Genomic DNA, 97956 nt, shown 5'->3' with positions numbered 1-97956 from the left:
TTAATCTTTTAATCTTTTAATCTTTTAATCTTTTAATCTTTTAATCTTTTAATCTTTTAATCTTTTAATCTTTTAATAATTTCCAAATCTATTAATTTCTTAATTCCTTAATTTTAAAAAAATCCCTATCTTTGATCTACACCAAACATTAAAAAGAATTACCTATGAAAAAATTATGGATAGGAACTGTTCTCGGGCTTCTTTTCCTTGGAAGCTGTGCTCAAAACAAAGAAAAAAGAGAAGAGTTTAAAGATGCCCACAATAAAGATTCTTTAAGAAACAGAATGGGCGATTCTGCTGTGGCCAATTCTGAACCGGCTTCAGCCACTCCTGATACTTTACAAATAAAAACTGACAGTACAAAAACCAAATAAAATAGCAAATCCACAGAAATTCTGTGGATTTGCACTTAAAAAAACTTGACTGAAAAAAAACCGGGCAATCAACCCCCGATTATATTGTATGATCCGGATCTATAGAACAGGATATTTTTTGATAAAACAGAAACCGAGATTATTTGATAATAGTAAAATATACTTATCCCTTATCTAAAATTTCACGATTGGATTTATAATGTAATCTTTCATTTTATTATCCATCCCGGAAAGAAGATTTCCTTCAATAAAAGAAAGATATAAGCTGTAGGAGTATAGTAAGCCATATCCAGTAAAACTGCGGCAAAGATATAATAGTAGGCCTCTTGTATAAAACAATAGGTTATCCATTTTCATGAAAATAGTGAGATAGAATTAAAAATATTATCTGTTTTTAATCATTTTCCTGAAAATGAACATTTTTATCTGCCTGATTTCCAGAATCCAGATATTTAATATAAGCCGACGGGGAATAATCAGTGACGGCTTTGAACACTGCAGCAAACTTGCTGTGTGAAGAAAAGCCGCATTCGTCAGCCAGAATGCTGATCTTGTATTGTCTGTACTTTTCGTCATTGATCAGCTTGTCTACAATATAATTGATCCTTAAGCGGTTGATATAGGTTTTAAAGTCGGTACACTTGTGCTGGTTGATCACATACGACAGGTATTTCGTATTGGTATTGAGCTCTCCTGCCAGGAAAGACAAGGACATTCCTTTATTGTTGTAAAGGGCTCCTTTCTCAAACTCTTCAAGAAGTTCGAGCAGCTTTGATTCTGTTTCAGAAGTCATCAGAGAATCGCTCCTTTTCCGGTCCGCCCCACTGTCTTTCCCATCAATTTCTTCTACGGATATATTTGAAAATTCGGAATTTCCAGGTTGTTTTAAAAGCTGAGGCCTGCTACCGATCATCTTCAGCTGCGTCCTTATAATATTTCGGAATTTTGAATGCTGCTTCTTCTGCTTTGTTCTGAAAAAGATTACCAAACCGATCAGGGCTACCAGCAGCAGAATGATGGCTGCGTTCTTGGCCTTATTCATTGATCCATTCTTTTTACTGATCCTGACTCCTGAATGGTCGGTATCTTTCACCGCAAATCCCTGATTGCGGGCAGCAATGCTGTCATATGCCCTTACATATTTTACAGCATACAAAGAAGCTTTAAAATTGTCTCCCGTTCCTTCGTAATAGTCATTGATATTGGAATATACTGCTTTCTTAAGCTTAAGGCTTCGTGAAGTATCGGCAATTTTCTCTGCTTTTTTCAGATAGAGTTCGGCATCCTTCCAGTTCTTCTGCTTCAGGCGGATCCCTCCCAATCCGTTATAGACCAGCCCCAGAGTACAGCTTCCTTTTTTAGCTTTAAGCAATTTCTCCGCTTTTCTGTAATACTGTTCAGAAACAGAATAGTCATTAAGTTTGAAATAAACGTCTCCCAATATCTGATAGGATGCTGCTGCGGTTCTGTTCTCGTTCTTGCTGTCTATTTTTTCAAAATGTTTAAGAGAAAGCTCCACATACCGCACCGCATTGGAATAATTTCCCATTTCCATTTCATAAAAAGCCATTTCCTGATTCAGGAGTCCCACCGCTTCATTGCTCTTTTGGAAATCTGAGATCTGCTTTGATGCTTCCAGCCCTTTTAATATGTATTTTTTTGCCCTTTCATACAACCCTACCTGTCTGTATTGCCTTGCGAGCAATTTGCTGACATCAGCCATCCATTGCGGATCGTTGATCTGGCTGATCACTGAATGGGCATTTTCACTATAGCATATCGCTTTTTTAAGCTCACCTGCATGATGATAAAGTTCTGAAGAGAGCATCAGGCTTCTTATTTTCTCTGATGGTTCCTGTGCAGACATATAAAGAGAATCCGCCGTTCTGATCGCTTTAGGCAGATCTTTATAGGCAGTGATGGAGGAAGTCCTTTCACAGACCTGATCAAAGCTGTTTTCTTTCTGGGAAAATATGGGAATTGCTGTGGCCAGCAAAAACAAAAGTATCAGTAGGTTTTTAGACATAAAAAAACAAATTATTATTTTTATTTTATAATAATTCATCATTATTTTCACTGGTGTCTTTTTGTTTTTTACAAAATTAGTAATATTTTACTTTTAATTAAAATATTCTATTGAAATTTAATCATTTAACCTAAAACACATATTTACATTAATTTTAATAATAGGACTAAAATAATAAATGATTATCTTTCATATAAGTCTATAGCTGTATTAAAAACAACGTTCCTGTACAATTATTTTCAATATGAACGACCTAAATGTCATCATATTTATTACATTTGTATCGTATAAAAAGTTTTTATGAAAAAAATAACCATACTTTCAACACTGTTTATAGGAATCCTTGCCTGGGCGCAGGGAATTAAATTTGAGGATGGCAACTTTGCCTCTATCCTTGCCAAGGCCAAAAAAGAGAACAAACTTATCTTTGTAGATGCATATGCTTCGTGGTGCGGACCATGTAAACTGATGGTAAAAAATATTTTCCCGCTTCAATCGGTAGGAGACTATTACAATTCCCACTTTATCAATGCCAAAATTGATATGGAAAAAGGAGAAGGAATCGATCTGGCTAAAAAATATAATGTAAAGGCCTTCCCTACTTATCTTTTCATTGACGGAAGCGGCGAAGCTGTACACAGAACCCTGGGGTATGTAGAAGAAAAAGACTTTATCCAGTTTGCCAAAGATGCCGAGGACCCTACAAGAAGGCTTACCTCTTTAAAGCAACAGTTTGAAAAAGGAGAAAAAAATCCTGAATTCTTAAAGAACCTTGCCGGACTTACCATTTACAATGATCCCGAATTTGCCGGTAAAGTACTGAACCGCTATTTTGAGCAGAAAGCGACTTTGGATCAGGAAGACATTCAAATGCTTCTTTCAGGAGTTCAGACTACAGAAAGTCCTCTGTACAAGATCTTTCAGGAAAAGAAAGCAGATATCCTGAAATTCTTACCGGAAGACAGGTATGGAAACGTGGATAAAAATATTAAGCTGAATACTGTTGCGAAAAAAGCGTACAATACAGATACAAAAACCTGGAATGACAGTTACTTCATGACTGAAACCCAAAAATTTCTGAGCAAAGAAGAGGCTGACAAGATTTTAAAAAGAATGAAAGCCAACAGAGCTTTAAAGAATAAAGATATTCCTACGTATGAGAAATTGATCATGGAACTGTATCAGGATTATTCTGCGGCAGGTGCTGACGAACTGAACTCCCTTGCATGGAACTTCTTTGAAAATGTGGACAACAAAGCTTCTTTAGAAAAAGCGGTTGTATGGGCACAGGAGTCTGTAAAGAAAGATCAGAACTATGCCAATACGGATACGCTAGCCAATCTTTACAATAAGATCGGTGATAAGAAAAACGCGAAGATGTGGGCTGAAAAGGCTATTGAGCTGGCAAAAAGTAAAGGAGAAGATTTTTCGGATACTGAAAAATTACTGAAAAGCCTTTAACGGGTCATTATATAAAACAAAAACCGCAGAGCATTCTGCGGTTTTTTTATGTTGTATCGTGTGGTAAACCACTCTGTCAAATCTTCGATTTACCCCCTCCGCCTGAGAGGAATTTTCACGTCTTCAACTGTAGTATTGGTGGAAATTTACACTTAAGTAATCTTCTAAGCGATGGCATGATCATTAAGCAACTTACACTCTCAAACATCTTTTGTAAAAAGAGAGCTATTGATTACCAACCATCAATCCACGATTTCGCCTTTTTGCAATTTCGCTTTTTTGCCTTATTAATATTCAAACAAAACGCTTCCCCAGGTAAATCCGCTACCAAAGGCAGAAAGAAGCACCAAATCTCCTTTTTTGATTTTACCCAGCTCAATCGCTTCACTTAATGCAATTGGAATAGACGCGGCTGTTGTATTTCCATATTTTTGGATGTTATTGAAAATTTTATCATCCGGCAATCCGAATTTTTGCTGAACAAACTGAGCAATTCTCAGGTTCGCCTGATGCGGAATAAACATATCCAGATCTTCAACTGTTTTTCCTGCTTTATTCAGAGCTTCCATCATTGTTTCCGGAAATCTTGTTACCGCATGTTTGAATACAAAGTTTCCGTTCATAATCGGGTATACTTCTTTACTGGTAACATTTTCAGGCTCTTTTCTCATTCTATCGCTCCAGCCATATTTAGAGCCCGGAAACTGTGTACATAGTTCATCAGCATATTTCCCTTCAGAATGCATATTTACGGCTAAAATATCACCTGCATTTTCATCTTCTGCTGCGCAAAGTACAACAGCTCCTGCGCCATCTCCAAAAATTACAGAAACGCCTCTTCCTTCATCAGAAAAATCTAATCCGAAAGAATGAACTTCCGCTCCCACTACCAAAATATTTTTATAGGTTCCTGATTTAATAAAAGCATTGGCAACACTCATCGCATATACGAATCCCGAACATTGATTTCTTACGTCCAGAGCTCCGATTGTGTCGCATCCCAACATCTCCTGAAGCAATACTCCGCACCCGGGAAAATAATAATCCGGAGAAAGTGTTGCAAAAACAATATAGTCAATATCTTTAGCCGTTAAGCCGGCTTTTTCAAGGGCCTTTTCTGATGCCTTGAAGCCAAGATAGGCTGTAGTTTCCTGAGAGTCATTTCTATTTTTTCTGTGCCTTCTCTCTTTGATACCTGTCCTTTCCGTAATCCATTCATCATTGGTCGTCATCAGTTGAGCCAAATCATCATTGGTAACAACGTTATCTGGAACATAAAATCCGACGCCCTTTATTGTACTTTTAATCATATAGTTTTTTAATTTTGGCAAAGATAAAACTTATTTAACACATAGTTTTTCAAAATATTAGTATTTTTACTTTATGCCAATTGATACGATATACAGAAGTTCCCAGTGTGAATGGGTAGATGTGGAGGCTCCTACTGCAGAAGACCTGAAATTTCTTCATGAGAGATATGAAATCAACAATCTTCTCCTGGAAGATACCATAGATCCCAATCACCTTCCCAAATATGAAGAGGATGGAAATGTAAAATTCTTCCTGCTCCGTGAAAGCACAGAACTGGAGAGAAAGAACCTCAATACCATCAGCGATATCAGCACCAAAATTGCCGTCTTTCTACTGGATACAACCATTATCACCATCCATAGAATGAAAACCAGAAGCATCTCCGAAACAAAGAAAAAGCTTTTGGGTGCCCAGGAGGATCTTACGCCTCAAAAGATAGCACTGATGATCGCCATACTGATCATGAAAAGTTTTGATGATGAATCCATAAGCCTGATGGAAACCATGGATAATATCGAAAATGAGATTTTCCTTAAAAACACCAACCATACCAGCCAGATCCGAAGGCTGTATAAGCTGAAGCGAAAGTCAGGACTGAATTCCCGGGTATTGGTCATTTCCACGGATGCTATTGATAAGTTTAAGCTCTTAAGCTTACAGGATTCTGAAATTGTGGATTTAAAAGATAAGCATAAGGATGTAGTGGCGGATTTTGATCATTTGAATATACAGATCACCAACCTTATTTCGATGTTCCTGGCTCTTTCTGACCAGAAAGCCAACCAGGTCATGAAGGTTTTGGCCATCTATTCGGTTTATTTCTTACCGATCACCTTTATTGCCGGAGTTTATGGGATGAATTTTGACAATATGCCTGAACTTCATCATAAGTATGGTTATTTTATAACAATGGGGGCTATGGCTACGGTAGTCATCAGTACGTTCATCTATGTGAGGCGTAAACAGTGGTAATTTTATTGTTGGATAAGCGCCAAGGCGTAAGGAATATAAGATAATGTTTTAAGACGCTGAGATTTTGTCAATTGAATGCTGCTGATTTCTGTTACACAGCACTGAGAATAAAAGATTTTCTTGTGCTTTAAACGGTCATAAAAAATGGCGTCTTTACGTTAAGATAAACTGTAAACATATAAATTGCTCCATTTAACGGTCCGCAAATACAATAACACCAGCAAAAACAGATACTATGAAGACCGAAGATCTCAATAAAATTCTGGAGGATGATTCGCTTTCGAAAGAATCTAAGGAGAAACTTGTTGCTCTGCATGAAAATATTTCATCCAAAGAGTTCTCCGACCTTCTGGATCCGCAGGGTAATCAGTATATAGAGTTTGTTCAGGAAGGTGGCGGTGTCTGGGGAAGTGCCCTGGTAGGCTATCTTTATGGTCTGGAAATTTTCGGGATCCGTTTTCTGAAAGTGGCGGGAACCAGTGCAGGCGCTATCAATACCTTACTTATTGCCGCCTGTAAAACCAAAGAAGAAGCTAAAAGTGACCTTATTAAGGATATTCTTTTCAGTTGGAACTTCGCTGATTTTATGGATGGAAAGACCTATGTAAAAACCACCCTTCATGCGATGCTGAATAATAAGGATTTCTTTAAGATCAATGCTTGTATTGCGGCCATCTTATTCATCATTCTGATCAGTATTCCTTTTGTTGTCCCTTCAGAAACTACAATGAGTGCAAAGCTCATGTTTTTAATTCCCCTCATCCCTGCCATTATCCTCTTTTTATGTATCAAAAAACTGTACAATAATTTCAGAAAAGAAAACAGCGGACTCAATCCCGGAAATGCCTTTCAGACCACCATGAAAAATGCACTGGAAGATCTTGGCATCAAAACAGTAGCCAACCTGAATGAAAAGTTCATCCGGAAAAAACATGACCTCAACCTCAACTACCGCTATGGAAACGGTCAGGAATATTATAGGATGGCTCTTCAAAGCATAGAAAACATCAGAGACAAAAACCTAGAGCACATTGATCAGACCCGCTACAAAATATTCTATGAAAGTTCTGTCAATAACGATTATTATAAAAACAACCCGTTCTATCTGCTCCGTTCAGAATATGTAGTCATTACCACTGATATCAACGCCAAAATAAAGGTGGAACTTCCCGGTATGGCCAACCTGTATTGGTCTGAAGAGGAACTGAAACACATCAGTCCGGCAGAATTTGTAAGGGCTTCCATGTCTGTTCCTTTTTTCTTTGAGCCTTTCCAGAAGCTGATCAACAGGGATGATGACTCAGTAAAATATGCCTGGAAATACTGGATGAATACCAAACAGGCAGATATTCATTCTGTAGGAATTTTCATTGATGGTGGCAGTATTTCCAATTTTCCAATTGACCTTTTTCATGCGGAAGAAGTCTTCTATCCCAGAATGCCCCTTTTCGGGGTACAGCTGACCAGCGATTCTGATATTCTTTCTGAAAAGGGAAAAACCAGTGAACAGATTCTCAAAACCCCATTCAGCTACGCCGGAAATATCATCAGCACATTGAAAGGTTTCAATGACAAAACTTTTCTTACCAAGCACACCTTCTACCGTCTCTACAGCATACAGTCTGTCAACTGTGGAACCAGCAGCTGGCTGAATTTCTTTATGAAAAAGGAAGAAAAAGAGGAGCTTTTCAACAGAGGCTTCCAGGCCGCCCTCGATTTCCTGAATCAGTTTGACTGGGAAAAATACAAGTACGAACGGATGATGCTTTCTATGAAGGGCAAAAAAATACTGAAGGAAGAGGATACGCCTACGGTGGGGTAAGGATTTTTAAGTATCAAAAATTAAAATAAATAATAAAATGATTAAACTTATACAACAAGATAAATACTTTTCATTGGATAAAATCGAAAATTATTTGTTAAAAGATTTTTCAGTAATCACAGGAATAAATGGATCAGGAAAGACACAATTATTAACTGCAATAGATCAAGGGGTTTTTAAAATTGATGGAATTAGCCAAGCTGAAATAATATATTATAATTATAATGACTTTAACCTTGTTTACGAAAAAACTTCAGAAAATGAAGTGCTTAAATATAAACACGACAGATTCAAAAACAAAAGCGAAGAATTTTTTAAAAGATTACATCATGAAAGAAATTCTATATTAAACAGTTACAATGTACTGAATAATTCATCATTAGCTTCAAATGATTTTTTTATAAAGGAGGAAATAGTATTAGAATCATTAGATTTAACTGATAAAGAAATTGAAGCTTTTGAGAATTATAGAAAGACAAATAGTCATCTAAATCCCACGAGTTTAGCTTTACATTTTCCAATTTTAGTTAAACACAAAGCTCTCTTAGAAGCCTATCTATTACAAATTCCCAATATAAATATCAGAACATGGCTAATGGAATTAAAAGGAGCCTTCATAAAACATAATATTCTAATTTCTCTAAAAAATATAAATTGGGATTTTATTTTAAATCCAGATTGGGAAGATTCGGAAATAGATAAATACAATTCAATGGCAGAAAGCTTTCTGCCTACTATTGTAGGTTATTATTACTCTCTAGGTTTTAAAGAAAGTTTTGTAAATTTTGTCATTTCGGTTGATTCTAATCATAACTTAAGTCAATTCAAAAAACAAGTAGGACTCATAAAATTGAAAGAATATTTGCTTGAATTATCTAATGACATAAAAATGCATTTTAAAAAAAATATTTCCAAAGAATATATTGACATAGCAATAAAATTAAATGGAGAAGAAAACATGCATGATATTATTCAAGTAGGAGATGGTTTTTTAAATTTACAAGAAATAGCAAGTGAAGAAAAACATTATCAACTTTCTAAATTACAAAATAATTACAATCAACTTATCTCCATCCAAGATCCAAGTATAAAATATTATAATGAAACAGAATTTATAAAGATTCATGGATTATCTCCAATAGATATGTTGAATGCAGTTTTAAATGAATATGACTGTAATGGTTACGAATTTAAAAAAAATGACATTCATATTGATTTAATGTATGGTATTGATAAACAAGAAATTAAAATAATTCTCCATAATAAATCGTTGGGTTACACTACAAATTTAGAAGATCTTTCTTCTGGTGAAAAAACCTTAATTGCATTATCTTTTTATTTATATAAGCTTAAACAAAAAAAAGCCATAACCAGGCTTCTTTTATTGGATGAAATTGACTCTGCTTTACATCCCTCAATGTGTAAGAGGTTATTGGATGTATTATATAATATTTTTCATATAAAAATGGGGATAAATATTATCCTCTCAACTCATTCACCTTCAACGGTTGCTCTTGCTCCTAATGAAAGTATTTTTTTAATGAATAGACATTCTATTTCAAAGATATTAAACGTTTCCAAAGATCGGGCACTAAAAGAATTAACAATTGGAGTTCCATCTTTTAGTGTAAATTATGAAAACAGAAGGCAAGTTTTTGTTGAAAGTGAATATGATGCTAGTTATTATGAAAGTTTATATAATATTTATAATGATAAATTGAATCCTGAAATTTCTTTAAATTTCATATCCTCTGGCAAAACTAAAATTAACGGTAACGGTATTGGTATAGCAAGTTGTGATCAGGTTGTAAGTATAGTTAATATTCTCAGAAAAGCTGGCAATAATTTTAGTTGGGGAATTATTGATTGGGATTTAAAAAATAAATCTTCGGAGTTTATTAGGGTTTTAGGTAATTCTCAAAGATACAGTATTGAAAATTACTTGCTTGATCCTTTACTATTAGCAATTTTACTTTGGAAAGAAAATATTCTAGAAGCAGAACATTTTGGATTTGAAAAGAATGAAGTTTATTTCAATATCTTAAATTTCGATCAATCACAACTTCAACAAATTGTTAATAAGATAATTTCTGACTTACATGTAAATTTAAAAAATGAAAATTCACCTGAGCAGGTTAACTATACATTATGCAATGGAATAACTTTGCAAATACCAATTTGGTATTGTAAAACTCAAGGACATTTATTAGAAGATATTATCATAAAAACTTACCCTCAATTAGAAACTATCAGAAAAAAAGATGAATCAGCTTTAAAAAAGGCTATCATTAATAAAGTAATCTTGAATTTCAAAGGTTTATGTTCTATAGATTTATTAAATACTTTTAAAAGTATTCAAGATGATTAACATTGTCTATTCAGTTATTTCCCGCATTATGATTTTTAGAAAATGAAAGTGGAAAAGAGTATCAACAGAATATAAATACTAAATAAACAATCTAAGAATGAAGCCAATTTACAAATATATTTTTTTCAACGGATTAGCCATGATCTGCCTTTCTATAATCATGTTTTTTCTATCCATAGGAATGTTTACCTCAAGAGGAGACTATTCAACGTTGTTCATTAAAGTAAGTGAACTATCTTTTGTTTTATGGCTTCCTTTTTTAATTATAGGAATATTTTCAGCTCTGTTAGGAATAGGAATCTATTTAACAAAAAAATCCAAATAGATTCCCATTGATTTTTACAGGTGATCCAAAAACTCCAGATACATCGGAACACTTCTTTCAATCCATTCATCTGAAGAATTACGTTCTATACCGTAGTATACAAAAGGCTCTCTATAATCTGCTTTTATGTAATCAAAAGTCAGCTCATAAGGTCGGAAAAGCTCATTCATCGTATATTTATATTGTCCGGATGCACTATAACCTTCTTCATCGATTCCTGCAGTAACGGCTAAGGACATTTTCTTTTCTGCCAGCTTGTAGCCGCTATTGCTACCGTAGGCCCAGCCATATAAAACGACCTCATCCAGCCATTGCTTCAAAAGCGGCGGACTGCTGAACCAATAAAAAGGAAACTGAAATACGATCTTATCATAAGATTCCATCAGTTCCTGCTCCCTGGCAACATTGATCTTTCCGTCAGGATAAGCTTCATATAATTGGTGCACGGTATATTTTTCAGGCATTTTCTTTAGCTCTTCGATCCATCTTTTATTGATCACGGATTTTTCAATCTCAGGATGGATTACAATAATCAAGGTCTTCATAACGTTTAAATTTCTATTACAAAATTACTGCATGCAGCTTACATTTCGTACATTAGCAACCTATTGTATGGTACTATAAAAAATGTAAGTAATGACTAAAATAAAGGAAACATCTACCAATTTCGCCAATAAAAAAGCACTTGCTGATGAATGTCCGGAGGTCTATGCTTCCAACATCATCGGCGGACAGTGGGCTTTGGCCATCTGCTGCTATCTGATCAATAGTAAAATGAGATTCGGAGAATTAAAAAAACGTCTTCAGAATATTACAGAGCGTATGCTGACATTGCAGCTCCGCAGGCTGGAGGAAGATAAAATTATCACAAGAACTGTTTATGCTGAAGTTCCGCCACGGGTAGAATATGAGCTTACAGAAATTGGCTATAAATTAAAACCAATCATCCTTGAGTTTGAAAAATGGGGGAAAGAACATAAACAGCTGATAGAAAAAACTCAATAAAATAAATCTTATAAACCATTAAGAGGGAACGCTAAAAGAGCTTCACCTTAAATGAGACTTTCTACTATCTGTCTGCAATCGGAGACTCTATTCATTTCCTAATCAGCGTTATTTTTCTTAATGGCTTATAAGAGCAGTTATTAGATTTCTAATGTTCTGCTGCCTCTTTCCACAAAGGTTTCTGTTCCAAAACCCTGGCATGAACAGGACAGGTTTCATGATGTGCTCCTTTCAGATAGCCCGTACTCATCAGAAATTCGTTCACAATTTCACCACCGGTAAATTTGAAGGTTTTCTTGAACAGCTTCATCCATTCCTGCAATGTTTTAGGATGATGATGTTCCAGCCATTTTTCAAACGAACCGAATTCTTTCTGAAGTCCGATAATGGTCTTAGCATTTTCTATCGCTGCATTCACTTTTAGCCTGTTCCTGATAATTCCACTGTCGTTCAAAAGCCTTTCCCGATCCTCTTCAGTATAAGCCGCTATTTTCTGAATATCAAAATTGTGATATGCTTCTCTGAAGCTTTTTTCTTTCTTCAGAACCGTTTCCCAGCTCAGACCTGCCTGATTGATTTCCAGGATCAGTCTTCCAAACAGTTCATTATCATCATGAATCGGGAATCCGTAATAGTTGTCATGGTAATTTTTGTGCAGTTCTTTTCTGTTTTCCGGCTGCATTCTTTCTATGGCTAAGCAATAACTCATTGAAGTATTCTGTTTTTAATTTTAATTAAATAATGCTATAAAGATAAGACAGGATTGTGACAACTGTTAGTCAGCAGTGTTTTGATTTTTACGGTTCAGAGCCTGTTTAAATTTGTATTAAAATATTATTTCTCGCTGATTTTGTAAATCACGCTGATTCGATTTACGAATAATGATCTGCTGAATCTGCAAAATCAGCGGGAAAATAAAAAATAAAGCGTTAAATCAGCAATTAAATTTAAACAGGCTCTTAATCATTATTCAAATTACATCATTATCCGAAGTCTGAAGAATATTCAGTAGTTTAGAAACTTCAAAACTGAGATCATGAAATTATTGACAGCGATTCTTTTTTCTCTCTTTTCCGTTTCATCCTATGCACAGGCTATTTATTCCAAAGCTTATGGAAGTCCACAGAATCCCCCGATCATTTTTATTCACGGAGGACCGAGTGGAAACGCGACTTTATTTGAAGGAACCACCGCTCAGAAACTGGCTGATAAAGGATTCTATGTGATTGTTTATGACAGACGGGGCGAAGGGCGTTCTAAGGATGAAAATGCGATGATGACCTTTAAAGAAAGCTTTGATGATCTGCAACAGATTTACCAAACGTACAAGATTACAAAAGCAAACATTCTTGCTCATAGTTTTGGAGGAATTATCGGTACTCTGTTTACCCATCAGTATCCTGGCAAGGTAAATTCTTTGACGCTGTCCGGTGCATTATTTACCCAGCAGGAAACCTATGATCATATCCTGAAGCAGGCAAAAGAGCACTTCAAAACAGATCCGGCTCAACTGAAAGAAATTGCTGAAACCGAAAGTCTGAATAAAAATTCAGCCGTCTATCGAAAAAGATGTTATGAAATTGCCGGTAAGCTCAACTTTTTCAAAATGCCCTATCCTACTCAGGAAAGCGAGCGTTTAAGAGAAGAATATGAAGCTGGTGAGCTTTATAAGAACAATATCAGAAATCCCAATGCACCCGTCAGGTTTTACCAGAATGAACCTCTCAATAATCTTGACAACTCAACTGTTTTAAAGGAAATCAAACGAAAAGGAATTCCCATTTTTGCTGTATATGGAAAGGACGACGGAATATTTTCTGAAAAGCAGCTGGACCATCTCAAAGCGATTGTTGGAAAAAAGAACTTTCAGCTTATTGATAACTGCTCCCATTATTTATTTGTAGATCAGCAGGATGAATTTCTAAGATTTATTGAGCTGAAATTAAAATAAAGTGTAGTTTTGTAATCATGTCAAACACATCTGTATATATGAAGACCTATAAAGCTATCATAACGATGCTTATATTGGTGTTTTCATTATCGCCATGTTCTATAAAAAGGAATGTGCTTGAGATTTTTGACATTCAGTATATCAGCGGACTAAACAAGATAAAGACAACCTCCGGTTTTTCTTTCGGCTGCGATACGATCACCACCTCTTCTCTGGTTTCTGTTTCAAAAGCAAAAGCCATTAAACAAAAAGGATCTTTTTTATATGTAAATACTGCTGCAGGCAATACCGGGGAAGAAAAGATTCTCTTCAATGATTACTCAGAGCATTCCACAGGAAACAGCCCTCCGAAATATATTCTGTTTAAAAGGCTGAAGCTAAGTCTGATTTAAATCTTTTTTCATCAGATTACAATCAGTTTTTTACAATTCAATATACTTTCAATGAAACATACCCTCAACAGCCAGTCTTCGGACCTGGCCGGACTATATACCCTGCCCCTCCGAATGGTTATCGGATGGACATACTTTTCAGCTTTCTGGCGCAGACTTATCCTTGAAAACAAGCTTATTCCCGATGAAAACGGATATATCGGCGAAAAATTCAATCATTTTTTACCCAATGCTTTAGGGATCAAGCCTATTATTGAATATCTGGTTACCCATCCGGACGCTTTACAGCGGTCAATGGTGATTTTTACCATTATTGAAGCCATAGTAGGATTATTTATTATCATCGGATTATTTACAAGGCTCATGAGTATAGGAATCTTCAGCCTTGCCTTAGGAATTTTATTGGGTTCCGGATGGCTGGGGACGACCTGTGTGGATGAATGGCAGATCGGTGTTCTGGGAATTGCAGGTGGTTTTGTTCTCTTTCTCACCGGAAGTGGTTCTTATTCCCTTGATCATTATTTCATAAAGAAGGGCAGAAATTTCACTCATAAAAAATGGTTTCAATGGCTGGGCTCCGGAGTTCTTCCGGTTTCCCAACCTAAAGCTCTGGTCCTTGCCGGTTCGTTCATTATATTCGGACTTACCCTTTATACCAATCAATATTTCCATGGAGGAGTATGGGGAACATTGCATAATAAATCGGTAAAGCCCAGGCTGGAAATTTCAAATATATCATATACCAGTACAGACTTGAAATTTGAAGTATACAGAACCGAAGGTGCGGATGTCTACGGATCTTTCCTGATAGGAATTCATATCCTGGATAAAAAAGGAAATACTCTGAAGGAATTGGGTCAGAAGGAACTCTCAAAACTTCCTGAAGAAAATATACAGAATCATTATGTAGCAAAAGTAAAGCCGGGGAAACACAGTCTTGTCATTCCATTGGGAGCCAGGGCAGATGTTAATATTGATATTCATGATATTATCCAAAAAGATGAAATCCATACCCTGAAGCTGATTGACATCAGTGGACTTGAATGGACAGAAAAGATCAGATAAGCCTGCTTTCATTCTGGCTTTGTTGGCCGGGCGTAAAGACATACAACTCTTTAGGTCTGGCCAATATCTATTGAAGGCTTAAGGTTTAAAGTTTAAGGTTAGTATTAAACAATTGCTAGCAGAGAAACCTGATCAGGTATTTTCAGATTTCGACTAAAAGCAAATAGGACCTATCTATCATAAAAGCAGACTAAAGTCCGCTCCTATTGATGTTGATATTTATATGGAATATAAAGGTTTGACAACAGATTTCAGATCCAGATTTTAGAAATTTAATAAAACAATCTTTCAATCTTTTAATAATTTCTAAATTTCTTAATCCCTTAATCTCTTAATTCCTCCCCTACCTCTTCACCACCGTAGTCAAATAACTGCACGAGCTATCCGGGTCAAGCTTCAGCACTTTCATTTCAAGTAAAACATCCAGTCCCATAGTATCGCAAACTCCCCGGATAAAAGGTTTTATGACCGGCCATTTCAGCAGGCCTGCAATCTGGAGGCTTTGGGTGATCTTATGATAGCGGTCAACTCCTTTGATCAGGAGTTCGGCTTTGTGGTCATTTAATTCTTTAAATTCAAAATTATATTCGGGACTGGATGTAAAAACTGCTGCTATAAGTATTTTTGCAACTGCGGGAATACCGGGCTTCAGATCAGGTTTTGCCTCCATATTTCTCACGGCCATTCCTGACCCGAGATCGTACATAAAAGTACTGGAGAGCTGTTCGACAGCTTCTGCTCCATAGAGTTTCCCTGCCTGTTTGAGCATACCTCCGTAAAAGGCTCCTGTGATATCTGAGAGGCGTTGCGTAAGCTCTTTAAAGGTTCCGGGGAAAAAGTCTGCAATAATCTGATCCTGATCCATTTCAGGAAGGTAGATATCATGGGTCCTGAAATCTGATAATGCCACATAGGTTTCCGGCAGTTGTATTGGGTCCATATTTAAAATTGTGTAAGTGTTTTGAGGGAATAGCTGTAAAGCAATGCGGCTGAATGGCTGGTTTTTCAATACAGTTTCAGAAACATCAATTTTGTCTTCATTCAACATAAAGACGGAAGCACTACCTTATCGGTAGGTATAGATCTAAGAGCGGCTTTTCCGGTAAGAACCTGGCGGTATGCTCTGCTTTATTCCTTTTGAAAAGGAATTTTGAGGATGAGGGAATTGATTCATAGTTTTTCATTTTGTATAGTAAAATTAAAAAAAAACAATAAATTCTCCAATATGTGATATTATTTTTAACAAAAACATTGCTTAAAATAAGTAGGGAAGCTGGAAGAGGAAGGTTACTGAACCTGGAGAATACTAAATCTATTTCATTAAAAGCCTGTTTAAATTTAATTGTTAATCATTTTGTCTAATTAATTTAACGCTTTATTTTTTATTTTCCCGCTGATTTGGCCGATTCAGCAGATCATCATTCGTAAATCGAATCAGCGAGATTTGCAAAATCAGCGAGAAATAATATTTTAATACAAATTTAAACAGGCTCTAAGTTTAAAAGCCAACAAATAAGATTTTCATACTAATCCAACCTTATTTCCAACAAAAAACCTCCGGGAAAATCCGAAGGTTTTAAGTAAAATTTAGTGCATGGCTTCACTCAAATCTATTTTTTCTTTACTCTTTCTTTCTTTAATAAATAAGATAAACGGAATACATACTAAAAATATTACTCCGAGGTAAAGAAATACATCCATATAAGACAATACTGTTGCCTGTTTGGTCACTGAAAGGTCAAGCATTTTATACGCTGCATTCATCGCTGCATCAGGTGTCATGCCTTTTGCTACAAAGTTTGCCTTTAATGCATTAAGCCTTTGCTGGACTTCAAAACTATTGGAATCCAGGTGAGAGATTAAGTTATTCCTGTATTTCTGACCTGCATTGGCGATAAAGGTAGTGATCGCTGCAATCCCGAAAGATCCTCCCAGCTGTCTCATCATCCCTGTAAAGGCTGCTCCCTGACCAATCTCCTGCCCTTTCAGCGTACTTAGTGACAGCGATGTGATCGGGATGAACAACAGCCCAAGACCTGCTCCTCTCACAATAAGCATCCAGAAGAAAGCATCTTTACTGGTATCGGGCGTTAGAATTTTATATCCCCAGAAGCTATAAATAAAGAAGATGAAAAGTCCTAAGGAAACTAAAATCTGCTGTTTGGCTCCTTTCGTCAGCAATCGTCCGATAATAGGCATCATAAATGCGGTGGTCAGTGCCGCTGGAATCATCAACGCTCCCGACTGAAGTGCCGTCCATCCCAGAATACTCTGTGTATAAAGCGGAACAATGAATGTAGAACCATACAATCCAAATCCCAGCACGAATGACATCACTGTCCCGATCCTTAGGTTTCCGTTCTTCAATACCCGGAGCTCTACGATCGGATATTTAAAAGTAAGCTCCCGCCAGAGGAATAGTATAAATCCTAAGACTGCCGCTACTGTAAATGCTACGATCATTCCGCTTTCAAACCAATCTTCCTCATGACCTCTCTCCAGGATGAACTGTAATGAGCCTACCGTCACAGCCAATAACCCAATTCCTAACCAGTCGACATCTGAAACTCTACGTTTTTCTGAGTATTTCGGGCTTCTTACAAACTGAAGCGTCATCAAAGTCGCTGCAATTCCGATGGGAATATTGATATAAAAGATATACGGCCAGCTATAGTTGTCGACAATATATCCTCCAAGCGGCGGACCTAATGTAGGGCCGATAATTACCCCTAAACCATAGATCGCCTGTGCCATACTTCTTTTCTCGATAGGATAAGATTCCGTAATGATCGTCTGTGAAGTTACCAAAAGTGCTCCACCACCGATCCCCTGCATCAGTCTGAAAAATACCAGTTCCCAGATATTCGTGGCATTTCCGCATAAAAATGAAAATACCGTGAATATGATAATAGAAGCGGCAAAGTAATTTCTACGTCCAAACTGCTGCGAAAGCCAGCTCGTCATCGGTACGATGATAACGTTCCCGATCGCATATGCTGTAATGACCCATCCTACTTCAGAAAGTGTGGCTCCAAGATTACCCTTCATCTCATTCAAGGCAACATTCACAATCGTGGAGTCCACAATCTCAAGCAGGGCACAAAGAATCGCTGTAATCGTGATGATTACTCTTCGGGCCCCATATTCTACTAATGATTCTTGCATGTTTTTAAATTTTATTAAAAAATTCAGAGATTAAGAGATTCCGAAATCAGCCCCTCCTCCATTTACACTCAAACTGCTAAAGGCTGAATCTCTCATAATAATTTATTTAAGCATGATTAAAGATCGATTTCCACTCATCATCCATCCATTTATTAACCCTTAATCTTTTAATTTCTAAATTATTAATCTCTAAATCTCCAAATTCCTTAATATCTTAATTATTTAAGCGAAACTTCTGCTTTCACATTCATTCCTGTTCTCAATCTTTTTGCAATATTTTTATCAAGATTTACAAAATCGATCTTTACAGGAAGCCTCTGAACCACTTTTACGAAGTTACCGCTCGCATTGTCCGGAGGAAGAATAGAGAAAGTAGCTCCTGTAGCCGGAGAGAATGAACTTACTACTCCTTCGAACTCATTATCAGGGAAAGCATCGATCTCAATTTTCACTTTTTGACCTTCCACCATTTTATCTACCTGGGTTTCCTTAAAGTTAGCCACTACCCATTTCTGGTCGTTCTTCACCAGGGCAAATAGTTGGGCTCCGGCCTGTAGGTACTGACCTGCCTGGATAGGTACTTTTCCTACGTATCCGTCTTCGGGAGCAAGGATTACAGTATATGACAAGTTTAATTTCGCATTTTCAACGTCTACTTCCCTTTGCTTTGCTACTGAATTCGCAACACTGATCTGCTGAGAGCTTGCTGCTGTCTGAGAAGAGGCAATAGTAGTCTGTTGAGCGATCTGGTTTCTCTGCTCCACCAATACCTGAAGCTGTTTGTCAGCAGATTGTTTTGCTGCCAGCGCCTGCTCGTACTGTTGTTCGGTAATAGAATGGTCTTTTACCAGATTGGCATATCTTTTTAAATCCTGTGTAGTTTTCCATATGTTTACCTTAGCGGCTTCGATCTGTGCATTGGCAGTCGCTACGGCTGCTTCCGAGCTGTTGATATTTTTGGAAGTCGCTGTAGTGGTCGCCTCAGCTGTTGAAATATTGCTTCTGGCTGTGCTCAAAGCGGCCTGAGACTGTTCAAGAGCCATTTTCTGATCTCTGTTATCCAAAATCACTAAAGTATCTCCTTTCTTTACAAATTGATTGTCTTTCACTTTTACTTCCGCTACATATCCGGAGATCTTAGAGATTACGGGGGCCATATTGGAAGCTATCTGGGCATCATCAGTCTCTTCATGATACTGTCCGTAAGAATAGGCTCTGTACCCATAGATACCTCCTCCGATTATTACAGTTGCTAAAATGATAGGAAAAGCTAAACTTTTTTTCTTTTTAGGTTCAGCTGCCTGTGTATTATTATTTTCCATTTTGGTTTCGATCTGATTATTTAATTGTTAAAGTTCCTGTTGTCTGTAATAGTTTTCTGTATGCTAACGCCGCATCTGCCTTTGCATTGATCACTCCAACGTTTGCAGCGATCTGAGCCGCATCCGCATCCAGGAGTTCCGTCATGGTAGCAAGACCGTTATCATATTTGTTTTTTGTAATTCTGTAGTTTTCATTAGCCTGCTCAGCTGACTTTTCAAAAACTGCGATTCTCTTTTTAGAATAGTCTGTATTCTGATATTCTCTGTTCACATCAAGCTTGATGTTGTCATTCAATAGCTCATCGGTAGCTGCCAGTTGCTTTTCTCTCGCCTGTGACTGCTTCATGGATGAATTTTCTTTCCAGATGTTGGATAGATTATATGAGATCCCAATACCTACATTCACGGCATTGTATATTGTAAGGAACTTAGGAATATCTGCTGCGACATAACCTCCGGTAAATGCAATGGACGGAAGGTTTTCAGCTTTTGCCGCTTTCGTTCCCAATTCTGCCGCTTTTCTCTGCTGGGCTAATGCCTGAAGGTCCTTACGGTTCTCTCTGGCTTCGTTCACATAAAAGTCAACAGGTTTTACATCCGATCCTTCTTCAATATAGTTCGGATCCACTTCAAGCTCTATTGTTTCGGGAAGCCCCAATAGCAGGTCCATATTGATATTCGCAATATTGTAGTTATTCCTGGCTTCAAGCAGCTGCAATTCGATATTGGAAGTCTGAAGGTTTGCCTTTAACCTGTCATTTCTGGCAATCAATCCGTTATTTTCCATTTTAAGGAACGTTTCATCCCTTTTTTGAGAGGCTGCAAGGTTTTCTTCAAACACTTTAATAGACTGATTCGCTTTAAACAGATTGTTATAAGCCTGAGCTACATTGTAAGCAATGGCTATCTTATCATTTTCAGTGCTTAGCTTGGAAGCTTCCACTAAATATTTTGCAGACTGAATACCGTATCTGATTCTTCCACCGCTGTAAATCGGGACACTAAGATTGGCTGAACCATAAAGAACCTGATGAACTTCCGGCCCGCCTGCACCGCCTGAAACACCAGGTAGCCTGATATCAACATTCGGCTTCAACGGAAGGTACATATAGCTTCCTGAAATCTTCAATTCCGGAAGCTGTCTGTTCTTTGCCTCCAAAAGATCAGCTGTAGCCTCTTCGATCCTGGCTGCATCGATCTTGAGATTCTTGCTGTTCTGGATTCCCAGCTGCACAGCTTCGTCAAGAGAAAGCGTTTTTTTCTCCTGAGCATTTGCATTTGCTATTCCCAGGAATAGTGATAATGCAATCACTGAGTTATTTATTCTCTTCATAACCTAAAAGGTCTTTTAGTATATATTTTATATGTTTATTAAGTTCTGTATAATAGGTTTCATCAAAAACACTTTCATCTTCGGTATCGTTCAGGAACTCCTTATACATTTCTTTTGCATTGAATGCGTAAAATAAAGTTCCGCTTATGGTAGAGTGAAGCAGATAAATAGGAGGATTTTTCGTGAAAACTCCTTTTTTAAGCCCGCTCTCCAACAGTTTTGAATACATGGAGATAAATCCTATTTTGGTTTGCTTCAGAAATTCCACGATCTGAGGATTTTGAGTATGCAGCTGCTCTCTCTGCATAATCCTGTAAAAACACTTTTGAGTTCTTATCCGGCCTGAGAACTGGTCTATTACTTTCTCTATTTTCTCCCATTCGTTCATATCAGTTCTTTCTAAAATATCTCTTGAAAAAAACTGTCCTTCATTCATTCTGTATTCAACTAATTTCTCATAAAGTTTTTCCTTAGAACCAAAATAATACGAGATCATAGAGATATTTACATTAGCCGCCTTTGCGATCTCCCGGGTGGAAGTTCCTTCAAAACCCTTTTCAGCAAAAAGCTTTTCGGCAGCGAATAATATATTTTCTTCTTTTGAAATCATGTTTGTATCCATTTTTCAGGCCGCAAATTTACATAAGTTTCAAATAAGATCAAACGATTGATTGATTTTTTAATATTGATTTAATTTATCATTGATAAAAGACTGTTTCTATAAACTATACAAGAACCGTATTTTAACAGAGAATCTGTTTAAACTTTTTATCTTATAAGAATCATAGATATTTTTTGACTTGAAAAAGCTTTTATTCTAAACATTTCAGGCCACTTAAGTTAGTTTAAAATGATACTGTATAAAAAGTTCACATAAGAAGAAAATCAAAGATTTTCATAAAGCTCAAGTGTACTTATTGTGCAGCAGGCTTGTGACTTAAAAGCAACTTAAGTGTTTAATCTTTTTTGGGATTTTTTGGTTTTCATTGGAAAAGTTTAAACAGCTTTAGAGTTTAAAAGGAATTATTCATAAATACCAGAATTATGTAAAAATTAAGAGAAAAGTCAAAAAAGGTATTATATTTATCCTTTATAAAAGTTTTAATTATGAAAAAGGTCATCTCAATTTTAGCCATCGGTTTATTTACATTCAGCTATGCTCAGGAAAAACCTAAAGAAGGAGGCTGCTGTGCAGGAAAAGACAAGAAAGAATGCTCCATTAAGGATAAGAAAGCATGTACCGATGCTCATCACAAAGACTGTGATCCCAAAACGAAAACAGCAGAAAGCACGCCTAAAAAAGATAAGAAGGCTGCTAAAATAAAAAAGACGGCTTAGCAACAGACCTGTCATCAATAAAAGTAAACCTCCGGCAACATGACCGGAGGTTTTATTTTTTTATATCCAACGATAAATACAGAAATGAAAAAAATCTATGCGCTTTTATGAATATATCTGGAAAGCTTTATCCCCAGATCGGTCCAGACAATTTTAGGGTTTCCGTTTCGGGTGAGATGCAGATCAGCTGTATTGATCTCTTCCAGAATACTTTCAATATTGGCCCCGCTGATAAATTTTGAAAATCCGTCCCAATTGAATCCATTAGCGTTGATCTTCTTGTATACTAAATCTTCAGACTGGTAATTCTGAAGCAGTGCCAATCTGAAGATCTCTGAACAGTAATTCAGAAAATTCTTTTGCTTTTCTCTGTTCCACCCGGCAATTTCTCTCGCCCAGAATATGATGCTTTTAAGATATGCGGGTTTCTTTTTGACCATAAACGCGTCCCGAACCCATTGTACGAACAGCTGTTCAAATTCACTGGTCTTATCCCCTGAATTCAAAAGCTTCACCGCATCATTGAGATTTCCCTGAGCTTCATGCACGATCTCTCTGATCTTCTCATCCGAAACAGAATGATTCTTTTTCAGATATTGCTCCAGATCTTCATCATGAATTCTCGGAACTTCTACAATCTGTGTTCTGGAAAGGATCGTGGGAAGTATATCATTTGTATTTTCTGCTGTAAGGAGAATAATAGTCTTTGCCGGCGGCTCTTCCAAAAACTTCAAAAATTTATTGGAAGCGGCAACATTCATTTTATCTGCTCTCCAGACAATGAGAATTTTAGTGCCTCCTTCAAAACTTTTTAATGCGAACTTCTGATTCTGATCATCAATTTCATCCGCAGAAATAAAAAGCTGTTTATTTTCGGATTCCAAAAAAGCGGTCCAGTCATCATAGCTTGCATAAGGAGAATTCAGGATCATTTCCCTGAATTCGTCAAACTTATTTTTGCTTAAAGAGTTTTTATTATCGGTAAAAACAGGAAAACTGAAATGCAGATCCAGGTGATTGAGATGTTCCACCTTGGCAGCAGCATGCTCATTCTCCTGACTAAAAATCTCTTTTGCATAGGCTAATACCATGGGTAATGTTCCGTATCCCTCTTTTCCTACGAAAAGCTGGGCATGGCTCACTCTGTTTTCGGCAATGCTTTCTCTAAGAAGTGTTTTCAGATTCTCCTGTCCGGCGATGTTCTCCCAATTCATGTTTCAAAGATAAAAAATCTGGATAAGAATTTGAGGGTAAATTTGTGAATTGTCAATTTTTGCTGACACAAAGTGAATGGTGAATTGTCAGAATATAAAAATTAGATCATGATTGACTTTTAAACATATCAATAGTCAATTTTTACTCCGCAGAATCAGCATACTATCTATACAGTATCAATATTCACAAGCGTAGTGGATTCACGCTTCATGTTTGACTTAATACCCTGCAGAGATTCAAAGTTTCCCATTATACCGGGCCTTAACAAACTTTAACCACATATAATTTTTACAATTCATTAATATTTAAGATATTTGCGCATTGTTTTAAAAAGAAAGAATGAAAAAAATCTTTGTAGTATCATTCATATCAGTCGGATATTTTCTGAATGCACAGAGTCTAAGTAACTCTCCTTATGCAGCATATGGAATTGGAGATATAAAATATGATAATACGATCGAAACTGCTTCTATGGGAGGTATATCCACTGCTTATATCAGTGATTTTACCAGCAGTTTTAATTTTGCTAATCCAGCAAACAACGCCAATTTCGAACTTACGAGTATCAGACTGGAAGCTACCAACGAAAACAATTATTTCAAATCGAATTATAACGATACGAAATCTACAAAGCATTCTACGTATCTTTCCAATATCTCATTGGCATTTCCTTTATCATCTAAAGTGAAAATGGGGCTTTCTTATCAGCCATACAGCTCCAAAAGCTATGACATCGTAACTGACCAGCTTAATCCTGACGGAAGTGTCAAATACCGAAATAACTTTAAAGGAAGCGGTACGGTAAACATCGCTCAGGTAGCTGTTGCTTATAAAATCAATCAGGAATTCTCCGTAGGGGCAAAAGCCAATCTCTATTTTGGAGATCTAAACGACCGCAATGAATTCCGTGCTTCCGGAGCTGAATACGTTAACGGTTATGAAACCAAAAATAAAATCAGAAACTTTAACTTTACGTTAGGAACAAACTATCAAACCCTAAATACACGTACAGATAAGAAATTAACGATCGGTGCTACTGCTACTTTTGGAAATACAGGCAATACGACCACTGATTATATCAACAGTACCTATAGATATGCCGATGAAAAAGCAGGAACAAAGATCGATGAAAGTATTCTGGAAGAAAAAAGCATCAGTTCTAAAAACCTGATTCCTTTCCAGGCCTCTTTAGGAGCAGGATATGGAAGCGATAACCATTGGTTTGTTTCCGGACAGATTGATTATAAAAAAGGAGAAGATGTATCTTACTTTAGCCAAACTATTGACTTCCAGGATTCTTATAGAATTTCTGCCGGTGGATGGTATCTTCCCAACTACAACAACTTCAGAAACTACTTCTCAAGGGTAGTCTACAGATATGGAGCTTTCTATGAAAGAGGAAATCTGAAACTGGAAGGCACCAACATCAATAAATTCGGTATTTCAGCCGGAGTGATGCTTCCGTTCAAAAACAGCAGTATTACCAGAATGAGCGGTCTTGAAATAGGACTGGAACTTGGTAAAAGAGGAACTCTTAAAAACAATCTGATCAATCAGAATTATATCAACCTGAGAATCGGCTTTAATTTTGCTGATAAATGGTTCAGAAAGACTCTTTATAACTAGAATGAATTTTTCAAAGAAAATATCATATAAAAATATAGCATGCCTTTTTAGTTGTGCTATATTTTTTATATTGACATCCTGTGAAGAGGATCTTACCAAGAATAAAGGCAATCAAAGTAAAAATTTTCCGTCACAGATCATTAATAACGCCAATATCATACAGCGTGATTCCGGATTTATAATGATGAAGGCAAAGGCTCCTATTATTGAAAAATATGAGCTGATCGACAGTCCTTATACCGTAGCCCGAAAAGGAATCGATATTGAATTCTTTGACAAGAAAAAACCTAAAATTCCGGGAACCATCAAAGCAAAATACGCTAAGTTTTACGACTATAAACAATTTTACGAAGCTAAAGGTAACGTAAGGATCACGACCAACGAAGGACAGAAATTTGCAATGCAGAGTATCTTTTGGGATCAGAGAAAAAAGAGGATCTATACCAAAGATACGGTTTTCGTGACCATGGAAGATGGCTCAACCCTTGTAGGAGCCAATGGCATGACCGCCAAGGATGACTTCTCAGAATATACTTTCTATAACAACTCGGGAGACTTTAATTCCAAAAGGATCTCTGAGAATAAAAAATAAATTCCTTCATAATGAAAGCTCTGGCTATTGGACTTATGTCCGGGACAAGCCTGGATGGTTTGGATCTCTGTCTCGCTGAATTTGAGAAACACGATAAATGGGTTTTCCGGATTCTGAAAGCCGAGACGCACCCCTATTCCAATGAGTGGGAAAACAAACTCAGAAACGCTATTCATCTCTCTGCAGAAGACCTTCTGGAACTGAATTCAGACTATGGATTCTATCTTGGGCGACAGGTAAAAGAGTTCATAAAGAAGCATCAACTTGAAAACATCAGCCTGATCGCTTCTCATGGCCATACTGTTTTTCATCAGCCTCAGCGAAAATTCACACTCCAGATCGGAGACGGAAGAGCCATCAAACTGGAAACCGGATTGCCCGTCATCTATGATTTCAGAAGTCAGGATGTCCTTATGAAAGGAAACGGAGCTCCTTTGGTCCCCATAGGCGACGAGCTGCTTTTTTCAGAATACAGTGCGTGCCTTAATCTTGGCGGCTTTTCCAACATTTCTTTACATACCAATGGAAAAAGGATCGCGTTTGATATTGCTCCGGTCAATATTGTACTGAATCCACTAGCTCAACAACTGAATAAAAATTTTGATGAAAACGGTGAGCTGGCAAGGAAAGGGAAAATAAATGACGGGGTATTGGAGCAACTTAATTCCTTACACTTCTACAAGCTCCCCTATCCAAAGTCATTAGGCGTGGAATGGTGTAATAAACATATTTTCCCTGCCCTGGAAGCTGTAGATCCCTTAGACGCTTTAGCTACATTTACAGAACATATTGCCCAGCAGATCTCAAATATTATTAACGAAAACAAAATAAAAGACATACTCTTTACCGGAGGCGGTGCCTACAATACTTTCCTGATTGAAAAAATAAAAGAAAAGACAAACTCGGAAATCATCCTTCCCAAAAAGGAAATTATTGATTATAAGGAAGCCCTGATCTTTGCTTTTATGGGTGTTTTAAAAATCAATCATGAGATCAATGTCTTGTCTTCCGCTACGGGAAGTACGGCCGATCATTGTTCCGGTGTAATGGCTTAAATGAAATTTTATAACTCTATTTCCTTTATTAATTCCACTAAAGAAATATCAAGCGCGTAGGCTATAACAGAAATAGTAAAAATACTGGAAGTAACTTTACCTTTTTCAATCTTATAAAGATACTGTCTATCCTTTCCTATCATCATTGCCAGTTCCGTCTGTGAAAGATTTTTTCTTTCACGAAACATTCTTATTCGATTGCCTAATTCAATGGGTATCTTTTTTTTTAATTCGGAGATTTTATTTTCTTCAATGCTTTTCACTTATACAAAGTGAATTATAAAATACTACACTATTGTAATCTTATAATACTACATTTTTATATATTTGTAAAAATACGACATGTTCTGTCGCTATTGCTTGGTAGCTTTGCATTAGTTAAGAATTGAAGCATAAAATTTAAAACAATATTTATGAAAACACTTTATTTATCAGGGTAAATTAATTTACCGTAAAAATCCCCATGTTAAAAATGGGATTTTCCCTGTTGTGGGAATTTTTGATTTTTTTTATATTCACGCAAAAATTACAAATAATGAAGAAAAATTACTTAAGTGCACTATTCTTATGCATTACTTTGGGCGTTTCTGCCCAGGAAGTTGTCTGGCAAAAGGACATCAAATCCTCTACCCAGGATTTTCTAAGTCAGGTTACTACAACGATCGATCAGCAATATCTTATCACGGGCAGTTCTATTCAAACCAAAAGCCAGTCGCTAGCAGCTAACAGCCAGCAGCAAAACAATGGTTATGATTTTCATCTGGTAAAACTCAACCAGCAGGGCGAAGAAGTCTGGGAAAAGTATTTCTCCGGTCAGAATCATGATTACCTTTCTGCAACGGTTACCACACAGGATGGAGGGAGTTTATTGGCAGGCACTTCTTATTCTGGAAAGGGTTTAGATAAAAAGGAAGATTCCAAAGGAGGTTCTGACATCTGGCTGATCCGACTTAATGAATTTGGAGACGAATTATGGCAGAAAACTTTGGGAACTTCTTCTGATGAAGAAGCCAGAGCAGTGATCCAAACCACAGATCTGGGGTTCTTTATTGCCGGCAATGTACAGAATTCGTCCAAAGGCTATGGTTCTAAAGATGCCTGGATCATCAGGCTGGATAAAGATGGGAAAGAATTATCCCAACTTATCTTAGGAGGAAAAGGTTTGGATGAAGTTGAAAAAATGATACCAACGAAAGACGGCGGAGCCTTATTGGGCATCTATTCCAGAAGCTCTGAAGTTCGTGATTCGGGAGTAAGAAATCCAGAGACCAAACTTCCTACCGGTCAATCTACCAACCGAAACTTATCATCTGCCACCTCTACAGCCATTAGCCAGTTGCCAAAAGCCAGCAGTAATTATGGTGAAGGCGATTACTGGATCGTAAAGCTTGATAAGAACGGAAAAGTAGAATGGGAAAAGAACTTTGGAGGAAAAGGAGATGATCATATCAGAACTTTGGCTTTGACTTCAAACGGATATATTATTGGAGGAGAATCCAGATCCGAAAGATCCGGTAATAAAACGGTAGGTATAGAAGAAGGTACAGATCTCTGGCTGATCGCTTTGAATGAAAGAGGAGAAGAACAGTGGCAGAAATCTTACAATTTTGGCAACCGTGATATTTTAATGGGAATGAGTACCATTCAGAGTCAAGATACCAGATCCAGGAACCAGGACCTGACCAAAGGAATTCTTTTAGGGGGTTATACCCAGGCTGAGGGAAGAGTAGAAAAGAATGATGAAACCTTTTGGATGCTGTATGTGGATGGGAATGGCAATGAGCAGTGGAGAAAGCATGTCACCGGAGAATCGAGACAAAGAGAAGAAAGGCTTTCAGATTTGAAGCTGAACAGAGATGGATCTATAGTTCTGGCTGGTACCAGTGCTACGGAATTAGGAAAGGAGAACTGGAAGATCGTAAAGCTGGGAGATAAGCAGGTGGACCAGCTGATCGAGAAATATGACATCAGGATCTACCCGAATCCTGTATCTGATTATGCTTATGTAGAAATCGGCTATGATTTCAAGGAAGCTGATATTATGCTGTATGATATGAGTGGAAGACAGCTTCAGAATCTGAAGACGAAGAATAAAGTGACTAAGATTAATACCCAGTCTCTGGTACAGGGAGCTTATCTGGTGACCATAAAAACAGATACCAATAAAACAGCGAATGCTAAACTGATCAAAAAATAAATAATGAGAAAAAAGATAATAACCGCATATCTCTTGACTTTGGTCCTCAATAATATGAGTGCCCAGGCAACAGATCCTTTCAATAAAAGTATGGATAATATCAATAAGATATTTCCGGCCGCCCCCACAGCCAATAACCTGATGAAATTCGAAGAGGTGCCTGTCAGCTATTATACCGGTATTCCTGATATTAGTATTCCTCTTTTTAGCATCCCTACCAATAGTTCTGATGTAAATTTAGACATCAGTCTCAGATACCATCCTCTCAGCGCTAAGCCTGATGACCGGGCTTCAGAGACCGGGCTTGGGTGGAATTTAATGGCAGGAGGAACCATTACCCGAACGGTCCGGGGAGGAGTTCCTGATGAAAAAATAGAATCTACTTTGATGTCCTCTCCCCCAAAACCGAAATACGGAATTTACCGGCATGAACTTAATAACACCTATGAGATCATCTATAATCTTATGAGTAACTGGTCTTCCCAGGAATATGCTTTCTATACAGGAATTGGGAAATTTGATACGGAATATGATCTGTATCAATATAACTTTATGGGCTATACAGGAAGATTTATTATTAAGAAAGACCCTTCCGGTAATTATGTAGTAGAAAAGCTGGACAGGAATAATTTAAAGATAACGGTAACACAGGATTCTTACGGTGAAGTACAAACAGCAACCATTACTGATGATAAGGGTATTCAATATATTTTCAGAGGGATGGAAAATGCTTCAAAAGATATATCTACCGTGAAGGTGGGGCTTGTCAATAACACCGGTGATCTATTAACCAATACCGGTGGTGGTTTGTATTTTACGGCTTACCACCTGGAAGAGGTTAAGGATGAAAACAATAAGCCTCTGATGACATTTACCTATGACCAGGCATCCGTTGTCAAATACAAAGACCCTGAAATAAGAACTTCCAGGTTAGCAAGGGATATTAATTACCATTATAATAACGGTGGAGGTATGGCTCCGAATCCTGACCCCCACATACCTGGCGCACTGGAAGTGCAGAATGTCTATAATACTGCATATACCAAACTGCTGACCGGGATTACAATTGCCGACCGGGCAAAAATAAAGTTCAACTATGAAAAAGGACGAAGCGACAGTAATTATATGAATGCTGCCGATCTTTATAAATTAAAATCTGTGGAATCCCTTATCCTTGACCAGGTGTTTTACCAGCCGGTAGATAAATTTACCTTTGATTATGAATATTCAAATTCAACAATCTTATCCGACCCTAATCCTCCCGAAACCCTAAAAAAGCTTCTGCTAAAAAAAGTGACAAAAGAAGGTCAGAGCGGCAAGCATACACATACTATTGCCTATCATTCATCTGTTGGCCCATTCAAAAAAGATCCATGGGGATATTACAAAGGGAATATCACACAGGATGTGATAAGCTCTATCATATACCCTACTAAAGGTAAAGTTGCTTTTGATTTTGGAGAGAATGATTACAGTTATTTTGCAGGTTACTCCAAGCCGATTGATACAGTAACCGGTCATTGGGTAGATACTGAACATGAGTACAGCTTTAATGACCTTACAGCGTTTGATCCGAATGTAAAAAGTGAATTCTTTACAGTTACTGTACCACAGCAAGTCCAATTACATTTGGATCTGGGAAGTCTGATTTATTCTCAATGGAAATTTAAGATCTACAAAAAAACAGGTCATAATACTTTTTCTCCTGCTTTGATAGAATTCGGAGCAGACTGGCAGGAATGTGAAAGCACAGGAGGGGCAGCATGTGCCAATCAAAATTTAGGTTCTGACGGAAACCCTATAACCCAATGGACAAGTCCTTTGCTTGACCTTGAAGCGGGAGCCACATATTATGTATCTCTTGAAGGTAATTATGGGATTACACAAAAGCCCATATCATATGTTTTATCAGTCAAGCTTAAGCAACACTATTTCAACAGCTATGCTGTGAAAAATGGCGGCGGACTAAGGGTAAACGGAATCAAATATTTTGATACACCGGCTTCCAATACACCGGCTAAGCAATATGTATACGATTATAAAGATCTGGACAATCCGGGAAAAAGCAGTGGAGCCCTGGTATTTCCGGAACCTGTCTTTGCATACGAAGACCGTATCATATATGCCTATCAGAATGAGAACACAGGTGCATTTGTTGAATACAACTGTAAAATCAGCACAACAACCAATCAGAATATTATCCCCAATGAGAAAAGCCAGGGTTCGGATGTAGGTTATAAATATGTCACTGTAAAACAGATTGCCGAAGGGCCTAACAATAGTACTATTAATAACGGGAGTACAGTATACAAGTTCAGATCCCCCATTGATTTTCCAAATCCTGAAATGATCTCGCTCGAGATGCCTATCGTTCCTATTACCAATCATGATTATCTGAGAGGACAGGTTATTTCTGAAAAAAAATATAACAGCGAGGAAAAAATAATTTCTGAAATTAATCATGAATATGCGACTCTTACTTCCCAAAAACTTGAGGGAGTTAAAATAAGGGATAACTATTATAATGTAATTCATCCGGTACAATATCAATGGGATGATTACAATACCTTCAAATCCAAATTTCCAGACCTGATATTGACAACACCATACCTGTATTATACAACCTATGGTATTGTGCTGCCAGGCAAGAAAACAGAAACCTCTTACTTTTACAAAAATGGGGTTCAAAACTCTGTTACCGATAAAACCGAAACCAGCTATACTACCAATGATTACCCTTCTGTCGTTACACAGCAGCATCCCGATGGGACTTCCACCCGGACCAGCTATAAGTATGCTACGGAAAAACAGATCCCTCACCTGATCACGGCTAATATGATCAGCATACCTCTTGAAGAGGAAACCATTGAAAAGCAAAACAGTAATGATCCGGGTAGAAGAACGGCTAAAACAGAGATAACCTATAATCATCCTGCGGGTCTTTTCCCTGACCAAGTAAAATCGCTCAACACGATTACCGGAGGAATGGAAACCAAAATAAAATACGACCGGTATGATGAAAAAGGAAACCTGATGCAGTATACCGTCAAGGATGGAACTCCGGTGACCATTATCTGGGGATATAACAAATCCCTGCCCATTGCCAAAATTGAGGGGGTAAAATTATCTGAAATAAGCCAGAGCATCATAGATACTGTGGTACAGGCATCTGATCAGGACGCATTGGCCGGACTGTGGAATACGGAATGGGATTTTGCGCTTGCTTTGGAGCAGTTCAGGAATGATCCGGTATTTGATCAGGCGCAGGTAACCACCTATACTTATGATCCTTTGGTTGGAGTACGAAGTATAACTTTACCATCCGGTCTGCGGGAGTACTATACTTATGACGAGGAGAAAAGGCTCAAGGAAATAACTAAGGAAGAGAGAGATGGTACCGGCCAGCCTTTTACAAGAACAGTGAAAGAATTTCAGTACAATCTTAAAAATTAAAAACCGATGAAAAAAATAATAAGTGTTTTTGGAAGCTTACTGCTTACAGCCAATATGGCGGCACAGCTTACTTCCAATGAAAATTATATTTCCACTAAGACCTATCTTGATTATCCTTCGGGAGCTGACGCTAAAGTGGCTCAGAAGGTAGAATATTTTGACGGATTGGGAAGAACCAGACAGGTGGTAGATGTAAAAGCTTCCCCTGTGGGAAAAGATGTGGTAAGCCACGTTGAGTATGATCCTTTCGGAAGGGCAAATAAAAGTTACCTTCCGGTTCCCCAGCAGGGAACCCAATATGGAGGGATTTACACATCGCCTCTGGCCAATGCTTCCACCGTATACGGACAGGAAAAGATCTATGGGGAAAAAACCTTTGAGAATTCCCCACTCAACAGGATACAGCAGGAAGTACGGGAAGGCTGGGATTGGAACAACAGGCCCGTTTATTACGAAGAAGGTACCAATACCGCGGGAGAGGTCATAAGAATTGATATTTCGACAACAGAAACTAACGGAGCCACCGTGTCAAGCATAATAAAGGGAGGTACTTATCTGCCCGGGGTACTGTATAAAAAAACAGTGATCGATGAAGACGGTAACCAGACAACAGAATTCACCAATGGAAAAGGCCAAATGATCCTGTCGAGGAAAACTACCGGAAGCACCGATTATGCAGATACGTATTATGTATACAATGAATACGGGCAGCTAGCCTATATCATTCCTCCACAGCTTTCTGTAAATGCCACCTGGGGGACCAAGGAACTGGATCTGTTTGGCTATGTGTACCGGTATGACGGACGTGGCAGGTTGGTGGAGAAAAAGCTACCGGGCAAGGGATGGGAGTTTATGGTGTATGACAGGCATGACCGCCTGATCCTCTCCCAGGATCCCTTACTCAGAAGCAAAGGAGAATGGCTGTTCACCAAATATGATAAATTCGGGAGGGTGGCTTATACCGGAAAGATCAATGGATCAAAAGTAAGGGCAAGCGTGCAATCGCAGGCCGATAATTTTGCGGGCACTACCCATGAAGACAGAAACGGTTCATTCGACAAGTCAAATGTCACGGTGAGGTACTCCAATGTAGCTTTTCCTACAGATATAAAGGAAGTGCTTACCATTCAATTTTATGACTATTTTCCGGAGGAACATGAATTTCCGGGCTTTGCAACTGATATTCTGGGACAGGAAGTGATGCTAAGGAATTATCAGGATAAAGCAAAAGGTATGCTGGCAGCCTCATTTGTGAAAAACATTGAGGACGATCACTGGACCAAGACCTTCTTTGCTTATGACAGTATGGGCAGGGAAATATCTTCCTATTCCATCAATTATCTGGAGGGGTATACCAAAAAAGAAGTACAGCTGAATTTTGCAGGCCTACCGAAAAAGACATTAACCTATCATAAAAAAAACAAGGATGGCACTGAAAAGCTCATCACAGAAACTTTTGAATATGACCATCAGAACAGGCTTACCAGACATTGGCACCAGGTAGGAAGTGAGCCTGTAGAACTATTGGCAGAAAATAAGTATAACGAAATTTCCCAGCTCGAAAACAAAAAGGTAGGAAATAACCTTCAGGGTATTGACTATGCTTACAATATACGGGGATGGCGTACAAAAGTCAATGACCCGCAGAATCTCGGAGGGAAGCTTTTTGGCTACAGCATCAAGTATCAGAATCCTGAAAGCAGCCCTTACCTGGCCAGATACAACGGGAATATTTCTGAAATGGACTGGAAGAATGCCGATGACGGAACACTAAGGCGCTACAGCTATGAATATGACCGCTTAGACCGTCTCACCAAGGCCAGCTATTCAGAGCCCGGAGGTACAGTACCGCATACGGATGCCTATAATGAAACCTTATTTTATGATCTGAACGGAAATATCCAAAATCTCAAAAGGAACACTTTTGTTACCGGGCAGGGTCTGCAACTCATAGACAATCTTACTTATGCATACCAGGGCAACAGGCTCACAAGCGTGACAGATGGCTCAGGGGTATATGACGGTTATCCTGGTACTTCAGGAAATCCCATCACCTATGACCTTAACCTGAATATGATCAGCCATAAGGACAAAGGGATACTTGATATTAGTTACAATCACCTCAACCAGCCCAATAAGGTAACTTTTGACCCATCTTACCAGAACCATGACCCGGGCACTGCTTATAAAAACAATACCAGGTATATCTACCGTGCAGATGGTATAAAAATAAGGAAAGAATACACCTTTGGATCAGTTGCTTCCAATACCCTGACAATGAAGGTGACGGATTATCTGGAAGGCTTCCAGTATACTGATGATGTACTAAGTTTTATTCCTACTGCTGAAGGGTATTATGATTTCGTACAAAAGAAGTATATTTACAACTATGCCGATCAGGTTGGAAATATAAGAGTGTCTTTTTATAAAGGATCTGGTGGAACGGCTGTAATAGAAAGGGTAACTAATTATTATCCTTTTGGATTAGAGTTTAATGAGAACATTGTTCCTGCAGGCTCAATCTCCCCAAATTACAGATATTCTACCCAGGGACAGGAAAAACAGGAAGACACAAGATGGAGCTCTTTTAAATGGAGAAATTATGATCCTAGTTTTGCCAGGTTCTTTAATGTGGACCCATTGGCTGAAAAGTATCCATCTTGGTCTCCTTATGCTTATGCACTACAAAATCCTGTAAAATACATTGACCCTGATGGTAGAGATGTTATCCCTTGGTTTGTAAATTCATTTAAAAGCAATGGAAAAATGAGAATGACTAAGAATTATGCAACGAAAGAATTTAATAAGGCTATGACAGATTTTGCAAAAACTGATTATGGTAGAGCATATTTATTGTCTTTCATGAAAAAAGGACAGGCAATATATGGGCTTAAAGCAACTGAAAATGGTAAAAATAGTGATAGTAATCTAAATTTGATAAACTTAAATTTAGAACATGCAACAGGCAATGAAAAAGCAAATACATTCATGACATCAGAAGGTGCTTGGGAAGGACTTACAGTATACCCTAGTAGTGAGAAAAATTCAGATATTAATTTTTATTTTGATACTAATGGTGTAGATAAATATTCATTAGGAGAGACCATTACACATGAGGTAGCTCTGCATGGGTCTCATTACGATGAAGCAGTAAACAATATCAAAAAAGGAGATTTAAAATCTGACCCATCGACAAACGACCATCCAGCTTTAAAAACGATGGATTCTAAAAATAAGGCTTATAGAAATTATGAAAAAACAATGCAACAATTAATTAAAACAGATGAAGGATATAAAAAAGATGCACAAATTAAGAAATAATTCTTATTTCATGATGTCAGCCTTATCGCTCATGTTTATATCATGCCATAAAAACAATGAATTTTATTTAAAAAGTGATATAGATAGAAATACTCAATATTTGATAAAAAATATAAATGACACCATTTTCATCAATGAGATTTTCAATGAAAAAGGAAAGAAAATTATAACAACAAAGAAATTAGTGAAAATTAACGATTCCTATTATACAGATAAGGACACTATTGATACTGATAATTCTTATCCATTTTTATCTCTCAAAAAAAATAAAAAATTGCAGGAAGATAAATTTTCTCTTTTAAATGATAGTATAATTACTGGTCTTAAAAATGGGAATAATTTTTATACAGAAATTAAATCAAATAATAAACCTGTTAATTATAAATATTATTATGACGAAAACTACCATATTAACAAAATAGTATATGTTATTGGAAATAAAACTTATATTTATAAATAAACATTTGATAAATATTAAAAATAAAAGGCTTCCCAAACTAGGAAGCCTTTTTATTCAAAATACTGATATAATGATGGAATTATACCATTTTAACCTTTATATGTTATAAATAATTATTATCTTAACCTGAGTTCGGGATAAGAAACAAAGGTTTAAGTCAGGAAGCTGGAAGAGGGAAGCTGGAAGTTAATATTGGACAAATAATTTCTGGTAGCTATCGTAAAATTTGATGAAGTACTTCTTAAAATATGAATGAAATTGATTTTCAGCTGTTTTCAAACCTCAATAACTTCCAGCCTCCAGCTTCCAGCTTCCAAATCTTATTTTCAGGTAAAGTGCCTTATCCCGAACTCAGGTTATCTTAGTGTCATGGGAAGAAAAAGGAATTTTGAGATCATCGAGAGCCTGTCCACTTTGCCCGCCTGTAAGTCTAAGGTGTCGGGTTATAAAAAAGCCCATCGTTTAACAGCATTGCTACTTATCAAGGAAGAGAAATACAGGACTCTACAGGAAGTTGCGGATCATTTATCCATTCATTTTATGACTCTGGAAAGGTGGATTTCGGATTATAAGGAGCTGGGGATAGACAAGTATTTAGGAGAAATTAGAAGAAATAATCTTTTGTTTTGATAATGATGAAGCAGGAAAAACCGCAGTTGAGAAATACGGAAAAGTTTTGCAGGAAGAAATCCCAAACATTAAAATATCAAGCGTAGAACTTCCTAATAATGATGCTAATGAAACTTTGCAATTGCATAATGAGGAAATATTTTTAGAATTATTAGAGAAACGAAATTTTTTATTCAACTGAAAATCAGTAATTTTGAAAAAGCGAGAACAGAGCAGCGTTCAAAAAGGAAGCGTTCGCGCGAGGAAATTGTTGAGTAGAATTAGTTGAATATTGATCCTCTTACAGAGAAGATGACAAGACATAGCCCTTATAATTATGTGTTTAATAACCCGATGAGATTTATTGATCCTGATGGTAGAGCACCACTTGATGATCATTTTAATAAAAATGAACGATTTATGTATAGAGACAACAAAACAACGAATAATATTATAGTACATACAGATCAAGGTAATGCCAAGTTATCTCAATTGGATTATAGTAAACAAGGAACAAGGAAGGCCGTCAGTAATATTATTGCCCATTATGCCACTCAAAAAGGATTGTCAGGATATTATGGAGTAAGCACTAAAATAAAAAGTGAGAATACAGGTGCTATAACATCCCGAAATAGTGGGACAGTATTTTATAATGCTAAACAACTTGCAAAAGGTGGTTATGATAATTTATATGATTTAAAAAACACTTTAGATCACGAAGCGGGAAAAAATGGACATAAAAATGAAGCTATTAATGGTAAATATACATATTTAGCTCATGCAAAAGTTTATCTGGGACAATCTAAAACTTCAGACTATCAAAATTCAACAGAAAGAAATCAGAATTCTGTCGCTTATGGTTTTGCTCAAAGGTTATGGAATACCTACAAAAAAGATGAAATCTCTTGGGATGGTATGAACCCTTATCTAGAAGATTTCAACAAGAATAATACAGGAGGTGTTCAAATATATCCAATTGGAGGATATGAAGGCGATCCAATGCAAATAATTATTCAAAATGATGCTATAAAATATGATCTCCAAACAGTTGAAAAAATGACAAATCCCAATGATTAAATTTTTTAAATATTTACTTGCTGCTACAATAACAGTAAGTTGTACAAGCCCCAGTGATAAAATAAAACATGTTATTTTATATAGTGATAGTATAGGTTATTGGAATTATGAATGGCCTAGAGATAGAGCAGAGTTTTATGCTTTTACTTTCAAATTTTCTAACAATAATAAGCTTACTAAATATTCATATTCTAAAGTTAAAAATAAAAGATGGCTATTTTCAGATGATGGTATTGACCAAAGGTTGGAGTGGGGTGTTGCTGATGATTCCATATTTACTTTAATGAATTATAATTCACAGATTAAGGTTACTAAGTATAATAAAGACACCATCTGGCTTTATGATAGAAAAGAAAAGGAGAAATCAATGCTGATTAAGGTAAAAGGAGATTTAAACATTGAAAAATAAATATCCTTAATAACAGAGAGTCCTTTGCTGTAAATTATATGACTTTGAGTTAATAAAAATCACTGCAATTTAGACTGCAGTGGTTTTTATTAATAAGTTTTATAAAATCTTATATTTACAATTATACAGATCAGGTTGGAAATATAAGGGTAAGGTATTACCATGGAAATAATGGTAGCGCAGAAGTTCTTCAGAAAAATAATTACTATCCGTTTGGACTAAGGTATAGTTCAGGCGGAAATATCGGAAATCCTGCGTATAAATACCGTTTCAACGGGAAAGAAGAACAGGACGAACTTGGTGCTTATGATTTTGGAGCAAGGATGTATTCATCAGATGCTCCACATTTTTGGCAGATTGATCCATTGGCTGAAAAGATGCCTTTTATCTCACCTTATGCGTTTGGGTTTAATAATCCTATTCGTTATACAGATCCAGATGGCCGTGCTCCAAATGATATTATTATCCGCTATTTGGCCTCTGATGGAAAAATACATACATATGATTATAAATATGGAGCCAATTATACAGGAAATAACAAATACTTAATTGCTTTCCACAAAGCAGCAAACTATTTAATCGCCAATGGAGCAGGAGAAAATCTTAAAGCTTTAGAAACAAGAAAAGAAAAAGTATACGTAACTAATATAGGTTATACGGATGAAGTTGGGGCAAATTTTGATAATATAGATAAAATTACATGGAATCCAATAAAAGGAATCCAAACCCTGAATGGAAAAAGATTATCACCTACAGCAGTATTAGATCATGAAATGGATCATGCCGAAGATTATTTTAAGGATTCTGATAAACATATGTTGAATGTAAGGAAACTTACTGGAGATAAATATCATAATGTTGAAGAGATGAGAGTCATTCAGGGGAGTGAGCAATCTACAGCTAAGAAATTAGGATTGATTAAAAAAGGTGAAGTTACTAGAAATGACCATGAAGGTCCTATAATTACTACAGTAGGAGTTACTTCAACTAGAAAGCTAAATGAAATACCGGAAATTATAATAACCCCAAAAAAGAAAAAGTAATGAGAGCTTTATTCAATATTTTATTAATATTCATTTTTTCACTTTTTTCAAATTGTCAAAAATCGAGATCCGAAATCCATTATATTAATTTATATACTACAGCGATTACATTAGTAAAATGTGAAAATTTAAAGAAATCTTCTAATACAAAGAGTATTACCTTATCTGATGAAGAAAATAATAAATTAGCAAATATTTTTTTACAACTAAAACCTATAAAAGGAAGTTTGGATATAGATGCAAGGGTTTATGGTTCAGTCTATGATGGTTCTAAAAAACTGGATTTTTGTTCAGGTATTGGAGTTATAGAAATAAATAATAAAAAATATTTTGTTGATGATAACCTCAGAAATTATTTAGAGCAATTAACAACAGGAAAGAGATAGTTATTAATAGACCCCTATTCTCAGTTTAAGCTGATAACAATAAAAACCATTGCAGTGGTTTTTATTACTGGGATTTAGAAAATCTTATATTTACAATTATACAGACTAGGTTAGAAACATAAAAGTATCTTTCTATAAAAGGGTCTGACCGAACATCTATGTATAGACAGAGTTACTAATTATTATCCTTTTGGGTTAGAGTTTAATGAAATGCTGAAGTTACCAAAAACTACGAGTTCATATGGGGGTTCAAAGGGCATAATCCGGGTGATTTAGGTGAGGATTTACGAGATAAAATATTCGTAAAGGTAAGTCAGTCAACCACATCTAGAAATAAAAATAATGATAATGATAAAAAAATCAGTTTGTAGTTTAATAGTTATATTGTTGTTCTGCTTTAGTTGTTCAAAATCTAAACAACAATATAATAATCCTGTTTTTGCAACTTTTTTTAAAAAGTTAAACAATGAGAGTGCTGAAAAATTTTATGAATCATATTATCAAGATAAACCAAATGAATATAAAGAAGCATATCTTCAAGTATTAAAAGATCTTAAGAAATATAATTCTGAATTTACAATTATAGATTATGACCACTATAAAGGAGAAAAACCAAATTTAGATGGATTAACCAAAGGTGTCTATATTTTAGAAAATGACAATATAAAAGACAAAATTTTTGTAAAAGTCGAAAATAATAAAGTAAAGTATTTACTCTCAATAGGCAAAGGAAAAGAGGACATTATTGGTTGGCTTTAAAGTCATTGATATTTTTTGTAGTAAGTTTTAAATGTTTAGATTTTCTTAAAGGACCTGGAATCGATAAGAAATATGTCTATACAGCTCTTGATAATAAAAATTAAAGTAAATCTGAGAGGCAAAATAATGGAACAATTTCAATAAATTAATTCAAAATATGAAAGCTTATAAATTTTTTATAGCATTATTCAGTATACTTATATTAAGCTGTACTTCAAAAAATATAAAAGAAGCTAATCAAATTATTAGTAAGATTGAGAATTATAGAAAAGTAAAACATATAATCCCTAATAATTTGGATATTATAGGGGTTCAAGAAACCGAAGAAGGGCCAGTATATTATAAAAAAATAGATTCATCAAATTATATGATCTGGGTTCAAGCAGAATCTTCCATAGATGAATCTAAAATATATTATTCAGATACCCAAAAGTGGGAAAATGGATTTAGAGAAGTAGAGAAAAACAATTCAAAATAGAGAGTTTTAAAGTCACCGAATTCGGTGACTTTCATAAACCACTATTATCCATTTGGGTTAGAATTTGGTGGAGAATTAAAAAATATTTCTAATGAAATTTAGACTTAGGAATAATTTCTTTGATTGACACATATGAGATAAGAACCCCATACCAACAAAGGAATAGCAATTTAGGCACACTTCACTAAATAAAAAACCTTCATTTCTGAAGGTTTCTGTTATTTATAAGCTTCGATTTTATCGGTAAGCGTATTGATAAAGTTCTGTAATGGCTTTTCTACCATCATTTTGATGAAAGGATTGAATTTTCCTTCAAACAACATCTGAACTTCAGTTTGGTTATCATTAATAGGGTTTAGAGTTGCTGTTAATGTAAAGTCTAAACTTGAACTTGCAGATCTCAAAACAGCTTTATGATCATCCACCTCATCTATTTTCAAGGCGATTTCCGGCATTCCCTGTAGTCCGAATTTAAACCCGTTATCTCTTGTTTCAAACTTTTGAAGACCATCCGGCATGAAATCTTTGTAATTTTCAGGAGATTTCAGCAATTCCGTTAGCTCTTTAGATGATTTATTGACAATAATTTTTCGTCCTTCTAAATTCATTTTTTATTTTTGTATTTAAATTCTTAATTCTTACAAATGTATAAAGTTTTTGTGAACGAAAAAAAATTATTGATATCTAAGCATCCTGAAGAACTTGAAAAAAAGCTTGGGTATGAAAGTTTCACGACTTTAGAGATTGCATTGGATCTTTTAGAGAATACTTCAGTGAATGAGCTGAATGTTTTCGGCGAGAATATTGATGAGATCTGGCAGGAGTTTCAGAAGCTCTTCAGGATTATAGAAGCTGCGGGAGGACTTGTGAACAAATCCAATGGAGAAACCCTTTTCATCAGGAGGCTGGGCAAATGGGACCTGCCGAAGGGAAAAATGGAAAAAGGAGAATCCAGGGAAGAATCTGCAGTACGGGAAATCGAAGAGGAAACCGGCCTGAGAGACGTTGAGCTTGTTAAGTTCATCAATACAACCTACCATATCTATGTAGAAAGAAATGGAGAAAAGATTCTGAAATGCACGCATTGGTTTGAAATGAACTTCAACGGGGAAGATACCTCAAAACCTCAAACAGAGGAAGGCATTACTGAAGTTGCCTGGAAAAGCATCACTCAGATCGAAAATGAAGTGTTTCCAAGCACATTCCAGAATATCAAGTTGATCGTGAAGGAATTTTGGGATTCGAAGAGATAATTATATAAGCTGGAAACCAGAAGAATGAAGCTGGAAGTTACTCCCTAAAGATCAACTTCTGGCGGTCGTTAACAAGAAAATTACCAAAAGAGAATTGTTATTATTCATATTCCACCTTCAATAGCCTCTCTCCTATCCTCCAGCTTATTGACTAAATAAAGTCTATTATTTTTTCCAAAGCCACTCCTCTTGAGCCTTTCAGTAATATATTGTCAGATTGAATTTTATTTTGCTTCAGGTATTCAATTAAGGTCGCTGTATTTTCAAAGGCAAGTTTCGACGGATTGACTGCTTTAAAATGTTTTCCCACTGTAATAATTTCATTGAATCCCAGATCCTGGGCCAGCTTCAAGATAGTCTGATGCTCTTTCCCGCTTTCTATCCCCAGTTCAAGCATGTCACCGATAATGATGGTCTTACTCCCTTCAAAAGTGATAAAATTATGCAGTGAAGCAGTCATAGAACTCGGATTGGCATTATAGGTATCCAGCACCAAAGTTCTGTTTTCTTTTTTTACCACCTGTGAACGCATATTCGTAGGAGTATAGTCTTCAATGGCATGCTTTATCTTTTCAAAGCTGATCCCGAAATGAAGCCCCAGGCTCGCCGCAGCACAAAGGTTTGTAAAATTATACTCCCCTGTCAGTTTTGAAACCGCTTTTATGCCTCCATAACTTAATCCTACAAAATGTTCTTCAGAGAACGCTTCAAAATTATAAGCGGAACCTTCTTTCCCAAATGTTATAACAGGTGAATAGCTTTCTGTTTTCTCAACCTGTATAGGATCATTTTCATTAACGACAATAGTCTTGTGATTATTCTTAAGGTAATCATACAGTTCAGACTTCCCTTTGATCACACCTTCAAAACCGCCAAAACCTTCCAGATGCGCTTTCCCGAAATTGGTGATATATCCGAAATCAGGCAGTGCTATTGTACACAGAAATTCTATTTCTTTCTGATGATTGGCTCCCATTTCTATAACAGCCATTTCATGCTCGGGTTTAATGGAGAGAATGGTCAGCGGAACCCCAATATGATTATTCAGATTTCCGGACGTATACTGTACATTAAACTTCTCCGAAAGGACAGCATGGATCAGTTCCTTCGTGGTAGTCTTTCCGTTACTTCCGGTAAGTCCTATAAAAGGGATGGAAAGCCTGCTTCTGTGATAAATGGCCAATTGCTGTAAAAACTCAAGTGTAGACGGAACATAGAAAATGTTTTTATCTCTGTTTTCAAATTCCTGCTGCTCAACGATGACAGCCAGGGCTCCATCATCAATAGCTTTTTCCGCTAAAGTGGCTGCATTGAAATTATCACCTGAAAAGGCAAAGAAAATATCATTTTCTGCAATCTTTCTGCTGTCGATCGTTACTTTATTGGCCTGCAGAAATAAAGGATAAAACTGTTCTATATTCATGCTTCAAAAATAAAAAAACCTTCCGGAAATCCGGAAGGTTTTTTGTAAGTATTTTTTGATAAATATTATCTTCTAGTTCTACTCTTATCGTTGGTTCTGGCATCCTGTGCAACACGGAAACCAATCCAGCCATAAGCTCTGCTTTGATTTTTATATCTTCTTTGTCCCGGATCCAGCCAATATGCTGTATCCTGCCAAGAACCACCTTTTACAACTCTGACATCGTTAGAAATTCCGGAAGTTCTATCTTTGGAATCTTTTTGCATTTTCACTCTGCCGCTTGCATCTACAACGAAGCTTCTCTTAGGAGAATTATACATATCGAATCCTGAAGCAGAATCTGAAGCTCTGTAATATTCTAAAGAAGATTGTCTGTCACCATCTCTGTAGTTTCTGTAATCAGCAATCGTTTCTCTTTCGAATTGTCCGGGAAGACCTTTGTATACTAATCTTCCGTCAGCAAGAGTATCATACTTGATCGAACCTTCGTCTATCATTTTGTAAGTTCCGTCACCGTTTCTTACGATAGCCTGAGGCATATTACCTCTATAGTAATTGAAATCGTTGTAATCTTCATCAATGATAGGTCTGTAAACATCAGCAGTCCATTCTGCAACGTTACCGTACATACCATATATTCCTAAATCGTTAGATGGGTATTGTCTTACATCTGAAGTTTGTGCAGATCCGTCATTCTTCCATCCTGCGATACCTGAATAGTCACCTTTACCCATTTTGAAGTTTTCAAGGAACATTCCTCTGTCTCTTCCTTTGGTACCTCTTAATTTTTCGATTTCAGGTTTTTTTCCAAGGTATTGGTTGTATTCTCTGTTCTTAGCCATACCAAGAGCAGCATATTCCCATTCTACTTCGGTAGGAAGTCTGAATTTCTGTACCATTGAAGCATTAGGAGCTCTGTTTGCAGCTAGCAACCTCTGGTTGGTAGTTTTCATACCAGATTTCTGCTGCATTCTTTTCTCGTTGATGTACCCTTGCATTTCAGGATCATTCGATTTGAATTTATCCATGTTGAAAGCAGTACCTCCCTGGTTATTGGATTCATTGATGTACAAATCCTTAGCAATAACACCAGCCTGCATCAAAGCTTTTTCATTCGCTCTGTCTGTCAGCCATTCACAGTATCTGTTTGCCTGAGTCCAGGAAACTCCTACCACCGGATAGTAATCGAATTCCGGAGAACGTAGGTACGTCTCATTATAATCGTTTCTAGCTAATTTGTTGTCCCATAGTAAGGTATCCGGTAAAGCACCGTTATAGATCTCCTTAAAACTCGGGTCACTTGGTGGGAACACATACTTCAACCATGTAAGGTATTCGCGGTATTCATAGTTAGTAATCTCAGTTTCTCCGATAAAGAATGAACTTACCTGCATCCTGCGAGGTGTGTTATTCCAATCGTGCATAACATCATCTTTCACTAATCCCATTGTAAAAGTTCCACCTTCTACATATACCATTCCCGGCCAACCCTTCTGCTTCTGTTGCTTTCCTGCAAAAAACCAACCCTGTTTTTCGTTTGGTTTCCAACCTGTTTTACTGACAAACTTTTTGGTACCTCCACCTTTGTTGGTCCCCGATCCGCCACAGCTGGTTAATGCAAGTGTAGAACTTAATGCTATTAATGAAAACAACTTTAGTTTTTTCATAGTCGATATAAATATTTTCAAAGTACAAAGAAAAAATAAATTATTCAATAAATCAAATAAAGATTTGATTTTTTTGAAAAACGATAACAAATTAATTTTATTGTATCACAATTTAATTCTAAAATTTTCATTTATTTTGTAATTTAGCAATTTCAATAGTAAACATGAAACGAAAAATCACGCTTTTATCTTTAATCGCTTTTGCATCAACATTTTACGCCCAAAGAAACACCATAGAATGGAATGGTTCTAAAATTCAGGACTTTGGTGAAACAAAAATTAATCTTCCAATTTTTAAAAATGAAGGTTTTTCTTTCAGCCAAAATAATGTTTTTATAACAACCAAGCAAAAAATCGGAGAAAAGCAGCTAAAAATTTCGGACCTGACCTGGGAAAGCGTTTCCAATCAGGAATTATTTGAGCTGGATAGAGGCAGTCTTCCTGATTATGATATAACAGACGTTTCATATTATACATTAGAAGGAGAAACCTATGCCAGCATCAATGTTGCTTTGTTTAAAAATGTAAAAGGCCGGGTTCTGAGATTATCTTCATTCAACGTATCCGAAGCTGCTCTCCCTGTAAAGATGACAGGCGGGGTCAATAAAATAGGAACCATAGGCAATCCGCTGTCCAGTGGCAACTTTTACAAAATAAAGGTTGATAAATCCGGGATCTTCAAGATCACTGCACAATTTTTAAGAGATAATGGGATCAATCCCTCTTCCGTGAATCCTAAGAATTTCAGGATTTATGGGAACGGAGGAATTATGCTTCCTGAATTCAACCAGGATCCGAGATATAGTTCCCTCCAGGAAAACGCCATTCAGGTAGTGGGTGAAGATGATGGGGTATGGAATGACAACGATTATGCCCTTTTCTATGCTCAGGGACCGGACGGATATAATCTTTACGACCCGAATAACGGAAACGGCTTTAAAAGAAGAGACACCAGATTTTTTGAAAGAAGCAATAATGTAAAGAACATCTACGAAGACTTCTCCTACTATTATATCAACTTTGATAAAGGTGCGGGAAAAAGAGTTCAGAACATTGACGGAACCCTGCCTGCCCAGCTGATCACCAGATATGACAATTACCAGGTGGTGAATAAAGATGAAAAAAACCTTATCAAAGTAGGAAGAACATGGGTGGAAGAAATTCCTTTCAACAATGAAAAGAATATAACATTCACTACCAGCTCCCCTATTCAGGCTAATGATGTAATACGCTACAGAACACAGGTAATCGCTTACAAATCACAGCAGAATAGCATCAACTTTAAGCTCAATAACCAGGCTCCGTATTCAAAAGATATTCCTGCCGACTCAGGAGGAGTTCAGTATAACTTCTATCCTATACAATATACAGGAACGATTTCCAATCTTACAGGAAATCAGATTACAGTCAATTATAATCCTGATATTTCTAAAAACCCTAACGGGACCTTCTACTTCGATTATATTGAAGTACAATACAAAGAAAATCTCGCGTTCAACGGTTCACAGATGAACTTCAGAGATTATTCCATTGCAAGTGGAAGCAATAACGATTACGGTTTCAGCATTACCAATGCCGGCAACCTTGAGCAGGTTTGGGATGTTACAGATATTACAAATGCTAACAGGAGGGTCAATAAAGCGGGGGCAGGCTCTTTCAGCTTCGCCTATACGGCATCAGATCCTAATTTCAACAACGAATTTGTAGCATTTCGTGCGGATGCGGCTTTCAGTCCTCAATTTGTAGGAAGAATTGCCAATCAGAATCTTTCTGCTTTACAGAATGTGGATTACCTCATCCTTACTATACCTGAAATGATGGGACAGGCACAAAGACTTGCCAATTACCACCAGACAGCAAATAATTATAAGGTAGAGATCGTAGACGTCAATAAAGTGTACGAAGAATTTGGAAGCGGAAGCAAAGACCTTACTGCCGTAAGGGATTTTGTTACCATGCTCAATGCAGGAGGAAGGCTAAAGTATGTATTCATTCTTGGAGACACTTCATTTGATTACAAAAACAGAATTCCCAACAACTCGAATGTGGTCAGCAGCTACCAGAGTGAACAGTCTGCTGATGTGGTATCTTCATTCGTGACAGATGACTATATTGTAATGACCCAACCGCAGACTTCTCTTTTAATTGAGAATAACTTACCGGATGTGCCTGTAGGAAGAATTCCGGCAGCCAACGTAACGGAAGCCGGAAATATGATCAGCAAAACACTGGCTTATTACAATTCCCTGCCGGGACAATCAAGTCCTTTTGGGGAATGGCGTATGCGGCTTGATTTCGTAGTGGATGACAATAATGAAGGAGGAAGCCCCTTCCATAATGTTATGAACGCTTCCTTAGCCAGCATATTTGAGCAACCGGGCCAGCAGGAGCTTAAAGAATATAATGTCAAAAAATTATATATGGATGCGTTCCCTGCTCAAAGTACCTCAGCAGGATTAAGATTCCCGCAGGTGACTCAGGCAATTTCCAACGCCATAGGAAACAGCTTATACCTGTTCTATTTTGGTCATGGAGGAATCAACGGCTGGGCACAGGAAAGGATATTAACCAGTACAGAGGTTCAGAATGCCAACAACTTTTCTAATGTATACAGCAGATTTCCGTTTGTATCTACCATCACCTGCGAATTTACATTATGGGATGAACCGGGAACCAATTCTGTAGGAGAACAGTTCATCAAACTAAAACAGGGAGGGGTTTCGGCAATGATTACCTCCAGCCGTGCCATCGGTGTAGATTATGGACGTGATTTTACCAATACATATACCCAAAATATATTTAAGTTAACCAATGATGACTTTAATACCCTGGGGTATGCCCATTTAATTGCAAAAAAACAGAAAGGCCCTAACAACAATCACCTCAAGGTAAATTTCCTGGGTGATCCTGCCATGAAATTAAGCAGACCTCAAAGATTACTGACTATTGATAATATTGAAACCCCTGTTCCGGGATTGATCAGAGGACTTGATTTTGTAAAGATAAAAGGACATATCAATAAGCCTGACGGTACCCTGAACAATACATTTAATGGAAAGGTGGCCATCAATATCTTTGATAAGAGGCTGAATAAAAAAACATTGAATAATATCGGTGTTTTAACGCCAATATTAGAGTATACAGAAGAAGGAAGTGCTATCGTAAAAGCCGCAGGAACAGCAGTAAACGGAGTATTCACGGCAGAATTCTATGTTCCTAAGGACATTAACTATGCCGTGGGAGAAGGAAGAATATTGGCTTACGCGGACAATAAATCAACTGATGTTTTCAACAATCAGGCGGTACAGGTAGGTGACATCAATCCAAACGGGATCAATGATAACGAACCTCCAAAAGTAAAACTGTATATGAACAACACCAACTTTGCGGATGGTGGAATTACCAATCAGAATCCTATGCTTCTTGCCTGTCTGACAGACGATACAGGAATCAATTCTACAGGATCAGGAATAGGCCACGATATTACGGTATACTTAGACGGGCAGATCATCAATACGGTTATTCTGAATGATTTCTATGCTCCGGGAGAAGGAAACGGATGTCTGAATCCGAGTCTTGCTGACTACCAGAAAGGAAACGTAACCTATCCTTTCAAAAATCTTTCGATCGGACAACATCAATTGACATTTAAAGTTTGGGATATAAACAATAATTCGACAACTGCCACGTTAAACTTTGAAGTTAAGGATGAATCTGACCAGCACCTGATCATTAACCGTCCGCTGAACTGGCCGAATCCTTTTACCAATAAGACGTATATCCAGTTTGAACACAACTGTGATGATATTCTGGATGTGAACGTACAGATTTATACCATTACAGGAAGATTGGTAAGAACTTTATCTCAGCCGGTAGTCGCAGAACCGTTCCTGCAGGGCTTCAGAACCCCTCGTCAGGCAATAGAATGGGACGGAAGAGATGATTTTGGGGCTACAGTTGCAAAAGGTACGTATATTTTTAAGATATTTGCAAAAAGTCAAAATCAAGAAAAATGCAAAGGAAGTGCTACAGCTGTAGAAAAAATGGTACTTTTGAAATAAATTAACAAATACATAGATAATAAAATTAATAAAAAACTGATAATATATAAAAGACAACATATGAATTTAACTACTAAACTGCTTTTAGGATTTGGTTTGAGTGCTGGTTTTTTAGGCTATTCGCAAGATTTAAGTAAAGTAAACCCAGTACTTACCGGAGCTCCTTTTCTAAGAATTGCGCCAGACGCAAGGGCCGGAGGTATGGGAGACCAAGGGGTAGTCACCTCTCCGGATGCATTTTCACAGTTCTGGAATGCGGCAAAATATCCTTTTAGCAGAACAAGTTCTTCCATAGGTCTTAACTATACACCTTATATGGGAAAACTTACCAATGATGTATTCTTATTATATGCTTCTTTCCATAAGTTCTTGGGACAGGAAGAAAGATCTACAATCTCTGCAAGTATCTATTATTTCAACATGGGACAGGTAGACCTGACTCAGCTGGTAGGTACAGAAATTGCTTCAATGGGTACATCAAAACCAAACGAATTCTCTATTGACGTTGCCTACGCTTTGAAACTTTCTGATTCGTTCTCTGGTGCCGTTACCGGTAGATTTATCCGTTCAGACTTAGCCGGAGGATTTAATACTGATACTACGCTTAAAGCCGCAAACAGTTTTGCGGTAGACGTTTCAGGATACTATAACTCTCCGAGATTCTCAAGTATCGGTGGATATGACGGTAAGATTAATGCCGGTTTAGCCATTCAGAACTTAGGTCCGAAACTGGATTATACAGGAAATGAAGAATCAAGGTCTTATCTTCCTACGATGGCAAGATTAGGGGTTGGCTATGATATGTATCTGGATGATCTTAATAGAGTCGGAATTTCTGTAGAAGGTTCAAAACTTTTGGTTCCGGGATCTGAATATGTGGGAATAGACCCGAATACAAGACAACCAAGATATGAAATCCCGAATGTAGGTCCAATGGCTGGTATCGGAAAATCTTTCAAAAATAAGAACAGTATCATGTATAGTGGTGCTTTGGAATATTCATATGACAATGCTTTTTCTGTAAGAGGAGGTTACTTCCATGAAAGTGAAGAGCAGGGAGCAAGACAATTTGCAACAGCAGGTGTAGGTTTGAGATACCGTTCTTTCGGTCTGGATCTTTCTTACCTGATCAATATGTCCAAGATCAACAGTGCTCTGGATAACACCCTTCGTTTCGGTCTTACCTGGAACATCGGAGAAGAAACATCCAACAACGATCGATAAAAACAGAAGATAATTATAATCATATAAAAGCCTCATCGCATTGATGAGGCTTTTGTATTCAAAAAATGAATGAGAAATATCCTTAATCCCCATTTGCATTCTTAAAGATCAATCGCCAATCCGCTGCGGTTGTCATTTTTTATACGCCGGTAATTCACCATTGGCATTTCTAAAAATAAATTATTTTGAGTCTCTGAATAGCTGAATCGTATAATCAAGCAGTCTCTTATCCCCATAGTCTCCATGTCCGGGAACTACAATTTTCACATCCGGATATTCATTTTTAACTTTTTCAACCGTATTTGACCAGGCTGAAACATTTGCATCACCCAGATATCCTTTACTTGCCTCAAGTTCCTTCAGCAGGCATCCCCCAAACAAGATATGCTCACTTGGGAAATAACTTACAGAATTGTCTTTTGTATGGCCTTCTCCAAAGAATTTTGTGATCGTTTCTTTATCACCCACTTTTAAAACAATAAAGTCATTAAAGCTGTTTTCCGGAACTGTAAAATTATTCTCCCTGGCCAGCTCAATAGTCTTGGAATATGAATAAGAGGGAATATTCTTATGATGAAATGCCTGCAATCCTCCCAGACTATCATCATGAAAGTGGGTCGGAATAACGGCATTAATTTTTGAATGCAGCTTTTCACCAATCCATTTGATTAGCTCTTCAGAGCCTTTGTCATTGGTAGGGGTATCAAACACAATGGTTTCATTATTATGTTTTACGATCAATCCATTACAGGGAACATTTCCAAAATCATTGGTTGATTTGAAGGAGGTATGAATAAAAGCATTTTCTGAAATTTGGGTAATGATCAAACCATCTGACCTGTATATTTCTTTTGCCTGAAAAATACTTTTATTCTGGGAATTACACCCTAAAATGGTGAAAGAAAATAAAATAATGAATATGTCTTTAATTGTGCCTTTCATGTGTTTACCTATTTTTTTAAGTAGGTTAAATTAAGAATTTACAAAGTAATATCTTTCAGAGATAATGTTAAAAGTCAAGAGTAAATGATCTATCCGCTATGTCTGTGAATTTATGATCCCAGACATTCACCGTTCACCTGTCGAAGCAAAAATTCTCCATTGACAATTACAAAAAATTATTATTAAAAAAATATAACATTTAAGTTTACAAAAGTCTCTTTTTTATGGCGATTTTTTTAAATCCAATAGCTATTTTTGCAGTATGAACTATTCAGCGGAACTCAAAAAATTTGTCACCAGCCAATATGTATATTCTGCGATCAGGATTACATTAGCTACTGTTCTGCCCTGTTTAGTCCTCGCGCACTTTGGAATTCTGAAAGAATATTTCCTCTTTCCTCTCGGAACCAGCTTTGTAGCGCTCACCGATCAGCCCGGGCCTTTTATCCGAAGAAGAAATGCGTTGGCCTTTGCTATATGCTGTTTTGTCTTCGTAGCGCTCATTGCCAGTCTTGTTATGAATTTTAAGATCCTGGTGCTTCTTGAGATCATCATATTTGGTATGTTTTTCTCCCTGATCGGAGTGTACGGACAAAGATTGGCTGCTGTAGGTTCATTATCACTCGTTGTACTTGCCATTTTTATTGACGGCCATCTCACCGGAAGCAATATTTTAAAAAGCCTGCTTATCTTTACCTGCGGAAGTATCTGGTTTTTACTGATCTTCCTTGTGGTAACCACGATCCGTCCTTATAAGCTGGCGGGGCAGATGATCGGAGAAAACTATCTTCAGCTCGCTGAATTTTTAAAGATCAAAGCTAACTATTATCAGAAAAATCCTGATTTTAACAAGCTTACCACACAGGTTATCGCCAAACAGATTGAAATAAAGAATCTTCAGGAAGACACCAGAGAAACTGTTTTTAAAACAAGGACCATTGTCAACGAATCGACAACGACCAGCCGTTTGCTGATGCTGATGTTCCTGAACTCCATGGACCTCCATGAGAAGCTGATGACCTCTGAGAGTGACTATCAGAAGCTGCAGCAGAGTTTCGAAGACAGCATGATCCTGGTGAACATCCATGACTATCTCAATCTTTTGGCTGAAGAGATCACCAATATCGGAATCGCGCTCCAAAGCGGTACGAGAGCAAAACCGATGTTTAACCTTGAGCTTGAATTAAAGAATCTCAACTATAATTATTTCGAACTTAGAAACAGACAGCTGTCTTCTGAAAGTCTGGAAAATTTCATGGTCCTGCGTCAGATCCTGATGCGTATCAATGAAATTACCAAAGAGATCAACGAGATCTATAAAGTCTTTTCACAGGACGTAAAGCTTGCAAAAAGTTTATCTACCGGATTAGACCTGAAAAAGTTTATGCCGAATGAGCCGAAACTTAATTCCAAAGTTTTAAGGAACAATATTTCATTATCATCCTCTCATTTCCGTCATGCCATAAGAATTACCACAGCGTTGTTGCTTGGATATCTTTTCTCTATGTTTGATTTTCTGGGACTGGGGCATACTTACTGGATATTAATTACCATCACGGCTATCTTAAAACCGGCCTACTCCATCACCAAGCAGCGAAACCTGCTTCGTCTCTATGGAACTGTTACAGGAGCGACCATTGCATATATCATCCTGCATTTCGTGCATATCAACAGTGTTCTGCTTGCGATCCTGCTGATCAGTATGATCATGTGCTTCAGCTTTTTGAAAGGGCGGTATTTCTGGGCAGTATTATTTATGACGATCTATGTTTTCCTGAGCTTCAATTTCCTGAATCCCGGAAAAGTAAATATTATTTTTAAAGACAGGGTTCTGGATACAGCTATTGCCGGGATCATAGCTTTCGCCGTTTCTTATATTGTATTGCCTGTTTGGGAACATACACAGAATCTGGATCTGATGAAGAAATCCGCAGCGGATAATCTCATCTATTTCCAGAGTGTGATCTCCAAATTCTTACAGGGGAATTTTGACATTGAAGAGTATAAAGTAAAACGAAAAAATGCGATCATTTCACTGGCCAACCTCTCTGATAATTTCCAGCGAATGATCTCTGATCCTAAAAACCAGCAGAAAAAACTGGAAGTGGTGCACCAGTTTGTAGCGACATCGCACCTGATCACAGCTTATACCGCTTCTCTTTCCCAGTACTCCAAAAGCAAAGAGCAATACCCTGAAATCGACGCTGAGAGCTGGAGCAGAAAAATTGAAGCGGAAATGCAGCAGACCTCTACCCTTCTGAATGGCAACGACGTCAATGAAACCCTGAAAATGGAAAGCCGCCTCGAACCTGAGGATTCCTCTATTGAAGATATGCTTCTGAAAAGAAAAACAGAGATAGAGGAAAATGAGATCGTAGACAGAAGAGATCCTGATAAAATTTCACATCTGACAGAGCTGAAGAATATTCAGGACATTCTGGAGCTGATCTATGATGTTGCGAAGGAACAGAGAAAAGTGATTGAAAAATACAGAAGCGAAAAGCACGCTACTCCTCCACAATCGTAAAGCAGTAGTCATCAAAAAACTCTACCCTTGCTTTGAATTCATCCGAAAACTGTTCGTCATAAACCCTGCAGCTTATTTTATGCAAATGTTTCAGCCTGAACGGTTTCACTTCGTAGTTCTTCTTTAATGACCAGTATTTTGAATGGTGAATTTTGTACATACTTTCCTTTACACTCCAGATAATCGTATAGAAAGTGTCCGCTTTATCTTCCGGAATGAACCCCCGTTCATTTTCATAGGTGAACTTATCAATAACCCTTAAGATCTTAGGATTAAACTTTTCAATGTCAATTCCTATTTTATTTTTGGAAATGGCAATTGCCGCGAAGGGAAAAGAATGGGTAATGGAAATTTCTGCATCCTGAGGAGAAAGAAAAGGTTCTCTTTCTTTATATAAAATCTTGGAGTGAGGCTTTAAGCTTTTCAACAGCTTACGCACCATGAGTACTTCCAGAAGCTTTTTGGGGTGATAATCCTTTACTTTTTCAGCATTTTCAGGTTCCAGTAATTGATTGATATCAAGTTCTTCACTTTCATCATATTTCCAAACAAGGATTGTAGCATTATCATCTGAAAAATCTCGGTAAAGGGGCATTCTTTTTGTATTGGGCAAAAATAGTAAAAAGAAGCGGAAAGAGAAAATAAGGGAAAGTTGGAAGATGGGAGCTGGAGGATGGAAGTTTATATTTGTCAATAAAAGTAAATATAAACTTATTTAGAAAATCCATTTAAAGGCAAACAAATTCTTCTCTTAACATGTATAACCTCCCTCTTCCCTCTTCCAGCTTCCTTTCTTATTTAGACTGATGATTCACATCATTTCTATGCTCAATGATTTCTAATTTCTCATCTACAAAATAAGCGCTTCCAAATCCGTTTACATAAGAACCTTTTACTGGTTGTAAGGCAATCAGGATAAAATCTCCCATTTCGGAAATAATATCTACTACCTTTCCATGAGTTTCTTTCAGCTGTGCAACCACCTGGTTCCACACTTCGAAATCCCTATCAATCTGAGAAGTGGTCGCTTCCAGTGTCAGTCTTTCACGGGCATAGATCTGCTTGGTGGCAGACTCGTCTTCTATGAACATCACAGAAGTTTTTCTTCCTTCTGAAAGGTTTTTGGTATGCTTTGCCATAAAAGATACCAGAATATAGAATGTGTTACCCACCTGAACAAAGGGTGCATAGCTGGAATTGGGGTTCCCTTCGGCATCAACCGTAGCCAGGATTACACTTTTGGTATTTTCTATCAGTTCCTTTACTTTAGGGGCAACCGGTTTTGCTTTCTTCTGGGCCTCCTGTGTATTTGTATGATCCATAATATAAAATTTATAAGATAAATAATTATTCAGAGTAAAAATCCTGTTTACACTTCAAAAGTTATTAAAGAACAGAGATTTAAGCAAAGATAAGGCGGAAAGGGGAATTTCCCTCATTTAAGTACGGAAAAAGAGGATTTTGTTTATTCCAATGACATGATATGCTGTCACATAGCCTTTTTATTTCTGACATTTTTTCAGTCCGGAAAGTGACAATTTTTCCAATTTGTAACTGGTATATTTTTTGTGATCAGACACATTGAGATCATTAAAATTTTATTGTTTAACCTTTAAAAATCGTTTGTTATGTCAATCGTAAAAAGAAACAATGGCAGTTTGCTCCCTGCCAATTCACGTACGCTGTTCGATGACTTTTTCAGCCGCGAACTTTTTAATTGGGGCAATAACAATTTTTCTTCAACACTTACCACTATCCCATCGGTAAACATCAAAGAAAACCCGGACAATTTTGAAGTGGAAGTGGCAGCACCGGGTATGGAAAAACAAGATTTCCAGATTACTCTTGAAGGTAATCTTCTAACGATTTCCTCTTCCAAGAAAAATCAGAAAGAAGAGAGTGATACCAATTACACCCGCAGAGAATTCAGCTATCAGGCATTCCGGCGCAGTTTTGAGCTTGCCAAAAATGTTGTTGATGAGGAAAACATTGAAGCGAGATACGAAAATGGCGTTCTGAAACTTACGATTCCCAAAACGGATGAAGCTAAAAAACAAGCTCCCCGCCTGATTGAGATCAAATAATCATCATTTTTCTTTACAAATTGGTTTTCCTCATTGGAAAACCAATTTTTGTATTACTGAGTAAGCATTAATTCATCATCAAACTTTCCAAACAGAATTACTATGAATGAATTACTTTGGTCAATATGCATACTGTGTCTTACTACATTGGGAATGATGTTTCTCCTGAAAAAGCTGAATCAGCCTTACATGATTGCCTACATTATAGCGGGAATAGTTCTTGGACCCCATATTTCAGGCGTATTCACAAATCCTGAGGCAATAGAAGCAATTGGAGAAATAGGAATTCTATTACTGATGTTTTTTCTCGGCATGGAAATCAATGTTCCTGATAACCGGAGCCTGCTGATAAAACCGGTCATAGCTCAAAGCATAAAAATCATACTGAGCTTTGTATGTGCAGCTTTGATAGGGAATATTATCGGACTTTCTTTGAACAGTATGATTCTTATTGCTGTCCTTTTTATATTCAACAGTACTGCGGTCGTCAGTGAGGTTTTGAGTAAGCATAAGACTTTAAAGACAGCCTTCGGAATGACCATCCTGAATATCCTTATTTTTCAGGATCTGCTCTTTGCTCCCGTATTAACAGTGCTAAAAGCCTGGAATAAAGAAGATTTTAAGCTAATCAACATTCTATTTCCTATCATCGTATGCTTTGCCATCTTTTTTATTCTTAAAAGGATAAGAAATACACAGGAAATCAAGGTGCCCGGGGTATTCCAGTCTATTGAAAAAGATCATGACCTGCAGGTATTTTTTGGATTATTCATCTGTCTTGGGTTCGGATTATTTGCTGAAATAGGAGGATTAAGCAGCGCACTCGGAAGTTTCATTGCCGGTATCATTGTAGGAAGAGTAAAACTTTTTACCTGGCTTGAACATTCGTTGATTCCTTTCAAAGTGTTCTTTGTTACACTATTTTTTGTATCAATAGGGCTACGTCTTGACATTACTTATCTGTTCTCAAATTTTCAGATAATTCTTATAGGAACATTTTTCGTTCTGTTAAGCAACAGCGTAATGTCTGCCGTTATTTTCCGTTTGCTGAAGTATGATTGGAAGGAGAGCTGGTACGGAGGAGCATTATTATCTCAAACAGGAGAGTTCGGAATTATGGCATTATCGATAGCCTATAAAGCCGGAATTATCGAATACAGCTTATACAAAGCCGGACTTGGAATCACCTGCTTATCTATTTTACTTTCCACGATATGGATTTCAGTACTCAAAAACCTGATAGAGAAAAAAACGGTACAGAATAAGATTAAAATTTGAAATAAAAACAGAAGCCTGATATACAGCAATAGAAATTGATCAGGCATTAAACCCACTAGTTTCAAATCATGTTTAATCTCATAAAACCGATCGTATTTACCGTTTTTTTATCTTAATTATTAATTGTAATTTTGCATTTCGTTATCAACTGAATTTAAAATTATTCATTAACATATGAGTACTACAACACAATACGTTCCTTATAAAGTTAAGGATATCTCCCTTGCAGAATGGGGAAGAAAAGAAATCACCCTTGCAGAGGCAGAAATGCCAGGTTTGATGGCTATCCGTGAAGAATACGGACCTTCTCAGCCACTTAAGGGAGCCAGAATCGCAGGATGTCTTCACATGACAATCCAGACTGCTGTACTTATCGAGACATTGGTTGCTTTAGGAGCTGAAGTTACCTGGTCTTCTTGTAATATTTTCTCTACTCAGGACCATGCTGCTGCTGCTATTGCTGCTGCAGGAATTCCTGTTTATGCTTGGAAAGGTTTAAATGCTGAGGAATTTGACTGGTGTATCGAGCAGACCTTATTCTTTGGCGAAGACAGAAAGCCATTGAACATGATCCTGGATGATGGTGGAGACCTGACCAACATGGTTTTTGATAAATATCCTGAACTAACAAAAGATATCAAAGGACTTTCTGAAGAAACGACAACAGGAGTACACAGGTTGTACGAAAGAATGAAGAACGGAACTTTGGTAATGCCTGCTATCAATGTAAACGATTCAGTAACCAAGTCTAAATTTGACAACAAATACGGATGTAAGGAATCTGCAGTAGATGCTGTAAGAAGAGCTACTGACGTCATGCTGGCAGGAAAAAGAGTGGTAGTTTGCGGATACGGAGACGTAGGTAAAGGTACTGCTGCCTCTTTCAGAGGAGCCGGTTCTATTGTTACAGTTACGGAAATTGATCCGATCTGTGCACTTCAGGCTGCAATGGACGGCTATGAAGTAAAAAGACTGGATACTGTGGTAGACAATGCAGATATCATCATCACTACAACCGGTAACTTTAACATCGTAAGAGGAGAGCACTTCCTTAAAATGAAAGATAAAGCGATCGTTTGTAATATCGGACACTTCGACAACGAAATCGATATGGCCTGGCTAAACACAAATTACGGTCAGACAAAATCTGAAGTGAAGCCTCAGGTAGATATCTATAACGTTGAAGGAAAAGAAATCATCATCCTTGCAGAAGGAAGATTGGTGAACTTAGGATGTGCTACAGGACACCCAAGCTTTGTAATGTCTAACTCTTTCTCTAACCAGACTCTGGCTCAGATCGAACTTTGGAACAACTCTGCAGCTTATAAGAACGAAGTATACATGCTTCCTAAGCACCTGGATGAAAAAGTTGCCGCTTTACACCTTAAAAAATTAAGCGTAGAGCTTGAAACCCTTTCTCCTGAGCAGGCTGAGTACATCGGAGTAGACGTAAAAGGACCATTCAAACCTGAGTATTACAGATACTAAGATTTGAATAAAATATTATACCATCCCATTATTTTCAATAGTGGGATTTTTTATTTCTAAGCTGTTAAATATTCCTCACTCCTTCCTGTTGTGGGAAGATTGCTACTGTATGAACTCATTCAGCTTTTGCATTTGTCACCGTATTTTTCCCATATTTTCCCGCCATTATAGTGAAGTTAATAAAAAATGAATATATTTAGCCCTTTAAACAAAACATTAATTCATGAAAAAGCAAAGAGTATCGAATGCGTTTGTCGCAGCATCTTGGGTGGCATTGGGAGCAGGAATGATCGGCTATATCGTAGGGCTTGCAAGAGCTGAAATGCAGCTGAATGAGAAAGGGTATTATTTTACCATCCTTCTTTATGGCTTATTTGCCGTTGTGTCTCTGCAAAAAGCTGTCCGTGACAGATTAGAAAACATTCAGGTAACAGATATTTATTATGGAATCTGCTGGTTTGCAACATTATCATCTATTGTACTGCTGGCCATCGGGCTTTGGAATGCCACTATACTTCCCAGTGAAAAAGGGTTCTATGCGTTTGCATTTCTTCTCGCGCTTTTTGGTGGCATCGCTGTTCAGAAAAATACCAGGGACAATATGATGCAAGACTGATAAAAACCAGAATACAGAAAAACATATAGTTTCTGATCTAAGCAGTAAGCCATTTTAAAAGAACTTTAATTAAGCTTTAAGTTCATAAAAAATAGAAACAGCCTTATCAAATGATGAGGCTGTTTTTTATGATTGCTTAAAATTAATGGTCAAAATGATTCGGATGCTGGGCTTTGATATCATCCACTGTTCCCAATACCTTATCTTTTAAAGAATCCTGGTATTTCTGAAGTTTTGCAGCCACTTCCTCATTAGCGCTTCCTAAAATTTTTGCCGCTAAAATTCCGGCATTCAAAGCACCGTTCAAAGCTACTGTTGCTACAGGTATTCCTCCCGGCATCTGAAGAATAGACAGAACAGAATCCCACCCATCGATAGAATTACTGGACAGGATCGGAACCCCAATCACAGGAAGTGTCGTACAGCTTGCCACCATCCCCGGAAGGTGTGCTGCTCCTCCAGCTCCGGCAATGATTACCTTCAGACCTCTCTCCTGAGCTGTTTTCGCATAATCGAACATTCTCTCCGGTGTTCTGTGTGCTGAAACTACAGTCAATTCATAGGGGATTTCCAGGCTTTTAAGAAAATTTGCGGCCTGTTCCATGATCGGCAGATCACTCTGACTGCCCATAATAATTCCTACCATCTTCAATTTTATTAGATGTCCAAAGATAAAAAATTAAAATGTAAAGCAGAAAACCTAAAGAAAAAAGCCAATGCATAATTTCTGAAATCTGTATCACAAAAAAACACCGTAACTGTACCCATACCATTCACTCCAAAACCACTAGATTTGTTTGTTACACTTTGATTTACCTTGAAAGATTACAAACTTATTTTTGCCGTTCTCACCGTTGCTATTGTCTGGGGAACTACATTTTTAGCGATTCGTATTGCTGTAGAGACCATTCCTGCATGGTTTGTAGCAGGAATCCGTCAGCTTCTGGCCTCAGTTATTATGCTTTTTGTGCTGCTTTCCAGAAAGGAATTCAAATGGATAGGCTGGAAAAACCTGGGCTACCAGATTATTTTTGCTTCACTGATGCTGGTAGTGGCCAATGGAATGACCACTGTAGCGGAAGAAAGCGTGTCAAGCAGCCTGGCTTCGCTAATCAGTGCCTGCTCTCCTATCCTTGTATTTCTGGGAAGTGTAGCTGTCGGTTTACAGAAGTTCAGCCTCAGGGCTTTTGCCGGTGTCCTGATGTGCTTCAGCGGAATACTTTTCATTTTCTGGGACGGGCTCAAAGATCTTTCAAACCCTGACTACAGAATGGGAATGATCTTTCTTTTCTGCGCCATTGCCGGATGGGCATCAGGAACAATTTTCACTAAAAAATTAAATATCCAGAGCGGAAATATTACGCTGAACCTGTTCTATCAATTTCTGTTTGCCGGTATTGTTCAGGTCGCCTTTGCCTTCCTGTTCTCAGAAAACTATAACTTCGGAAGCTGGACCTTAAAAAGCATTTCTGCAATGCTGTATCTTGCTGTTTTTGGTTCAGTAGCTGCATTTTTTGCGTTCCATTATGCTTTAACCAAAATTTCTCCGGTACAGGTTTCGATACTGGCATATATTAATACGATCATTGCTATATTTCTAGGCTGGCTGATCATGGATGAGCAGATTTCATTTAAATTCATTATTGCAGCAGCATTGATTATCTGCGGGGTTTTCATCATCAATTACAAACCGGAGATGTTTAAGAAACAGAAAATAGAATAATAAAACACTCTTCTTTATGCAGCTTTTGAAAGTCTTTGATTTTCTTCTTAGAAGAGCTTGTTATATCCAATACATTTTTAAGCTTATTGAAGTGAACCAAAGTAAATTAAAAGGGGGGCAGTTTTGATTATCGGTCAAAAGGTATAAAATATCACTTCATCCATGTAAAAATACTGGGATTTGACAGGCTTGTTTGCCTCATCCTTATTTGCCCCGTTTTTATTTTTTCCCTATATTGTATACTCCAACCTGTACACCTATGCTAAAAAACACATTTTTTATCCTTCTTGCAGCCTCTTTTCTTTTGATAAGCTGTGATTACAAAGAAAAAGAGAAGAGCCTGACAGACAGAGAAAAACAATTGCTTGAGAAAGAGAAACTATTTGCAAAAAAAGAGTCCGAATATCAGTCACTGCTGAAAATGAGAGACAGCATCTTTGCAAAAAAAGATTCGGTGGTGATCGCTACCTGGCCGGCAGAAATATCAGGCCCCTGGAGCGGAAAAGTGATCTGTACGGAATCCAATTGCAGCGATTACGCAGTGGGTGATCAACGCACGGATATTTGGGAATTTGACAATGATTCCACCCAACCTGTCACCAAAATCATCAATAGCAACAACCTGGTAAGAATGTATACCGGAAAGTTTGAAAACAATGAGATCAGGCTTTCTTTCAAAACAGATTCAACAGCTAAAAAGAATGTAGAGATGAATGTTACTCTGAATGACATTTCTGATAACAAGATCAAAGGCACAAGAACGGTCACTTCCGATGGCTGTACTGCCAAGTTCTCTGTTGAATTAGTACGTTCCACAAAATAAAAACATCTATGATTTTACTGAGCATACATAATCTGAGTCTTCCTATAGAAGATCCGGTACTGAAGTTCCTATTGGTACTGATCATCATCCTTGCAGCGCCTTTGCTGCTTAATAAAATTAAAGTTCCTCACCTGCTGGGGCTCATCATTGCCGGAGCCGTGATCGGTCCTAACGGATTCAATGTACTGTCAAGGGACAGCAGCATCGTTGTGACAGGAACGACAGGACTGCTTTACATTATGTTTCTGGCAGGACTTGAGATTGACATGGGAGATTTTAAAAAGAACAAATGGAAAAGTCTCACTTTTGGGCTCTATACCTTTATTGTTCCTTTTATTCTGGGATATCTGGGAGGGTATTATCTCCTCCATTTCTCCATGCTGACCTCCATATTATTTGCCAGTCTTTTTTCTTCTCATACGCTGATCGCTTATCCGTTAGTCAGCAAGCTGGGCATTGCAAAAAACAAAGCGGTTAACATTACGGTTGGAGGTACCATGATCACAGATATTCTGGCCTTATTGGTGCTCGCTGTCATTGTTGGAATGTCACAGGGAGATGTAGGAACGGAATTCTGGGTCAGATTATCTGTTTCTTTTGTGGCCTTTGCCCTGATCGTATTAATTGTCTTTCCTATTATAGGCCGCTGGTTCTTCAAAAAAGTAGATGATAAGATTTCACAATATATTTTTGTGCTGGTCATGATCTACCTGGCGGCAATGCTTGCTGAGCTTGCCGGCGTGGAAGCTATTATCGGGGCATTCTTTGCCGGATTGGCCCTGAACAGGCTTATTCCGCATACTTCTTCTCTGATGAACAGGGTTGAGTTTGTGGGAAATGCCATATTTATCCCATTCTTCTTGATCAGTGTGGGAATGCTGATCGATTTCAAGGTTTTCTTTAAAAGCTGGGAGACACTGGAAGTAGCGGGAATTATGCTGGTGGCGTCCATCGGTGGAAAGTATCTTTCCGCAGTAGCAACTCAAAAGACCTTCAGGCTCACCAGGGAAGAAGGAAAACTCATTTTTGGATTAAGCTCTGCTTCAGCGGCTGCAACATTGGCTGCGGTAATGGTTGGGTACAACATCATTCTTTCAGAAACTGAAACGGGAGAGCCTGTAAGATTATTGAATGAACATGTACTGAACGGAAGTATCCTGCTGATCCTGATCTCCTGTACCATTTCATCCTTTATTTCTATGGCAAGCGCTCAGAAAATTGCAGAAAGTGACAATGAGGATACTGTTTCCGGAACCAGCCATGAAGAAGAAAATATACTGCTTGCCATCAACCATGAAGAAACCGTTGAAAGAATGGTCAACCTGGGAATTTTAATAAAAGCCCACTCCAACACGGAAGATCTGTTTGCTTTAAATGTCATCAATGAAGATAAAAATGAGTCTTCGGTAAAGAATGCTGAGAAGCTTCTTCATCAGGCAGCTGATACTGCCGCAGCGGCCGATGTTAAATTACAGGCGCTTAAAAGATATGATAATGATGTTATCAATGGGGTCAACAATGTGATTAAAGAACAGAAAATTACAGACCTCATCATCGGGCTGGAAGATGAAAAAGGCTTCTCCCCTTCTTTTGTCTATAATCTGTACAACGGCTATCTTCAGAATGATGATGTGAATGTATTGGTATACCACGCCGCACAGCCACTTTCCACGATCAAACGTTATGCAGTGATGATCCCGGAGAATGCTCATAAAGAAGCAGGATTCTTCCATGCATTGCTGAGGGTATGGAATATCGCAAGAAATTCCGGGGCAACAGTTGTTTTCTATGCTCCTGAAAACATCATTGATATCCTCCAGAAGATCATTAAAAAAGCTAATATAGAAGCTGAATTCATCATTATGAACACATGGCAGGATGGTGAAAGAACCGCTACGCAGCTGAAAGATGATGAAGCCCTGATCATCCTGATGGCAAAACGGGGGATGAGATCCTATATTCCACAGATGAGGCTTATTCCCGAGCTCCTGAACAGATACCTGAATGATAATAATTATCTTCTGATCTTCCCGTTCTCAGAATATGACAAAAACAGTCCGGAAATACGTTCTGTAGGAAATCATGGAGATTTTATGGAAATTGGAAATGTAATTCAGAAAATTTTTAAATAAAGTAAGCTTTAAAAGGATGGAAGCTGGAGGAGAGAGGCAGATTGGGATGATTCTGGAATGATTACGGCAATTTGTACGAATGCAATAAGCTCCATCATCCTTTGGGAAATAGCACTCCGGATTAAGAAGAAGTATATATATCCGTTATTCATCATTAGATTCAGTATCATTTTGTATTTTGTCATAAAAAATATCCCATGAAACAAATTATCAGATTTCTCTTCATTTTTATATCAGCCATTACTTTCGCACAGGAGCTCAAATATTCTGAACAGGAACTTCAGCAGAAGCTGGATTCAATCAAGGCAGAGGCGAATTTATTGTTCTCTCATGAAAATGCTTCATGGCAGGCCGGTGATCTGGCAGGCCGTAATCAAAAGATCCTTGAAAATATGGGGAGCTACCTAACATACCAGACAAAGGACACCATAAAAACAGTCTTTTTTAGCAAAGATCAAAGTAAAATTTTGGCTGAATACAGTTTCAAAAGCAATCAGAAAAAAGCTGTAAAAGAAAGCTTTAAACAAAGAGCGCTTAATGAGACAGAAAATACTTTAAAGAATATTCGTTCCACGGTAATTACACAATTATCGGATCCAAAATATGAAGTGACCGTACCACAAGGATATAGTCTTAACCTGATTATTATTCCATTTAACGAAAACTATAAAATATATCTGATACCAGGAACCTCTCAGACCGGAATAATTCCATTTGGAAATGATTATCTTTTTGTCTCAGATAAAAAAGGAAATATTATTTCCAATCAAAAATTTCATTCAAGGCTAGTTCCTGCCCAGACTTCAATGGAAGATGGAAGTACAGCAACAATGATTACACATAGTCATTTAAGAACCAGCCCGTTTATTTCTGCTACGGATATCTGTACGTTTAAACTTTACGCTCCTCTTACAAATCTGGAAGAATTTTCCGTCTATTCACCTGCATTAGGAACCTATATGAAATATAACTATAAAAAAGATGCTATACAGATAGTGAAAAAACCTTAGAGCCTGTTTAAATTTGTATAAAATATTATATTTCCCGCTGATTTGATTTACGAATAATGATCTGCTAAATCAGCAAAATCAGCGGGAAAATAATAAATAAAGCGTTAAATTAATTAGACAAAATGATTAGCAATTAAATTTAAACAGGTTCTTAAATACAAACAAAAATAGCTGTAGTTTTCTCTACAGCTATTTTTATATATCTTCGGTTCGGTTATTCCGAAATCACTCTTACCATTTCCTTCACCATCACAAGCTTTTCCATCAGCTCTTCTCTGGAATCAGCCAAAACGTTGATATGCCCCATCTTTCGGCCCGGCTTGGTTTCTGTTTTTCCATACAGGTGAATATAAGTTTCAGGTAGCTTAAGCACCTCTTCCATTCCTTCATAAATGACTTTTCCTTCATATCCTTCTGCGCCTACCAGGTTCAGCATTCCGCTATAGGTAATGGCATCAGTATCCGCCAAAGGCAGATCTTTTACCACACGGTACATCTGCTCGAACTGGGAATTGGTATTTCCTTCCTGGCTCTGATGCCCGGAATTGTGAAGTCTTGGAGCGGTTTCATTTACCCAGACTTTTCCTTCCTTGTCAAGGAACAGTTCGATGGCAAAAAGTCCCGGAGAATTCACTGCATTCAGGAACTTTTCTGTAATGACATTTATCTGGTTCTGGACATCTTCAGTCAGAAGGACAGGACAAACGTTGAAATCCAGCAGATTCAATTTGGGATCTGCCACCATCTCCGTCACCGGAAAAGTATTGGTTTCTCCTTTTTCGTTTCTGGCAACAATCACGGAAAGCTCTTTATCGATATCTACCATGCTTTCAATGACGGATGCTTCTTTCCATAGATGCTGGTAATCATCTTCAGTTCTGATAACCTGTACGCCTTTCCCGTCATAACCGCCTGTATTCATCTTCTGAACAAATGGTAACGGCATGATGATCTTTTCATCGCTATTCCAAACGACCTGAAATTCCGGGCTTGGGATATCATGCGTCTTATAAAATTCTTTCTGCAGGATCTTCTGCTGAATGGTTTTGATGATCGCAGCATTAGGAACCACTTTTATTCCCTGTTTTTCAAGTTCGGCCAGCGCATCGGCATTGACGTGCTCGATTTCAATGGTTACCACATCCTTATCTTTCCCAAAGTTTAAAACCGTTTCATAATCATTGAAGTTTCCCTGTGTAAAATATGAGATATTATGACATGGCGCATCAGAAGCCGGATCCAGAGTATAAAACTCATCGTCATACTTCAGTGCGCTTTGTATCAACATTCTTCCAAGCTGTCCGCCTCCCAGAATTCCTATTTTCATTTTTTATTTTTAATTAGATTTACCCTTATTGAATTTTATCAATTTTTAAATATCCCAGCCCCATCGGGTTTTTCTGATCTGCTGCATCGGATTTTGTAAGAATGATAGCATATTTTTCTTTCATGGCTGCAGGAAGAATATCATTCACATTGAAAATATCATCGATATCCACTCCATGCTTATCATCAATATGGCTTACCGCTCCTTCAAATCCCATGGTCTTATAGAATTCGGTCGCTTTTGCCCTTTTTACAATCTCTCCCATAGACTCTCCTACCATTAGATGCTGCTCATGGAATTCTTCAAAAAAACCAGGCTTATATCCTCCTAAATTAAGGAAATACAACTGTTTTTCAGAGAACGTCTCTCCTTTTTCCACAATCTTCACTTCATAGCCGTCAGCAAATTTCACTTCCTGATAACAGTCGAGATGAATCTTCCCTTCCGCTTCCTTCCAGAAATCTTTTATATCAGGAACCAGATCCTTCAGGCTTTCTGCAATTCCGAAAAACACATCATGCTGCTCGATATTTCTTCCTTTGGGAGTGGCCCCAAGAATAACATAAAATAATTTCATTTCACTTTTCATGCATGCAAAAATACGTTAAATTTATCTTTTTCAAATGTTTGGCAGACTACTACAATAATTTTATATTTGTAGCATTAATTGTAGTATGTCAGAAATCATCATACTCTTCCTTGGCGCAATTTCCGCCGGTCTTTTAGGTTCACTTACGGGTTTAGGAGGAGGAGTTATTATCATTCCTTTATTAACGCTGGGATTCGGCGTTCCAATGCATTATGCCATCGGTGCTTCACTTATTTCTGTAATCGGCACTTCATCCGGTGCGGCTGTCGCTTTTGTAAAAGAGGGCTTCACCAATATGAGGATCGGGATGTTTCTCGAAATCGCCACGACAGCAGGAGCTATTGTCGGAGCTCTGGTCTCAGGAATGCTTAATCCGAATACGATCGGGATTATTTTTGCAAGCATTCTTCTTCTGACAGTTATTTTAAATCTTAAAGGAAAGCCTGATCACCAGCAACCTGTAATCAAAGGGAGTCTTGAGGAAAAACTGAAGCTTTACGGTACGTTTCCTGATAAAGGGGTATTGAAAAGCTATTCTGCAAGAAATACAGTCCCTGGATTTTTAATGATGATGTTTGCCGGAGCAATGTCCGGACTTTTAGGAATTGGTTCCGGGGCTTTGAAGGTACTGGCCATGGACAATATGATGAAGCTGCCTTTCAAGGTTTCCACTACAACCAGTAATTTCATGATCGGGGTAACGGCAGTAGCCAGTGCGCTGATCTACTTTCAGAGAGGTGAAATTATCCCGGTAATCGTAGCTCCTGTACTGATAGGAGTTGTCATAGGAAGCTTTATCGGTTCAAAAACGCTGATGGTTTCAAAAACAAAGAAATTAAAAGTATTTTTTGCCATTGTGATCACCATATTGTCAATCTATATGATGTATAACGGTATCAACAAAAGCTTCAGATAATGAAAAAGAATTTTACAGACGTAGATCTGAACCGTTCGGTAGGAAATCTTCTGAGACTGGGGGTTATTTTATCTGTGGCCACTTCACTGGTCGGCTTTATCAAGCTATTTATTGAAGGTTTCGAAATGCCTAAAAAATACAGCAGCCTGGTCGTAGGTACTTCTTCAGAAAAGGTATGGTCTCACTTCTGGAATTCCCTATGCAAAGGGGAAGGAATGGCCATTATTCAACTGGGAATACTTTTATTGATCTTTACTCCCCTGATGAGGATCGTTTTCGCTTTAATAGGGTATTTAAAAGAGAAAGACTATGTATATGTAGTTATTTCTTCCATTGTACTTGCGATCATGGCTGTAAGCTTTTTTGCAGGATACGCCCATTAATCTTTACATTTCATAAAACTCCAACGGCAGCTGATCAGGATCCTGGGTAAAGAAAAATTCCTTTCCGGTGAATTCATCAATACGGATCTCTTCACAGATTAATCCTTTGCTTATTAATTCATCCCGTTTTTGAGTTACATTTTCAACAGAGAAAGCAAGATGCCTTAGCCCGCAGGCCTCCGGATGTGAAGGACGTAGAGGTGGATCTGGAAAAGAAAAAAGCTCAATCACATAATGCTCTCCTATCGCAAGGTCAAGCTTGTATGACTTCCTTTCCTCCCTATAAACCTCTCTAATGATCTTCAGGTGTAAAATATCGGTATAGAATTTCTTTGAAGCTGAATAATCTGAGCAGATAATCGCAATATGATGAATTTTCATTTTTTTATGTTAAACCGTTATCTTTATTTTATTTCTTTACAGTTATCTTTTCTTCTCGTATCGATAATATATTGAATTTTCCATTCATTATTCTGCTTTACCAGCTGAAAGCTATTGGCTCCGCAATGCGATAATTTTTCCTGCAAATAAAAAGAATAGGGAGTAAAAACACTTGCCAGGTTACCGTCTGTATGAACAGCTTCTATCACAATTCTTTCGTCCAGATCCCCTTTTGGGAATTTGGAAACGGAGGTAATAAAATCCTGTATGCTGTCACTTTTTACCGTTCCGTCCTTCGTGATGGTCTGAAGAACCGCATTCTCTGTAAAGACAGATTTTACCAGCACCGGATCTGCATTTTTCATCCCAAGGAATAAATTCCGGATAGGTTTCTCAATATCCTTGTTCTGCTGTCCGAAACCTGAAATACTGATCAGAAGGAAAAGACCTGCTATTTTATTCATAAGATCAATTTAGATAAATAAAAATAGGCAAAATAAAATTTATTCCGATTAACAAATTTTACAATTCATTTTGCTTAAATTGTGGCAAAAATTATTTCAGCCAAAGAATTTTCATATGTGGATTATTTATCTGATTATGGCCATACTTTTACTGGTCTTAACTATACTTCCAAAAATTCAGCATTCTCACTGGATATTCCGGGTTCCTGAATTTGCTAAAATACAGGTCACCTATCTTATACTTTTCACTTTTCTATTAGGATTAACGATTGATTCTACAGAATACTTATGGTACTCTCAGGGACTTCTGCTTGTTTTATTTGTCCATCACAGCCAAACCCTCATCAGGTATACCCCTCTTTATCCTGTAAAAAAACACAAGCAGCGTCACAAGTCTTCCGAAAAGCTGCATTTTGTTTCTGCCAATGTTTATCAGTTCAATAAAGAATATGACAGGTTCTTCAGGCTTATTGAAAAATATAATCCGGATTTTTTCATGACCATGGAAAGCAATGGTGACTGGGAAAAAGCAATGAGAATTTTGGAAAAAGAATATCCCTTCCAGCATAAGGTAACGCTTGAAAATACATACGGGATGCATTTTTATTCCAAAATTGAGATCAGGGAGGCTAAGACCCATTATTTTGTAGCAGACGATATTCCGAGCATAGAGATTCATATGAAAACAAATGATGGTTTTTCCTTTGTTTTCTTTGGTGTACATCCCCCGCCGCCAAGCCCTACAGAAGAAGAAACCTCAAAGGAAAGAGATGGTGATCTTCTCAGTACTGCCAAGCGTGTAAAGGATATCGGAAAACCAGTCGTTGTCGTAGGTGACTTTAATAATGTTGCCTGGTCAAAATCATCTATTCTTTTCAGAAAAACAAGCCATCTGATAGATCCGAGGATCGGACATTCTTTTGTTTCTACCTTCCATGCAAAATATCGTCTTTTAAGATTTCCCATTGATCTTATGTTCCACAGCGAAGATATTTTTATCAAGCAATTGAAAACCCTGGAAAATTTTGGTTCAGATCATCTTCCCGTATACTGTGAATTTTTTATAGACCACCACAATGATGAACAGGAGGAGCTGATAGAAACAGCAACATCTGAAGAAAAAGCGGAAGCCGAAAAAATGATAGAGGAAGGAAAGCAGGAAGATGGCGAACGTGAAGCAGTCGTTACTGAAGATGAAGGATAAAAAAAGTGGGTCAAAAGCCCACTTCTATTGAATCCTATTCGTATTTAAAACGTCATCATTCTTTTACAAGTATCTAAACCGTTTCTGTTTTATCAAAAACCTCATTTCCAGTCAATCGTTCTATTCCTTCCCCACGATCCGAAACTGGTTCCCTTCTCAAACTTGCAAAAAAATGCAAGCAGCACAATGATGATAATACCTATAATGACGATATAAAGCTTCTTTTTTTTCATTTAGAATTTCATAACATCCTTCACCACTCCATTTTTCTGTGTATGTTGCAGTAATTCAGTCTCAATGAATGTTTTGATCTTTTCTTCAGAGCCACCACCGCCCGGGAATAAAAGGTGAACGTTGGCACCGGCATCTAATGTAAAGAATAAGGATAATCCTGTTTCTCTTCTGAAATCCCATATCTTATTGATCACTTCCAATGTTCCGGTCTTCATCAGAATAAAGGCGGGATCGCTCATCATCATCATCGCATGAAGAGTAAGCGCCTCGTGTTCCACCAATCTGATAAAGCTTTCCATATCCCCGTTTTTCAGGATCTCTTTCATCGGAACAAAGTTTTCTCTTGCTTCCTGGAATCTTCTTTCAGCATACGGGTTGGTATTCATCAGGCCATGTCCAACAGTTGAAGAAACACTTTTCTGACCTTCGTGGATCAACAGAACCCAGTCATTAAAGTTTTTGAAGACCTCATGAATTTCAGTCTCCGGATATTGTACAGCGAATAAATCAGAGCTTCCTTCTACCTCATCTGTTTTTCCCCACACCACAAGACCATTGTATAAGCTTCTGCAAGCACTTCCGCTTCCTAATCTTGCTAAAAACGAAGCTTTTTTCAGAGATTCTTCACCAGAGGTTTTCCCTGCAAATGCTTCATCCAGCTTCATCAGGCATTTCGCAATGGCACCAAATCCTGAAGCAGAGCTTGCAATACCGGAGCTGTGCGGAAATGTATTTTCAGTTCTGATGGTGTATTTCCCTTTTAAGATCCAGGGAAGGTATTGTTCTATATTTCTGAAGTACTTTTCTATTTTTTCAGCAAACTTCACTTCCTCATTTCCGGCCAGGAAAGTCTGCACAGAAAAAGGCCCACCTGCAATAAACTCTATTGACGTATCCGTTTTACAATGATTCAGAGTATAGCTGATACTAGGGTTTGCAGGAATCTGGTCCTTATATTTTCCCCAATATTTGATCAGGGCAATATTTGACGGACAGCTTTCTGAAACCGTTTGTGTATGAATGGTGAAATCTTCTTTTCCTATAAATTCTTGTGTTGTCATCGTTTAATTTAAATAATTTTTAAACCACCCCGTCAATTTTTTTTGTTTTCCATCCCTCCAAGGAGGGCAATTCTCACGCCTTCAACCGTAATATGGGTAAAAACCGGAAGAGTGCACTTCCTATGCATTGGGTTGGTCCTTTAAAATAACTTAAGTATTTAAAAGTTTTGTGACTTTTGCTTTTACAAAATCCTATAATTAATACATCTTTTCAATGATATCAGCATACTTTTTAATAACCACATTCCGTTTCACTTTCAACGTTGGAGTGATCTCGCCGGTATTGATATCAAATTCTGCCGGCATCAGGGTGAATTTCTTCACTTTTTCATAGTCTGCAAGGTGATCTTGCAGCTCTTTAATCTTTTCTTTATAAAGGCTGATGACCTTATCATTTTTTACAGCTTCTTCCCAATTGGTAAAAGGAATATTGTTCTTTCTGATATAATCCTGCAGAAACTCAAAGTTAGGAACGATCAATGCAGAGACAAACTGTCTTCCTTCTGCGATCAGCATGATCTGCTGGATAAAATTATTATTGGTCAGCAGGTTTTCGATTTGCTGCGGAGCGATATATTTTCCGTTGGAAGTCTTCATCAGATCCTTGATCCTGTCTGTGATGATCAGATTTCCTTTGTCATCAAACTTCCCGGCATCTCCTGTTTTGAACCAGCCATCTTCCGTAAATACTTTGGCAGTTTCTTCAGGCTTGTTATAATATCCTTTCATGATCCCGTTCCCTTTTGCCTGGATCTCATCGCTTTCTCCGATACGAAGCTCCACTCCGGGTAATGGTTTACCACTGGTGGCATGTTCAAAATGCGTTAGCGGGAAGAGCGTCAGTGTTGCTGTTGTTTCCGTTAATCCGTAGCCAACTGTTACATGAATTCCCACTGATTCAAAGAATTTTGTTACTTCGGGTGATAAGGATGCACCTCCGCAAGGTAAAAACCATAATCTCCCCCCCATTTTTTCTTTAATTTTACTGAAAACAAGCATATCTGCAACAGATTCTTTCAGCTTTAATCCAAAAGGCACAGGTCTTTCATTTCTTCTCAGCTCGGCAGTTTCCCATCCGGTTTTCAGGGCCCAGTCAAAGATCTTTTTCTTGAAAGATGAGCCTTCTTCCGCTTTTTCCAGTACTCCGGCATATACTTTCTGGAAGAACCTTGGTACAGCACACATCATCGTCGGCTTTACTTCTTCTAAAGCCTTTGCTACGTGTTTGGGATCTTCAAGGAAATAAACCCTTGCACCTCCGTATAGGCACAGCAGGCTCCAGCTTCTTTCAAACACGTGGCTTAAAGGTAAGAATGCCAGGGAAAGCTCTTCTTCAAAGTTTTTAAATTTAAAGAACTCAAAATGAGAGTCGAGTGCCTTGATAAAATTTCCATGGGTAAGCATGACCCCTTTCGGAGTTCCGGTTGTTCCCGAAGTATAGATCAGCGTTGCCGTATCTTCATATTCTTTTTTACAGATCTCCAGTTCCGGAGATGCTTTGGCTATAAAATCTTCCAGGTAAAAGCTGCTGAACTCCTTCTTGATCCACACTGCTTTTTTGGAAATAATAATGGTTTCAAGATTGTTCTCTTCCTGATGTAAAAGTTCAAGACAGGCATCATACTGCACCTGGTTTCCCACCAAAACAATTTTAGCCCCGGAATCATTAATGATATATTCTGCCTGTTCCGCATTATTGGTTGAATAAACAGGTACCGTAACAGCACCAATGGCCATCGCAGCCAGGTCGAAGATCATCCATTCAGAAGAATTATCAGAATAGATAGCCACTCTGTCATGCTCCTGAACTCCTGCTTCTTTGAGTGCATTGGCCGTTTTAAAAATAATTTCACTGAATTTTTTCCAGCTCAGCTCTTTCCATGCTTCCTCTTTCTTTTTAAAACCAATGGCAGCTTTTACAGGATGTTTTTCTACATTTTTAAGGATAATTGCCTCCGCAAGATTCATTTCTTCAGCTTTTTGTCGTTAATATAATTATTCAGGTGAAAGTCAATACTTTCTTTTACAGGAATGAACTGATAATTTAGCTTTTCTCTGACCTTATGATTGGAAATAGTGTTGAATGAAGATATGGCCTCAATATTCGATCTGGTGACCATTCTCAGCTTTGGAACCAGCCATCCGAAAAGAGTATTGGCCAATCGTCCGATATTTAATTGGCCCCGGGTAAGAATTTTGGCATCTTTAAGCCCCAGCCTGCCTCTGATCTGTTTAGCGAGGTCTGCATATCTGTTATTTTCGGAAACAATGATAAAACGTTCCCCGAAAATATTGTTTTCCATCAGTTCAATGGCTGTTTTCGCAACATCTCGCACATCTACATAAGCGGAACCTCCTGAAAAAGTGAAACTGTTATCTTCAAAGGTTGAAAAAAGTTCACCGCTGCTTTGGGTCCAGTTTCCGCTTCCTACGATCATTCCCGGGTTGATGATGACCACGTTCAGTCCTTCAGCAGAAGCTCTCCAGGCTTCCATTTCAGACAGATATTTGGAAATGGCATAAGCTGAATGCTCCAGCTTTGGATTGAAATCAGAGTCTTCATCCAGCTCTCCTTTTTCATTAAAGCTATCCAGCACAGCAACAGAGCTTACATGCAGGAATTTTTTGACATCTGATCCTTCGCAGGCATACAGCAGGTTTTCTGTACCTTTGATATTGGTGTGGTACATTTCTTTCTCATCTTTAGGATGAAAGCTTACTTTTGCAGCACAATGATACACCTCATCCACCCCTTTCAGGGCACCTTTTAAAGAATCGAGATCATCAAAATCTACGTTGATCCATTCGATCTTATTAAAAAAATCATCGGGATTCTCTGTATAAAAGCCGTATGAATGCTTTACTTCGTTTAAATTGCTGCCCGGTCTCCTGGAAGCACGTACGCTTTTACCTCTTTTAAGAAGCTCCAAGACGATTATTCTTCCCAGAATTCCGGTTGCACCCGTTACAAAAACCATTAATTACTTTACTTGATTGCTGACTAAAATATAACAATATTTTCTATCCGGCAATTCTTCATATTACTGCAAAAGTTCTATAAAAAAATGCCTCTGCAAATTTGCGATTTTTAAAGCATAATTCAGCTTAATTTAACCAATATTATCATTCTTGCACCACAAACATTACACAAAACAGGAACCACAGAAATTTTTCAGCTCTAAAAAGCCGCAAAATGCTGGAATACATTTGCGGCTTTACAGGGTAATTATCGTAATGTTTTATATTAAATCAATACATATATGATCTTTAATGATCACAGATCACTTTTCAAAATCATAGAAATTTAATCCTACTTCTTCATTTTTTGTTTTCACAATCCTGCTGTTTAAGGGATAGAAAAAGAATTCTCCGGCTCCCCTGATTTTTCCGTCAAGAAGATGTCCCGCTAAGGCGGTATAGTCCTGTCTGCCTAAAGTCGTATGGAGATGGAGTGTTGGTTTTCCATCTACTTCGGAAACATTTCCTGAAATATTACTGATTTCCATTTGCTCTCTGAATGTCTTATCTACAAATTTCTTTGTAAATGGGGTAAAGAAACGAAGTGTTGCTTCATTTACAGCTCCGATTCCCGTAACCTGTCCTGATCGGATTTGCTGATTGTTAATAAAATCAGTTAAAGCCTCCAGTATGCTTGCTTTGTCTTTCACACTGACAATATAAGCTGCATCCACCTTCTTAGCAGTCCAAAGATCTCCTTTTAAAACCTGTGCATTCACATGACAAACAGTCAGAATACACAGGATGCTGAATGAAATTATTCTTTTCATGATGCTCTATTTTCTGTATTATATTTTTGATAAAACCAAAATAATCCGAACAGATACAATGAATGCAATAATTGTGCTTCAATAGCAGACCAGTTCTCAATGGAACAGCTGCCCAGAATCAGAATGCTCATGAGTGCCAAAACAGCATATAAGACATACTTAATTTTAAGTCCGATTAACAAAAGTATCCCCAAAAGAGCTTCAATCACAGGAAGAGAATAGCTGAATGGGATAACCAAAGCGGTAGGAATTACGGATTTTTCCATAGTGGTGACCATCCATTCACTGAATGAAGTTAGTTTAGGAAGCCTTACCAGCCCATGACCGGCAAGTGAAACTGCCACCGGCAGCCTTAAAAAGAAGAAAGCTGTTTTAAAATCTTTCATATTCTATTGGTTCAATCTATGTAAAATTACAGCTATTGAGTGTAAGGACAATAAGATGAATATAAAAATTGTATACAATTTTCCGGGCTATCTAGGCCATAACCATATTATTTCTCCTCGGCGCCTTGTCACAAAGTACATCCGCGATGCTTTTTGAAATAAGATTACCCTCTGTAAGATTATCCAGCCAGAAGAACTCTCCTGCGGCATTGATCTCAATGAAGTAATACTCATCTTCAGGAGAAACGATCATATCTATAGCGCCATAATCTACATGGTAAACATCCAGAAGCTCCAGAAGCTTTTCTTCTATGTCGGCAGGAAGCTCTGTTCTGCTCCATTTATCGATCAGATTGACTCCATCTTTTCTCCAGTCTATTTTGGCATCTTCAAACTGCTGGGAATCGATTTCGAAAGCGTATACCTCTCTTCCCACAATCGTAATACGAAGCTCTTTTTTCTTTTGAATCATCTTCTGGAACTGCATCGGACAGTAAAGAAGAGAATCCAGCTCTTCCAGTTTATCTTCGTGAACAACATTGGTAAAAACTACACTTTCTACCCCGTCTTCATAGATCGCAAAACCGGTCTGCATTTTAGCCACTACGTTCTGATGCTTCAGAATAAATTTCTTAGCTTCTTCAGGGTTATTGGTAAGGCAGGTTTCAGGAATAGTCAATCCTATTTTATCAGCAATTTTCAATTGTTCTTCCTTACTGTCGAGCCTTCTGTATATACTTGGTTTACCTAATGAATAGGCATCAACGGATTCGAAAAATCCAAAAAGTGTATTGCGGATCTCACCCATTGCAGCACCATAAAACTTAGTGTCTATCTCTTCCTTCAGTCCTTTTCCAATGTTATAGGCTCTTCTGTACCAGATCGCTGAAATATCGTCCAGGCGGTGTTTTGCATCAGGAGTTTCAAGAATACTGATCCATTCTCCATCCTGGAAAACGGTTGAAAGTTTGTTGTGTAAAGGATATAGATCGACATCAAAACGGATAACCTCACAGTTGTTTTTTTCGATGTATTCTGTAACTTTTTCGATTGAAAAATTATCTGCAGTATGGGTGATAATTAAAATTTTATTCATGGAAATTGATTCTTTTGATAAGATTGTCGGCGATTCTTTCTGCTATGGGAAATCCCAGTTCATTTTGCAGCATTCCCCATTCTCCCTGTGGATTGACTTCAAGGAAATAATATTGTCCGTCTTTTCCCCTGATCATGTCAATGGCTCCTGTATAGAGTCCCATTTCTTTCATCATGGAAGTCAGATTCGTTCTGATAGGGACAGGCAGCTCATAGGCTGACCAGAAATAGCCTTCCCTGGCTACTCTCCAGTCTGCATTTTCACTGTTATTGATCTTTCCTGTAAAGAATTCTCCGTCTACATAGACAATTCTCAACTCATATTCTTTATCAATATAAGGCTGAAATATCATCGGACAGTAAGCGATATCTGAAAGGTTTTCCAAATCCTCTTCCTCAATAACAGTAGTGGAAACCATATTTTCCCCACTCATGGTTTTTGCAGTCACTCCGTGAAGCTTGGCAATAGCTTTCCCCTGGCAGTGCTGATGAAAGAAATCCGTTATTTTTTCCTGATCATTAGAAAAAATGGTTTCAGGAATCGTCAGATTATTTCTTTCAGCTGCTCTCAGCTGAAACATCTTATTCCCGTCAACCTTTTTTTCATTTTCGTAAGGATTGATCCAGGGAATATGTTCCAGGACGGTTATCAGGTTATACCGGAGACTTGCGTATTCGTTCTGAAAGATTTTTGTATAATCCTCATCCAGCTCTTCCGGAACGCTTATCCTCCAGGCTTTTCTGTGCCAAACGCCTCTGATATCGTCAGAATGGACCGTATTTCCCGGTTCATCAGTCAGTTCAAATGACTTTTCATTCACACTGATCTTCTGAAGGTGGTTCAGGCGGTCTGAATTCAATCTGAAATACGGGATGTTTTTAGAGGTAAGATATTCGAAAAAGAGATCGATATTATAAAAATCCTGTGAATGGGTGATACAGAGAATCATTTGCCGGTTTTATTAAAAAGGGAAACTTAATGTTTAAGTTTCCCCTATTATTAATTATTATTAATGTACTATTTGGATCTTATAGCGGAACAGTAATAGTATCATCGTCACCGTCAGAAGGATATTTCAACGTGTGCATCATATCATCTTTTGGAGAAGTCACAACGTCTATTGCCGGTTTTGTGATGACATCTCTTTCAGGAATTGTAATGTCTGTTCCTCCTTTTACCGTTTCAGGATCTTTAAGCTGCTTTTCCAGAAATGATGCAAAGAACGGCTTCTTTTTTGAGTTTTGGTTTTTCATAATGTTTAAGTTTTTGATTTGATATAAATTGATTTAATCAGATTCCTTTATTCTGCCTCTAAAACATGATCATCCCCATCAGAAGGATATTTCAGGGTCACGTTATCATTGAGTTGCGTTGTAACATTGTCCTCAAGTGCTGTAGTGATAATATGGTCTTTAATTACCGAAGTAATGTTGTCCTTCACTACAGAAGTAATTGAGCCTCCTTTTACAGTTTCAGGGTCTTTAACCTGTTTTTCCAGGAATGTTGCGAAAAACGGCTTTTTCTTTGAATTTTTGTTTTCCATAAGTTAATAATTTTATTTTTTTGATAAAACCAAAGTACAAAAAATTCAACTTATAGAGAAATAATACGGAATTTTAATAAAATTTTAACACAATATCAATAACTTAAGTATAAAATCAACCTATCCCAAGAAATTCCTTAACTACATTTGCAAAGTCAACAGGATTCTCTGCCTGCACCCAATGTCCGGCATTCTTCACAGTAACGACCTTTGCTTTCGGAAACTGCTGCCTGATCCCGAATTCATCCTGTGGCAGAATATAGTTTGATTTTGCCCCTGCAATGAATAAAGCATCACCATCAAAAACACCAAATTTTATTGCATTGGAAACAAATTCAGTATATTTTTCAGATAATGTTTTAAGATTAAATCTCCAGTTCAGCTTTTTATTTTCATCCCAATACAGATTCTTTGCTAAAAACTGTATGGTAGATTTCTCCGGAATATACTGATTCAGAACAGCCTCAACATCATTTCTGGAGCCAACTGTATTAAAATCCACACTTTCCAATGCTTTTATAACGCCCTGATGGTGTGGCGGATATGCTTTTGGCGAAATATCTACAACGATCAGCTTTTCAACTCTTTCAGGATATTTTATGGCAAACTGCATTACCGCTTTTCCTCCCAAAGAATGTCCCAGGACATGGGCTTTCTGAATTCCATAATGATCCATATAACGGGCAATATCATCTGCCAGATCATCATGAGACATACTCTCTGAATGAAAGCTTCTACCATGGTTTCTAAGGTCGATCAGATGTACAGGAAGATATTCTCCCAGGTCTTTTCCGAAGCTTCCCCAATTATCAAGCATTCCAAACAGTCCGTGGAATACTAAAAGTGGTGTAGCCGCTAAGTCTTCACCGAATATTTTTGAATTTAAAATTTCCATATTTTTTAGAAGTTAGAGGTTAGAGGTTAGAGGTTAGAAGTTAGAAGTTAGAAGTTAGAAGTTAGATAACAAATTGATTCAAAAGATCAGATACAAAGCCATACTAGCTTCTAATATTTAATTTCTAACTTCTCTGTTATTACCATTTAGCCAGTCTCTTCAAATAAGCCTGAACCGTATTTTCCAATCCCATATACAGTGCTTCAGAAATCAAAGCATGCCCAATGGAGACTTCCAGCAGATTGGGAATGGTGTCTGCAAAATATTTTAAATTATCTAAGCTTAAATCATGACCTGCATTGATCCCCAATCCAGCGTCTGAAGCGACTATCGCGGTATCGTAATAAGGTTTTATGGCTTCTTCTCTGTTGCTCAGGTAGTTTTTTGCATAGGCTTCCGTATACAGTTCAATTCTGTCCGCACCTGTTTTTGCAGCATATTCCACCAGTTCCGGTAAAGGATCCAGGAAAATTGATGTGCGGATCCCGGCGTTTTTAAATTCTGTGATGATCTCCGTAAGGTAATCCAGATGTTTTCTGGTATCCCAGCCGGCATTTGAAGTAATGGCATCATCTGCATCCGGAACCAGTGTTACCTGCTCAGGCTTCACTTCCAGAACCATATCGATAAAACTTTTATGAGGATTTCCTTCAATATTAAACTCAGTCGTAACCAGTGGTTTCAGATCATAGACATCTTTTCTTGTAATATGCCTTTCATCAGGTCTCGGATGGATGGTAATTCCCTGTCCTCCGAATTCCTGAATTTTTACAGCTGCTTCTGTAACACTTGGTGTTTCACCTCCTCTTGCATTTCTTAACGTCGCAATTTTATTAATGTTTACGCTTAGTTTTGTCATTTTTTATTTAGATGTTAGATATTAGAAGTTAGAAATTAGAGGGACAAATGCCCGTTATAATTTCAATATTCAGCTTCTATATCATTATTATTTTTCTAGATATTAGAAGTTAGAGGTTAGAAATTAGAGGGACAAATACCCGTTATAACTTCAATATTCTACTTCTAATTATTTTATTTATATCATATTAAATTAAATCATATACTATTTCTTATTTGTGACTACCAGATATGTAACGAGGTCCAACTTCTAATATCTAACTTCTAACCTCTAAACCTTAACGCTCACCTGCATTACCTGAAGTTCAAATTCTTTTGAAGCCACCAGCAGATGGTCAAAAATATCAGCCTGGATCTGCTCAAAACGTACCCATTGGGAATCATTGGTAAAGCAATAGATCTCAAGAGGGAGCCCTTGTGGAGTAATATCCAGCTGACGAACCATTCTCGTTCCGTTTTTATCTATATCCGGATCATTCTCTATGTACTTTTGTGCATAATATCTGAAAACCCCGATATTGGTAAGCTGTCTTCCGTTCACTATTTTATCCTTATGCTCAAGGCTTTCTTTTTCTTTTTTGATCTCAGAAGTTTGTTCTTCAAGATAGTCTGAAATCAGATTGATATCCTTTAAACGTTCAATATCTTCATCTGTGAGGAATTTAAAGGAATTGATATTAAAATAGATTGATTTTTTAATTCTTCTGGTATTCGACTCAGACATTACCTGCATATTTTTGATCTCAGTCGTCATCAGATCATAGGTAGGAATTGTAGAAACCGTTTTATCAAAATTGGTAATTTTTGTTGTCAGCAGATTAATCTCTGTAATATTTCCTTCAATACTATATTTGGGAATGCTCACCCAGTCTCCTACTTTTAAGTTCTTGGAAGTAGCCACATGCAGCCCTGTTACAAATCCCAAGATCGTATCTCTGAAAACAAGCACCAGCACAGCAGTGATTGCCCCCAGACTTCCTACAATCGTGGTTCCTTTTATCCCAAAGATCACGCAGATCCCCAATACCGTAAATATAAAGAGTCCTAAAATTTTTACCGTTTCTGAAATGGCATTAAGTGCCATGATCTTATAGAAGTCCTGCTTGATGCTAAAGTAATTCCTGAGTGCTGTCAGGGATCTGTAAAGCATCCCGGCAAGGATCAGTACCAATCCCAGATTGACGCATCTGATAATAAAAATGGTCGTCTTAGGCAGAGCACTTGCAGGGAATATGGAGCCTTGTATTGCCCCAACAACAATCAGAGCGGCAAAATGAGCTACTGAATTGGTAATTTTAGCCTGATAAACGGATTTCAGGATCGGAAATTTTTCTTCATTATGAAATAACCGGAAAACAGAATTGATGATAAACTTAAAAACAAAATCCGTAATTAAAAACAGGACAAGAAGTAAGCTAAGCTTTACAATAATATGAAAGATCCAGTCCAGTCCGGCTGGCGAAATCCGGGTAATATAGATATAGAGCTGCTCGCTCAGCTCCTGTATAAAGTTTTTAGTTTCTTGTAACTGGTCATTCATTACAGCAAATTTATGAAATTAAGAATCATGATTTTCATATTCACAATCAATTTTCATCCCAATTTCAAAACCGCTACTCATTTTCTTATTACTTTCTATTGACGGATGAATTCTGCAAGGTTATTGCTCCCTATAATTTTCATAGTAGTGAATGTTTGTTTAATCAGAGAGGTTTCCTATATTCGTTCATATTTTCAAGAATGGATACAACGATTATTAATATACTTTGTCTTATCTTATTATTTGTCGGCATACTGGGCACTTTCCTTCCTGTCCTTCCCGGACTGCTGCTGAGCATCTGTGGGCTTCTGATCTATAAATTCGGGACGGATGCTGATCTTCCGATGATCTATGTATGGGCTTTTGGAATTCTCACAATAATATCAGCCGTTTTAAGCTATGTCATTCCTGCAAGGACCAACAGAAAGTATGGAGGAACCCGCTGGGGAAGCATTGGTTCCATAGTAGGAACTATCGTAGGGATATTCATACCTATTCCATTAGGCTTCCTGATCGGCATGTTTGCCGGTGTTTTTATTGGTGAATTGCTTCATGACAGTAAGGATATGAATAAGGCTCTTCAGTCTACCAAAGGAGCACTGATCGGGTTCATCTATGGGACAGGATTCAGTTTTGTAGTAGGAGTGGCAATGTTTTTGGTAGTACTTCTTGATATGCTTAATATCATTTAATTAAAAAATAAGAAATTATGTTCCATAAAGCCATCATCCTCAGTTTGGGAATATTTGCATTAGCAGGATGCAATGCCCAGAAAAAAGTTGAAACTGATACGAAACAGCCTTCTGAAATACAATCTTCTCCAAAATCTGCTGTATCAGCAGATCAGAAAGACCACATTATTTATTTCGATGAAGGCGAAAATAAGTTTCTGAGAGAATATCAGATGAACGTAACCTTTAAAGGCGTCTCTGAAGACAGCCGCTGTCCTGAAGGAGTCAACTGTATCTGGGCCGGAGCAGCTCTTGCACAGGTTGAAGTGATGGGAACCTCTACCAGACCTTCCATTTTAAACCTTGCCAGCATGGATTTTCCGGCAAAGAATTACCTGCAGTCCGCTGATTTCAACGGGTACATAATCACGCTGCAGGAGGTAACCCCCTATCCAAAATCAAGGGACGGGGCAAGTGCTTTAGGCGGAAAATACAAAATCGGAATTACGATCAAAAAAGCCGGAAGTTCTTCAGATTCTACCAGGAAATAGGTTTCTTTCCTTTAGACACCAGATATTCATTAATTTTTGAGAAAGGCTTGCTTCCGAAAAAACCCCTGTGAACAGAAAATGGTGAAGGGTGCGCCGATTTCAGGATAAAATGCTTAGCCGGATCGATGAGTTCGGCTTTTTTTTGTGCAAAAGCTCCCCACAATACAAATACGACATTTTCTTTTTTATCCGAGATTGCTTTGATAATAAAGTCAGTAAATTTTTCCCAGCCCAGATCTTTATGTGAGTTCGGAGAATGGGCACGAACCGTCAACGTAGCATTCAAAAGCAAAACGCCCTGTCTCCCCCAGTCATCAAGTTCTTTGGAAGTACGCACCACACCCAGATCATCCTGCAGCTCAATAAAAATATTCTTCAGTGACGGCGGTGCTGCTACCTGCTCGGAAACAGAGAAACACAGACCGTTTGCCTGATAATCATTATGATAAGGGTCCTGCCCGATGATCACCACTTCCACATCATCAAAAGCTGTAAGTTCCAGCGCTCTGAAAATCTGATTTTTCGGAGGGAAAACTTTTGTCGTGGCATATTCGTGCTTCACCCTCTCCCAAAGGGTTTTAAAATATTCAGAACTCTTTATCGGGGCTAAAATTTCTGTCCAGGTCATAATGCAAAAATAATTAATATTACAATAAAAGCATAGGTTATATTTTAAATATCTTCACTTTTCTTTCGATCAAAGTATAAGAAAAATAAGATAACAATATAGCAAAAGCAATCAATATTGTACTGTTTAGCTCTTCAGAGCTTACAAGACTAAAATGATGCTTGTAGACAGTATAATGGATGATGTAATGGATAATATACAGCGAATAGGAAATGTTACCTAAAAAGTAAACGACCCTGCTTTCCAGAAACATTTGTATATAATTCTTCTCTCCGGTATACAGCTGCCTGATCATCAATGCTGACAGTAACGGAATAGCGATCAGCCCTCTTGAAGTATATAGCAGTACTAAAGATAAAACAGGGATGACGTAAATAAGCAGGTTGCTTTTTATTTTGATTCCGGGAAATAAAGCGATACCGATTCCTAGCAGATAAGAGGCTATCGTCCTTATTAAAGAGTTGACCCCATAAGGAATGTCCAGGTATTTTGGAGATTTCCCCATAGATATCGGGACATCCGATCCGATAAACATATCGGGAAGGTAAGGAAGAATGAATCTCAGAAACAGGCCAGCAATGATCAGGAACTCAAAACGGATCTTATAACGCATGATCAGATAAAGCATAAAAGGAAATATAAGATAACAAATCCATTCTGTGCTCAACGACCAATAGACTACATTCAGTAAGTAATTCGGATTAAAAAAACATTGCACCAAGCCGGCATTGATAAGAAAAGCCGCCAATGTGTGTCTTTCAATCAACAGAATGATCACAACAATTGATGCAAAGTATACGGGGTAAATTCTGTTGACCCGTTTTTTATAGAAGCTCAAAATTCCTTTAGCATTCAGGTTTCTAAACTTTTCAGAATAGGAAACAGTAAGTAAAAAAGCGCTTAAAACAAAAAAGATATCTACAGCCAGATAGCCCTGTCCTATTGTATTTTGAAGAAAAGTACTTTTCAGATCAGTAAAATAATGAAAGAAAACCACCCATAGTGCGACTATTCCTCTAAGCCCGGTCAACGATTTTATTTCACTTTTCATGTATGTTCATTTCGCAATATAATGCCTGTGGGACGAAAATAAATAAATCTTCTGACTTTTTCATCTTATTGGTCCGTTTAAGAGCCTGTTTAAATTTAATTGCTAATAATTTGTATAATTAAATTAACGCTTTATTTTTTATTTTCCCGCTGATTTTGCAGATTCAGCAGATCATTATTCGTAAATCAAATCAGCGAGATTTGCAAAATCAGCGAGAAATAATATTTTAATACAAATTTAAACAGGCTCTAAGTCTTGTTTAAACTAAAAATAATGTTTTCAGGGTTCTTTTCATCTTTTCTGTGTTCCTCTAAAGTAAAATGATGCCTCAAAAGTAATGACCGGGAATTTTTATTGAGCTGATTAGTAAAAGCCAGTATTGTCTGTAGGGGTAATGTATGAAAGCTAAATTTTAAAACGGCTTTCAGCGCTTCGCTCATGATTCCTTTTTTATGATGGTCCGGTAACAGTTCATATCCTATTTCAGCGGTTGTCCTGTCCTCTGAAAAGTTCCATAAACAGATCGTCCCGATAAGGTTTCTCTGATCTTTAAAGGAGATTCCCCGGAAAATCATCTCTCCATTCTGCTCTTTCCTTCTGACATGAAGGATAAACTCCAGGGCATCATAATTGTTTTTGGGAGAGTTTCTTTTCACAAACGTATTGATATAAGCATTGCTGCGGATCTTCAGAATATCTTCAGTATAAGTTTCGTCGATCTCTTTCAGGATCAGCCGTTCTGTTTCCAGTTTCATTTGATGATTTTATTTAACAGACAAAGATATCAGGATAAAAAGCATTCTTAATAGATATCGTATGTTGCTCAAATATACGGAATAATCAAAATTCTCACTAAATTTGCATTGTGTATATAGATAAAGAAGATTTAGACGAATTAGAGTTTCCGCAATTGCTCGCGGAAGTCTCCCCATTTGCGTATTCTCCGAAAACAAGAGAAAAAATTCTTCAACTTCGTCCGATGGAAATTGACGAGGCGGAACTTTCATTAAAAAAAACATCAGAATATCTGTCGAGTTTTGAAAGTTCAAATGCGATTCCGTTTGATGAGTATGAAGATATTGAAAGTGAGCTGAAACTGATGCTGATCGAAAATTACCGTCTGGAAAACAGTGCTTTCATCAAAATCAAAACCATCACGGAACAGATCGGAAGACTGCAAAAATTCTTTCCTACCATGCCGGAAACCTTCCCCACTTTAATGGAAGAAGCTTCCGTACTGGAATTCAGAAAAGAGATCATTGAAAAGGTGGATAAGGTTTTCAACCGTTTCGGTGAAGTAAAAAGTGAAGCTTCTCCGGCCTTAAAAGGTCTGAGAACAGAAATACAGCATGCTAAAAAAGCCATCCAGGAAAACTTCAACCGGGCTCTTACCACGTATGGGCAAAGTGACTTTTTGGATGATATCCGGGAAACGATCATTGATGATCAAAGGGTTTTGGCTGTAAAGTCAGGATTTAAGAAAAGAGTTCCCGGAAGAACGTTAGGAATATCCAAGACAGGTTCTATCACCTACATCCAGCCGGAAAGTGTGGTAAAGCATTACTTCAAGCTTCGTGAAAATGAAGAGGAAGAAAAGAAAGAGATCGATAAAGTGCTCAGAAAGCTTACGGCTGAACTGGCAGAATTTCAACCTCAGCTCTGGAGATATCAGGTGTATATTTTTGATCTTGACCTTACAAGAGCGAAAGCGAAATTTGCGGAATTGGTCAACGGAGTTCTTCCCAAGATCAATCACCATAAGACATTGAGATTAAAAGATGCTTATCATCCATTGTTATGGCTAAGGAATAAAACAGAAAACAAGACCATTCACCCTCAGACGCTAACTTTAACGGAACATAACAGAATTATCTGTATTTCCGGACCGAATGCCGGAGGAAAGTCAATTACCCTGAAAACCGTCGGCTTATTGCAGCTGATGATTCAGAGTGGTATTCTGGTTCCTGTTCATCCAAAGTCTGAGATGTTTTTCTTTGAAAAGATCATGACCGATATCGGTGATAATCAATCTATCGAAAACCATCTGTCAACGTATTCATCCAGGCTGAAGAAAATGTCGGGAATTATCCGTGAGGCTGATGCGGATACGCTTTTACTGATCGATGAATTTGGAACAGGTTCTGATCCTGAATTGGGAGGTGCCCTGGCTGAAAGCTTCATGGAATTTTTCTATGATAAGAAGAGCTTTGCCATTATCACAACTCACTATACCAACATTAAACTGGTTATAGAACAGCTTCCCAATGCACAGAATGCAGCCATGCTTTTCAATGAAGAGACACTGGAGCCGATGTACAAGCTGGAAGTGGGACAGGCAGGAAGCTCATTTACTTTTGAAGTAGCTGAGAAGAATAAGATCCCAAGGTTTATCATCCATTCTGCCAAGAAGAAGGTAGAGCATGATATTGTCAATCTGGATAAAACGATCGTAAAGCTTCAGCAGGAAAAATTTGAAGTTGAAAAGCTTAAATCAGATCTTGCTGAAAGAAAAGAATCTGTAGAAGATAAGCGTGATAATCTTCAGAAGCTTAACGATCAGCTTCAGCAGAAGCTCTTCAATTTCCAGAAACTGTATGAAGAAGAACACCGTAAGCTTCAGTTCGGAAACAAAATTGAAGCATTCATAGACAGCTATACGAAAGGAAAATCGAGAAAAGATGTTGTCAAAGACTTTGTGAAACTTCTGGAGCAGGAAAAATTCAGGAAATTAGGCAGTGATAAAGATGAGTCGAAACGCCTGCAAGTCGTGAAGAGAAAGATCACCCAACAGCTTAAAAAGGAAGATGTTATTGAAAAAATTGCTGAAACCAATGAAAGAATTGAGGAGAAACGCAAAAGCGACCGTGCCGTTTGGATGAAAATAGGCCAGCGTGTCCGTATCACCGGAAGCACCAGTGTAGGAACCATTGAAAAGATTTCCCGGAACAAGGTAATTGTCAATTATGGAACTTTCAAAACGACGATCGATGCGGATGAGCTTGAGAGAATTTAATTAATTTGAAAATGCGTTAATTTGAGAATTTGAAAATTAACGTTATGCTGATAACAAAGAGAGAGTGCTACAGAGTGCTCTTTCTTTTTTAATTTTTTACTGGACCTTTCAATCAAAGATGGAAGGCTTTGGAAACAACAAAATAGGAATGGGATTAGGAAGCAGCGTATCCATCAGCTATGGCTTCGGAACCGCCTTTTACCTGGCTGGTGTTTTGTTTCTGATCATTCTGCTTTTTTATGGAGTATTTTCATATTTCCTTAAAAATGATCCTGAAGCCATCTATGGACCTCCAAAACAAAATGCAGAATCTTAATACAGGATTTACAGATAAAAAGAGACTGTCTCAAAAGTGTCATTCTGAATGAAATGCAATGTAATGAAGAATCTCAAACAACTGACCATCAATGAGATTCTTCCTTCGTCAGAATGACAAAAGCCGAATTATTCGACTTTTGAGACAGCCTCTTTTTTATGAACAGCATTGGCCTACATATTATCATCTTTTTTTAATACTTTTGAAGCCAGGACTTAATGTATCTTTCAGTATGGCCAAAAGCATTCTTACCCTTTGGATATTTTATAAAAAAATAATACTTCCGGCCTTATTGTTTTCTTTGCTGCTCTCATTTTTGTTTCCATCCGGTTTTGAAACTTTCGGATTGAGCTTTCTTCTTATACTGCCTGTTCTTCATTATTTTATTTACGAAGTAAGGGTAAAAAACGAATATTACTTTTATGCCAATTTAGGTTTCTCAAGATTGTTTCTTTGGGGAGGGACTTTATCATTAAGCCTTATTATTAACATTATAACCTGGTTCTTATGAGTACACTTCATATTGACAGTGTGACCAAGTCTTTTAACGGAAAAAAAATCCTGCAGGATATTTACATAGGGTGTGAAACCGGGCACATCACAGGTCTGCTGGGCCGAAACGGAACCGGAAAATCAACCTTATTAAAAATTATTTTTGGAATCATCGGCAGTGAAACCCAGTTTATAAGGTATAATGACAAAGTTTTAAAAAATGTTTCAGACAGAAAACACAGGATCGCATATCTGCCACAGGATCTTTTCTTACCTAAATACAACACGGTTAAAAGCTTAATTCCTCTTTTCTGTAATAAGGTTAATACTGATCTGCTGTTTGCTTCTGATCCCATACGCCCTTTTCTTCACGAGAAACCTAAAAATCTTTCCAAAGGTGAACAGAGAATTATTGAGGCCCTGCTCATTCTTCATGCTGATACGGATTTTGTCTTACTGGATGAGCCTTTTCACAGCCTCTCCCCTAAAGTTTCTGAAACCCTGAAAAGGATTATCCTTCAACAATCCAAGAACAAAGGCATTATTATTTCCGACCACAATTATCAGGATGTTCTGGATATTTCAGACCGCATATACCTTCTTTCTGAAGGCCATCTGAAACAAATACAAGATTTAAAGGAACTCCAACAGCATAATTATCTTCCGAAAAGCATTTAATTTATATATTTGAGGATTAAAATTTTTTTCAAGATGACTTTCATAAACAGAGCATTTTATCTATCGGCTTTCAGTATTTTTTCTTTAGCCTTCGTTAAAGGGCAGAATAAAGTTCCTTTTGGTGTTGTAAAAGCCGAGGAGGGATATGCCAATGTACGGGTACATAAAGACAACTACAGAAAAATCGTAGATAAGATCCGTATGCGTAAAGGCGATGTATTTGTTTATGTAAAGCCTGCTCCGGGAGAAACGGAATGGATCTGGATCAAATATCCGGAAAAGCAGGATGAAGATAAGCCCTTCGTACGTTATGAAACTCTTGATAAAGAAGGAATGGTCAATAAAGAACGGATCGCTTTCATAGACCAGCTTCCGGCTTATACGCCTTCCAAGTCTAAGAACGGAAGATCGCTTATTTTCACAGACAATTCCGATCCGAAAGTTCCTACTGCCCAGAGAAGCAAGGTCGTTATCGATATCTACCCATCTAATGCCGGATACCGTAAGAAAGAAAAAGACGAGGAAGGAAAGCTTCTTACCATTGATAAGGTAAAGCCATGGGGGATCGGGAATGATCTTCCTGAAGGTATGACAGAGATCAAGTCGATCAGAGTCCAACAGCCCGGAAGAGGTTCTGTTTTTGTAAGGGAAGCCATCAAAAATATGTTCCAGCCAACCATGGATTTTGAAAATGTGGGAGTCACTTCTCTGGATAATGACAATATCTTCCTTTACATGATCAACGGTTCAGGAGAGAACAGGTATACGACGCTTTGGACCATCAAGAAAGGAAGAGTGATCAGCCAGATTATTTATCACAATCCGGAATAAATTCATTATTTTTACACCGAAAAGTTTTAACGCTTATTCATCACAGAAACTGGTTCCGCATAACCGCAGATTAAAAGGGAACCGTGTGAAAATCACGGACTGTCGCGCAACTGTAAGTAACTGAAGTCTTTATCAAAAGATCCACTGTGCGGGGCACGGGAAGGAGATAAAAGATGTTACAAGTCAGGAGACCTGCCTTTTTCTTAAACAAGAAACTTTCGCGAGCTGAAGTTTTATTGATCTGATGGATTGTTTCAGGGATTTTCAAAGTTCCTGTCATTATTCTGTTGTTTTGATACGATTTCATTTCGCTTTAATTAATAATGAAATATGACTACAGAAGAAAGAATTGAAGCATCCGAAACCAGAATCTTTAAAGCGGTTTTCCCTAACACGACCAATCATTATGATACTCTTTTCGGAGGTACAGCCATGCAGCTGATGGATGAAGTGGCTTTCATCACGGCAACCCGTTTTGCAAGAAAAAGAGTAGTAACGGTAAGCAGTGATAAAATTGATTTTAAAAAGCCTATTCCTGCCGGAACCATCGTTGAGCTGATCGGAAAAGTTTCACATGTCGGAAAAACCAGTATGAAGGTAAATGTTGAGATCTATACGGAACAGATGTATTCCTACGAAAGGGAAAAAGCTATTGTAGGTGATTTCACTTTTGTAGCCATTGATGAATTCAAAAAACCAATTCAGATACTATGATAATAAGCTTCGGGCGGCCTTTGGCCGCCCGAAGCTTATTATCATTACTTGCTTAAAGCATCTATTTTAAAACTTTTTCAGTTTCCAGGCTTCTGTTCAGAAGCAGCTCAAAGGCTTCCCCCATTTCATCTGATGCTCTGGTGATCGCATTTTCAAGCATATTTCTGATCTGTCTTTCTGTAACGCCGGCCTCCGTCCAGCTTTTTCCTGAAGTATGGGAGTTCAGGATAAACGGCATAATTCTGTCGATTGAACACGCAAAAATGGCATCCGGTGTTTTTTCTTCCTCAAACTCAAGCCACAGGTTAAAGAATTCCGTACGTAAAGGTTCATCCAGGATTCCGAAGATCTTTTGGGCAGAAGCTTTTTCTCTTTCAAACTTTCCTACCATTGCTTCCTCATCAAAAAGGAACGTATCTCCTGCTTCAATTTCTACCAGGTCATGAATGGAGAGCATTCTTATCACTCTCAACAGGTCGATATCCGCACGGTTTTTGGCATAAGGATAAAGGATCTGTGCCAAAATAATGATCTGCCAGGAATGTTCCGCTGTATTCTCTCTTCTGGAATCATCTGCATTATAATTTCTTCTCTGTACATTCTTCAGCGCATCTACCGCAAGAATAAAATCGATCTCTTTCTGTATCTTCATCTTACTTTTCTTTTTCTTTATTATTTTGTTCTACAGGATACACCCTGGTTCTGGTAATCCATTTATTATTTACTTTTTCCTTTGTGATCTCTTTTACCACGCTTTCGCCGGTTGTATCTTTTTCCTTTTCAAATACTTTGTCCAGCCCTTTATTAGGGATCACAGCATATTCCATAGTGAAAAGCTTACAGCAACCGGATCTTCCATAAGTGATCAGACGTTTACGCTGGGCGTCTACCTCAAAGATATCCAGGTGACTGGAGGCCAGATCTGTCAGCTCTGCACTTTTTACAAATCCCATTTTGGTAGTGTTGAATACATATACATCATAAGAAGCTCCGCTGTAATTCCCCATATTACCATTTCTTACCGCTATATCCTCGCTACCGTCAAAATTGAAATCATCAATAACGATGGGACTCTCTTCCTGCGTTAACGGAATGATGGTCCCGGTTGACAGCTTTTTATTCTGGCTTAAATATACGACCAGATCATCAGAAGCAAAAGTCTGTACCTTGGTATTTTTAGTATCAAACAGCTCTACTGTTCCTTTGCCGTTACAACGTCCGTCAGAGCAGCTTTCTATATGGATCATGGCGGTATAATTCTTTGACGCATCTTTAACTTCAAACTGGTATTGCCCGAAGCACAATGGACCAAGGAAAACAAGGGTCGATAAAATCTTATACTTATGTAAAATGTTCATAGTAATAATCATTGATGTGTTTTTTTATTCTAACAAAAATACGAATCATAATGCCGATCTCAAAATCTGTTTCATCACCGGTATTTTATTTTTTAAGAAGCTGTTTCCTGCTATCCGCTCATACTCCTCGCTCCTGCCCAAAACCCCGCTTGCTGTGGGGTAACCGCTGCTATCAGGGCTAGGAATGAAGCAATGGAATGATCAGTATCCAGAGATGGAACTAATGTGAATCCTATTTTTCAGCGCATATTCTTATCGGATCAGAATCTACGCAAACATCTGCGTCAATCCGAGTAATCTGTGGTTAATTATATAAGTAATACGTAATCATCAAACGCTATTTCTTTATCATAACAAAGGATGGAGCCAGGATGATCCGACAATATCTGTCAAAATATTCAACAGGAAAATGGGCTTTAGCCAAAATATAAAATTGAAACACAAATGCTACTAATACTCTCCATAAATTTTACAATGAATTGCATTTCTTTATCACCATTTTTCCTTAAAATCTGAATCTGAAATTTGAAATTTTGAAGAATTTCACCTCTTATTTTATTTTTTTAAAATTTTAATTTAAAATTATACAATTGATTATCAGTAATTTAAATATTTTATTTTAAAAATTTCACTACTTTGTATTGCATAATACCATTTTAATTATATATCTTTGTAATGTAAAATTAGAATAGGCTCAACTAGCTAGGAGTATTATTCTAAAAATATAACTAATTAACAAAACTTATCAAAGATGAATACTGAAAATACCAAGGCGCAAATGCGAAAAGGAATTCTGGAATTCTGTATTCTAAGTCTCATCAATAATCGCGAAATGTATGTTTCTGATCTTATCGATGAACTGAAAAAAGGAAAACTGGATGTAGTGGAAGGTACCCTCTACCCTCTTCTTACAAGACTTAAAAACGGAGAGTTTCTCTCTTACAGATGGGAAGAATCTACCGGAGGGCCACCCCGAAAATATTATCAGATCACAGAAAAAGGGAAACTTTTCCTGGATGAACTTCAAAATACGTGGAATGAACTGACAGCTTCAGTCAACCAAATCACTCAACAATATTAAAAAACAAAGCTATGAACAAGACACTCTCAATAGGACTCGCAGGTTTTTCTTTTACAATAGAAGAACACGCATATATAAAGCTCAGCGATTACCTTAATGCTCTGAGAAGCTCACTGGATGCTTCTGAAGCGGATGAGGTAATGCATGACATAGAAATAAGAATGGTAGAGATCTTCAGAGACTCTCTGGGAAAACGCGAGGTGATCAACGATACCGATGTAGAAAAGGTAATCGCACAGATCGGAACCCCGGAAAAGATCGAAGAGCAGGAAGAGGCGTATTATTCTGAAAAAAACACGGCTAAAAATAATAATTCAGGAACCTATTATACAGACAAAAAGCAACTGTTCCGTGATCCTGAAAAACAAAAGATAGCAGGAGTTTGCGCAGGTTTAGCTCAATATGTAGGAATGGATATTACCGCTATGAGAATCATTTGGTTTGGAGTTTTCTTTCTGGGAATCTTCACCGCGGCTATCTCTTCTTCATTGATTGTACTTCTTTATATAATCCTTTGGATCGTACTTCCAAAAGCCGAAACAGCGGCAGATTTCCTGAAAATGCAGGGAAAGCCTATGAACTTCGACAATCTTAAGAATGAGTCTAATAAATTGGTACAGTTTGCCAATGAATCTACTCAGAGGGTCGGAGAAATATACAACGAAAATAAACCTTATATCAACAATGCAGGAAGCGGAGTCTGGAATATTTTCAAATACATTATAGGAGGCTTCTTTGTATTGATGGCGGTAGGAAGCATTATCGGAGTATTTGTATTATTCGGTCTTTTCGGAATGGATACGGATTTTCCGGGAGCCAATGAGATCAGATTCTATATGGATGATCAGGGACTTGATAAAGTATTGGCTGCCATGATGGTGATCGGAAGCTTAATTCCCGCGATCCTTTTCAGCCTGTTAAGCATCAAGATCTTTTCTCCCAAAACAAAGCTTAGAAATATCGGTTGGGTAATTGGCGGATTATTCCTTCTTCTGATAGGACTGGGAACTTATTTCGGAATCAGTATGGCTAAGAAAAATCTGATCTACAGAGGAAGTAAGGAAGACATAGAAAATGTTGCGATCAACACAACTTCTGATACCATCTACGTAGATGTGAAGCAGATAAGCATTCCGCAAAATTTCAAAGCTTACAATGATAACATCTATTCGGACAAGAAATATGTGTATGAAAAAGACTATATTTCTGTAGAGGTTACAAGAAAATCAGATATCAAAACCCCTTATCTGATCATCAAGAAGGAAGGGAACGGCTATAATTATCCTGTTCAGGTCACAGTTCCTGTAGAAGTGGCAGACAATAAAGTAATACTTCCGAACTTTGTAAAATACCCGTACGAACACAGATTCAGAGATTACAGAGTAGACTATGAACTTGTTGTTCCTCAAAAAGCAGTAGTAATCCCTGTAAAAAAAGACAGAATAGATTTTGATGGTGATCTGGACGGAGACGGCATCAATGATGACGATCAGGATAGAGAAGAAAACCATAACGGTATCAGAATCGAAAAGAATAAGATCACTGTAAACGGTTCCAGCATAGAATATGATTCCAATGATAAAGACAGCATCATTATCAATGGTAAAAAAGTTCCTAATAACCAGGCGAAGAAAGTAATTGATTCTGTAGCATCCGATATCAAAAAGATCAACAAGGATGTAGACATCAAGATCAAAGACGGAAAAAACGAAATTTCCATACAAACTAAATAATTAACTTCAGAGAGTGGTAGAAGGTGTGGGTGGAAGGCAACCGTTTGAAATTCACACCCTTCTTCTCTCAGAAAAGTGAAAAAAAAACAAGATTTAGTTTCCCATGTGAAAAATTTGTTTTAATTTCGTATAGCTAAAATTTAATAACCAATCAACCCAAAAACACAGCCTTATCATGATACAATTTGCAATGGAATTCGTAATGAAAATCGTAGATTTAATTAGCGGTTTGTTTTAAGAGCGATAATATTTCAATATATTTGTAAAGTATAACCAAAGTTTGGTTATACTTTTTTGTTTATAATTCAAGAATCTATGAAAAAGCTGATAGGCAAACTCATGTTAAAATTATTAGGTTGGAAAGTTGTTCTGCAGGGCGATGTCAACAACCTGAACAGGTGTATCCTTGTCGTTGCACCTCATACCCACAATATGGAATACATTTTAGGAAACTTTGCCTACTGGTCTTTGAATAAACCTTTGAAAATCATCATCAAAGATGCCCACACCAAAGCCTGGTACGGAAGTGTTGTAAAAGGACTTGGAGGAATCGGCATCGACAGAAGCCAGAAAAATGACCTCGTGAATTTTGTGGCCAATCAATTCTCAAAAGAAGACTTCAGCCTTGTCATTACTCCGGAAGGAACAAGAAGCTGGGTTCCGAAATGGAGAAAAGGATTTTACCACATGGCTTTAGCTGCAAAAGTACCTATTGTATTGGCAGCAGGTGATTTCAAAAGAAATATCGTTTATCTGGGCTATACCATTCCTTATGAAAAAATTGCTTCAGTTCCTTTTGCAGAGATCATGCAGGAAATTCAGGATTATTATGTAAAAAATGATATCGTTCCTAAAGTTCCGGCAAATTGGAATCCTGATATTATGGGAGCAGGCAGCGATTCAGAAGTTAGAAGTTAGAAGTTAGAAGTTAGAAGTTAGAAGTTAGCAAAATTACAATTCATCATTTATCCATTATAAAAATGAAAGGTCAGACTAAAGAAGAAATACTAGCGTTCATGAATAACTGGGGAGACGAGACCCTGGCAAAAAACCTTGAAATAAAATTCATCGATATTGATCTCGAAAATGAGACCCTTACCGCTACAATGCCGGTGCTTCCGAGAACGCATCAGCCATTTGGGATCATGCACGGAGGGGCAAGCTGCGTTTTGGCTGAAACCTTAGGCTCAAGCCTGTCTAATATTTTTATAGACGGTGAAAAATATTACGGTGTAGGAACCAATATCAATTCCAATCACGTGAGAAGCAAAAAGGACGGCATTGTAACGGCTACCGCCCGCTTCATCAGAAAAGGAAAGACCATGCATGTTTCTGAAATTGAGATCCGGGATGAAAAAGGGACGCTCATCAATCATACAACAATGACCAACAACATCATTTTGAAATAATCGAAAGAACAGTATAAAGATATAAGACTCAATTTTTTTGAGTCTTTTTTATATACTTGCTGCAATCCGGACTGGAAAAGCTGATAAACATCCCCCATTAAAACAACATCTTCTCCAGCAACACACCATTACCCCTGAAAATACAGGACATAAGAGTAAAAAACAGCTCTTTTAATTTTGACATCTTTAAGACTAATAATACCTTTGCAGAAAGGAAAATCAACTTCGGAATTTCCTATATTATTTCCGGCCGGTGATTTTCAAAATCCATTCATAACCCATGATTTATTTCAAACTTCCTTTCGACGAAAGATTACTGTCTGTAGATGAAAACAACAACAAAAATACAGTCAGCTTTTATTCATATAATGGTCTGTCCCACATCAGCTTCTATGGAGATATTCTCGAAATTGCCCCTGCTGAATTTAATGAAAATACCATTACAAATGAGCAACTGACCGGCAGTACAACAGAACTTAAAGCCGAAACCAGGGAAGAATACTGCGATACCCTACAGCAGGTGATCAGAGTCATTAAAGAAAATAATTTACCCAAACTGGTTTATTCCAGAAGAAAGATTTTTACAGACTTCAGTATCATTGACTATAAAGAAAGCTTCAAAAACCTTTGTCAATCCTACCCTAATGCTTTCAGATATCTGTTTAATGACGGTGAAAATACCTGGATGGGTGCTTTTTCCGAAGTCCTGGGAAAATTCAATAAGACAACCCATGAATTTGAAACCATGGCCCTGGCGGGGACACTTCCTGTCTCTGAAAAATGGTCTGAAAAAGAAATTGAAGAGCAGAAGCCGGTTACTTTCTATATTCAGAATATTCTTAAAACTTATTCTGATCAGGTTCAGCAATCAGAAACCTATGATCATGTTTCCGGCAACATCAAGCATTTACGGACTGATTTTAAAACCCATATACATCCTGAAGATCTTGATCAGCTTATTAGTGATCTGCATCCTACCCCGGCTGTCTGTGGTATTCCAAAAGATTTTTGTAATGAGAATATCCGGAAGTACGAAAAATTCCCCCGGGAGTTCTATGCAGGCTATATTAAAATAGAGACCGAGGAGACCATTCAGTATTTTGTCAACCTGCGATGTGCCAGACTTTATCAGGATGCCGTACACGTTTTTGTAGGAGGTGGTATTACAGCTCAAAGCAATCCGGAAAAAGAATGGACTGAAACGGAACTGAAGTCGGAAGCGATCTTGAAAAATCTGGTTGTTTCGTAGTGAATAAGAAGTGTACTATTTCTTTTTAGCTACATATTTACATGGATTTTCACAGATTTCTTTCGATGTATTATTTAGAACAGACAAGAAGGATAAAACGGGTCGAGATTCTTTCCGTTTTTAGATAATGATGAGATTTGTGAAACCTTTTGTGTTATTTGTGTTTCAGTAATAAGTTGTGGCTAAAGCCCGTGGAATATTGTTGATGTATTGAACGGACCAAAGCCTACCTCTATTGATGTTGATATTCGCATGGATAATGGTTGTTTAACGGCAAAATCTTTTATCTTTTATCTTTTATCTTTTATCTTTTATCTTTTATCTTTTATCTTTTATCTTTTATCTTTTATCTTTT

93 protein-coding genes and 1 riboswitch are annotated in these 97956 nt (G+C 37.5%); of the genes, 53 read left to right on the top strand and 40 right to left on the bottom strand.

Translation table 11 applies throughout. The annotated features are described in order from the left end of the window. Positions 1 to 164: 164 nt before the first annotated feature. Positions 165 to 374: a hypothetical protein gene (locus AC4IF5_RS17760; protein ID WP_490736859.1), complete on the top strand. Its 210-nt coding sequence runs from the start codon at positions 165 to 167 to the stop codon at positions 372 to 374. 394 nt (positions 375 to 768) lie between these two features. Here AC4IF5_RS17760 and AC4IF5_RS17755 read toward each other — a convergent pair whose 3' ends face one another. Beyond that, entirely contained in the window at positions 769 to 2400 is a 1632-nt protein-coding gene (locus AC4IF5_RS17755; RefSeq protein WP_490736857.1) for a tetratricopeptide repeat protein, read from the bottom strand. 300 nt (positions 2401 to 2700) lie between these two features. Here AC4IF5_RS17755 and AC4IF5_RS17750 point away from each other — a divergent pair, with 300 nt between their 5' ends. Then, on the top strand, positions 2701 to 3861 hold the full coding sequence (locus tag AC4IF5_RS17750) for a thioredoxin family protein (RefSeq protein ID WP_490736855.1): 1161 nt from the start codon (positions 2701 to 2703) through the stop codon (positions 3859 to 3861). Positions 3862 to 4148: 287 nt separating this feature from the next. Here AC4IF5_RS17750 and AC4IF5_RS17745 read toward each other — a convergent pair whose 3' ends face one another. Then, positions 4149 to 5171 carry a 3-oxoacyl-ACP synthase III family protein gene (locus tag AC4IF5_RS17745; RefSeq protein WP_490736853.1) on the bottom strand — a complete coding sequence of 341 codons (1023 nt, stop codon included), beginning with the start codon at positions 5169 to 5171 and terminating at the stop codon, positions 4149 to 4151. Between the two features lie 73 nt (positions 5172 to 5244). Between AC4IF5_RS17745 and AC4IF5_RS17740 the strand changes: the two genes are divergently transcribed. From AC4IF5_RS17740 to AC4IF5_RS17725, 4 genes are all read left to right on the top strand, one after another. Beyond that, positions 5245 to 6144 carry a magnesium transporter CorA family protein gene (locus AC4IF5_RS17740; protein ID WP_490736851.1) on the top strand — a complete coding sequence of 300 codons (900 nt, stop codon included), beginning with the start codon at positions 5245 to 5247 and terminating at the stop codon, positions 6142 to 6144. Between the two features lie 235 nt (positions 6145 to 6379). Next, the gene (locus tag AC4IF5_RS17735; protein ID WP_490736849.1) at positions 6380 to 7966 is read left to right on the top strand and encodes a patatin-like phospholipase family protein; all 1587 of its coding nucleotides are present in this window, start codon (positions 6380 to 6382) and stop codon (positions 7964 to 7966) included. Positions 7967 to 8003: 37 nt separating this feature from the next. After that, positions 8004 to 10334 (top strand): AAA family ATPase, encoded by a 2331-nt coding sequence (locus AC4IF5_RS17730; RefSeq protein WP_490736847.1) that lies wholly within the window; start codon positions 8004 to 8006, stop codon positions 10332 to 10334. A gap of 97 nt (positions 10335 to 10431) precedes the next feature. After that, positions 10432 to 10659, top strand: coding sequence for a hypothetical protein (locus AC4IF5_RS17725; RefSeq protein WP_490736845.1), 228 nt, complete (start codon positions 10432 to 10434; stop codon positions 10657 to 10659). Positions 10660 to 10673: 14 nt separating this feature from the next. Here AC4IF5_RS17725 and AC4IF5_RS17720 read toward each other — a convergent pair whose 3' ends face one another. After that, positions 10674 to 11204 (bottom strand): NAD(P)H-dependent oxidoreductase, encoded by a 531-nt coding sequence (locus AC4IF5_RS17720; RefSeq protein WP_490736843.1) that lies wholly within the window; start codon positions 11202 to 11204, stop codon positions 10674 to 10676. A 91-nt stretch (positions 11205 to 11295) separates the two neighbouring features. Between AC4IF5_RS17720 and AC4IF5_RS17715 the strand changes: the two genes are divergently transcribed. After that, on the top strand, positions 11296 to 11664 hold the full coding sequence (locus tag AC4IF5_RS17715) for a winged helix-turn-helix transcriptional regulator (RefSeq protein WP_490736841.1): 369 nt from the start codon (positions 11296 to 11298) through the stop codon (positions 11662 to 11664). Between the two features lie 148 nt (positions 11665 to 11812). On the opposite strand, the gene AC4IF5_RS17710 is transcribed toward AC4IF5_RS17715, so the two are convergent. Next, the gene (locus AC4IF5_RS17710) at positions 11813 to 12373 is read right to left on the bottom strand and encodes a DNA-3-methyladenine glycosylase I (protein ID WP_490736839.1); all 561 of its coding nucleotides are present in this window, start codon (positions 12371 to 12373) and stop codon (positions 11813 to 11815) included. A 327-nt stretch (positions 12374 to 12700) separates the two neighbouring features. Here AC4IF5_RS17710 and AC4IF5_RS17705 point away from each other — a divergent pair, with 327 nt between their 5' ends. From AC4IF5_RS17705 to AC4IF5_RS17695, 3 genes are read left to right on the top strand one after another with little or no spacing between them, the layout of a single operon-like run. Beyond that, positions 12701 to 13615 (top strand): alpha/beta hydrolase, encoded by a 915-nt coding sequence (locus tag AC4IF5_RS17705; protein ID WP_490736837.1) that lies wholly within the window; start codon positions 12701 to 12703, stop codon positions 13613 to 13615. 38 nt (positions 13616 to 13653) lie between these two features. Continuing rightward, positions 13654 to 14007, top strand: coding sequence for a hypothetical protein (locus tag AC4IF5_RS17700; protein WP_490736835.1), 354 nt, complete (start codon positions 13654 to 13656; stop codon positions 14005 to 14007). A 51-nt stretch (positions 14008 to 14058) separates the two neighbouring features. Beyond that, positions 14059 to 15072, top strand: a complete 1014-nt coding sequence (locus tag AC4IF5_RS17695; protein ID WP_490736833.1) for a TQO small subunit DoxD — start codon at positions 14059 to 14061, stop codon at positions 15070 to 15072. 343 nt (positions 15073 to 15415) lie between these two features. On the opposite strand, the gene AC4IF5_RS17690 is transcribed toward AC4IF5_RS17695, so the two are convergent. The 5 genes from AC4IF5_RS17690 to AC4IF5_RS17670 all read right to left on the bottom strand — a co-directional run bounded on the left by AC4IF5_RS17690 (position 15416) and on the right by AC4IF5_RS17670 (position 21514). Continuing rightward, positions 15416 to 16012: a hypothetical protein gene (locus AC4IF5_RS17690; protein WP_490736831.1), complete on the bottom strand. Its 597-nt coding sequence runs from the start codon at positions 16010 to 16012 to the stop codon at positions 15416 to 15418. Positions 16013 to 16659: 647 nt separating this feature from the next. Then, positions 16660 to 18237, bottom strand: a complete 1578-nt coding sequence (locus AC4IF5_RS17685) for a DHA2 family efflux MFS transporter permease subunit (RefSeq protein ID WP_490736829.1) — start codon at positions 18235 to 18237, stop codon at positions 16660 to 16662. A 218-nt stretch (positions 18238 to 18455) separates the two neighbouring features. Continuing rightward, a complete protein-coding gene (locus AC4IF5_RS17680; RefSeq protein WP_490736828.1) occupies positions 18456 to 19559 on the bottom strand; it encodes an HlyD family secretion protein in 1104 nt (367 codons plus the stop codon). Positions 19560 to 19575: 16 nt separating this feature from the next. Beyond that, on the bottom strand, positions 19576 to 20892 hold the full coding sequence (locus AC4IF5_RS17675) for a TolC family protein (protein WP_490736826.1): 1317 nt from the start codon (positions 20890 to 20892) through the stop codon (positions 19576 to 19578). Further along, positions 20876 to 21514: a TetR/AcrR family transcriptional regulator gene (locus tag AC4IF5_RS17670; RefSeq protein WP_490736824.1), complete on the bottom strand. Its 639-nt coding sequence runs from the start codon at positions 21512 to 21514 to the stop codon at positions 20876 to 20878. The genes AC4IF5_RS17675 and AC4IF5_RS17670 overlap by 17 nt, the downstream gene beginning before the upstream one ends. 485 nt (positions 21515 to 21999) lie before the next feature. On the opposite strand from AC4IF5_RS17670, the gene AC4IF5_RS17665 reads away from it, so the two are divergent. Then, positions 22000 to 22230, top strand: a complete 231-nt coding sequence (locus AC4IF5_RS17665) for a hypothetical protein (protein WP_490736822.1) — start codon at positions 22000 to 22002, stop codon at positions 22228 to 22230. A 95-nt stretch (positions 22231 to 22325) separates the two neighbouring features. Here the strand turns inward: AC4IF5_RS17665 and AC4IF5_RS17660 are convergent, their stop codons facing one another. Continuing rightward, complete coding sequence (locus AC4IF5_RS17660; RefSeq protein WP_490736820.1) at positions 22326 to 23444, bottom strand: DNA polymerase III subunit; 1119 nt, start codon at positions 23442 to 23444, stop codon at positions 22326 to 22328. A 340-nt stretch (positions 23445 to 23784) separates the two neighbouring features. On the opposite strand from AC4IF5_RS17660, the gene bamG reads away from it, so the two are divergent. The 3 genes from bamG to AC4IF5_RS17645 are packed head-to-tail and all read left to right on the top strand — an operon-like array spanning position 23785 to position 26718. Further along, positions 23785 to 25071 (top strand): BamG family beta-barrel-assembly machinery protein, encoded by a 1287-nt coding sequence (gene bamG, locus AC4IF5_RS17655; RefSeq protein ID WP_490736818.1) that lies wholly within the window; start codon positions 23785 to 23787, stop codon positions 25069 to 25071. Between the two features lies 1 nt (position 25072). After that, positions 25073 to 25663: an LPS export ABC transporter periplasmic protein LptC gene (gene lptC, locus AC4IF5_RS17650; RefSeq protein ID WP_490736817.1), complete on the top strand. Its 591-nt coding sequence runs from the start codon at positions 25073 to 25075 to the stop codon at positions 25661 to 25663. Positions 25664 to 25674: 11 nt separating this feature from the next. Continuing rightward, positions 25675 to 26718 carry an anhydro-N-acetylmuramic acid kinase gene (locus AC4IF5_RS17645; RefSeq protein ID WP_490736815.1) on the top strand — a complete coding sequence of 348 codons (1044 nt, stop codon included), beginning with the start codon at positions 25675 to 25677 and terminating at the stop codon, positions 26716 to 26718. Between the two features lie 8 nt (positions 26719 to 26726). Here the strand turns inward: AC4IF5_RS17645 and AC4IF5_RS17640 are convergent, their stop codons facing one another. Further along, entirely contained in the window at positions 26727 to 26981 is a 255-nt protein-coding gene (locus AC4IF5_RS17640; protein ID WP_490736813.1) for a helix-turn-helix domain-containing protein, read from the bottom strand. Between the two features lie 272 nt (positions 26982 to 27253). Here AC4IF5_RS17640 and AC4IF5_RS17635 point away from each other — a divergent pair, with 272 nt between their 5' ends. The 12 genes from AC4IF5_RS17635 (at position 27254) to AC4IF5_RS17580 (ending at position 40910) form a co-directional block, all read left to right on the top strand. Then, entirely contained in the window at positions 27254 to 28915 is a 1662-nt protein-coding gene (locus AC4IF5_RS17635) for a T9SS type A sorting domain-containing protein (protein ID WP_490736811.1), read from the top strand. A 3-nt stretch (positions 28916 to 28918) separates the two neighbouring features. Further along, positions 28919 to 32368: a hypothetical protein gene (locus AC4IF5_RS17630; RefSeq protein WP_490736809.1), complete on the top strand. Its 3450-nt coding sequence runs from the start codon at positions 28919 to 28921 to the stop codon at positions 32366 to 32368. A gap of 6 nt (positions 32369 to 32374) precedes the next feature. Further along, positions 32375 to 35689 (top strand): DUF6443 domain-containing protein, encoded by a 3315-nt coding sequence (locus AC4IF5_RS17625; protein ID WP_490736807.1) that lies wholly within the window; start codon positions 32375 to 32377, stop codon positions 35687 to 35689. After that, positions 35652 to 36149: a hypothetical protein gene (locus AC4IF5_RS17620; RefSeq protein WP_490736805.1), complete on the top strand. Its 498-nt coding sequence runs from the start codon at positions 35652 to 35654 to the stop codon at positions 36147 to 36149. The genes AC4IF5_RS17625 and AC4IF5_RS17620 overlap by 38 nt, the downstream gene beginning before the upstream one ends. A gap of 252 nt (positions 36150 to 36401) precedes the next feature. Beyond that, positions 36402 to 36779: a helix-turn-helix domain-containing protein gene (locus AC4IF5_RS17615; RefSeq protein WP_490736803.1), complete on the top strand. Its 378-nt coding sequence runs from the start codon at positions 36402 to 36404 to the stop codon at positions 36777 to 36779. Further along, positions 36763 to 36960: a toprim domain-containing protein gene (locus AC4IF5_RS17610; RefSeq protein ID WP_490736863.1), complete on the top strand. Its 198-nt coding sequence runs from the start codon at positions 36763 to 36765 to the stop codon at positions 36958 to 36960. Before AC4IF5_RS17615 ends, AC4IF5_RS17610 begins: the two co-directional genes overlap by 17 nt. Before the next feature lie 152 nt (positions 36961 to 37112). Next, the gene (locus tag AC4IF5_RS17605; protein ID WP_490736801.1) at positions 37113 to 37835 is read left to right on the top strand and encodes a hypothetical protein; all 723 of its coding nucleotides are present in this window, start codon (positions 37113 to 37115) and stop codon (positions 37833 to 37835) included. Beyond that, a complete protein-coding gene (locus AC4IF5_RS17600) occupies positions 37828 to 38244 on the top strand; it encodes a hypothetical protein (RefSeq protein WP_490736799.1) in 417 nt (138 codons plus the stop codon). Before AC4IF5_RS17605 ends, AC4IF5_RS17600 begins: the two co-directional genes overlap by 8 nt. Before the next feature lie 62 nt (positions 38245 to 38306). After that, positions 38307 to 39287: an RHS repeat-associated core domain-containing protein gene (locus AC4IF5_RS17595; RefSeq protein WP_490736861.1), complete on the top strand. Its 981-nt coding sequence runs from the start codon at positions 38307 to 38309 to the stop codon at positions 39285 to 39287. Next, positions 39287 to 39673, top strand: coding sequence for a hypothetical protein (locus AC4IF5_RS17590; RefSeq protein ID WP_490736797.1), 387 nt, complete (start codon positions 39287 to 39289; stop codon positions 39671 to 39673). The genes AC4IF5_RS17595 and AC4IF5_RS17590 overlap by 1 nt, the downstream gene beginning before the upstream one ends. Before the next feature lie 348 nt (positions 39674 to 40021). Beyond that, complete coding sequence (locus tag AC4IF5_RS17585) at positions 40022 to 40432, top strand: hypothetical protein (RefSeq protein ID WP_490736795.1); 411 nt, start codon at positions 40022 to 40024, stop codon at positions 40430 to 40432. Positions 40433 to 40589: 157 nt separating this feature from the next. After that, positions 40590 to 40910, top strand: a complete 321-nt coding sequence (locus AC4IF5_RS17580) for a hypothetical protein (RefSeq protein WP_490736794.1) — start codon at positions 40590 to 40592, stop codon at positions 40908 to 40910. Positions 40911 to 41128: 218 nt separating this feature from the next. On the opposite strand, the gene AC4IF5_RS17575 is transcribed toward AC4IF5_RS17580, so the two are convergent. After that, positions 41129 to 41518: an SRPBCC family protein gene (locus AC4IF5_RS17575; protein ID WP_490736792.1), complete on the bottom strand. Its 390-nt coding sequence runs from the start codon at positions 41516 to 41518 to the stop codon at positions 41129 to 41131. Between the two features lie 36 nt (positions 41519 to 41554). On the opposite strand from AC4IF5_RS17575, the gene AC4IF5_RS17570 reads away from it, so the two are divergent. Further along, a complete protein-coding gene (locus tag AC4IF5_RS17570; RefSeq protein WP_490736790.1) occupies positions 41555 to 42163 on the top strand; it encodes an NUDIX hydrolase in 609 nt (202 codons plus the stop codon). A gap of 151 nt (positions 42164 to 42314) precedes the next feature. Here AC4IF5_RS17570 and AC4IF5_RS17565 read toward each other — a convergent pair whose 3' ends face one another. Both AC4IF5_RS17565 and gldJ read right to left on the bottom strand, forming a co-directional pair. Beyond that, positions 42315 to 43586 carry a UDP-N-acetylmuramoyl-tripeptide--D-alanyl-D-alanine ligase gene (locus AC4IF5_RS17565; RefSeq protein ID WP_490736788.1) on the bottom strand — a complete coding sequence of 424 codons (1272 nt, stop codon included), beginning with the start codon at positions 43584 to 43586 and terminating at the stop codon, positions 42315 to 42317. Between the two features lie 65 nt (positions 43587 to 43651). After that, entirely contained in the window at positions 43652 to 45253 is a 1602-nt protein-coding gene (gene gldJ / locus AC4IF5_RS17560) for a gliding motility lipoprotein GldJ (RefSeq protein WP_490736786.1), read from the bottom strand. Positions 45254 to 45417: 164 nt separating this feature from the next. Here gldJ and porU point away from each other — a divergent pair, with 164 nt between their 5' ends. Both porU and porV read left to right on the top strand, forming a co-directional pair. Next, positions 45418 to 49314, top strand: coding sequence for a type IX secretion system sortase PorU (gene porU / locus AC4IF5_RS17555; protein ID WP_490736784.1), 3897 nt, complete (start codon positions 45418 to 45420; stop codon positions 49312 to 49314). Between the two features lie 60 nt (positions 49315 to 49374). After that, entirely contained in the window at positions 49375 to 50538 is a 1164-nt protein-coding gene (gene porV / locus AC4IF5_RS17550; RefSeq protein WP_490736782.1) for a type IX secretion system outer membrane channel protein PorV, read from the top strand. Positions 50539 to 50718: 180 nt separating this feature from the next. Here the strand turns inward: porV and blaCHM are convergent, their stop codons facing one another. Continuing rightward, positions 50719 to 51480, bottom strand: a complete 762-nt coding sequence (blaCHM, locus tag AC4IF5_RS17545; RefSeq protein WP_490736780.1) for a CHM family subclass B1 metallo-beta-lactamase — start codon at positions 51478 to 51480, stop codon at positions 50719 to 50721. Positions 51481 to 51742: 262 nt separating this feature from the next. Between blaCHM and AC4IF5_RS17540 the strand changes: the two genes are divergently transcribed. Next, a complete protein-coding gene (locus tag AC4IF5_RS17540; RefSeq protein ID WP_490736778.1) occupies positions 51743 to 54007 on the top strand; it encodes an FUSC family membrane protein in 2265 nt (754 codons plus the stop codon). Here the strand turns inward: AC4IF5_RS17540 and AC4IF5_RS17535 are convergent. Both AC4IF5_RS17535 and AC4IF5_RS17530 read right to left on the bottom strand, forming a co-directional pair. Continuing rightward, the gene (locus AC4IF5_RS17535) at positions 53988 to 54602 is read right to left on the bottom strand and encodes a 4'-phosphopantetheinyl transferase superfamily protein (protein ID WP_490736776.1); all 615 of its coding nucleotides are present in this window, start codon (positions 54600 to 54602) and stop codon (positions 53988 to 53990) included. The two genes, AC4IF5_RS17540 and AC4IF5_RS17535, sit on opposite strands and share 20 nt — an antisense overlap. 199 nt (positions 54603 to 54801) lie before the next feature. Continuing rightward, positions 54802 to 55329 (bottom strand): pyridoxamine 5'-phosphate oxidase family protein, encoded by a 528-nt coding sequence (locus tag AC4IF5_RS17530; protein WP_490736774.1) that lies wholly within the window; start codon positions 55327 to 55329, stop codon positions 54802 to 54804. 306 nt (positions 55330 to 55635) lie between these two features. Between AC4IF5_RS17530 and AC4IF5_RS17525 the strand changes: the two genes are divergently transcribed. The 4 genes from AC4IF5_RS17525 to yiaA all read left to right on the top strand — a co-directional run bounded on the left by AC4IF5_RS17525 (position 55636) and on the right by yiaA (position 59473). Then, complete coding sequence (locus AC4IF5_RS17525; RefSeq protein WP_490736772.1) at positions 55636 to 56091, top strand: Hsp20/alpha crystallin family protein; 456 nt, start codon at positions 55636 to 55638, stop codon at positions 56089 to 56091. A gap of 102 nt (positions 56092 to 56193) precedes the next feature. Beyond that, positions 56194 to 57369 carry a cation:proton antiporter domain-containing protein gene (locus AC4IF5_RS17520; protein ID WP_490736770.1) on the top strand — a complete coding sequence of 392 codons (1176 nt, stop codon included), beginning with the start codon at positions 56194 to 56196 and terminating at the stop codon, positions 57367 to 57369. A 174-nt stretch (positions 57370 to 57543) separates the two neighbouring features. Further along, on the top strand, positions 57544 to 58857 hold the full coding sequence (gene ahcY / locus AC4IF5_RS17515; protein WP_490736768.1) for an adenosylhomocysteinase: 1314 nt from the start codon (positions 57544 to 57546) through the stop codon (positions 58855 to 58857). A gap of 223 nt (positions 58858 to 59080) precedes the next feature. Further along, a complete protein-coding gene (yiaA, locus tag AC4IF5_RS17510; protein ID WP_490736766.1) occupies positions 59081 to 59473 on the top strand; it encodes an inner membrane protein YiaA in 393 nt (130 codons plus the stop codon). A 142-nt stretch (positions 59474 to 59615) separates the two neighbouring features. Here the strand turns inward: yiaA and purE are convergent, their stop codons facing one another. After that, complete coding sequence (gene purE / locus AC4IF5_RS17505; protein ID WP_490736764.1) at positions 59616 to 60119, bottom strand: 5-(carboxyamino)imidazole ribonucleotide mutase; 504 nt, start codon at positions 60117 to 60119, stop codon at positions 59616 to 59618. Positions 60120 to 60290: 171 nt separating this feature from the next. Between purE and AC4IF5_RS17500 the strand changes: the two genes are divergently transcribed. From AC4IF5_RS17500 to AC4IF5_RS17490, 3 genes are all read left to right on the top strand, one after another. Then, positions 60291 to 61196: a DMT family transporter gene (locus tag AC4IF5_RS17500; RefSeq protein WP_490736762.1), complete on the top strand. Its 906-nt coding sequence runs from the start codon at positions 60291 to 60293 to the stop codon at positions 61194 to 61196. Positions 61197 to 61455: 259 nt separating this feature from the next. Further along, positions 61456 to 62019 (top strand): hypothetical protein, encoded by a 564-nt coding sequence (locus AC4IF5_RS17495; RefSeq protein WP_490736760.1) that lies wholly within the window; start codon positions 61456 to 61458, stop codon positions 62017 to 62019. A gap of 8 nt (positions 62020 to 62027) precedes the next feature. Then, on the top strand, positions 62028 to 64151 hold the full coding sequence (locus tag AC4IF5_RS17490) for a cation:proton antiporter (protein ID WP_490736758.1): 2124 nt from the start codon (positions 62028 to 62030) through the stop codon (positions 64149 to 64151). Positions 64152 to 64159: 8 nt separating this feature from the next. Here the strand turns inward: AC4IF5_RS17490 and AC4IF5_RS17485 are convergent, their stop codons facing one another. Continuing rightward, complete coding sequence (locus AC4IF5_RS17485) at positions 64160 to 64321, bottom strand: hypothetical protein (RefSeq protein WP_490736756.1); 162 nt, start codon at positions 64319 to 64321, stop codon at positions 64160 to 64162. A 27-nt stretch (positions 64322 to 64348) separates the two neighbouring features. Here AC4IF5_RS17485 and AC4IF5_RS17480 point away from each other — a divergent pair, with 27 nt between their 5' ends. Then, entirely contained in the window at positions 64349 to 65161 is an 813-nt protein-coding gene (locus AC4IF5_RS17480) for a hypothetical protein (RefSeq protein WP_490736754.1), read from the top strand. 214 nt (positions 65162 to 65375) lie between these two features. Here the strand turns inward: AC4IF5_RS17480 and AC4IF5_RS17475 are convergent, their stop codons facing one another. Further along, positions 65376 to 66488 carry a 5-(carboxyamino)imidazole ribonucleotide synthase gene (locus AC4IF5_RS17475; RefSeq protein ID WP_490736752.1) on the bottom strand — a complete coding sequence of 371 codons (1113 nt, stop codon included), beginning with the start codon at positions 66486 to 66488 and terminating at the stop codon, positions 65376 to 65378. Positions 66489 to 66513: 25 nt separating this feature from the next. Further along, the gene (locus tag AC4IF5_RS17470; protein ID WP_490736750.1) at positions 66514 to 67065 is read right to left on the bottom strand and encodes a DUF1543 domain-containing protein; all 552 of its coding nucleotides are present in this window, start codon (positions 67063 to 67065) and stop codon (positions 66514 to 66516) included. A 97-nt stretch (positions 67066 to 67162) separates the two neighbouring features. Here AC4IF5_RS17470 and AC4IF5_RS17465 point away from each other — a divergent pair, with 97 nt between their 5' ends. Both AC4IF5_RS17465 and AC4IF5_RS17460 read left to right on the top strand, forming a co-directional pair. Continuing rightward, positions 67163 to 67993 carry a sulfite exporter TauE/SafE family protein gene (locus tag AC4IF5_RS17465; RefSeq protein WP_490736748.1) on the top strand — a complete coding sequence of 277 codons (831 nt, stop codon included), beginning with the start codon at positions 67163 to 67165 and terminating at the stop codon, positions 67991 to 67993. Continuing rightward, complete coding sequence (locus tag AC4IF5_RS17460; RefSeq protein ID WP_490736746.1) at positions 67993 to 68376, top strand: DUF1634 domain-containing protein; 384 nt, start codon at positions 67993 to 67995, stop codon at positions 68374 to 68376. Before AC4IF5_RS17465 ends, AC4IF5_RS17460 begins: the two co-directional genes overlap by 1 nt. Positions 68377 to 68379: 3 nt before the next feature. Here AC4IF5_RS17460 and gloA2 read toward each other — a convergent pair whose 3' ends face one another. Beyond that, positions 68380 to 68757, bottom strand: coding sequence for an SMU1112c/YaeR family gloxylase I-like metalloprotein (gloA2, locus tag AC4IF5_RS17455; RefSeq protein WP_490736745.1), 378 nt, complete (start codon positions 68755 to 68757; stop codon positions 68380 to 68382). Positions 68758 to 68780: 23 nt separating this feature from the next. Continuing rightward, complete coding sequence (locus AC4IF5_RS17450; RefSeq protein WP_490736743.1) at positions 68781 to 69221, bottom strand: nuclear transport factor 2 family protein; 441 nt, start codon at positions 69219 to 69221, stop codon at positions 68781 to 68783. Between the two features lie 136 nt (positions 69222 to 69357). On the opposite strand from AC4IF5_RS17450, the gene AC4IF5_RS17445 reads away from it, so the two are divergent. After that, on the top strand, positions 69358 to 70425 hold the full coding sequence (locus tag AC4IF5_RS17445) for an endonuclease/exonuclease/phosphatase family protein (RefSeq protein WP_490736741.1): 1068 nt from the start codon (positions 69358 to 69360) through the stop codon (positions 70423 to 70425). Between the two features lie 233 nt (positions 70426 to 70658). Here the strand turns inward: AC4IF5_RS17445 and AC4IF5_RS17440 are convergent, their stop codons facing one another. The 12 genes from AC4IF5_RS17440 to AC4IF5_RS17385 all read right to left on the bottom strand — a co-directional run bounded on the left by AC4IF5_RS17440 (position 70659) and on the right by AC4IF5_RS17385 (position 81826). Then, positions 70659 to 71720: a diphosphomevalonate decarboxylase gene (locus AC4IF5_RS17440; protein WP_490736739.1), complete on the bottom strand. Its 1062-nt coding sequence runs from the start codon at positions 71718 to 71720 to the stop codon at positions 70659 to 70661. 198 nt (positions 71721 to 71918) lie between these two features. Beyond that, positions 71919 to 73688, bottom strand: a complete 1770-nt coding sequence (locus AC4IF5_RS17435; protein ID WP_490736737.1) for an AMP-dependent synthetase/ligase — start codon at positions 73686 to 73688, stop codon at positions 71919 to 71921. Beyond that, complete coding sequence (locus AC4IF5_RS17430) at positions 73685 to 74698, bottom strand: NAD-dependent epimerase/dehydratase family protein (protein ID WP_490736735.1); 1014 nt, start codon at positions 74696 to 74698, stop codon at positions 73685 to 73687. Before AC4IF5_RS17430 ends, AC4IF5_RS17435 begins: the two co-directional genes overlap by 4 nt. A gap of 303 nt (positions 74699 to 75001) precedes the next feature. Then, positions 75002 to 75508: a PPC domain-containing DNA-binding protein gene (locus AC4IF5_RS17425; protein WP_490736733.1), complete on the bottom strand. Its 507-nt coding sequence runs from the start codon at positions 75506 to 75508 to the stop codon at positions 75002 to 75004. Beyond that, positions 75505 to 75894, bottom strand: a complete 390-nt coding sequence (locus AC4IF5_RS17420; RefSeq protein WP_490736731.1) for a DoxX family protein — start codon at positions 75892 to 75894, stop codon at positions 75505 to 75507. Before AC4IF5_RS17420 ends, AC4IF5_RS17425 begins: the two co-directional genes overlap by 4 nt. A 91-nt stretch (positions 75895 to 75985) precedes the next feature. Next, positions 75986 to 76990 (bottom strand): MvdD family ATP-grasp ribosomal peptide maturase, encoded by a 1005-nt coding sequence (locus AC4IF5_RS17415; protein ID WP_490736729.1) that lies wholly within the window; start codon positions 76988 to 76990, stop codon positions 75986 to 75988. Beyond that, a complete protein-coding gene (locus AC4IF5_RS17410; RefSeq protein ID WP_490736727.1) occupies positions 76983 to 77939 on the bottom strand; it encodes an MvdC/MvdD family ATP grasp protein in 957 nt (318 codons plus the stop codon). Before AC4IF5_RS17410 ends, AC4IF5_RS17415 begins: the two co-directional genes overlap by 8 nt. Positions 77940 to 78018: 79 nt before the next feature. Further along, on the bottom strand, positions 78019 to 78243 hold the full coding sequence (locus tag AC4IF5_RS17405; RefSeq protein ID WP_490736725.1) for a microviridin/marinostatin family tricyclic proteinase inhibitor: 225 nt from the start codon (positions 78241 to 78243) through the stop codon (positions 78019 to 78021). A 47-nt stretch (positions 78244 to 78290) separates the two neighbouring features. After that, positions 78291 to 78533 (bottom strand): microviridin/marinostatin family tricyclic proteinase inhibitor, encoded by a 243-nt coding sequence (locus AC4IF5_RS17400; RefSeq protein WP_490736723.1) that lies wholly within the window; start codon positions 78531 to 78533, stop codon positions 78291 to 78293. A 115-nt stretch (positions 78534 to 78648) separates the two neighbouring features. Further along, positions 78649 to 79428 carry an alpha/beta fold hydrolase gene (locus AC4IF5_RS17395; protein ID WP_490736721.1) on the bottom strand — a complete coding sequence of 260 codons (780 nt, stop codon included), beginning with the start codon at positions 79426 to 79428 and terminating at the stop codon, positions 78649 to 78651. A gap of 139 nt (positions 79429 to 79567) precedes the next feature. Continuing rightward, entirely contained in the window at positions 79568 to 80287 is a 720-nt protein-coding gene (locus AC4IF5_RS17390; protein ID WP_490736719.1) for a pyridoxine 5'-phosphate synthase, read from the bottom strand. A gap of 270 nt (positions 80288 to 80557) precedes the next feature. Then, complete coding sequence (locus tag AC4IF5_RS17385) at positions 80558 to 81826, bottom strand: mechanosensitive ion channel family protein (protein WP_490736717.1); 1269 nt, start codon at positions 81824 to 81826, stop codon at positions 80558 to 80560. 200 nt (positions 81827 to 82026) lie between these two features. Here AC4IF5_RS17385 and AC4IF5_RS17380 point away from each other — a divergent pair, with 200 nt between their 5' ends. Continuing rightward, a complete protein-coding gene (locus AC4IF5_RS17380) occupies positions 82027 to 82518 on the top strand; it encodes a DUF456 domain-containing protein (protein WP_490736715.1) in 492 nt (163 codons plus the stop codon). A gap of 17 nt (positions 82519 to 82535) precedes the next feature. Further along, positions 82536 to 83048, top strand: coding sequence for a hypothetical protein (locus AC4IF5_RS17375; protein WP_490736713.1), 513 nt, complete (start codon positions 82536 to 82538; stop codon positions 83046 to 83048). Here the strand turns inward: AC4IF5_RS17375 and AC4IF5_RS17370 are convergent. The 3 genes from AC4IF5_RS17370 to AC4IF5_RS17360 all read right to left on the bottom strand — a co-directional run bounded on the left by AC4IF5_RS17370 (position 83035) and on the right by AC4IF5_RS17360 (position 85482). Continuing rightward, positions 83035 to 83676: a uracil-DNA glycosylase gene (locus AC4IF5_RS17370; protein WP_490736711.1), complete on the bottom strand. Its 642-nt coding sequence runs from the start codon at positions 83674 to 83676 to the stop codon at positions 83035 to 83037. The genes AC4IF5_RS17375 and AC4IF5_RS17370 overlap by 14 nt on opposite strands. A 37-nt stretch (positions 83677 to 83713) precedes the next feature. Next, a complete protein-coding gene (locus tag AC4IF5_RS17365; RefSeq protein WP_490736709.1) occupies positions 83714 to 84727 on the bottom strand; it encodes an acyltransferase family protein in 1014 nt (337 codons plus the stop codon). A gap of 248 nt (positions 84728 to 84975) precedes the next feature. After that, positions 84976 to 85482, bottom strand: coding sequence for a GNAT family N-acetyltransferase (locus AC4IF5_RS17360; RefSeq protein ID WP_490736707.1), 507 nt, complete (start codon positions 85480 to 85482; stop codon positions 84976 to 84978). Positions 85483 to 85592: 110 nt separating this feature from the next. Between AC4IF5_RS17360 and AC4IF5_RS17355 the strand changes: the two genes are divergently transcribed. The 5 genes from AC4IF5_RS17355 (at position 85593) to AC4IF5_RS17335 (ending at position 90771) form a co-directional block, all read left to right on the top strand. Beyond that, positions 85593 to 87740, top strand: coding sequence for an endonuclease MutS2 (locus AC4IF5_RS17355; protein ID WP_490736705.1), 2148 nt, complete (start codon positions 85593 to 85595; stop codon positions 87738 to 87740). A gap of 118 nt (positions 87741 to 87858) precedes the next feature. Continuing rightward, positions 87859 to 88056, top strand: a complete 198-nt coding sequence (locus AC4IF5_RS17350) for a hypothetical protein (protein WP_490736703.1) — start codon at positions 87859 to 87861, stop codon at positions 88054 to 88056. Positions 88057 to 88563: 507 nt separating this feature from the next. Further along, positions 88564 to 89226 carry an ATP-binding cassette domain-containing protein gene (locus AC4IF5_RS17345; protein ID WP_490736701.1) on the top strand — a complete coding sequence of 221 codons (663 nt, stop codon included), beginning with the start codon at positions 88564 to 88566 and terminating at the stop codon, positions 89224 to 89226. 33 nt (positions 89227 to 89259) lie between these two features. Further along, positions 89260 to 90057, top strand: coding sequence for a hypothetical protein (locus tag AC4IF5_RS17340; protein ID WP_490736699.1), 798 nt, complete (start codon positions 89260 to 89262; stop codon positions 90055 to 90057). Positions 90058 to 90090: 33 nt separating this feature from the next. After that, positions 90091 to 90271, top strand: a riboswitch (cobalamin riboswitch). Positions 90272 to 90387: 116 nt separating this feature from the next. Continuing rightward, on the top strand, positions 90388 to 90771 hold the full coding sequence (locus AC4IF5_RS17335) for an acyl-CoA thioesterase (protein ID WP_027385876.1): 384 nt from the start codon (positions 90388 to 90390) through the stop codon (positions 90769 to 90771). 61 nt (positions 90772 to 90832) lie between these two features. Here AC4IF5_RS17335 and AC4IF5_RS17330 read toward each other — a convergent pair whose 3' ends face one another. Then, positions 90833 to 91423, bottom strand: coding sequence for an HD domain-containing protein (locus tag AC4IF5_RS17330; RefSeq protein WP_490736697.1), 591 nt, complete (start codon positions 91421 to 91423; stop codon positions 90833 to 90835). A 1-nt stretch (position 91424) separates the two neighbouring features. Further along, on the bottom strand, positions 91425 to 92141 hold the full coding sequence (locus tag AC4IF5_RS17325; RefSeq protein ID WP_490736695.1) for an XAC2610-related protein: 717 nt from the start codon (positions 92139 to 92141) through the stop codon (positions 91425 to 91427). Positions 92142 to 92880: 739 nt separating this feature from the next. On the opposite strand from AC4IF5_RS17325, the gene AC4IF5_RS17320 reads away from it, so the two are divergent. From AC4IF5_RS17320 to AC4IF5_RS17300, 5 genes are all read left to right on the top strand, one after another. Further along, positions 92881 to 93210 carry a PadR family transcriptional regulator gene (locus AC4IF5_RS17320; RefSeq protein WP_490736694.1) on the top strand — a complete coding sequence of 110 codons (330 nt, stop codon included), beginning with the start codon at positions 92881 to 92883 and terminating at the stop codon, positions 93208 to 93210. A gap of 11 nt (positions 93211 to 93221) precedes the next feature. After that, on the top strand, positions 93222 to 94943 hold the full coding sequence (locus tag AC4IF5_RS17315; RefSeq protein WP_490736692.1) for a PspC domain-containing protein: 1722 nt from the start codon (positions 93222 to 93224) through the stop codon (positions 94941 to 94943). 315 nt (positions 94944 to 95258) lie between these two features. Continuing rightward, the gene (locus AC4IF5_RS17310) at positions 95259 to 95861 is read left to right on the top strand and encodes a 1-acyl-sn-glycerol-3-phosphate acyltransferase (RefSeq protein ID WP_490736691.1); all 603 of its coding nucleotides are present in this window, start codon (positions 95259 to 95261) and stop codon (positions 95859 to 95861) included. A gap of 62 nt (positions 95862 to 95923) precedes the next feature. Then, positions 95924 to 96352 carry a PaaI family thioesterase gene (locus tag AC4IF5_RS17305; protein ID WP_490736689.1) on the top strand — a complete coding sequence of 143 codons (429 nt, stop codon included), beginning with the start codon at positions 95924 to 95926 and terminating at the stop codon, positions 96350 to 96352. A gap of 280 nt (positions 96353 to 96632) precedes the next feature. Further along, entirely contained in the window at positions 96633 to 97601 is a 969-nt protein-coding gene (locus AC4IF5_RS17300; protein ID WP_490736687.1) for a chorismate-binding protein, read from the top strand. The last annotated feature ends 355 nt before the right edge of the window (positions 97602 to 97956 follow it).

This window comes from Chryseobacterium sp. UF-290 (assembly GCF_058245615.1).
This window is presented reverse-complemented; position numbering and strand designations above follow the sequence as displayed.

What these genes read in the sequence shown, in the direction of transcription:
- AC4IF5_RS17760 (WP_490736859.1), top strand. Translation starts at nt 165, where the DNA reads ATGAAAAAATTATGGATAGGAACTGTTCTCGGGCTTCTTTTCCTTGGA.
- AC4IF5_RS17755 (WP_490736857.1), bottom strand. Translation starts at nt 2,400, where the DNA reads ATGTCTAAAAACCTACTGATACTTTTGTTTTTGCTGGCCACAGCAATT.
- AC4IF5_RS17750 (WP_490736855.1), top strand. Translation starts at nt 2,701, where the DNA reads ATGAAAAAAATAACCATACTTTCAACACTGTTTATAGGAATCCTTGCC.
- AC4IF5_RS17745 (WP_490736853.1), bottom strand. Translation starts at nt 5,171, where the DNA reads ATGATTAAAAGTACAATAAAGGGCGTCGGATTTTATGTTCCAGATAAC.
- AC4IF5_RS17740 (WP_490736851.1), top strand. Translation starts at nt 5,245, where the DNA reads ATGCCAATTGATACGATATACAGAAGTTCCCAGTGTGAATGGGTAGAT.
- AC4IF5_RS17735 (WP_490736849.1), top strand. Translation starts at nt 6,380, where the DNA reads ATGAAGACCGAAGATCTCAATAAAATTCTGGAGGATGATTCGCTTTCG.
- AC4IF5_RS17730 (WP_490736847.1), top strand. Translation starts at nt 8,004, where the DNA reads ATGATTAAACTTATACAACAAGATAAATACTTTTCATTGGATAAAATC.
- AC4IF5_RS17725 (WP_490736845.1), top strand. Translation starts at nt 10,432, where the DNA reads ATGAAGCCAATTTACAAATATATTTTTTTCAACGGATTAGCCATGATC.
- AC4IF5_RS17720 (WP_490736843.1), bottom strand. Translation starts at nt 11,204, where the DNA reads ATGAAGACCTTGATTATTGTAATCCATCCTGAGATTGAAAAATCCGTG.
- AC4IF5_RS17715 (WP_490736841.1), top strand. Translation starts at nt 11,296, where the DNA reads ATGACTAAAATAAAGGAAACATCTACCAATTTCGCCAATAAAAAAGCA.
- AC4IF5_RS17710 (WP_490736839.1), bottom strand. Translation starts at nt 12,373, where the DNA reads ATGAGTTATTGCTTAGCCATAGAAAGAATGCAGCCGGAAAACAGAAAA.
- AC4IF5_RS17705 (WP_490736837.1), top strand. Translation starts at nt 12,701, where the DNA reads ATGAAATTATTGACAGCGATTCTTTTTTCTCTCTTTTCCGTTTCATCC.
- AC4IF5_RS17700 (WP_490736835.1), top strand. Translation starts at nt 13,654, where the DNA reads ATGAAGACCTATAAAGCTATCATAACGATGCTTATATTGGTGTTTTCA.
- AC4IF5_RS17695 (WP_490736833.1), top strand. Translation starts at nt 14,059, where the DNA reads ATGAAACATACCCTCAACAGCCAGTCTTCGGACCTGGCCGGACTATAT.
- AC4IF5_RS17690 (WP_490736831.1), bottom strand. Translation starts at nt 16,012, where the DNA reads ATGGACCCAATACAACTGCCGGAAACCTATGTGGCATTATCAGATTTC.
- AC4IF5_RS17685 (WP_490736829.1), bottom strand. Translation starts at nt 18,237, where the DNA reads ATGCAAGAATCATTAGTAGAATATGGGGCCCGAAGAGTAATCATCACG.
- AC4IF5_RS17680 (WP_490736828.1), bottom strand. Translation starts at nt 19,559, where the DNA reads ATGGAAAATAATAATACACAGGCAGCTGAACCTAAAAAGAAAAAAAGT.
- AC4IF5_RS17675 (WP_490736826.1), bottom strand. Translation starts at nt 20,892, where the DNA reads ATGAAGAGAATAAATAACTCAGTGATTGCATTATCACTATTCCTGGGA.
- AC4IF5_RS17670 (WP_490736824.1), bottom strand. Translation starts at nt 21,514, where the DNA reads ATGGATACAAACATGATTTCAAAAGAAGAAAATATATTATTCGCTGCC.
- AC4IF5_RS17665 (WP_490736822.1), top strand. Translation starts at nt 22,000, where the DNA reads ATGAAAAAGGTCATCTCAATTTTAGCCATCGGTTTATTTACATTCAGC.
- AC4IF5_RS17660 (WP_490736820.1), bottom strand. Translation starts at nt 23,444, where the DNA reads ATGAATTGGGAGAACATCGCCGGACAGGAGAATCTGAAAACACTTCTT.
- bamG (WP_490736818.1), top strand. Translation starts at nt 23,785, where the DNA reads ATGAAAAAAATCTTTGTAGTATCATTCATATCAGTCGGATATTTTCTG.
- lptC (WP_490736817.1), top strand. Translation starts at nt 25,073, where the DNA reads ATGAATTTTTCAAAGAAAATATCATATAAAAATATAGCATGCCTTTTT.
- AC4IF5_RS17645 (WP_490736815.1), top strand. Translation starts at nt 25,675, where the DNA reads ATGAAAGCTCTGGCTATTGGACTTATGTCCGGGACAAGCCTGGATGGT.
- AC4IF5_RS17635 (WP_490736811.1), top strand. Translation starts at nt 27,254, where the DNA reads ATGAAGAAAAATTACTTAAGTGCACTATTCTTATGCATTACTTTGGGC.
- AC4IF5_RS17630 (WP_490736809.1), top strand. Translation starts at nt 28,919, where the DNA reads ATGAGAAAAAAGATAATAACCGCATATCTCTTGACTTTGGTCCTCAAT.
- AC4IF5_RS17625 (WP_490736807.1), top strand. Translation starts at nt 32,375, where the DNA reads ATGAAAAAAATAATAAGTGTTTTTGGAAGCTTACTGCTTACAGCCAAT.
- AC4IF5_RS17620 (WP_490736805.1), top strand. Translation starts at nt 35,652, where the DNA reads ATGAAGGATATAAAAAAGATGCACAAATTAAGAAATAATTCTTATTTC.
- AC4IF5_RS17615 (WP_490736803.1), top strand. Translation starts at nt 36,402, where the DNA reads ATGAAATTGATTTTCAGCTGTTTTCAAACCTCAATAACTTCCAGCCTC.
- AC4IF5_RS17605 (WP_490736801.1), top strand. Translation starts at nt 37,113, where the DNA reads ATGAGATTTATTGATCCTGATGGTAGAGCACCACTTGATGATCATTTT.
- AC4IF5_RS17600 (WP_490736799.1), top strand. Translation starts at nt 37,828, where the DNA reads ATGATTAAATTTTTTAAATATTTACTTGCTGCTACAATAACAGTAAGT.
- AC4IF5_RS17590 (WP_490736797.1), top strand. Translation starts at nt 39,287, where the DNA reads ATGAGAGCTTTATTCAATATTTTATTAATATTCATTTTTTCACTTTTT.
- AC4IF5_RS17585 (WP_490736795.1), top strand. Translation starts at nt 40,022, where the DNA reads ATGATAAAAAAATCAGTTTGTAGTTTAATAGTTATATTGTTGTTCTGC.
- AC4IF5_RS17580 (WP_490736794.1), top strand. Translation starts at nt 40,590, where the DNA reads ATGAAAGCTTATAAATTTTTTATAGCATTATTCAGTATACTTATATTA.
- AC4IF5_RS17575 (WP_490736792.1), bottom strand. Translation starts at nt 41,518, where the DNA reads ATGAATTTAGAAGGACGAAAAATTATTGTCAATAAATCATCTAAAGAG.
- AC4IF5_RS17570 (WP_490736790.1), top strand. Translation starts at nt 41,555, where the DNA reads ATGTATAAAGTTTTTGTGAACGAAAAAAAATTATTGATATCTAAGCAT.
- AC4IF5_RS17565 (WP_490736788.1), bottom strand. Translation starts at nt 43,586, where the DNA reads ATGAATATAGAACAGTTTTATCCTTTATTTCTGCAGGCCAATAAAGTA.
- gldJ (WP_490736786.1), bottom strand. Translation starts at nt 45,253, where the DNA reads ATGAAAAAACTAAAGTTGTTTTCATTAATAGCATTAAGTTCTACACTT.
- porU (WP_490736784.1), top strand. Translation starts at nt 45,418, where the DNA reads ATGAAACGAAAAATCACGCTTTTATCTTTAATCGCTTTTGCATCAACA.
- porV (WP_490736782.1), top strand. Translation starts at nt 49,375, where the DNA reads ATGAATTTAACTACTAAACTGCTTTTAGGATTTGGTTTGAGTGCTGGT.
- blaCHM (WP_490736780.1), bottom strand. Translation starts at nt 51,480, where the DNA reads ATGAAAGGCACAATTAAAGACATATTCATTATTTTATTTTCTTTCACC.
- AC4IF5_RS17540 (WP_490736778.1), top strand. Translation starts at nt 51,743, where the DNA reads ATGAACTATTCAGCGGAACTCAAAAAATTTGTCACCAGCCAATATGTA.
- AC4IF5_RS17535 (WP_490736776.1), bottom strand. Translation starts at nt 54,602, where the DNA reads ATGCCCCTTTACCGAGATTTTTCAGATGATAATGCTACAATCCTTGTT.
- AC4IF5_RS17530 (WP_490736774.1), bottom strand. Translation starts at nt 55,329, where the DNA reads ATGGATCATACAAATACACAGGAGGCCCAGAAGAAAGCAAAACCGGTT.
- AC4IF5_RS17525 (WP_490736772.1), top strand. Translation starts at nt 55,636, where the DNA reads ATGTCAATCGTAAAAAGAAACAATGGCAGTTTGCTCCCTGCCAATTCA.
- AC4IF5_RS17520 (WP_490736770.1), top strand. Translation starts at nt 56,194, where the DNA reads ATGAATGAATTACTTTGGTCAATATGCATACTGTGTCTTACTACATTG.
- ahcY (WP_490736768.1), top strand. Translation starts at nt 57,544, where the DNA reads ATGAGTACTACAACACAATACGTTCCTTATAAAGTTAAGGATATCTCC.
- yiaA (WP_490736766.1), top strand. Translation starts at nt 59,081, where the DNA reads ATGAAAAAGCAAAGAGTATCGAATGCGTTTGTCGCAGCATCTTGGGTG.
- purE (WP_490736764.1), bottom strand. Translation starts at nt 60,119, where the DNA reads ATGGTAGGAATTATTATGGGCAGTCAGAGTGATCTGCCGATCATGGAA.
- AC4IF5_RS17495 (WP_490736760.1), top strand. Translation starts at nt 61,456, where the DNA reads ATGCTAAAAAACACATTTTTTATCCTTCTTGCAGCCTCTTTTCTTTTG.
- AC4IF5_RS17490 (WP_490736758.1), top strand. Translation starts at nt 62,028, where the DNA reads ATGATTTTACTGAGCATACATAATCTGAGTCTTCCTATAGAAGATCCG.
- AC4IF5_RS17485 (WP_490736756.1), bottom strand. Translation starts at nt 64,321, where the DNA reads ATGATACTGAATCTAATGATGAATAACGGATATATATACTTCTTCTTA.
- AC4IF5_RS17480 (WP_490736754.1), top strand. Translation starts at nt 64,349, where the DNA reads ATGAAACAAATTATCAGATTTCTCTTCATTTTTATATCAGCCATTACT.
- AC4IF5_RS17475 (WP_490736752.1), bottom strand. Translation starts at nt 66,488, where the DNA reads ATGAAAATAGGAATTCTGGGAGGCGGACAGCTTGGAAGAATGTTGATA.
- AC4IF5_RS17470 (WP_490736750.1), bottom strand. Translation starts at nt 67,065, where the DNA reads ATGAAATTATTTTATGTTATTCTTGGGGCCACTCCCAAAGGAAGAAAT.
- AC4IF5_RS17465 (WP_490736748.1), top strand. Translation starts at nt 67,163, where the DNA reads ATGTCAGAAATCATCATACTCTTCCTTGGCGCAATTTCCGCCGGTCTT.
- AC4IF5_RS17460 (WP_490736746.1), top strand. Translation starts at nt 67,993, where the DNA reads ATGAAAAAGAATTTTACAGACGTAGATCTGAACCGTTCGGTAGGAAAT.
- gloA2 (WP_490736745.1), bottom strand. Translation starts at nt 68,757, where the DNA reads ATGAAAATTCATCATATTGCGATTATCTGCTCAGATTATTCAGCTTCA.
- AC4IF5_RS17450 (WP_490736743.1), bottom strand. Translation starts at nt 69,221, where the DNA reads ATGAATAAAATAGCAGGTCTTTTCCTTCTGATCAGTATTTCAGGTTTC.
- AC4IF5_RS17445 (WP_490736741.1), top strand. Translation starts at nt 69,358, where the DNA reads ATGGCCATACTTTTACTGGTCTTAACTATACTTCCAAAAATTCAGCAT.
- AC4IF5_RS17440 (WP_490736739.1), bottom strand. Translation starts at nt 71,720, where the DNA reads ATGACAACACAAGAATTTATAGGAAAAGAAGATTTCACCATTCATACA.
- AC4IF5_RS17435 (WP_490736737.1), bottom strand. Translation starts at nt 73,688, where the DNA reads ATGAATCTTGCGGAGGCAATTATCCTTAAAAATGTAGAAAAACATCCT.
- AC4IF5_RS17430 (WP_490736735.1), bottom strand. Translation starts at nt 74,698, where the DNA reads ATGGTTTTTGTAACGGGTGCAACCGGAATTCTGGGAAGAATAATCGTC.
- AC4IF5_RS17425 (WP_490736733.1), bottom strand. Translation starts at nt 75,508, where the DNA reads ATGAAAAGAATAATTTCATTCAGCATCCTGTGTATTCTGACTGTTTGT.
- AC4IF5_RS17420 (WP_490736731.1), bottom strand. Translation starts at nt 75,894, where the DNA reads ATGAAAGATTTTAAAACAGCTTTCTTCTTTTTAAGGCTGCCGGTGGCA.
- AC4IF5_RS17415 (WP_490736729.1), bottom strand. Translation starts at nt 76,990, where the DNA reads ATGAATAAAATTTTAATTATCACCCATACTGCAGATAATTTTTCAATC.
- AC4IF5_RS17410 (WP_490736727.1), bottom strand. Translation starts at nt 77,939, where the DNA reads ATGATTCTCTGTATCACCCATTCACAGGATTTTTATAATATCGATCTC.
- AC4IF5_RS17405 (WP_490736725.1), bottom strand. Translation starts at nt 78,243, where the DNA reads ATGAAAAACCAAAACTCAAAAAAGAAGCCGTTCTTTGCATCATTTCTG.
- AC4IF5_RS17400 (WP_490736723.1), bottom strand. Translation starts at nt 78,533, where the DNA reads ATGGAAAACAAAAATTCAAAGAAAAAGCCGTTTTTCGCAACATTCCTG.
- AC4IF5_RS17395 (WP_490736721.1), bottom strand. Translation starts at nt 79,428, where the DNA reads ATGGAAATTTTAAATTCAAAAATATTCGGTGAAGACTTAGCGGCTACA.
- AC4IF5_RS17390 (WP_490736719.1), bottom strand. Translation starts at nt 80,287, where the DNA reads ATGACAAAACTAAGCGTAAACATTAATAAAATTGCGACGTTAAGAAAT.
- AC4IF5_RS17385 (WP_490736717.1), bottom strand. Translation starts at nt 81,826, where the DNA reads ATGAATGACCAGTTACAAGAAACTAAAAACTTTATACAGGAGCTGAGC.
- AC4IF5_RS17380 (WP_490736715.1), top strand. Translation starts at nt 82,027, where the DNA reads ATGGATACAACGATTATTAATATACTTTGTCTTATCTTATTATTTGTC.
- AC4IF5_RS17375 (WP_490736713.1), top strand. Translation starts at nt 82,536, where the DNA reads ATGTTCCATAAAGCCATCATCCTCAGTTTGGGAATATTTGCATTAGCA.
- AC4IF5_RS17370 (WP_490736711.1), bottom strand. Translation starts at nt 83,676, where the DNA reads ATGACCTGGACAGAAATTTTAGCCCCGATAAAGAGTTCTGAATATTTT.
- AC4IF5_RS17365 (WP_490736709.1), bottom strand. Translation starts at nt 84,727, where the DNA reads ATGAAAAGTGAAATAAAATCGTTGACCGGGCTTAGAGGAATAGTCGCA.
- AC4IF5_RS17360 (WP_490736707.1), bottom strand. Translation starts at nt 85,482, where the DNA reads ATGAAACTGGAAACAGAACGGCTGATCCTGAAAGAGATCGACGAAACT.
- AC4IF5_RS17350 (WP_490736703.1), top strand. Translation starts at nt 87,859, where the DNA reads ATGGAAGGCTTTGGAAACAACAAAATAGGAATGGGATTAGGAAGCAGC.
- AC4IF5_RS17345 (WP_490736701.1), top strand. Translation starts at nt 88,564, where the DNA reads ATGAGTACACTTCATATTGACAGTGTGACCAAGTCTTTTAACGGAAAA.
- AC4IF5_RS17340 (WP_490736699.1), top strand. Translation starts at nt 89,260, where the DNA reads ATGACTTTCATAAACAGAGCATTTTATCTATCGGCTTTCAGTATTTTT.
- AC4IF5_RS17335 (WP_027385876.1), top strand. Translation starts at nt 90,388, where the DNA reads ATGACTACAGAAGAAAGAATTGAAGCATCCGAAACCAGAATCTTTAAA.
- AC4IF5_RS17330 (WP_490736697.1), bottom strand. Translation starts at nt 91,423, where the DNA reads ATGAAGATACAGAAAGAGATCGATTTTATTCTTGCGGTAGATGCGCTG.
- AC4IF5_RS17325 (WP_490736695.1), bottom strand. Translation starts at nt 92,141, where the DNA reads ATGATTATTACTATGAACATTTTACATAAGTATAAGATTTTATCGACC.
- AC4IF5_RS17320 (WP_490736694.1), top strand. Translation starts at nt 92,881, where the DNA reads ATGAATACTGAAAATACCAAGGCGCAAATGCGAAAAGGAATTCTGGAA.
- AC4IF5_RS17315 (WP_490736692.1), top strand. Translation starts at nt 93,222, where the DNA reads ATGAACAAGACACTCTCAATAGGACTCGCAGGTTTTTCTTTTACAATA.
- AC4IF5_RS17310 (WP_490736691.1), top strand. Translation starts at nt 95,259, where the DNA reads ATGAAAAAGCTGATAGGCAAACTCATGTTAAAATTATTAGGTTGGAAA.
- AC4IF5_RS17305 (WP_490736689.1), top strand. Translation starts at nt 95,924, where the DNA reads ATGAAAGGTCAGACTAAAGAAGAAATACTAGCGTTCATGAATAACTGG.
- AC4IF5_RS17300 (WP_490736687.1), top strand. Translation starts at nt 96,633, where the DNA reads ATGATTTATTTCAAACTTCCTTTCGACGAAAGATTACTGTCTGTAGAT.